Source organism: Vibrio xiamenensis (assembly GCF_900100015.1).
GTDB classification, from domain to species: Bacteria; Pseudomonadota; Gammaproteobacteria; order Enterobacterales; family Vibrionaceae; genus Vibrio; species Vibrio xiamenensis.
The window spans coordinates 1-85,300 of sequence record NZ_FNDD01000026.1 but is presented as its reverse complement, the minus strand read 5'-3'; the positions used below and the strand labels follow the sequence as shown (position 1 = coordinate 85,300).

Below are 85,300 nucleotides of genomic sequence, written 5' to 3'. Positions count from 1 at the left end.
GATTGTGAAGTCTTGGAATTAAATATTCAGCCAGATCACGTTCACTTGGTTGTGATAGTCCCACCGAAAGTATCGATATCGACTTTAATGGGGATATTGAAAGGGCGTTCAGCTATCCGATTGTTTAATAAATTCCCGCATATTAGAAAGAAATTATGGGGTAATCATTTTTGGGCGAGAGGGTACTTTGTTGACACAGTCGGTGTAAATGAAGAGATCATCAGGCGGTATGTCAGGCATCAAGACAAGAAAGATCAAGAATATGAGGCACAGTTAGAGTTGAAAATGAACTAACAGCGAAGGAATGCCCCCTTTTAGGGGGCTGTAAACCAAAGCCGCCTTCTAAGAAGGCGGATTTTTACTATCTATCAATTTGAATTGGAATTACTGCTTATCGGGCTTGGTTAAACGCTCTGGATTACGCAGCCAATATATTAAGGTAGCGCTACAGGCGAGAACAATTAAGGTTGCCGGTAATCCGCCAAGGTTAGACAACTGCTTAACCCCGTCGATGCCGACCGTGCTGACCATAATCCAGGCCACCAAACCAATTGTCGTACCCCACAAAATCTTAATAGGTAGCGAGGTGCCATCGTCAGATTCGGAATTGAAATCTTTAGTACACAAGTCGCCAATGGCATCGGTACTGGAGTCTGCCGCCGTAACATAGGAGATAAATGCCACCAACACTAGGAAGAATGACGTCACGCCGCCAAGTGGTAGATTGCCCATGATGTGATACAAAAGCTGTTCGATTCCGCCGCTGTTGAGTACTTCGTTTAACGCACCATCGGAGTGAATGTCCATGTAGATGGCAGTACCTGAGAACACCGCAACCCAGAACAAAATAAACAAGCTTGGGTAAATCACATTAATTTGAATGAATTCTTTGACGGTGTAACCGCGAGCAATTTTACCCAGGAACATGGCCGTGATTGGTGCCCATGCAAACCACACTGCCCAGTAGAACACGCTCCAGTATTGAGGCCATGGATCGTTGGCTGCTTGACCGGTAAACAGGCTTAAGCGGAAGAAATTCTCTAAGTACGCACCAAGACCTTCGACACCAATCGCCAGAATATAAATGGTCGGGCCGCAGACTAAAACGAACACGAACAGCGCAATCAACATCCAAAAGTTAATTTTTGATAATCGAGCGATGCCCTTGTTTAAGCCACTGGCCGCAGAGATGACAAAGGTCACGACAATCAAGGCGATGAAGATGCCCAAGGTCAACGCATTCTTTTCGATGTCGATAAACTGGCTGACACCACCCAGTAGTGTTAAAGCGCCAGTGCCAAGCGAGGATGCCATACCCACCACCAAAGAGTAGAGCGCCAGCGCATCAATGATGTCGGCGAGCTTACCATTTAGATAGCGGCCAAACAGTGGGCGCAGTGGGCTAGTGATGGAAAACGGCAGTTTGAGGTTATAAAACGCCAGCGCAAAAATCAGTGCAGGTACCGCATAGATAGCATACGGCGTTGGCCCCCAGTGCAGGAACATCGCGGAGAACGCGAACAAGATGGCATCGGCGCTACCAGGTTCAATCCCTAAGCTTTGCGGCGGGGTATGCAGATGGTAAATCGGCTCGGCAGTGGTCCAAAACAGCACGCCAACCGCCAGTGTGGTACACAGCACAATCATAAACCAGCGTGGTTTGGTGATACGTGGAGTACTGTTTTCACCGCCGATTTTGACATCACCAATTTTTGAAAAGTAAGTAAATGCAATCAGCACCAGCAGATAGAAACTGCCAAGGCTAAACAGCCATGAGAAGTGACTCAGCACAAAACTGTTGGCGGCGCTGGTGGCTTGGGTAAAGGCCTTTAAGTCCACAAGGCTGAGCACTAATGCGCCCAGCAAAATGAGAAAGGTCGGATAGAACACCAAAGGGCGTATCGATTTCAACATGAATTCGTCCTTGAAATGGGTTACATGAAATTGCGCTTGATGGTGCAGTTAAATGGCTTTTCAAACACGACTTCATTGTCGTGAAAAGCTTTCCATCGCGCGGTGATGTAGAAATGGTCGTGATCACAGTGCATCTGGTAACGACATTCAAGCCCTGTCCACCAACCATCGCGCCCCATATCCACTTTCAGTGCAATGTCGTTTTTGGCGCTGAGTGGATCATCAGGGTGAATGCTAAATTGTTGGTGAATGGTGAAGTCGATTTCACTTTGGCTGGAATTAAAAAATTGACGTCCAAAGTCTTCAAAGGTTTCCAAAGTGATGATGCCGGTTTTGTAATCACGGTGAGTGACGCGCTTGCTGTCTGCGGCGCGCAAAGTGCGGCCATCGAATGTCACTGGTTGTTCATATTCAGGTACCAGCGAAGACGGCGTCGGTGTCGAGTTTAACGGCAGAGAAAGTTGGCAGTTTTGCGGGTATAAAGTCAGCGTCGCATCGTCAGCCGATGGCCAGATAAGAGGCCAGTAAGCGGTTGAAATGGATACGCGCAGTTTGTGCCCTTTGGCCACGACGTAAGCCATGTGATTGATCTTCACTTCGACGTCGTAGCGTTTATTGGGTTCAAGCAATTCAGGAAATTCATGGCTGTTACGGTGTGACAAGTTCAAAATGCCATGACTGATTTTGGTGACCTGACCATCTGGGTGAACATCGCATATACGCACGGTGACGTTGGCTTGCGGCATATCACTTGAAAGCTGCAATTTGGCGACCATTTGCCCTGCAATCGCCAGTGGCTTATCAAGTTGTGGGGAGTCAAATACCACTGAGCCGGAATCGTCGATGCGCTGATCGGCGGGGTGTTCCATATCGAGGCGAATACCCGCGCACCAGCGTCCGCCATCAAGGCCGACACTTTGTGGTGAGCGAACACTGACGGAGTGTGAAACTTGAGGCGTCTGGGTTAAATTGCGCTCGCTAAAATGCCAAGTTTGGATTTGAGTATTGGGTGCTGGCCAATTTGGTTCGCTGACCCATTGTCCGCTGCGCGCCTCGTAGTCGACCGCAGGTTCCACGCCATCTTGCAAAAAGTAGTTGAGCATCGGTTCTTGATCGATACCGTTTTGCTCGTCTTTAAGCCAGCGATCCCACCAGCGAACTGACTCTTTGACGTAGTCCATTTTTGGATTCGGAAAGGCAATATTTGGGTACTTGTGCGCCCAAGGGCCAACCAAGCCTTTGCGTGGTACATTAAGGTTCTCGAGTAGGGTGAATACGGTGTTGCGATAGCCATCAGCCCAGCCGCCCATCGCATAAACCGGGATTTTGATATTGGAGTAGTCTTCGCACACTGAGCCGTGTTTCCAGTACTCGCTGCGTGTTTGCTGTGTTAACCACGGCTCGGCTAAAAATGGCATTTTTGCCAAACGATCAAGCCAAATTGATTGCCAATCGTCACCTAATAAACGTTTATCCGGCGCACGCCCTTGCGCGTAGGCCCAGAAAAATGCTGCCCAGTCCATGTTATCGTTGAGCAGGCAACCGCCAGTAAAATGGATGTCATCGCGATAACGGTCGTCGGTTGAGCATTGGGTGATGATCGCTTTGAGTTCCGGTGGATTCAGTGCGGCAACTTGCAGTGAATTAAAACCACCCCAAGAAATGCCTACCATGCCCAGTTTGCCACTGCACCAATCTTGCTGCGCTATCCAAGCTATCACATCACAAGCGTCTTGCAGTTCTTGGGCGGAATATTCATCGCTCATGAAACCTTCGGATTCGCCGCAGCCGCGCAGATCGACGCGAACGCATGCGTAGCCGTGGGCGGCGGTTTGCGGCATGGTGATTTCATCACGAATGATGGTGCCGTCGTTTTTTCGATAAGGCAAAAACTCCAAAATTGCCGGAACGGGCTGCTGATTTGCGTTGTCCGGCATCCAAGCGCGATAGGCAAGGCGAGTGCCGTCAGGAAGGGTGAGCCAATCGTGATGGATTTCTTTCACTGTGTGCATGTGTGCCTCAATCAAAATGAATCGAAAGTTCATGATAGAAGGCTGCGTTTGTGAGTAAATCGCTTTTTTGTTAAGGTATTCTGAACTAAAAGTTCATGATAGAGGCAAGGAATGCCGATTAATCACAAATATATTCCCAGTTTAAGTAGCTTGTTGACTTTTGAAACTGCAGCGCGATTGGGCAATTTAACCAAAGCGGCCAACGAGTTGTGTGTTACACCTACTGCAGCCAGTAAACAGATAAAAAACCTCGAAGCATTTCTTAACACTCAGCTTTTTATCAGGAGTAAGCAAGGCGTTAAATTGACGCCCAAAGGGGAAGAGTACCTTTCTGGAGTTGTCGGCGCGTTAGAAATTCTGGCCTCGTCTAGCGCTCAGTTAGATGATGATGCTGACGCGATTGCTCTGAATGTCGAGATCGGCAGTTGTTTCTCACACTTTTGGCTACTGCCGCGACTGGATGATTTTCGTAATACCCACCCAGATGTGCCTCTGAACTTTGTCATTAACAATGAACGTAATATTGGTGACAACAGCGATTACGACATTGCCTTTTTCTATTCTTCAATTGATTCAATCAATAAAAACAATCATTTATTGTTTGCTGAGCGAATCATCCTCGTGTGCAGCCCAGCATTTAAGGATAAATATCCGCAGTGTACGGACATCAATGCCTTGTGGCGATTGCCGATTTTGCAGCTTAAAGAGCCGTTAGCGTTTTGGGAAGGTTGGGAGACATGGGCAAAGTTATATGACGTGCCATTTCAAGAGCCGCAAAACGTCATTCAAGTGGAAGACCAAGTATCAGTGATTCAGGCGGCGTTAAATCATGCCGGGATCGCTCTGGCGTGGGATTGGCAAGTGAGAGATCTGCTTCAAAGCGGTCAACTTGTCGCCATCACAACCCCGGTCGATTTCGACAAAAATGCATTTTTCTTATCTCTTTCCGAGCAAAGTCGCCATCCTGCTGCGCGTCAATTTATTGACTGGGTGATAGGCTCTGAGCGTGTGCAAAACTAGGTCTACTAATGGTTATAAATTAACCGTGTGTTATGTGGCTTTGGCTGGAATGTGACTCGTAAATTCGACCTTAGTTGTAGGTTTGTCTCATAAACGATCATTGGCATTGTCTTATTTATGAGAATTTACCGACGGGTAGCCTAAACTTTTTGTTCAAGTTTTTCATCAACTTGGCTTTATTTTCCTCAAAAATAGCATGGATTAATTTCTATTCTCATTTATTTAGAGTTAGTATTCTATAAAATACTAATAAATTTATTCGTATAACTGACTAATAAATAAGCTTTTTTGGTGGTTTTTATACAGAATGACATAAAAACACCAGTGTCATTATATTGCCAATTTTACTTTGTCTTGACATACTACTTACCTCTTAGAGTGCACGTAGACTTTAGTATGGTATTTGCAATGCTGTGTTTTATGAAGTGAGATGCACATCAAATAATAATTAACTTTAAAGGTGCATTTGCACCAGAGATGTTTAACGGATTTTGCATGGACTTTTATGACGATTTAGAGCGCTTTAAGCTCAAAACTCAGCAACATGACATTGTTTTTAAGCAATTTAGCGCAAAAAGCGGCCGTGGTTCAAAGCGCACCAACCACCCTATTTATAAACAGTTGGCGACAAGTACTGCTCAAGGACCGAACGCAGCGCTTGCCACGGTGAACTTTGACGAACTTTCTACAGTTCCAAGAGCGCATGTCGGTATGCCAGAGTCAAAATTGACTTCTCACCACAATGTTGACGTTCGACCTTCGGTAGTCATTTTTGATTCCGTATCTAAAATGTCTGCCAAACGTTCGGCAGAGCGTTTGGCGCGCCAAGTGCACTCTGAATTTTCTGACAATAGCTTGCCATCTGAGCGAGTGATCGATTCTTCCACGACAGAGAAAGCCTTAACCGGAACTGTATAATGCCTTTAATTTCAGTCTATTCCCCGAAAGGCGGTGTCGGTAAAACGACGTTAACCGCTAACTTATGCTATTCCCTCGCGAGCATGGGCCTCAAAGCCATTGCCGTTGATTTTGATTCGCAAAATGCGCTGCGTTTGCATTTCGGTGTGCCATTATCTGATGATGCCGGCTTTGTTCCGCACGCCGCACAATCTGCGGTTTGGAGCGAATATGTGGTGTCGAATCGTGACAACGTATTTGTTTTGCCGCATGGCAAAGCGAGTAAAAAACAGTTCGCAGAATATGAGCAGCGTTTAGCGAGCGACGACCTTTTTGTCGCACGTGGTTTGCACAGTTTACTTAACCAGCCGGATCTTATTGTGATTGCGGATCTGCCGTCGAATCACAGCGCTGTACGCAACGCGTTATTGCCGCTGACTGATTTGCTGCTTATTCCGCTGTTAGCCGATACCGCCTCTTTGTCGTTATTGCCACAAGTGGAAGATTTGCTCGACAGTTTTCATGCCAGCAATCAAGACGCATCAGGTCATATCGTGCTCAATCAAGCCGATTATCGTCGTAAGATGAGTAAAGACGTCGAGTCGTTTTTACGTGAACGTTTCCCTGATGAGCTGTTGGGTATTGTTCATCGCGATGAGAGCGTGGCAGAAGCCAACGCCGAACAAAAGTCGATTTTTGACGTCAATTACGCGTCGATTGCGGCCTTTGATATCGAAGTGATCAGTAAGAAAGTCAGCGCCATGCTGGGTATTCAAATCGGTGACGGCAGCACCTACGCACATGCCGATTATCCGAATAACGCTTAACGTTTGCTGCGAATCTACCAATGAAAAATTTCTCCGTATATTTACTGGCCATTATTTTGGCTCCGGTTGCGTGGCTTATTGTCGCAACCCCGATGGACAGCAATAAACAATATGTGTTTGCGCTGCTCAGCCTCGCCATTTTGTTTGCGATGAATTTCAGTAAGCGTAAAGAGTTTTCGCTGGCGATGGTCATTTTTTCGATTCTGACATCGACACGTTACCTCTATTTTCGTGCAACTCATACGCTGCACTTTGACTCGCAAATAGAAGCGATTTTGGGCATTGGTCTGTTTATCGCTGAAGTGTATGCCTGGGTGATGTTGCTACTTGGATATCTGCAAACCACGTTTCCGCTTGAGCGCAAAATCGTGCCATTGCCAAAAGACACCTCTCTATGGCCAACCGTGGATGTTTACGTTCCAACTTATAACGAAGAGCTCGATGTAGTTCGTGACACTGTGCTTGCCGCGCAGTGTATGGAATACCCAAAAGACAAACTCAACATCTATTTGCTCGATGACGGTAAGCGTCGCGAGTTTGCGGTGTTTGCCGCTCAAGTTGGGGTTGGTTACATCACTCGTGATGACAACGCCCACGCCAAAGCCGGTAACCTGAACCACGCGCTTAAACTGACCAAAGGCGAACTGATCTGTATTTTTGACTGTGACCACGTCGCAACACGGATCTTTTTGCAATCAACGGTCGGTGCGTTTTTGCAAGATTCCAAATTGGCATTGATGCAAACGCCTCACCACTTTTATTCGCCAGACCCGTTTGAACGTAACCTATATGGTCAGCGTGATATTCCGAATGAAGGCGAGCTTTTCTATGGTCCGATCCAAAAAGGTAACGACATGTGGAACGCCACCTTCTTCTGCGGATCTTGCGCGGTGATTCGCCGTGAAGCGTTGGATGAAATTGGTGGTTTTGCGGTTGAAACCGTGACCGAAGATGCGCATACGGCGCTTAAAATGCAGCGATTAGGTTGGAACTCCGCTTATCTTCCAATTCGCTTGTCTGCGGGCCTAGCGACAGAGCGTTTGGCATTACACGTTATTCAGCGTAACCGCTGGGCGCGCGGCATGGTGCAAATTTTCCGCCGTGACAACCCGCTGCTTGGTCGTGGTCTGACATTACCACAGCGCTTATGTTATTTAAGTGCCATGTTGTACTTCATGTTCCCGCTGCCAAGAATTGCGTTTTTGATGGCACCGCTGGCGTACTTGCTGTTTAACCTCAACATTATTCACTCATCTGCCAGCCTTATCGTGGCTTACGCGTTGCCGCACTTTGTGATGGCGATGTTTGTTTCGTCACGCTTAAACGGCCGTTCACGTTATAGCTTTTGGGGCGACATCTATGACTTGTCGTTGGCGTTTCACTTAGTGTTGCCAACCATAGTGACGATGATTTTCCCAAAACGCGGCAAATTCAACGTAACCGATAAGGGCGCGCTGCTGGATAAAAGCTATTTTGACCGCAACATCGTCAAGCCACAGATGATTATGGCGGTGGTAATGATAGCCGCTGTAGGGTGGGGACTGTTTCGCATTTTTGGTCCTACTTCTTTGGTTTCCGATCCTATGGTCGTGGCGCTCAATGTGGCTTGGACGGTTTACGGTTTGTTTTTCCTTTGCGCGGCGATTGCGGTGGGACGTGAACGTAAACAGGTGCGTAAAACCATTCGTTTGGAAGTCAAAATTCCAGCTGTCATCCACTATGCCAGTGGTGTGCTATCGCGCACCCATACCATTGACCTGTCAATGGGTGGCGGGCAAATAGCGGTGCCGCTGCACCATAGAGACAATGACGTGGTTGAAGCGGTTGAGCTGCAATTGAATTCGGGAGCGATTGCGATTCCAGTCAAACAAATCAGCCTTGCTGATGGTCGCTGCCGCTTTATGTTTCAGGACATGTCGCTTTCTCATCGCCGCGAGTTGGTGCGTATTGTATTGGCGCGTGCCGATGCATGGGTTCGTGAACCACGGGCTCAAGACCGACCGCTTGGTTCCTTAGTCACCATCTTTACGTGTGTTCGTGATGTTGTTCGTCACGTGATTAAAGATCGTCGCCGTGCACGCAAAGCACAGGCAGCGGCGACCAATACCGAATTGGCTACTAAGGAAGCGGCATAAAAATGAAGAAATTATTTGCTTATGGTTTGGCGCTACTTCTAAGCGTATGTGGTTCTGTATATGCAGCAACTGCTGATGGTTTTAGCGTTAGTGGTCAAACTCACAACGAATTATCACTGGCGAAGATGGGCCTAAGTAATGGCATCGTCTTTCGCGGTGGTCAGCACGATGCAGGCATTGGTTTTGGTTTGCCAATAGACCAATTGGTAACCAAAGCGCAGCTATTGCTTGATATCCAATCTAGTTCTTCACTGATTGGCAGTAATATGTCGTTGCAACTGATGGTTAATGGTCAGGTGATTGGCAATATTCCGCTCAGTTCGGTGAGCCAAGAGAAGACCGCCTTTCAGCTTAATATTCCAGCTATGCTTGTGACCTCAAGTAACGTATTGAGTTTTAAACTTAACAGCCAAGAGAATGGCGAACTATGCTATCAAAATGGTCAACAAGTTCAGCAGATACATATATTGCCTAGCTCCAAAGTTAAGTTGCAACTTCAACAACTCGCGATCTCGGATGATTTGAGCTATTTTCCGAAACCATTTTGGGATGCTCAAGAGATGCTTGGCCGTTCGATCAATATGGTATTTTCCCGCCAAGTTACTGAACAAAACGTCAGTGCGGCTTCGATGTTGGCGTCATGGTTTGGTAGCCAAGCCAGCTACCGTGGAGTGACATTCCAAGCGTTTAAAGGCCGTTTACCTAACGGCAACGGTATCGTGTTTGGTCGCCCAGGTGAGCAAGTAGGCAAGTTAACACTGCCAAGTAGCGAGATGGCGAGCTTGAGTGTGGTGAGTAACCCGCTTAACCCAGCTTACAAACTGCTGTTGGTGGTAGGCCGTGATGATGATGCGATGCGCTCAGCCGTTTACCGTTTAACTCAAGGCGATTTTGCCGCGCAAACCGCCACCATTAAGGTTCAACATCAAGCGCTCCCAAAAAGTGTGCCTTATGACGCACCAAAATGGATTGCGACGGATGCGCCTGTCAAACTCAAAAACTTGATTCAGCCTGGCCAAGAGATGAAAGTCTCGGGTATTTGGCATGAACCGATCAACTTTGCGTTTCGCGCCGCGCCGGATCTGTTCTTGTGGGACGGCGACACCATTCCGCTCGATTTGGGCTACCGTTTTCCAACCGAAGATTGGATTGACGAAGATAATTCTGCGCTCAACGTGACGTTTAATCATCAATTCCTGGCCGATTTGTCCGTTAATCGCCGCGGCTTCTTGGAAGGGTTATGGCGCAAATTGGGCGGTGATTCACGCCAAGAGCACAGCGTGATTCCAATTCAACCTTACATGATTTACGGCGATAACCAGTTGTCACTGTATTTCAATGTCAAAGCCAATGCCGACGCTCCGTGTAGCACTCTGGTTCACAACAACATTAAGAGCCAGATTGATAGTAAGTCGACCATCGACTTAAGCCAGACTCAGCACTTCTCGCTGCTGCCAAATTTGTCGTTTTTCGTCGGTGCGTCTTTCCCATTCACCCGCTTGGCTGATTTCTCACAAACGGCGTTGTTGTTACCAAATAATCCAAGCAGTGCCGAGTTACAAACGTTACTAACTCTGGCCGGGCGCGCAGGTAATGCCACTGGCACCATGATCGCGGGGAATCGCGTATTTCTTGGTATGCCGACTAATTATCAGGCGCTGGAGAATGTGGATGTGTTAGCAGTGAGCGCTCTTAGCAATCAAACCACCAACCGTGCGCTACTGCGCGGCTCGCCGTTCAGTATTCAAGATAATACTCTGCACGTGCGTGGCATGGACAAGCTACAAACGGTGAAAAACTGGATCAAAGGCTACTGGCAACTGAATTCCGTTGAAGCGGACCGCTATTTTTCATCGAGCCAGACTTGGCGCGCGTTCGTCAGTTTTCAATCGCCTTGGAGCAGTAAACGCACTGTCGTGATGGTAACCGCGACCTCAGATGCGGAGCTTTTGAAGCTCGACAACGATTTGAAATCCAGTGAAATCAACGCGGGCATTCGCGGTGATGCTGCGGTAATCACCGACAGTAATGGCGTGAAAAGCTTTCAGGTTGCACCGCAGTTTCCAACCGGACAACTGCCTTGGTATCAAATGGCGATTTGGTATGCCAACCAGCATAGTGCGGTTTTCGCACTATTAACGACCTTAGTGTCATTGTTGATGGGATGGGCGGTTTACTACCGCTTGGTTAGTCGCTCTCGCAAGCGCTTAGAGCAATAAGTTGAGATGATTTAAGTCTATGAAAAACAATAAATTAAAGCTATTTTCAACCTTATGTTTGTTTGAAGCCTTGCAGTTTGGCTTTGTACCTTACGCAGGCGCAGAATCTAGCCAAGATCCGGCGCTGCAAACGCTACTCGAGCAAGCAGAATATTGGCACGAAAAGTCCAATGATCCGCTTGCTAACGAGTCGCTAAAAAAAGTGTTGATGGTGGATGCGAATAACCCCCAAGCGCTGTATTTAATGGCGTTGTGGGCGCAGCAACAAGGTGATGATAAAACCGCCGCGCAGTGGCAAGCGCGCTTACAAAAAGCGCACCCAAATGCGCCGCAATTGCAGCAACTCGCCAGCTCAAGTACCCTAAGTGCTTTGCCGCAAGAGGCCATTGAGCTGGCGCGTCAGCAGTCACAAGCTGGCGAAATCAAAGCGTCTATCGAAACCTGGAATTCAATTTTTCAGGGGCAAGAGCCACCGATTCCGTTGGTTCCCGAATATTACCTGACTATGTCGGGTGATAAGTCACTGTACCCGACTGCGGTTGAAAAATTAGCGCAGTTCGCGAAGCAGAATCCAAACAACAGCGCGATTGGCGTTGCGTATGGTCAAGTGCTGACGTATCGCGAAAACACTCGCCGTAAAGGGATTCAAATTCTTAAGTCCTATGCGTCCGTGAGCCCTAAAGCCGACCAATCTTTGCGCCAAGCACTGATTTGGCTTGAGCCAAACAGCGCTGATAAAGCGTTGTACGAAAATTGGGCCGATCGCCATCCGGGTGACAGTGAAGTGGTTTTGCACTACAAACGCACTGTGGGCGGTGGTATCACCCGCAGCGGTTATAACCAGCTTAATAGCGGCAATTTGAGCAAAGCCAAAAGTGAGTTCCAAACCGTATTAGCCCAGTCGCCAAACGATTCAGAAGCCTTGGCGGGCTTGGGTTACGTGGCATTACACCAAGGTGATTACACCACGGCGGCGAAGTATTTGAATCGCGCGGCTGATCAAGGTGGTTCACAAGCGAAGAAACGTCGCAATCAGGCAGATGAAGCAAAATTCTATGCTGAGCTTGAAACCGCGAAAAGCGCTTACAAGCAAGGCGATGTGAAACAGGCGTTGGCGCTCAGCGCGCCATTGGCTGAGCGCTCTGGTCAGGCTGGCGTTACCGCCAAACTGTTTCGTGCGGATGTGCTGAGACATAACGGAGATTACGTCCAAGCAGAAGATTTGCTGAAGCGCGTGATCAAACAAGTGCCAAATAGCCTTGAAGCGAAAGAAGCACTTTACTACGTCTATACCGAGCAGAATCAGAAAGATAACGCGGCAACACTGCTTGCGACCATGCCAAAAGATTTGCAGCGCAAGATTCAGTCGGCAGACCGTTACGGCAACATGCGTGATTTAGCGCAGCAAGCCATTGATGCGGGCAACATCGAAACCGCCATCGTGATTTTGGAAAACGGTTTGCAGCGTCTGCCTAACAATCCATGGTTGCGTTTGGAACTGGCGAAATTGCACCTTAAGCAGGGCGATGAGCAGGCCGCGAACGATGTACTCGCACCGCTTAACAGCGATGATGCTAGCGGTGAAGCTCTGTATGCGTTGGCGCTGTTTGCTGGTGAGCGAGAGCAATGGCGTGAGGTTAACAGCTTAATTGGCCGTATTCCTGTTGCTGAGCGCACGGATAAAATTGAAGAATTATATCAACAATCGCGCTTTTATTTGGCTCTGGAGCTGGCAAGTTCTTATCTGACTGGCGGCGATAAAGCTAAAGCGTTAGAAGTGCTTGAACGCATTAAACCGCAGGCGAGTGCGCATCCATTATGGGCAGGTAAATTGGCGCAGTTGTTGGTCAAATGCGGCGATACTAACGGCGCGGTGACACTGGTTAAGGCAAGCATCGCGCAAGGCATTCAAGGTAATGCTGGAGATTATGCCGACCAAGTGGCGGTGCTTTACAAAGCTGGGCTTCGTGATGACGCGGAAAGTTTACTTAACGATCCGCAACTTATTGCGGCTAGCACGCCGCTGCAGTTAGCACGAGCACGAAATGTGTATGTGATTAACGAAGCGGACAGTCTGCGTAACCAGGGTAATTATGCGCCGGCTTACGACTTACTCACTCATGCGCTGCAAATTGACCCGCAAAACACCGACTTGATGTTGGCGATGGGCCGTTTGTATCAATCAGGTAAGCTGAATGGCAAAGCGCAAGTCGTTTATGATTATCTGCTTGATAACCAAAAAGATACGCCGGAGCAAGACGCGTTAATCGGGGCCATCAATATTGCGTTGGCCGATGGCGAACCAGCCCGTGCCGCTGCGCTCGCGCAGCAGCTGAAAAATCAGCAATCGGCACCGCGTATGTTGCTGATGGCGAGAATTTATGAAGCGCAAGGCGAGCACGGCAAAGCCCTAGCGACCCTGCGTGAAGCGAGAGCCAAATTGCTTGGTCTTGAGCAAAACTATGCATCGACTTCACCAATGATTGGCGGCCTAGTGATTGCCGATAACCCATTTGAAAGTGGACGTTCGTCGGTTAGCGAGGCGCAAACTAGCTCAGTGTATGGCGTCACGATGCCGTGGCAAGTTCATGGCGATACAGTGACTCAGCGCCTTGACTTACCTGAGCCAAGCGAAGAGCAACAGACTTTGGCTGATGTGAATCGTTTGATGGTGCAAATCAATCAACAAACCTCGAGCTGGCTGCAAGGCGGGATAGAGATTCGTGGTCGTGATGGTGAAAGCGGCTTAAGTAAATTGACAGAAGCGCGAGCGCCGCTGCAGTGGTCGACCATCCCGTTTGGCGATTCGCGCTTTAAACTCAATATTGATGCGGTATCACTTGACGGTGGTACTTCTTCTGGCGATGCCAACCGCCGTTTCGGTACTGGCGCTTTAATTCAAGGTTCAGTGGCGGAGGCGGAAGGGTTGTCGACGTTGTCAGATGATGAATTACCGGATGTTGACTCACAAGGCGCTCAAAGCCAAAGTGGGGTTGAATTTGGTATGGCGTTGGAAGGCGATTACTACCAAGTCGATATGGGTACCACACCACTTGGGTTAGAACTCAGCACATTAATTGGTGGTGTGACATTTAAGTTGCCACTTGGTGACTATGCTCAGTTGTCGCTGTCGGGGGAACGCCGCGCAGTAAAAGACAGCGTGCTGTCTTATGTCGGTGCTTACGATACTTTCTCTGGTAAATATTGGGGACAAGTGACGCGTAACGGTGCTAATTTGCAGTTTAACTTCGATGACGGTGATGCGGGTTACTACGCTAATGCTGGTTTATGGCGCTATATTGGCCATAACGTTGCTGAAAATACCGGCGTTGATGTGGGTGCTGGTGTGTATTTGCGTCCATACCAACTTCGTGACCGTCAGCTACAAATTGGATTGAACCTTAATTACAAAGACTTCGAGCAAAACCTCGGTTATTACAGCTATGGGCACGGCGGCTATTTCAGTCCGCAAAACTACGTTAGCATGTCTTTCCCGGTTGATTATCAGCAGGAGTTCCACAAGCTGAGTTTAGAACTTGGCGGCTCACTGGGTTATCAATCCTATAGTCAAGATCAGGCGGCGTATTTCCCCAATGATGCCAGCTTGCAATCGACGCTGGAAAGCTACGTGACCTCGGGCTACGCAGAAGAAGCCTATTACAGCGGTGAAAGTGTCAGTGGCATTGGCTACAATTTTCACGCTGCTTTAGGTTATAAAATTCAGCAAGATATCTCTTTAGAAGCACGTGTTGGCTATGACACATTTGGTGATTATAATGAAGCATCAGCGCAGATAACGCTGCGCCACGCATTTAACGAATTCTAATCGCCACTTTGGTTACGTCATTTGAAGGTACGTAAGCAAAAGAAAGATGTGCAATAAAAAGGGTGGTCGTTTATGGCCATCCTTTTTCTACATAATGTGTGCGCTATTTAGATAATCACGAGTACCAGGACGGGACCAATGGATAATAACTGATGATGTTCAAGAGATTGACTCTGCTATTGACGATGTGTTGTTCACTATTTGCCCATTCTGGCTTCTGTGCCGAATTAGATTGGTCGACGTTTAAGCAGCGTTTTATGGCCAGTGACGGACGCATTATCGATACGGGTAACCATAACGTCAGTCACACCGAAGGTCAGGGCTTTTCCATGCTGTTTGCGGTCGCGGCTAAGGATAAAGCGTCGTTTGATCGAATATGGCAGTGGACCAATAAATACTTGCGCGATCGTCAAACCGGATTATTTTACTGGCGTTATAACCCAGTTGAAGCCAATCCAATTGCGGATAAAAACAATGCCTCCGATGGCGATGTGATGATCGCTTGGGCGCTGATGAAAGCTGCTGAGCTTTGGCAGGATAAGAGTTACCAAGCTGAGTCCGATAAGATTATTCACGCTCTACTTAAGTACACTGTGGTGAATTTCGCTGGGCATCAAATCATGCTACCGGGACGACTGGGTTTTCGTGACAGCCATGCGCTGACTCTCAATCCATCTTACTTTATCTTTCCGGCTTGGCGCGCGTTTGCTGAGCGAACTCATTTAGCTCAGGTTTGGCAGCTCATTGACGATGCCCAGACAATTATGGGGCAAATTACTTGGGGCAGAAGCGATGTGCCAACCGACTGGGTAACTTTGTTCTCATCTGGCAAAACGGCACCGGCAAATAAATGGCCCGCTCGCGTCAGTTACGATGCGATTCGAGTGCCTATGTATATCAAATGGGATCAGCCTAACAACCCGCTGTTAGCTCGTTGGCAAAACTGGTTTGAGCGTTACCCTCGCACACAAACACCGGCTTGGGAAAATGTGCTTGATGGCAGTGTTGCAAACTACCCAATGGGTGGTGGATTACTTGCGGTGCGTGATTTAACCATGGGGCAATTTGGTGCGTCATCAGGTAAAATTACGCCGCAAGATGACTACTATTCTGCCAGCTTAAAATTGTTAAGCGCATTGGCAGCGCAGCGCTTTTAGGCTAAACATCAACATCAATTTGTCCACGCACCTAACCGTTGTATTTATGTCACCACGGAGCTGGGCTTAGCAGGCTTCGACGCGGTCTTTGCCCAGTGCTTTGGCGAGATACAGTGCCTTGTCAGCACGCTCCATCACATCTTCAATTTTGCGATCAGAAAATTGCACGTCAGTAATGCCAATACTGGCGGTGCAGGGAATACGTTGTTGGTGATGCAAAATCACCGTATCGTGAATGCGTTTACGAATGCGCTCAATGGACGCAAGAGCAAAATCCGACGTCGCACCGATATAGACAATGCCAAGTTCTTCTCCGCCAAGCCTGCCGATAATGTCGTTTTTGCGCAGTGACGTTTTAATCACGTTTGCCACGCTACTCAGCACTAAGTCTCCTGCACTATGGCCGTATTGATCGTTGATCGCCTTAAAATCGTCAAGGTCTAACATGGCATAGGTCAGCGGTGTGTCTGGGTGACGCTGATAACGCTCAAGTTCCAAACGAAAACGGCGAATAAACTCACGGCGAGTCAGCACATTGGTGAGCGAATCATAGGTAGCAATATGTTCGAGTTTGCGTTCCAGCGCTTTGCGGTCAGAAATATCCCGCGACGATGCGTAAAAATAGGCGCCGGATTGACTGTTTATCCAACGCACATTGACTTCCACATCAAACACCGAACCGTTTTTACGTTTATGAAGTGTTTCAAAGGCTTGTGGCCTTTCTTGAAACGATTTCATAATCAGTGTGATCTCTTCGCGAGGGAGCTTAGCATCCCAATCTTTCACGTTCAGTTCTAACGCTTCTTCATGGCTATAGCCGAGCATATCGGCAAAAGATCGGCTGCACACCACCATGTTTCCTTCGCTATCGAGGATGTGAATACCGTCGGAGGCGAGATCCAAAAATAGGCGATTTTCTTTCAGTAGCTCTGCGGCTCGGTTGTTGATGCGTTTAAGCTCGCCAATGGTGCTACCTTGGCGGTCAAATAGAATGTTCAAATGATGATAGAAGGTTCGCCACAGCGCATAAATCAGCGTGATCAGGATTAACCCTATTAGTGAACTGATGATGGCACTGTTAGCAAAAGACTGCTGCTGCGCCTCCGAAAACGGCGCATTGAGACTGAGGATTAAATACACCGAAGCTTGGTTGGGAAAGGTGATTTTTGAGATAAATAGTTTATCGCTGATAACCGTTTGAGGTGAAGCGTTTAAGTGACTACTTTGTGATTTGATGTAATCTGCTGCTTGTTGCTCGAGAGATTGAATATTGTGCTCGGCGTCGTCACTGTTCTGGTAAATGATCTTGCCTTCATCATTGAGCAGCGCAATACGATATAGGGAATCCTGAGTTAGGTTATCGAGCAATGCATCGGCGGAAATGGTGATGGCTAACAAGCTCTCATTTTGGTTTTGGATAACGACCTGAGTCAGAACGTCGAATACGTAACTGCTTCCCTGAACCGGATGTAAATTCGCGAACCAGACATCGCCATGACCGGGTGTTTGAGGTTGGGCTAACGCGATGTTGGCGTTTGGGGTGACAGATAAAGGTGATCCGATAGTGATCGAGTTTTGGTCGACCGTCCACGTCTGCTGGTTAAGGCCGATTAAGCGCAGACGAACAAATTCTGGATTGCTTGCCAATATCGATTGGCCGATATTGGCAAACTGCTGCTGCCCAAGTGATTGCGGGGATTGTAACGTTTTTCTCACCGCCGTTGCGGTGTTCACGATGCGTTGAAAGTAGGCTTGCATGCGTTTTTCGATGTTGGCCGCTTTATGATGGGCAGAGTTAAGCGCCAGTTGGTCTGCCTGATGACGAAAAAGCCAGTAGTCAGTAAAGAGATTACTGGCGATAAACAGCAGCCCTAAGCCGATCAACCCAAACAGCGTAGGCAGGCGCTTTAAATCAGCAAAGTGCTTAGACATCGACGTTCACATTTTTGGCAGAAGTTGTTTCAAGTGTAGTTCGATTGACGATAAAGCCCAATCTTCCAACGCCAATGTCTGATAAGTGCAACGCGTTATGCTTTTAAAGCTAAAAGCTTTCAGTTAGTGCCTTTAAGTTAAAAACTTGAACTTAGCAGCCAATATTAGCTATTCAAGGTTTGCTCAAAAAACGCCATGGTGCGCTCCCATGCCAATTCGGCTTCTTTCGGTGCGTAACGAGCCGTCGAATCGTTGTGGAAACCGTGATTCACTTTGTCATAGACGTAAGCCGTGTATGGGACTTTATTGGTTTTCAAGGTTGTTTCGTAGTCAGGCCATGTGGCATTAACTCGAGTGTCGAGTTCGGCGAACTGAAGCAACAGCGGGCCTTTAACGTTATCGCGCAGCGACTCTGCTGCTGGAGTGCCATAAAAAGGAACGCCGGCATCGAGTTTGTCTGGAATGCGCGCCGCGAGCATGTTGACTACATAGCCGCCGAAGCAAAAGCCCACAGCGCCAAGTTTGCCATTACCGCTTGGATGCGCTTTTAAATATTCTGCTGCCGCAATGAAATCGGCCTCAATCTTGGCGCGGTCGAGGTCTTTTTGCATTGCTCGACCTTGATCATCATTACCTGGATAACCTCCAACCGGATAAAGCGCATCTGGTGCAAAAGCGATAAAGCCTTGTTTCGCAACCCGTCTAGCCACATCTTTAATATACGGATTGAGACCACGATTCTCATGGATCACTAGCACAACAGGGGCAGGGTGTTTGATGTTGGCTGGCATCACCAAATAGCCTTGCCCTTCACCGTGGCCTTGTGGGGACGCAAATTTTTGATAAGTCGCGACGATGTCCGGGTCGTTAAATGAGACTTGCTCTGCTTGCGCATAGTTAGGCAGTAATGCCGAAGAGATGGCGGTGACGCTAAATCCGAGTACCGCAAGCCCGGCTAAGCGGTTAAGAAATTCACGGCGGTCAATCAAGCCATGGGCATATTCGTCATACCAGTCAAACGCTTCTTGCGGGATGTCGATGTCGTTACTCAGTTGAAATTCAGGTTGACTCGGCTTGCTCTTTTGCATGTCACAACTCCTTGTGCTGGCAGTAAAGTGTAGTTTTAACGTGTTGATATAATTACCCTAGTTGATATTTTCTAAAACGCGATGGTTTGACATTTTTTGTTGCGTTTTTATTGGGCATGGAGTTCTCTAAAGGCTAGGTGGAATAAGGGCTGAACGCCATTTTTGCACTCATTTTGGGGTTGAAAAAACAATAAGTTTCAGCCGTTTTTTCCCACAAGGTAACAAACTGATTATTTATATGGTGAGGAAATGTCCAATAGCGAAAAGTTTTCACGCTAAATTGAAGGTTTTCTACTAATCTCCAACTTAAGTGTGACCGTTTAAGAATCACACGAGCATTCTGCGAGGAGTAAAGTAATGCAATTGAGTTTGAAGAGAAAAATGGTTTTCTCTGTGGTTATCGCGATTGCACTGACAGCGGCCATTTTGGTTGCTGCGGGGTATCAAGCGTTTAAGCAAGAGAGCTGGCTTGCTATTGAAAGCGAGAGTCGAAACACCTTAATGGCCCATGCCAAAGGCATTGGCGATTGGATGTACACCAAACAACAATCAATCAAAGGGTTAAAAGAAGAAGTCGAGAAAAATCCAGATTTAGACGTCGTTCCACATTTGCGTCAAACTTTTCAGTCCGGTTCGTTTGGACTGAGTTATTACGGTAATGAAAAAGGTGAGATGTTCCGTCAAGATCCTTCCCTAAACAAAGCTGGCTACGATCCAAGAGTGCGTGGTTGGTACAAACAAGCAAAAGCCGCTGGCGGTCCTATTACTACCGATCCTTACGTCAGTGTCACGATGCAAACTTTAGTGGTGACCTTGGCAGACCCTGTGTTTGTTAATGGCCAATTTACGGGTGTGGTTGCCTCAAACTTGGCGTTGGATAAACTGATTAAAGACGTTTTGGCGATTAAAGTACCGGGCAAAGGTTACGCCATACTCGTCAATCAAAAGGGCACCATCGTTGCCCACCCAAATAAAGAGCTTAATCTCAAAACCACCGAAGAGATGTCTGCGGATTTGACCATTGGTCGCTTGGCCAATGCTTCTAAAGACTTGATGCCACTTGAGCTTAAAATTGACGGTAAAAATAAAGTATTGATGGCACAAAGCATCGACAACACCGACTGGCTGTTGGTGATGGTGATGGACAAATCTGTACTAGAAGCTCCAATTAATAAACTGTTGGTGACTCAAAGTACGATTGGTTTGGTGATATTGGTCATTATGGCACTTTTGACGTCATGGTTTGTGGCTCGTCAGTTAAACGAACTCGGTCAAATCGCCAATGCACTGGCCGATATTGCTGAAGGTGATGGCGACTTAACGCGTCGCTTGCAGGTTAAGAGTCAAGATGAAGTCGGGCTATTGGCCGATAAGTTCAACAAGTTCGTTGACCGTTTGCACAATATGGTGAAAAACGTACACGAAGTGTCGTTGTCACTTAACGATCGTGCCAATAATGCTGCGAACGCTGCGACTCAGCGTAGTGATCGCATCAGTAAGCAGCAAGACGAGATCACTATGGTGGCAACCGCGGTAACCGAAATGGCCTCAGCGACTGCCGAGATTGCTGGCAATGCGGAAAATACCGCCAAAAATGCTAACCAATCAGTGGAGCTTGGCGCCCAAGGTTACAAGCAGATGCAGCAAAGCAAGCAGTCAATTGACCAGCTTGCTAAAGAGTTAAGCAATGCTGTTAGCATCATTGGGGAGCTTGAAGTGCACGCTAAGGACATCTCGACCATTCTATCGACGATTCGAGATATCGCAGAGCAAACCAACTTGCTAGCTCTTAACGCAGCGATTGAAGCGGCACGTGCTGGCGAGCAAGGTCGCGGTTTTGCTGTGGTAGCTGATGAAGTTCGCGTGTTGTCTCAGCGTACTCATGCTTCAACAGAAGAGATTCAAGCCAAGATCTCTGGTCTGCAGAAAGTCACCGGCACTGCGGTGGATGTAATGACGGAAAGTCATAAGCTGGTGGAAAACAGCGTCGAAGATGTCAATCAAACCGGTGACAGCTTGCATGAAATCAGCGAAGCGATTAAACAAATCAGCGATATGGCAACGCAAATTGCGTCGGCTGCTGAAGAGCAATCCTTGGTGACATCGGACATCAGTTCAAACAGTGAGTCGGTGCGTGAAGTGAGTGATCACTTAGCGAATGATGCTCAAGAGGCGGTAATTCAAGCTCAAGAGCTGCATCGCTTAGCCAATGAGCTTGGTCAAGAAATTTCCCGCTTTAAGCTTTAAGCTGCTTTACTAATAAAAATACCCACCAAATGGTGGGTATTTTTTTGTCGAACGCTTAGATTTCGTAACTAAAGTTCACCCAATAAGAGCGACCAATTACGTAATCCTCAGCGTAGTCGTCGGGGACGTAATCAAACAGGTTGCTGACTTTTAAACCAATACTGGCTTGTTGCTTTTGATAATCCAAGAAGCGGTATTGGGTATTGAAATCGACGGTGATGATGGGGGAAGTGGTTTCAAATTCCCATATATCATAAGTGCTGCCATCGATGTCGATATTGTCACCGGTATCCTCCAAGGTTTTGTAACCGCTTTGATACTTAACCAGTGTCGAGGTCAACAAACGTTTCTTAAACCAACTTGCTTGCCATGAAGCTTTAGCGACAAAGGGAGCGGCGTAGTTATCACGAACATCGTCTTTATACATATCGGATTTGGTTGTCACGCTACCTTGATAATAGACTTCTTCAGTCTCGTCATCGTCAGTACTCATATAGTTGGTGTGACCATGGGTATAAGTAGTTGACCATGTTGCATCTAACCCAAAGGCGTGGTTAGCGTATTGTCCGGTCCACTCAATAGAATAACCGAGATAGTCAGTGCCACCTCCATTTTCAAGTTGGTAGTAGTCGTTGTCGTCAGCGTCGGTCAGCTTATCACTCTTGGTAAACTGTTTATGGTTTTTGCGATACACAGTTTGCAAACGCACATTACCAGCAAGTGGCGTCGGGACCGTAATCGCCGCGGTGAGTTCGTCACTGTAGGGAGTATCCAGTTCACCCACTCGATATCCGTTTGCTGATGGTTGACTACTGCATGACTCCCAGTCGGAAATAGAGCCATCGGAGGTGTTGACATCGCGTTGGTAACATACCGATGCCGGCTGTTTTGAACGAAGCGCGTAGGAAAGCATATTATTCGCAAAGTAGCGATTTGCTCCCAAGGTCAGATAAGTTTCCGGTAGAAATTCCCAGCTGGTGGTAAAGCGCGGCGCAATATTATGATTATTTAGGAAATTATCGTACGAGTAATTAACCCCTGCACGTACCGAAACAGAGTCAAGAATATTCTGTTGATACTCTGTCCATAGCGCATGGCTATAGACACCGATATCAGCGTCGTAAGCGCTATAAATGTATTTACGTCGTGTAACACTGCCTGCGTTACATGAAGGGTCATCATCAGAACATTGCCAATCTACACCGGAGGCGCTTTTTGCTAAGGCGTAGTAGGTTGCATCTTCAGGCCGATGACTTTCTGCAAACGTATATTTGAACCGAGAACCGTAGGATAACGTACCCGAAAACACGGGGGTTAACGCATTAAAATCCCAAGAATAATCTTGCTGCTGTTGTTGTAAATCACCTGTACTGCCTTCTAGACAGTTGCTGGTTTTATTACACCAATCGACGGAACTTCCTCGCCAAGCAATATAGATATTGCTGTCAGCATCACGACTAGTATCGCTAGAATTATAGGATAGCTTAGAGTCCCAAGAAGTATTTCCAGTCCAACCCTTGGCGGAAAGGTAGCCTTGAAGACCCGTTGAATAGCCAACCTGATGATCGTTATAACGATCTGGTCGATCATATTCACTGGAGTAAGGGCTATACAGAATCTGCCCTTCTAAGGTTAAATCCGAACTGTACTCATAAACGCCTTTAAGCAGAAAATTCTCCGACTTATCACCGTTATCATGATCAACGTTGTTAAAGTAGTTTTCGTCTTGGTAAGAGACTGAAGACTCCGCTCGAGTATAAGCTGCAAGCACACTTAATTTATCGGTCAGTGGTAGGTCAAAAGCGACCGAGGTTTGCCATTTCGTAAAATCAGCTGGAGCGCCTAGTTCATCATCATCTTCCGATGTTCTGTCATGGAAACTGAGCATACTGTCATTCTGAAACCCGGCACTGAATTTAAAACCAAACTCTTTTTTCGGCTGGCGTATTTTGTAGTTGACCACGCCACCGAGAAAGTCGCCGTATTTGGCTGAGATATTGGAGTCAAATACTTCCACTTCGCCGATTAAAGAGGGATCAACGTATAAGGTTTGCGAAGTTTGAGTGGTGACTTCATACCAATTGAGAGTCACTGAGTCGCTACTATCTTTGATTTGGCTATTGGTGACGTTCAGCGCCGAGGTTGCACTTACGCCATCGACCATAACATTGTTGTCGTAGTAGTTTCCGCCGGAAATCGAGAAATCACGTGGGCGCAGCGACTGAATGTTCTCTTTGCTGCCAACACTTTTGGTGTTGTCGAGCTGCACACCCGGAACCGTTCCCAAAATTTCTGTGGTATCGATACCACCTGGCATCACGTTGTTGACCGATTGTTCACCGATCACGGTTGTCCCTGAATCGATAGGGTCGTAGCTAGAATAGACCGGCTCGGTGGTGTCATCTTGTTGGTTATCGCCGCTTTGTTCAACGATTTCAATACTTCCCAAATCTACTGGGTCGTCATCCGCAAGGGTATAAAAAGGCTGTAGCGCAGCAAACACTACGCAACTCACTGCTATTTTGTTCATTTTCACTTATCCGTATGAGTGAATGACTTGTTATTAATAAAGTTATTATTTTGATATCGCTCGGAGTTTAATGTAATCTTCGGGAACGTTTCAATAGGTAATCTAAATAAAAGTCATTATCAATTGCAATTTCATTTGCAATTTATGCAGTGAGACCGATTTCATCATGTTCAGATATTCATCCCATTGCCTACTAAAGTTAATCGTCACCGGTTGGTTAACGTTAGGGTTAGCAATGTCAGCATGGGCCGATATTTCTGCGGCTGACCTTCAACACACGCCGCAGTGGACAACGCAAGTTGACCATCAACAGTTGGCCAATGGTTTTCGTTACGTGGCGTATCAAAGTGATGATGCCAGTGAGCCGTTCAATCTTCGGCTTGTGGTTAATGTGGGGTCGGTAGACGATACAACGCCAGGTATTGCCCATATGGTCGAACACATGGTGTTTCGCACTAATCAGGCATATGGCAAGAGCTTACATGCTTACTTTGACGAACTGGGTTGGAAAACGGGCGTGCAAATTAATGCCATGACGCGCCAAACGGAAACCCAATTTATGGTGAGAACTCGCCCTCACGATGCTCTGAATATTGCACAGTCAGTGAAATTGCTCGCCGACATTGCTTTTCACGCTGAAATGAAAGCGCCAGATTGGCAAGTTGAGAAAAAGGTAATTCTTGAGGAGCTGCGTTTGGGGGATAGTGTCGCCAGTCGCATCAATGATGACAAAAAGCGCGTTACGCGGCATGATTCTCGTTATGCACTTTGGCCGACGATCGGCTATCAAAACACTATTGAAGCCACGACTTCAAAGCAAGTTAAAGATTTCTATCATCAATATTATCGCCCTGCGAACATGGTTTTAATCGCTTCGGGCCATTTTGAAAAGCGTGAATTTGAGCAAGCGATACAGGATTATTTTGCGCCTCAGCCTTGGCAAGCAGCGCCAAAGCGCGACTACTTAGAATTGCCACTCAAAGATCAACTTTATATTGGTAAAGTGCAAGACCCTCATGGCTCGACTTCTGCGGTGACCATGGGTTTTCGCAGCGCCATGTTGCCCAAAGGGCAGATGGAAGGGTTGTATCAGCGTTTGCAGAATTACTTCTTGCGTAAATTGATCAACAAGCAGGTTAGGGCGAGTTCGCCACTTTATGCGGACCAAGGTATCGACTACGTAAGCGCTGTTGTTAACGAGCCAACCAACCAGCGTTTGACCATCGCGTTGTCGGCGAAAACCAGTAATTATCAGCAAGGTCTTCAGGCCATAGTGACCGAAGTTGAACGCTTAAGGCAAAACGGGTTGGATCCTGATGCGTTTAATCAGTTAAAGAAACGAGCGCAGCAAGTACTTACTTCCAATCAATCATTAGTTGATAAAAGAAATTACGCTCAGTGGGAGGACAAAATTAACTCCGCACTGATGCAGGAGTCCGTCGTGGAAGATAATGAGCGTTATACTCAGCGTACCAGGCGTTGGCTAAACCAATTAACGCTTGAGGAGGTCAATGCTCGCTTGAGGGCGCTGCTTTCTTCCGAAGACCAATTTGTGTTTTACCAGCTTCCTGGCGGCGTTAAGCAAGCGCTACCGACCCAAACACAAGTACGCGATCTACAGCGCTCCGTCGCAAAGCAAACTTTGAATGCGTTGGTGCTTGGCGAGACAACTTCTACGTCACAGGCAAGCGACCAATCAACAACAGAGAATAACGGCAGCGTGCAGTCCTTGGTGCTACCGACTCTGACATTAGCCCCGCCGCGAGTCATCAGTAAGCGCCGTTATTTAGAGCCTAAAGTGAGCGAATGGAACTTGGCTAACGGTAATCGTTTGCTATGGCTTGACCGAAATACACCAGATGGGGAGCTGTATATCAAAGCGCTGTCTAACGCAGGCTATCTAAATGACCAATTTCCAGCGTGGTTAACCCAAACCGGTTTGCAGGTTTGGCAGCAGGCTGATTTGGATTTCGCGGCCAGCGATACTTGGCAGCAGTGGCAAAAGGCGCACGGTGTTAATTGGTCGTGGGCGCAAAAGGCCGACCAATTGGACGTGTCAGCGGCCGTCAAGCCAGAGCAATTGGACGCGCTATTTAAAAGCTTCTATGTGCGCCATCACAATTGGCACGTGAGCGCTGATGCTCTCGCCGAGATTAAACGCAGCTTAACTGAGCAAGCACAACACTTGGATTCGAAACACGCAGCATGGCAGACCGCCCGTGATAGTTTGTTTCAATCTGAGAGCAACCTCCAACCAACTCTTACTGAGATTGATGCGCTGTCAAATGATGACTTAAACCACATTATTCGCAAGCTTAGCGAGCAGCCCAGCACGGTATTTTTGGTGGGCAAATTGGATGAATCCTTGGTTCATCGCAGCGTGTTGCCATATCTAGCCAATCTTAGCGTAACGCAAACCTTAAACACGCATTTGGCGAGCATTGCACCGGGCCGCGCTAAGCAAAGTGTGGCTCGCTATGATGAGAATAAAGCCAGCGTTATCGTCAAATCGCAAACGCCAACTGAGTGGACGCCAGAGCGCAGCTTTTTGGTTTCAACCCTGACGCCAATCATGCAAAAGTATCTTAAAAACCGTCTGCGTCATCAGATGGGCGGCGTGTATCGAATCGGTTTTGAAATGACGCTGGATATCGATAATCAGTTACGATCTGAGCTGACTTTTAATAGCGCGCCAGACAATGTTAATACCCTGCTCGAAGCCGCATCTGAGGTGATGGCAGCCACGCAGCGCCAACTTAGCGATGAAAATTACCCTCGAATTCGCCGTGATGTGCATTTTGCTGAGCAGCTGCGCTTACAGGCGCCAACCACTTGGTTACGTCGTCTCGCGCTCAGTTATCAACGTTACGATTCCCCGCAATATTTGCGCTCAATGCTGAATTTGGAATTCGAAATGGATGCGCCTACGCTGCAATCCCTAGCGCAGGAAATCTTTCCCCAGCGAGATCAGGCTACGCTGATTTCGCTACCAAAATCCGCTTCTTCTACTGATAATTTGGAGATTCAGAATGTCCAATGATGTTTGGTCAATTACCACGGGTGTGCCTTTGCTGCTGTGCTCTGCGGTCGCGCTGGCGCTAATTATTGAAAGATACAGCTATGTGCTGCGCTGCAAAGGATTGGGCGCGCAAACGTATCATTCAATTATTACTGCTCTGACAGAGAAAAACACCGCCAAAGCTCTTGAAATCGCTACCAGCGCTCGCACTGGCTACCAAGCGGCTGTTCAGGTACTGGCTGTGCATCAAAAAAGCGATAAAACCTTGCGTGATGAAGCGGTGAAAATTGCGCTGCTTCGCCACGCCAATTTGCTCAAGCGTCGTCTGTCTGGGTTGACGACCATTGCAGCGCTGGCACCCATGCTTGGGTTGCTCGGAACCATTATCGGTTTGATGCGATCGTTTCATGATATTGGTTTAAATAGTGGCCCTGTAGAGCCTGCGATCATCGCGGATGGTTTGTGGCAAGCGCTCTCAACCACAGCTGCGGGTATGGTCATTGCCGTGTCATGCGTTTTGTTTCACGCTTTGATTCAGTCGCGGATTCGTCGCCATTTGGCGCAAGCGACCGATTTACTGAATCATCTGTCACATACGCTGCACGCCGATACCGTGAAAGTATCGGAGCCACAGCCATGATTGAATTAGATGAACAAACCCAACCGGATGCCTTTCAAGACGCCATGACGCCGATGATCGACGTTATTTTTGTGTTGATCGCGTTTATGATGCTGATGATTAATATTCCGCGTCTTACCATGGAAGTGCAATTGCCCAAAACCTCCACTACGCAGGTCAGCAGCCAAGTTAAAAAGCAAGTGGTGACATTGGCGCTTAAGCCTGATGACGAGCAGTGGTACCTAGATAAACAGAGTTATTCTTCTAAACCTGCGTTTGTTGCTGCACTCACAGCGCTCAAGCAGCAGTATGGTGAAGAGATGTCGGTGGTGATTCATAGCGACCAATCGGTACCAATGCAGCGAGCCGTCGAGTTATTTTCGATTCTGCAAGGGCTGAATCTTAACGTCACTCATTTAGCTCTGAGCCAAGGTGAGTCGTGATGGAAACCCACTCGCGTTTTTATCGCGCGACGTTTTTTTCTGTCGCGATCCACGCAGCGTTATTCGCGGGTTGGCAGTATTGGCCGTCTGAGAAAGTGGTGGTCGCACGCCAAGTGGACAGCATGCAAATCAGCCTTGGGCTACAAGCGGCGCTTGCCGGCGCTGCCGTTTCAAAGCCGCAAGCGGCCAGTGTGGCAATGAAAGCTCAGCCGCAGCAGCCTAAGCCTCAACCGAATGAGCCTGACATTGAGACTCAGGCTGAAACCGATTCGAAGCCGCAATCCGACCCTATTCCAGAACTTGTGCTGCCTAGCAAGCAAGCAACGCCTAAAAGTACGCCTCAGCCTTCTGATGTAAAAGCCGAACCTAAGCCTACCAAGCCGGTTAAGCCGAAGCAGACGGCAAAAAAACATCAACCCCTTGATATTGTTAAGCCAACAAAATCGCCTAATAAACCGCTAAAAACCGAACCAAAACCTCAACCAACGCCAGACAGTGCGGCGCATGTTGCGACGGCGAGTTCAAGCGGTCAACAAGGTCAGCAAGGAGCGCATGTTTCTGAGCAAAAAATTGCCAGCAGTGGTCAAAGTCATCAAGAGGGAGGCAGTGCAGAGCAGCAGTTTGACCTGTTGATTCGTGAGCATCTGCTATCGAAAAAGCGTACCCCGAAAGTGCTGCGCGCTCAGCGTTTGCGTGGTGACGTGACGGTGGAATTTGTGCTAAGCCGCGATGGTAAGGTATTGAAACATAAGTTGAGTGAACCTTCTCGGGTGAGGGAATTTGACCGTGCGGCGATCAAATTGGTTAAGCAAGCAGAGCCTTATCCAACTGCACCTGATAATTTAAATTGGCAGCAAAGAGTCTATTCAATTGTTATTCGTTATGAAATTAAATAGATTAATGCACTGAGAATATAAATATAAATTCATATGATCTTAGGTGAGTATTAAATAGCATTCGGTCACTGTTAAAATTGTGCCGTGTGGCATACCTATTGAGAGTTTAGACGATATTTCTATCAACATAATTAAATGGTATGAAATACCGACTGTGTACGTTCAAAAAACAATCAAAAATAAAAACAAAAATTCATAATATATATTGAAAATATATTTAATATTTCTAATAAATATTCGCCTCGTGTATTTACATGATGATTTTTCATGTTAGTAGTCATAAGTTTGGCGCCAAAAGTTTTGCTGTCACTTTGGTGTTAATTTAAGTGAAGTCGATAAGACGTTTTGTCTAGACTCGAAACTCCAGCTCGACTAGACTAAATGTCCAAAATTTGACTGTTACTTATAAAATTATAACAATTTATACACAATTTAATTAGAGGCCCTTATGCACTTCTCATTAAAAAACTTGTCTATTCGCACGCAAGTATTAGTACCAGTGCTATTTACGGCGCTGGCATTATTAATATCTTTATGGATTACTAAAAATAATTTAGAAGACGAACAGCAACGTATGGCGGAAAACACCAGCGAACTTGTCTTCTATAAAGATACCATTGCAACTGTGGTTAGTACGGTTTATCCGTTACGTATTAGCGCAGTTTATGCCATATATGATGCAAAACGTCGTGATGGTTTCGCTAACGAATTAAATACTGGTATGGGCGAAATTAAAAAAGAATTGACCATACTTTCTTCCAAAGGTTTGTTTGTTGATGAGATCAAATCCGTTAACGATACCATCAGTAAATACATTAACTATTCCCATTCTGCGATTGGCTTTTTCAGCCGCGCCGACAAAGGCTTAGTGCGTCCAGATGAGCGCAACCAGTTTATCACTGGCTATCGCACTGCAGGGAATGAAATGGTCGCTGCAATCAATGCCTTATCACAAACCGTCAACCAAAACGCCGACGCTGCGATGGCCGCGAGCCGAGCGCAAAGTGCGCGTGTAACCATGATTGCTAGCGTCTGCGTTCTGTTGGTGCTGGTGGTCTCTTTGATTGTCGCTTGGTTCCTTTCTGGTTTGATCGTTCAGCCAATCAAAAAATTGCAGCAAGTGATGAAAGAAATCGCCCGCGGCGATCTCTCTGTACGTGCTAAAGTGGAAGGCAAGAGCGAAGTCGCGCTGCTTAGTCATGACGTCAATACCACAGTTGAACAGCTTCACACTACGGTTGAGGCGCTAACACGTATCAGTGAAGATGTCGCGTCTGCGGCAACGGAACTGGCGGCAGTGATGATGCAATCTGAGCAAAATGCTCAGCAAGAACGCGCTGAAATCGAACAAGTGGCATCGGCGGTCAATGAACTGGCCAGCACGGCCCACAACGTAAGTGATAACGCCTCGATTGCCGATTCAACCGCACGCGAAGCTGACCAATTGGCCCAATCTGGTTTGTCGATTTTCAGTGAAAGTCATAAAGCCAGCGAGCAAGTTAATAAAGCGCTTAACGATGCAGCGCAAGTGGTTATGAAGCTTAAGACTCAATCAGAACAGATCAACGATGTGGTTGAAGTTATTCGCGGCGTTTCCGAGCAAACCAACTTGCTGGCGCTGAATGCTGCCATTGAAGCTGCTCGTGCGGGTGAATCTGGTCGCGGCTTTGCCGTGGTTGCTGATGAAGTACGTATGCTGGCGGCTCGAACTCAGGATTCAACGGTAGAAATTCAAACCATTATTGAAGAGCTACAACATCAATCAGGTTTAGCGAATGAAAGCATGCAGCAAAGCCTTGATATGTTAGCGAAGAATAACGAACTGACTCAGCAAGCTAATGATGCGCTGCACGGGATTACCGAATCGGTTATGAGCATCAATGATGCCAACGCTCAAGTCGCGACCGCGGCAGAAGAGCAATCTCAAGTGACTCACGACATTAACCGTAACGTGGTCAATATGTCTGAGCTAGTAAGCCAAAATGTGGCGGGCATCAGCCAGAGCGCCGCATCCAGCGCCGAGTTATCGAAATTGGCAGAGCAGCAGAAAGCGCAATTATCATTCTTTACGCTGTAAGCCATGGTTAAGCGTTAAGCGAATAAACAGCCCACTGAAAAGTGGGCTTTTTTATCTCAAATTAACTTTGCTTGAATGAGAGCGGCGAGCGCGGCTATGGTCGAATTGGTCATGGCGAATAAAGTGGTCGATTTGTTCGGCGATGTCGCTGCGATACAACATGCTAGTATGCGTATTCGGAGTTTCAATATGATCTGTCATGCCGTCAATACAGGTCTCTTTGACGGCGACGGTACCATCTGACATCAAACCACCGCCAAGTAGCAAAGGGCGAAAGCCAAATGGCAGTGTGCCAGCGATGCTGCCGAGTTTTTGTGGGTAATGCCACTCGTCATGATGATGATTCAAACCATATAAGGTCGCGTTACCAAGAATTGCGCCAAGGCCAAGCTTTTGAAGCTGTACCGCAATCGATGCGCCTTTTAGCGGCGAACCGACCGCCACGACATGGGAAATTAACTGCAAAGAAGGTTGACGAGCTTTGAGATAGTGTTTGATCATTAAGCCGCCTAAACTATGACCGACCAAAACATTGGTTTGCTGTGGGTCTAGGGCATTATCGATGGTCTGAAACACGCGCTCATCTTCAATCGCAACGGTATTGTAGCTGACCACTTGAGTCGAATAGCCGAGTTTACGCAGTTTCTGACTTAGGGGTTTCATGACCACGCCATGCATATACAAACCATGCAATATGATGATATTCATCGAGTGTTTCCCTGAAAAAGCCGAGCCATTAATATAACCAAATTCGTGTGTGGCGAAAACCAGCCTCGGCGAAAATTGCTGTTTTCCTACGCTTACCGATTGCTATGGTTGCTGCTTTGCTGCTTTGCTGCTTTGCTGCTGACTGGGCATAGCATTGCGATTTGGCTTCGGTCTATTTCGCGCTCGATGCTTGATCCACTAAATACAGAATCGATTGATAACTGATACCGCTATGGTGTGACAAGCCGATTTCACAGCTGCGGCTATTGCTAAAGCCTCGTTTACAGTGTTTGGGAATCTGTGCTTTGAGCGGCGCAAGCGCCGCGGCGTTAAGTTCAGGCGTAAACAGCCCTTTATCACCGGCCCAGCCACAGCAATCGATATGTTCAGCGACAATCACTTCACTGGCGCAGCGTTTGGCTGTGTCGAGCATTCGCTGCTCAAGGCCCATACGCTTGGCACTGCAGGTAATGTGCAACATGACGGTTTCTTGCACTGGCGTAATATTTAAATGCTCAATAAGGTGGCGTTCAACAAACTCGCTAGGTTCAAAGATGGTCATTGGCTTGGTGAAGTGCTGCATGCTCTGCTTAACGCATGGGCTGGTATCCATCAGCACTGGATATTCGCCTTGGCGACTGGCTTGCCACAGCGCTTGTTCTAGCTGCTCGGCTTTTTGGCGCGCGAGATCCGCAAAGCCCTTGCTGGCATACGGCAAGCCGCAACATAACTCGTTGAGCGATTTCGCCGTGATAATGTCATAACCGGCCTTGGTGAGTAGAGATGTGGTCACTTCGGTGAGTGAGCGCTTATCGATATCGGTGCGGGAGCTGCCCATAGTGCGACTGATGCACGAGGGCAAATACACCACCTTACGGTGATTAGACGTCGCCGGGGATTCTTGAAACTGTGCGAGGTGATGGCGGTTACGGTTGGGTAATTCGCTGAGCCAAATCGGGGTTTGATTGGCGGTTTTGGCGCGCAGTTTGAGGCTTAACTTACTCAGGCGCTGATGAGGTAGCCACTGGCCAAGCTGATATTGTGCCGCAAGGCCCACTTTGAGCCATCGTGTGGCGCTGGAGAAATGGTTAGCGCTCCAGTGAGCAATACCAGCGCCTTTTGCATTGCGTGCTCGTAATTGTTTGATTAGCTCGCCAGTGTTAATCCCCACGGGGCAACGCTCGGCGCACAAACCGGTCGCCGCGCAGGTATCAATGCCTTGATATTGAAATAGCTCCGTTAAGCCATGGGCGCTTTGGTTGGCGCTGCGGCGACGGGCGAGTTCACGATAGAGAATAATGCGTTGGCGCGGCGACAGCGACAAGGTTCGAGAAGGGCAAACCGATTCACAAAAACCGCACTCGATGCAGGGGTCGACCAGTGAGTTTGTCGCAGGCATGGGTTTTAAGTGTTCAAGATGGGCGTTAGGGTTGGCGTTAATGATAACTCCAGGATTAAGGAGTGAATGCGGGTCAAACAGCGCTTTGATTTTCTGCATCAGTTCAAGGCCTTGCTTGCCCCATTCCAGCTCGATAAATGGCGCCATATTACGCCCGGTGCCATGCTCTGCTTTAAGCGAACCTTGGTATTTCACCGCGACCAGTTCGCTGACGTCTTGCATAAACGCGCCGTAGCGGGAAATTTCTTCCTGAGTTTCAAAACTTTGAGTAAAGACAAAATGTAAGTTGCCATCCAGCGCGTGACCAAAAATGATCGCTTCTTGATAGCGGTACTTATCAAATAACGCTTGCAGGTCGCGAATTCCGCCAGCCAGTTTGGCGACCGGAAACGCCACATCTTCGATGATAACTGTAGTGCCAAGGCTTCGCACTGCGCCAACGGCTGGAAACAGACCTTTGCGTATTTGCCATAAAGCCGAGACGGTCGCGGAATCGCAGGTAAAAGCGACTTCCTCAATGCGTTCAAACGCCGCGATGGCCGCCATGATGGTTTGGCATTGAGCGTCGAGCTGCTCGGCGCTGTCTGCATGAGATTCCACCAATAGCGCGCAGGCATTGAGGTCGAGATTAGCGATAAAATCCGCCATGCCAGGTTTACCGGCAATCGAGCGTAGTGAGCGGCCATCCATTAGCTCCACGGCGGCAACCGGCGTTTTAGCCATTGCACTGACCGCTTGGCTAGCGGTGTCGATATCGGCAAATACCAGTAGCGCTGAGGCTTTAAATGGCTGCTCTTTGACGGTGCGATAGGTGATTTCGGCGATAAAGCCGAGTGTGCCTTCCGAACCAATCATCAGATGCTCAATCACATCAATCGGTGATTGATAGTCCACCAGTGCATTAAGGGCGTAGCCGGTGGTGTTTTTGAGCCGATATTTGTGATAAATGCGTTTGCACAGCGCCGCATCACTTTGGGTGTGTTCGCACAGCGCTTCAATACCCGCGATGAATTCGCTGTGCTGGTGTTTGAAATTATGAATGCTTTCATCATCGCCGGTATCGAGCATCGTGCCATCACTGAACACTATCTTCATACTATCGACGGTGCGATAAGAGTTTTGCGCCGTGCCACAACACATGCCACTGGCGTTATTGGAGGCGATACCACCGATTTTACAGCTGTTGATAGACGCAGGGTCTGGGCCAATTTTACGTTGATAGGGCAACAAGTAACGGTTTGCGTCGGCGCCAATCACACCCGGTTGAAGGCGAATTTTTTCACCATTTTGCAAAACCTTGTGTCCGCGCCAGTCATCTGTGAGGGTGATGAGCACTGAGTCCGACAGTGCCTGCCCAGACAAACTGGTGCCTGCGGCGCGAAACGTAACCGGCAAGCGCAGTTCGGTGCAGGTCTTAAGCGTGAAAATGACTTCTTGGATACTTTTTAGTCGCAGCACCAATTTCGGCACCAAGCGATAGAAACTGGCATCACTGCCATACGCTAAACATAGGTCGGGTTGGTCAATGATACGCTTGGCATCGATACGATGTTCCAGTTTTTGTTTGAGTAAATGGTACTTGTTAACTGGTGTTAAGGGCATGGGTTGCTCCCGATCAGGCAGTGATATTTCGGCGACTATCTAGTTGGTTTGACAAGTATTAGTGATAGCACAGCCGTAGCGGCTGTGATGTGAGCCACGCAATAGCTTGGCACAATGGTTAGCGATAATCGTTGGCGAATATTCTGACGATGAGGGGCTCTAAGGCATAACAAATTGGTGGCATAAATCGATATGCCGCAGAGGATTAAGTTGCAAGATGCTTTATCTATGTGGCTGATTGTACGGTAAATGTTAAAGTTTTTTGACGTATTCCAAACGCTTGGCGTCAATGCTAGTGTGAGGTCTTTACTTGCATTGAAATGGACGCAAAATGACTTTTCGACACTCTGTTGTGGCACTGGCTTTAAGCGCGGCGAGCATCGCTGCTCCAAGTTACGCCAAGGAAGCGGTGGATCTTCTGATTAACGACGCCACAATTCTCACCATGAACGCCGATAAATCGGTGTATCAACATGGTAGCTTGGCAATCAAAGGCAACAAAATCGTCGCGGTGGGTGACCGCTCTCTCGCCGAGCGTTATCAAGCGGCTCAGTCGCTGGATGTTGACGGCGATATCGTAATGCCAGGGCTGATTAATACCCACACTCACGTGTCTATGACGGTATTTCGCTCTCTCGCCGATGACGTACCCGATCGTTTACACCGCTATATTTTCCCGCTTGAGGCCAAATTAGTGTCACGGGATATGGTGCGTATCGGCGCCAACTTAGGCAATGTCGAAATGGTTAAAGGTGGAGTCACGACTTACGCCGATATGTATTACTTCGAAGATGAAGTCGCCAAAACCGTCGACAAAATCGGCATGCGCGCGGTGCTAGGTGAAAGTGTGATTCAATTTCCGGTTGCAGATGCCAAGAACGCCGATGAGGGTATCGCCTACGCGGAAAAATTCATTCAGCAATACCGCCATCATCCGCGTATTACTCCGGCGTTTGCGCCGCACGCCCCGTACACCAACACCACTGAAACGTTGCAGAAAGTCGCTAAATTGTCGGAGCAATATAATGTGCCGGTGCTAACGCATTTGGCGGAGTCGCATCGTGAGCAAGAGAAAATCGCTGAGCGCAGCGGCGGTAAAAGCCCAGTCCAATATATGCATGACATTGGCGCTTTGAATAAGCATTTGGTGGGCGCACACATGATTTTGGTGGATGACAAAGACATTGAATTGGTCAAACAAAGTGACATGGGCGTTGCCCATAACATGAGCGCGAACATCAAATCAGCCAAAGGTGTATCGCCAGCGCTGAAAATGTATGACCAAGGCGTGCGAATTGGTTTAGGCACTGATGGGCCGATGTCTGGCAACGGATTAAGTATCATTGATGAGTTTAATCAAGTCGCCAAAGTGCACAAACTGGTTAACCATGACCGCGCGGCGATGCCGCCAGTGAAAGTGATCGACATGGCGACCATGGGCGCGGCAAGAGCACTGCATATGGAAGATAAGATTGGCTCGCTGGAAGTGGGCAAGCTTGCGGATGTCATTGTGATTGATACCAAAGCGCCAAATATGGTGCCGATGTACAACCCATATTCAGCGCTGGTGTATTCTGCCAACGCTGGCAATGTTCGCCACACGATTGTTGATGGCAAAATATTGATGCAAGACCGTCAAATGCTGACCGTTGATGAAGATGCCATTCGGGATGAAGCGATTCAGTTTACCGATGTGGTGCGTAAGACGGTTATCGACAGCGGCGAGGAAGTATTGTAACGCTGAGTCCAAACCTAAAGTTGAACGCTTTGATCATCAAGACAAAAAACGCGGGCCTCGAGCTCGCGTTTTTTGTTAGTGGTAAAACCAGCAGAATGCGGAATTGGAATGAGGTCGGCTTTTTAGGCCCGTCAACATTGCCACGCAGGTGTGCCGTCTTAGAATCAAGCACTTATATTATCAATCCTCTTGCTAGTTAAGTTTGTGTTCTACGCTTTGATGGTGAGCACACGGTTATTCTAAGAGGGTGAGTCTGAGTTGTTTGTAGTAAGGCGCACGCAAAGTGGGTCAATACCAAGTCCAGTTAGGGCGGGAGATCGATGTGTTGAATAAAAAGGCCGCGTTAACGCGCACTTCACTGTTGTTGCTACTAGTCAGTGGCTCTGTATCCGCTTACCCGTTAAATGTGCTTCTTTATCATCATGTTGCCGATGACACCCCGTTTACCACCTCAACCAAAGTCGCCGATTTTCTCGCTCAGTTAGATGACTTTAAAGCCAAAGGTTATCAGATCGTCGATTTAGAACAGGCGGTTACGCAAATCAAAAATGGTCAATTGCTGAAACAAAAAAGCTTGGCGTTAACTTTTGATGATGCTTTTGCCTCAGTGTGCAATACGGCTTACCCGGAACTAAAAAAACGCAAACTGCCATTTACGGTATTTGTGGTGACTAAACCTATCGACCACCACTACCCGGATTACTGCAGTTGGGCGCAGCTCAAAGAGATGTCAGCCAATGGCGTGACGATTGCGAACCACAGCGTTGATCACGCCCATTTGGTGAAAAATGCCTTTAGCGATGACGACTGGCTTGAAGCCACCAAACAAAATATCACCGCAGCGGGCTTGCGCATCAGCGAGCAAATCGGCAAAACATCGACGCTGTTCGCTTACCCATACGGCGAGTATAACAATGACCTTAAAGCTTGGATGAAACAGCAAGGCTACATTGCGTTCGGTCAGCAGTCGGGTTCTATCGATGTGGTCTCCGATTGGCAAGCATTACCGCGCTTTAATGCGGCGGGGAACTATGCCACACCAAAAGCGCTGCGTCACAAAATCAGTGCTCAGCCACTGCCACTGGATTACGCTCAGTTGCCAAGTCCGCAAACGCTCAATCCACAGCCGGAGCTTAAAGTGACAGTGATGCCCTCAAAGTATGTTTACTATCCTCATCTGCAATGCTATCTCGATGGGCAATCACTGAAAGTGGACTGGGAGAACAAAACCACTTTTGTGACTCAGCCTGATGCGCCGATGAGCGCGGGTCGTCATCGCCTCAACTGCACCGCGCCGCATCGCAACGGGTGGCCGTATTACTGGCTGTCGCAGCAGTGGGTGGTGGCGAAAGACCGAACCAAGCTGCCATCAAGCGAGCCGAAGCAAGAATCCGAGCAGCCACAGTCACAGCCACAAGAGCAAAGTAAAATCGCATCGATTGATTGAAGCGCTGTTTCGCGCCGATTTGATGCGTTTTGAATATGACAGCGTTGGCGGAGTTTGTTAAGGTCATCAATCAAATAACAAAAATCAAACGATGACAGCGCATTGAATGCGCGATTTTGCCGAGCAAGAGGATGGTATGAAGAGAATAGGGATATTAGGTGTGGGTGAGCTCAGCGAGAAAATCGTCGCGGGTATTTTCAAACACAACCATTTGGCGCGGGTGTATTTATCGCCACGCAATTTTGACCGCGCCCAACGCTTAGCCAGTGAATTCCCATGTGAAATCATGCCCGATAACCAGGCGGTGGTGGACAAATCCGAAATCGTGATTATTGGTGTGCGCCCTGAATCGCTTGATGAGCTAAGCCGCGAAGTCACTTTTAGCTCGGAGCAACTGGTGGTATCGCTGGTGGCGGGCTATTCGCTGTCAGATACTCAGCAGCTGTTTGGCCATCAAAACTGTGTACGCGCCATGCTGAATTACGCGGCGGAAGTGAATAGTAGCACTGTGATTATGGCGCCGAAAAATGCCGATGCTGAAGCGCTATTTGCGCCGCTTGGTGATTTGGTGGCGCTGAATACTGAGGCGGAATACCAAGTGGCAACGGTGAGTATGTGTATGAACGGCTGGTATTACTTTCTGGCCAGCCAAATGCAGTCTTGGCTAGAAAAACAAGGGCTAGAGAGCCATGACGCGCGAGCATTGGTGCTGGGCAATTTACGCGATTGCGCCGCCTATGCCGGGGAACATCCTGACTGGAGCCTGGAAGACTTAGGTAAATCCATTTCAACGCCGGGCACCTTTACCGAGCAAGGTCGCCACTTTTTGCAAAATGCGGGCGCATTTGAGGCGTGGCAGAACGCCAGCGATGACGTGTTGAATCAGTTACGCAAAAAGCGTTAGTCATCAAAGCAATCTCCAATCATTCTTCCACATAAAAAGGCGAGCTTAATCGCTCGCCTTTATCGTTTAAGGTCTTAGTATGAATTCGTAATGGGTAGGACGAGTTTCGTGCTCTACAATTTTTTTCGCGTTCTACAACAGATTATTCGGAAAATCTTTTGGTAGTTCACTGGCTGGGCAGTTGATAACGTCTTCGTTATTTTCACCGCAATCACGTACAAAGGTGATAGTGGCAAATTCGTCGATCACTTCGGTTGGGTAAACCGGGCCTGCTTCACGATACGCTTCCATTTGCGGAATATGATCGTTTTGGAAACAGATGGTTTTTTCTGGATTATTGATGATCCAACGAGGGAAGAAAATCGTGCCGTGGAACACTTTGTCTGCCAAGTTAATGATCAGGCTCACATCGGTACCGGTTGGTTCGGTCCAAGAGATTTTGTACACCTCGTCAGCGACGCGCACCAGATAGATCTCTTGATGTTTTACCCAACGATTACCCACGATGCCGCTGTGAATACGGTAGTCCATGGTGTGATCGTTTTTGACATACACTTCGTAATTCCAACCGTTGTCGTAGGTATAAACCAGATGTTTACCAACGATGCCGCTTAAATCTTGTTTATCAAACATAATCAACTCCTTAGAAAAATTTAACAGCCATTTATTTGGCCGATGAAGTTACTATACCCTTATTATTTTTATGTAAAAGTCGCCATTTTTGATGTTAAATATAAAATTATTTGATGTTTATGAGGGTGTTATGTTTCATTCCACGTTAGAGCAGTGGCAGTTGCTGCGCAGTGTGGTGGAAGAGGGCAGCATTGCGAAAGCCGGAGACAAATTGTTTCGCAGCCAACCTTCCATCAGTTATCAACTGAATCAACTTCAGCAGCGCCTTGGCATTGAACTGCTCGAACTACAAGGGCGAAAACTCATCTTAACCAAAGAAGGGCGCGCGCTGCTTGAGCAAGCCAGTTTGCTGCTTGATGGCTGGCAGGATTTAGAGCTTAAAGCGCAGTCGATTCAACAAGGTGAACGTGCGGTGATCAATCTGGTGGTCGACAGTTTGTATCCTAAAGCTTGGCTATTTGCCGCGCTCAAGCAATTCAATCAACAATATCCTAATACTCATATTCACCTTAAAGAGACGGTGCGCGACGAAGGGCGGATTATGCTCGATCAGGCGAATGATGATGTGTATGTGATAAGCCTTGATCATAACGCTAAGGTTGAAAAAGCGCGTCTAACCGATGTGCAATTTATGCTGGTGGCGCATCGCAATCACGACATATTTCGCTCGGCAGAGCATCTACGCGCCTCGCAACTGAAACGCTTTCCGATGATTCAAGTGGTGGATCGTCACCATCAGCAAGCGGCCCATTCGCCAACCAAATATCAAGAGTCGTGGTTTTTTACCTCGTTGCCGTCGGCAATTGATGCCATCGTCAACAATCTTGGCTGTGGTTGGTTACCAGAAAGCGAAATTCAAACCCATCTCGCCAGTGGCGAGCTTCAACCGATTTCCAGTCAGGCGAGTATGAGCCGCGTGACCTCACTGTATTTGGTGAAAAATGACCAAGTTCGCTACGACGCCTGTGTTCAGGCATTGGCGGATGCGCTGCAAAATAACAAAGCGCGGGATTAAAACCTATGGTTATTTTGTTAGGGTAATAAAAGATGAAGCACGGAGAGCACATATGCGTCAAAGCATCAAACATGATGTCAAAGCGAAACCTGATTGGAGCCGATGCTTAACCGCTGCCATGTTGGCGGCCATTATGCTGCTTGGCGGATGCAGTAAAACCGATTGGCGCACCGCAAGTCGAGAACCGGCAGGTATTGCGCCAGATCCAGCCGTCAACCAGCAAGCGGTGATCGAATTTTACGCCGCGGATGCGTTTGGTTGGCGAGGCTGGTTTGCGGTGCATTCTTGGTTGGCGGTCAAAGCCAACAATGCCAGTGAATATACCGTGTATGAGGTGGTGGGATGGCGAGTGGGTCGCGGTCAACCGGCGCTTTCTCACTACACGACAGCAACCCCGGATCGTTACTGGTACGGTGCTAAACCAGAAAAAATTCTTTCGCTTCAGGGGCCGCAAGCTGCAAAGTTGATTCCTAAGATTGAAGCGGCTATTGCGCGTTACCCTTGGGCTAATCAATACACGCTTTTCCCCGGGCCAAATAGCAATACCTTTCCGGCGTGGGTGGGGTTACAAGTCCCTGAGCTTGGCCTAAATATGCCGTTTCGCGCTATCGGCAGTGGTTATGCGGATTAACCTTTAGCTTACGCGGGATTAAAACAGGCGAGCATTGCTCGCCTTTGGGCATCGTGGCTATTCGCCGTTTGCTGTTAATCTTCCAGCAACACGGTGGTGTTGGTATTGAGATCTTCTTCGTTAACCTCCGGCCAACCATCGCGCCAATGCACTTGTAAAATACGTAATTTTTGGATGCCGTCATCGGCGGTTTCGTAGGCATGGAACACCATATAATCTTTGTGACCAAAGGTGTAAACCGCGTTATGACCCAGCGCCGCCCAGTCATCATTTCCGCCAAGTACCAGTGAGCCACCCCCTTCCAACATCGATACGCCATCTTTATCGTAATACGGACCTTGAATATTGTGGCTACGGCCAACCATGATTTTGTAGGTGCTATCTACGCCTTGGCAGCAGAAATCAAACGATGCAAAAAGATAGTAATACGGACCTTTTTTGAAGATAAACGCCGCTTCGATCGGATTGTAGGTGACGCCCGGGCGCGTGGCCAAGTCATACCACTCTTGAGGCTCGGCCACGCTGGTAAGATTGGGGTTGAGTCGCACCAGTTTCAAACCGCCCCAAAACGAGCCAAATGCCATCCACGGCGTGCCATCTTCATCGCGAGTCACCGCAGGGTCGATGGCATTCCAGTTATCTTGGTCTGGGTCAGATTGGATCACAATGCCTTGGTCGACCCATTGGTAGTTGCGGGCTTTAGGGTTGAGGGTGGCATTGGTTGCAACGCCGATCCCAGAGGTATTTTGGCCAAACGCCGACACCGAATAGTAGAGGTAGTATTTACCGTTCTGTTTGACGATGTCGGGCGCCCATAAATTACCATCAAAATCGGGTGCTACGTCAGTTGCCCAGTCCGGTTCGGTGGCAAAGACCCGATCGGAATAGCGCCAATGCACCATGTCCGGCGAGGAATAAACGGTGATGCCCGGGCCTGTGCTGAACACGTAGTAGGTGCCGTGGTCGCGCGCCATGGTGGGGTCGTGCACTTCCAATTGATCTGCCTGTGCGAGCGATAAACTTGCTAGACCGAGTAGTAATGACGTTGCGAGGGAAATTCTGCGTTTCATTGTTAGCCTTTTTCTAAGTAATCAGTGTATTAACTGATACGGAGACGTTCCATATCTGCGTGTTGGGGGCACGGCTAGACTATAGAAAAATGCGCATAACTAAGATGCGAGCTTGGACAATGAAATAGGGCTATCTGGTGATGGGAATATCAGTATCTCGTTTGGGGGAATTGCGCTTATTTTGCATGACTTAGTGAGATATTAAGCAGCAGGCGGGCGTGTACCCCACCTGCAAATGAGTTCGCATGTCTGTCAATTTACGGCAGTTGTATTGACGCTCAATCAGACACTAACTCGGTAGTGTGAGTATTGAGGTCACTCTCATTGACAACCGGCCAACCGTCTTGCCAAGTTATAGGCAGAATGCGCAGGCGCTGAGTGCCGTTGGTGGCCATTTCATAAGCGTGCAATACGATATAATCTTGGTTATCAAAGGTATAGACCGAGTTGTGACCAACGCCTGCCCAGTCTTTATTGCCAGTCAACACTGGGGTACCGCCGCCTTCAAGCATGGATTTGCCGTTTTTGTCAAGATATGGGCCATCGACATACTTACTGCGCCCAACCACGGTTTTGTAGGTGCTTTTCACGCCGCGACAGCAAAAATCAAACGAGGCAAACAGGTAGTAATAACCGTCTTTATAAAAGATAAATGGCGCTTCGATCGGGTTATATTCCACGCCAGGACGGGTAGCCAAGTCATACCAAGTTTGCGGTTGTGCCAACTCAGTCAGATTGGCATTGAGCTTAACTAATTTTAGTCCGCCCCAAAACGAGCCAAAACTCATCCACGGCGTGCCATCTTGATCGTGAATCACGGCTGGATCAATCGCGTTCCAGTTATCGCGAAATGGCACCGATTGCAACACGATACCCTGATCGACCCATTGGTAATCTGCAGATTGCGGGTCGAGGGTTTTGTTGACTGTTACGCCAATTGCTGAGGTGTTTTGGCCAAAGGCTGACACCGAATAATAGAGATAAAACTTGCCGTCGTGCTGGATGATGTCCGGCGCCCACAGGTGGCCATTAAAATCCGGAGCAACTTTGCGCGCCCAGCTTGGTTGGCTTTTAAACACTCTTCCACTTTGGCGCCAATGTACTTTGTCGGTTGAAGTATAGATGGTGACGCCAGGTCCGGTGCTAAACAGGTAGTAAACACCGTTTTCTTGTACCATGACCGGGTCATGAGCTTGAACTTGGGTAGCATTCACCATCGGCAGGACAGCAAAGTAACACGCCAATGTGGCCAGCACTTTTATTATTATGTTCATGAAAATCCTTTTATTTCTCGAAATTGGCCGAGCAATTGTATGAGCTTAAATGCATTTTGACTGCGATCGCTGCCCGTTAATTCCGTTAGGGCGGCGTGACAAATCACACTTTAATGCAAGCGTAGTGAACTACACTTGAGTCACGACCACCCATCAGCAAGAACCTTGAATACCGGCGTGGTCGTTAAGGCGAGTTTATGAAATATTGTTTAGCAGCCATGAGCGCTGCGATACTTTACAGCGTGAGTATGACCAGTGTTGCCGCATCCAATTCGATGACGTCAGAAAGTACTATGATGAATGACAATGCCAAATCGGCGCAGCAGCAAGGGATGAGTAAGATGGGCGAGGCGAAGAGCCAAACCAATAGCATGCACAATCAAATGACAATGACACAAGCACAGCGCCAAGATTACCAACAAAAGCTTAAGTCGTGTCAGCGCGATGGCCGCAGCGCCAAAGAGTGTGAAGCTAAATTGCACAAGCAAATGCAAAATAGTAAAGAGATGCAAAAACCTAAATCGAAAAAGTATAACTAGCAAGACGGATGTAGAAGCAAGTATCGATTGGCTAAATACGATGAATAAAAAAGCGAACCGTATGGTTCGCTTTTTGTATGGAGCTGCGGGCCTATTAGCGAATGGTAATTTATTTAGCCAAGTGTTGCCTCTATCGCTGTAGTCACCACTTCTGGTGCTAAGTGGTCGCTGGCCCAATACCATGGTTGACGCTGGCTATGTGTTATTCCACATCTACATCGACGATTGAGTTATCCGTGGTACTCAATGCGCCGGGCGTTGTCTCAGCGACCACTATCTCTTGAGAGACGCTGAACGAAATCGGTGTTGTATCTGAGATATCTGATGAGTTCGAGATGTAGACTTTATATGTCCCCGGTTCAATGATCCATTCATCGCCGTTGGGGTCAAAGCTTGCGAGTTCAAATGATGAGATATCAAAGGTCAACGTTTCTGATCCCCCCGGATTTAGCTCAGATGTTTTGGCAAATGCTTTTAATTCGATGGTTGGCTTCTTAAGTTTAACTTCTGGCGCGGTGACATAAACTTGTGCCACTTCTTTGCCTGAAATACCACCGGTATTGGTCACGGTTGCAGATAATGTCAGTTGTCCTGAATAGCCATCACTTAAGGTGTTATTACTTATTGACGCTTTATCAATAGTAAAGGTGGTGTATGAGAGGCCATATCCAAACGGGTAAGCCACGTCGACATCTTTGGAGGTGTAGTAACGATAGCCAACATAGATGCCTTCGTTGTAATAAATCTTGTCTACATCACCATCGCCATCCTCATCAACACCAGGAAAGGAGTCTGCGTTTGGAACATCAGTATAATTTGCAGGGTAAGTTTGCGCTAATTTACCACTAGGGTTGACATCACCGGAGAGAAGGTCTGCCACTTCATAGCCCATCTCTTGACCACCCATATAAGCGATGAGAATACCATCGACGAGATCACTCCATTGTGATGTATCGATAACGCCGTTGTTATTCACTACCACCACCACTTTCTTGCTTTGTTCGTGAAATGCGCTAGAAACTTGAGTTATCATCTCTAATTCATCTGCAGAAAGGTAGTAGTCACCTTCGGTCTCTGTTCTATCTGCGCCTTCCCCTGCCTGACGACTAATGGCTATCACTGCAACGTCATTAGACTCAGCAGATTCCGTTAATAATGTTTCAAGATCACTATTGTCGGTAACCGAGGCTTCATCAATTTCGTAATAGGCCAACGGACCCCAGCTATCATAGTGGGCAATTTTGTTCGCATCAAAATAGGTTTGATACCAAGACATTAAATCTTCATTAACGGTAAATCGTTCGGAAAGACCTGTCGCAATATCGATTGTATATTTGGCCAAAACATTTCCACTGCCTAAGCCTCCTTTGTATGTCGCATATTGAGCGACACCAAACATGGCGACGGTTTGGCTGTCGCCGTCTATGGGTAATGCGCTATCGTTTTTTACCAGCACCATACCTTCAGTGCCCGCACGTCGAGCGACGTCTATGCTAGTTTCAGAATCTGGCACGCCACTGTAATCATAATTGCTGTAAGAAGGCGTTTTTTGCGCTTGTGTCAAAATCCTAACCACGTTTTGGTCGATAATACTCTCGTCCAGATCTCCACTTTCAACGGACGCCTGCAAGTCTTCTTTAATCGCATCACCACCGGCCATGACGAGATCGTTACCTGCCTTCATGAGTTTTGCTGGCGAATCTGTGTCATTGGCAACATCATCTGCTCCCCAATCCGTCATGGCAAATCCCTTAAATCCCCATTCATTGCGTAATATATCCGTCATAGCGTCTTTGCGATGACCAACATATGAACCATTAACTTTGTTATAGCTAGACATAATCGACCAAGGTTCCGATTCGTCTATCGCGATTCTGAAGCCTTTCAGATATATTTCGCGTAATGATCGTGGTGTGGCGACAACATCGACATATAATCGGTTACTTTCAGATTCATTACCAAAAAAATGCTTTAACGTTGCTCCAACTCCCTGAGATTGAACTCCGTTAACGATGGCTGCCGCCATTTTTCCTGAAACGATAGGATCCTCTGAAAAATACTCGAAGTTTCTTCCTGCAAGCGGATTTCTTTGAATATTCATTCCTGGAGTTAGTAAAAAGTCAGTGCCAAGTTCTTTTGCTTCAGCACCTAATTTTTGTGCAAGCTCTTCAACCAGTTCGGTATTCCAAGTCGATGCTAACAATGACCCAATAGGAAATGCTGTTGCATATGAATCAGACAGGTCTTCGTCAACAAGATAAGGCGCAGATTTTACGCCAGCTGGTCCGTCCGATAGCTTTACTGCAGGCAAATCCAAATCATCATTGATGACCCCATTAATAGTACCTACCGCTCCCCATGCGGTATTCTTTAAGTTGATAGGGTCGGCATCTGAGCCAATGTCTGATCCGGATACAACATCTATTTTTTCAGTGAGTGTCATGTTTGATAAATAACCTTCAGCAATATTTTGATAATAATCATCACCTGTTAGTGTGGTTCTATCGTCGTCTGAATCATTACATCCTATTATAATTGTGATAAACGAAATGATAATTAATATGTTGTATTTTCTATGCGTAAAGTTGTGCTTCGTATTCATTATAACTCCTTGTAAATGTTTATAATTTAATTGTTGTGAGTTACTTTCTTCTATGATTAATATAAAATGCATAAAGTTTTAAATTTAAGAAATTAAATAATCATTCATTGGGGGTGTATGAATACAATACTATTTATCGAGTTTTTAACCTTATCATCTAATTGCATGTTTTTACCTTTTAATCACAGCTTATATATTATTTGAATAAGTTCACAATATTGAATTGCTTACCATTGTCTATGTTGGTCATCAATGATACGGTTAAGTTTTCTAATGAAGAAAATCACTGATATGATTTATGTTCCATATTTCTTGTGTAATCAAATCATCGATAAATCAATAGGCAATGGTTTTTCTTACCAAGATGTCATTGAGGTTCTTTCTTTTAAAAATAATTCAATTTATAAGAGAAGTAATAAAGTTCCAATATTAGAATATTACAACTTAATACATAGGGCTGAAAAGTTAGGATTTAATATATTAAAAGTATACAATAAAAAAGAAGATATTTTGTTTAATTACTCGCGCGTATATCCACAATTCGGCATTGTATGTTTAAACAGTAAAAATTTATTATCTGCAATATATTCTTATCTATTAATAAGCGGAGGTGAAGAGTATAATAGTTCTAAAGTTATTCAGGTCAGTCATGATGTAATAAAAATAAAATTTAATCCACCATGTGACAAGTTGAAAAATAGTATTTATTTACCATTAGGAAACATGATTGTGCTAATGGGGCTAGCAAAGTATTATTTATATAAATTTAATGATTATAAAATATCTATGGATTTTATATCTGGAAGTCAACCAACTTTTGAAAGTGAAATAATTAAAGATTTGGAATGCAATGTTAATCTTAATAGATTGAATAATTCAATGTTAATAAAAACGTCACATTTAAAAACTAAATTTGATAACTATAATGAGTCACTATCTTATATCAAAGATATGGGTAAATTTAAGTCGTTTCTATTTAAAGATGATAATGTTTATGAAAATATAGAATTAATTAATGAAATATCAACGATCATAAGTGGGTTTTATAGTCATTCCACTGATGGAAAATGCTCAATTGAATACGTATCATCAAAACTAAATATACCAATTTGGACACTGCAAAGACGATTATCAAAAGTAGATAAAACATATAGTGAAATATTAAATAAAGTACTAATTGACTTAGCCACAGATTATTTGAAGGATCAGGTTTATTCGATAGGATCTATATCTGAAATGTTGGGGTTTTCATCACAAGCCTCTTTTACGCGATTTTTTAAATCGTCAATGAGGATGACACCATTATCTTATCGACATGAGTTTAATCATGCCATTTTCATGAATGTTGATAATGTTTAATTTTATATGAAATTAAGTTTAACTACCATTTTATATATGATTGTTGGGGTTTCTACATCCATTATACCTACTGTATTGTTAACTTATGGAATAAGTCAATTCAATATTATTCGTATTGTCGGTCAAGAATCGGCAACTTGGTGGTTTTCTTTATCTCTAGGCGTGGTCAATTTAAGCTTGATATTTTTAAATCCACTTGGTGGATATTTTTTTGATAAGTTAAATTCTGGATTACTTAGCAGACGCATATGGATTACATTAGGAAGCATTTTCGGTTTTATATCCATGATTGCTTTTTCATATTCATATAATATTCCTATATTAATTGTATTTTGGGTATTAACTAGCTTTTCATATGGATTGGTTTCATTGCTATATTTTTCAATAATACCTGAGTTATATGATTTTGAAGACTATGGGAAGGTGTCTGGATTAATGGGAAGCTTAATCCCTCTTACCATTATGTTACTTAGTGTAATTATTTTTGGTGGGTTTTCTGACCTGTCAGTAAAATATAAAATAATATTGACGGCCTGTATTCAATTGATATTTAACTTAGCGATAGTTTGGTTTGTTGATTTTTCTAAGAAAAATAATAGTCCAGTTAAAATTATATCGATTAATAAGAATAATAAAGATACAACCGCCCCAAAAATTGAGTCGTATAATAATTTTATATGGACTTTGCTTAGTCGGTTATCTATTCATATAGTAAGCTCAGGGCTGAGCATGATGACCTTATTCTACATAGCCAGATTTCATCTTTCTTCAGAGGATGTTTTTAAATTACAATCTATCACTTCATTGGGTATTGTTTTTATGATTGTATCTGGAATAGTCTCTGGTTATGTCTCGGATAGAAAGAGAATCAAAAAGCCATTTATTATTTTTTCCGCGATTAGTCTATCTGTCTGTATGTGTCTTTACTCTATTTCATACTCTATCGTATATATAGTGGTTATATCATATTTTTATCAATTGGTTTGGGGGGTTTTTAATTCTGTAGATCAAGCTTTAGTCAACCAAGTGCTACCTTCCAAAGAACACTGTGCTAAAGATCTTGCCATAATGAATACAACTAATAATATAGCAAAAGCTTTGGTTAGTTTTGCCACTCCAACGATTATATATTTTGGTCGTATATGGATGAGAGATGATGGATATACGCTGTTCTTTTTAACCATGGCAGCTTTTTCTATTCTGTCTGCAATCTTTGTAAGCAAGGTGAATGAAGATTCATACCCTGGGTAAAAGTTTACGCTTCATCATATCATTTTTACCGTGATCGAAACTGCCTCCGTTGTAGTGTAAAACCAGAATTTAAGTTGACCGATAATATTTTTGAAGAGGTCAACACGTAGTGGATTATTTATTTTTGGTAATTAATTATGCTCTGTATTATCTGGCTTATTATTGCTAATAACTGAAAAATCCAGAAGTTACTCGCATCTTATATATTTCTACTGCTATAACACGAATCGTTATAGGTGTTGTTAGTTTTCTATTTTTGATAAGTGAGTAAATATGGAAGTAAACTGCTTATTTTTCTAGCTGGAACTGTAAATAGCACAAGTCTTTGCACCGAAATAAAGGCAAGTGTTCTACGGAGAAAAACGCAGAGCAATAGGTGAAATACTGAGGAAACTATGTGAATGGAAAAATGTGAACATGCTTGAAGCGGAATGTTGCGCGGATCATATCCACATTCTTTTAGAAATACCACCGGCTATTATGCCGGTGGATATTTTTTTACTTTATCCCAATTTTAAATACTCGGACACATGAGTTATTTATCCTCATAGCTGTCGATACTTGGGCAAGAGCAGATAAGGTTGCGGTCGCCGTAGACGTTATCAACGCGGTTAACCGTTGGCCAGTATTTCCAGCGCTTAGTCGCGCTTGATGGGAAACAGCCAAGCTCGCGTGAGTATGGGCGGCTCCAATCATCGCTGGCAAGATCCACTTGAGTGTGCGGTGCATTGACCAGTGGGTTGTTATCCAATGGCCACACGCCATCTTTGACTTGATCCATTTCTTGGCGAATGGCGATCATCGCATCGCAGAAGCGGTCAAGCTCTTGCAGATCTTCCGACTCAGTCGGTTCTACCATCAAAGTACCCGCTACCGGGAACGACATGGTTGGTGCGTGGAAACCGTAATCCATCAAACGCTTAGCGATATCTTCTTCGCTGATGCCTGTCGCTTCTTTGAGTGGACGGATGTCGATAATACATTCGTGTGCTACGCGGCCATTGTTGCCACGATAAAGTACAGGGAAGTGGGGACGAAGACGCTCCATCACATAGTTGGCGTTCAAAATCGCCACTTTGGTTGCGTCAGTTAAACCTGGCGCGCCCATCATTGCAATATATGCCCAAGAGATTGGCAAAATTGACGCACTGCCAAGATCGGCGGCAGAAACCGCAAAGTCGCTGCCTTGAACGCCGTTTTCAATGTGGCCTGGTAAGAAAGGAGCAAGGTGCGATTTAACACCGATTGGTCCCATACCTGGGCCGCCGCCGCCATGTGGAATACAGAAGGTTTTGTGCAGATTAAGGTGCGAGACATCTGAACCGATAAAGCCAGGCGAGGTTAGGCCAACTTGCGCGTTCATGTTGGCGCCGTCAAGATAAACTTGGCCGCCTGCCGCGTGCACCATTTCGCACACTTCTTTCACTTGCTGCTCGTAAACGCCGTGCGTTGATGGGTAAGTGATCATGATGCTAGACAGATTGTCGCGATGCTTGTCAATCTTGTCCGCCAAATCGCCTAAATCGATATTACCGTTGTCATCACATTTCACCACCACCACTTTCATTGACACCATAGAGGCGGTGGCTGGGTTAGTACCGTGCGCCGAGCTTGGAATCAAGCAGACGTTGCGGTGGCCTTCACCACGGCTTTCATGATAGCGCTGAATCGCGATAAGACCGGCGTATTCGCCCGATGCGCCAGAATTTGGCTGCAGTGAAAACTCATCGTAACCGGTGATTTCACACAGTTTCTGTTTAAGATCAATCGCCAGCGCCGCATAGCCTGCCGCTTGTTCGCTTGGCGCAAATGGGTGAATCGCGCCAAATTCCGGCCAAGTGATTGGAATCATCTCTGCTGCCGCATTGAGTTTCATGGTGCAGCTGCCAAGTGGAATCATGCCGTGAGTTAGAGAGAAGTCTTTGTTCTCAAGCTGTTTCAAGTAGCGCATCATCTGAGTTTCACTATGGTGAGTGTTAAATACCGGGTGAGTCAGATAGTCGCTGGTGCGGCGGCATGCTTCTGGAATCGCGGCAAATTCATTACCCGCAATTTCGTTTGACAGCGTCGAGATTTCTTGGTCAACGCCAAACACTTCAAACAGCGCAGCGATATCGGCTTGAGTGGTGGTTTCATCCAAGCTGATGCCAAGCTGATTTGGCAATTTACGCAAGTTAAGATCCGCTTGCTGAGCTTGGTTGTACAGCGTTTCTGTTTGCGCACCAGTGTTAATAGTGATGGTGTCAAAGAAGCTGTTATTGGCCAGTTCAAAGCCAGATTTGGTTAGGCCAGCAGCTAGGATTGCTGTCATATGGTGAGTGCGACGAGCGATGGTACGCAGGCCTTTCGCGCCATGATAAACCGCGTAGAACGATGCCATGTTGGCCAGCAGCGCTTGCGCGGTACAGATATTCGATGTCGCTTTTTCGCGGCGAATGTGTTGCTCACGAGTTTGCATCGCCATGCGCAGTGCTTGGTTGCCGTTGGCATCGATAGACACACCGATTACGCGACCAGGCATGGTGCGCTTATGTTTATCGCGCGTTGCCATAAATGCCGCATGCGGACCGCCGTAACCCATTGGTACGCCAAAGCGTTGTGCGCTACCAATCACGACATCCGCGCCCATTTCACCCGCCGGTTTCAACAGGGTTGAAGCCAGTAAGTCTGATGCCACGGCAACAAGTGTTTTGTTGGCTTGCGCGTTAGCAATGATGTCGGTTAAGTCACGCACTTCGCCTGAGGTGGTTGGGTATTGCAATAATGCGCCGAACACGTCCATGTCGGTGAGGGTATCAATGGCACCAATCACGACCTCAAAGCCAATAAATTTGGCGCGAGTTTTGATGACTTCGATGGTTTGCGGATGAACATCGTCTGCAACAAAGAAGGTGTTGCTTTTGCTCTTACCGGCGCGTTTACATAGCGTCATGGCTTCTGCCGCCGCCGTTGCTTCATCAAGCAGCGAGGCGTTGGCGATGTCCATGCCAGTTAAATCCATGACCATCTGTTGAAAATTCAGTAGCGCTTCTAAGCGGCCTTGAGAAATTTCTGGCTGATAGGGTGTATACGCGGTGTACCAACCTGGGTTTTCCAGTACATTGCGAAGAATCACGTTTGGCGTAAAGGTGTTGTAATAGCCCTGACCAATAAAGGTACGCTTGACTTGGTTCTGGTTAGCAAAGTGTTTCATTGCCGCCAGCATGTCGGCTTCGCTTTTCGCCGGCGCAAGCGTCATTGGCGCTTCAAGACGAATTTGGGCGGGAACGGTTTGATCAATCAATGCATCAAGGCTTGGCGCGTTAACCGTCGCCAGCATTTTTTGTTGATCGGCTGAATTTGGTCCGTTGTGACGGCCGACAAATTCGTTTTGGGTGCTTAGGCTTTGAAGTAATTCTGTCATGATTTCCTTTACCTTCTCAGGCGATACCGCACTAATCAGGGTATTGCTTTCCTTTACATCGTTGTCAGTAAAGACTGACCAAGAAAAAAGCTGCCCCATCATCGGGCAGCTTTATATTCAATGACTTATTCGTCTTCGATTGAAGCGCTGTACTCGTCAGCGTCTTTCAGATCGTCAAGTTCAGCTGGGTCGGCCAACTTAACTTTTACGATCCAACCGCCTTCATACGGTTCTTCATTAATCAGTTCTGGGCTATCTTCGAGCTCTTCGTTGATTTCGATGATTTGGCCAGTCACAGGCGCGTAAATATCAGAAGCAGCTTTAACCGACTCTACCAGAGAGAAGTTTTCGCCTGCTTCGATTTCTGCATCGACTTCGGGTAAATCGACAAATACCACGTCACCTAGCATCTCTTGCGCATGCTCAGAAATACCGATAGTTGCAGTGCCGTCGCCGTTGTCACGAACCCACTCGTGGCTATCGGTAAATTTCAGTGTCTTGTCCATTTCTAAATCTCCAAAAATACTTAAGTATGAAAATGTTATTGGTAAAGCGGAAAGCGATGGCAAAGCGTTTGCACTTGTTTACGAACCTGTTGTTCGATCTCTGCATTGCCTTGCGGATGGGTGATCAACCCATCCAATACATCACCGATCCAATGACCGATAAGTTTAAATTCTTCAACGCCAAAGCCGCGTGTGGTTCCGGCTGGGGTGCCCAAGCGAATCCCAGATGTAATCATAGGTTTTTCTGAATCAAATGGAATGCCATTTTTGTTGCAGGTGATCCCTGCGCGCTCAAGGGCTTGTTCTACTTGGTTTCCTTTCAGCCCTTTAGGGCGCATATCAACCAGCATCAAATGAGTGTCGGTGCCGCCAGTTACAATATCGCAGCCGCGAGTTTGTAACACTTCGGCCAGCACTTTGGCGTTGTTAATCACGTTATCGATATAACGTTTAAATTCGGGGCCCAGCGCTTCACCAAACGCCACCGCTTTAGCGGCGATGACGTGCATTAACGGCCCGCCTTGTAAACCCGGGAAAACGGCAGAATTGATTTTTTTCGCGATCGCCTCATCATTGGTGAGGATCATCCCGCCGCGAGGGCCGCGCAGGGTTTTGTGCGTGGTGGTGGTGACCACATCGGCGTGTGGTAGTGGGCTTGGGTGAGCGCCAGTTGCCACAAGGCCTGCAATATGCGCCATATCGACCATTAGTAGCGCGCCGACTTCATCCGCGATTTGGCGAAATTTGCCGAAATCGATTTGTCTTGGAATCGCCGAGCCGCCTGCAATGATCATTTTCGGCTGATGCTTAATTGCGAGTTCGCGCACCGCGTCGTAATCAAGTTCGAGGGTTTGCTGGTTAACGCCGTATTGAACGGCATTGAACCATTTGCCAGATAGAGCAGGGCGCGCGCCATGAGTTAAGTGGCCGCCAGCATCGAGCGACATGCCCAAAATGGTGTCGCCGGGCTCTAGTAACGCCAATTTCACCGCGCCGTTGGCTTGAGCACCTGAGTGCGGTTGAACGTTTGCGTAGCCGCAACTAAAAAGAGTTTTAGCGCGCTCGATAGCAATACTCTCAATGGTATCAACGTGCTCACAACCGCCGTAATAGCGACGTGCAGGATAGCCTTCAGCGTATTTATTGGTTAGGCAGGTGCCTTGGGCTTGCATGACCGCTTTTGAAACAATGTTTTCTGAAGCGATCAATTCGATTTGATCGTTTTGACGACTGAGTTCCGCTTGGATTCCCGCAAATACCGCATCATCTGTCGCGGCGAGCTGAGTAGAAAAGAAATGTTCGAGGCTGTAATTTGAATAAGACTGACTCATGTAAAACCTTCCATTCCATAGTGGGTTAGTTAGTCTGCTTAAAGACGCTCTATTTCAGTCGCTTGGAGTACTTTGGTCGCGGCTAAGCCGTGTGTATTTTGCGGCGGCGCGTTCCATTTCCCAACCTAACAAGCTGGTAACATAGCCGTTGTCCTAACAACAATCAACCAAAAATTTCCTATAGGAAACATAGTTTCTGTTTTTGTTAGCGAGAGCACGGTATATTTATTCAGCTTGGCTATCTTCATTAAGTCGCATGATGCACAATGGCTAATCTAGGAGCCGTTCCTACAGGAAGTTTAATCATAAAGAGGGGATTATGTCCCAAGACATCCACGATGAATACCCGTCCCTAACGCTCGAAAAAGAGTCTCTTGAGCAGGCTATCGAACCGTTGAAATTGGGTGAACGAATTAAAGAGATTCGCAGCCGCTTAGGGCTGACATTAGAAGAGGCCAGTCAACGTACTGGGCTTGCGCGCTCGACGCTGAGCAAAATTGAAAACGAGCAGATCTCACCGACGTTCCAAGCGATGCAAAAACTCGCACATGGTTTGCAGATTGATATGCCTCAACTCTTTGAACCACCAAGAAAAAAAGTCGCTACTGGGCGTCGCGATTTAACCCGTAATCAGCAAGGGAAACCGCACCCGACTCAAACCTATGAACACGAGCTTTTGGCGACGCAATTATCGAATAAAAAGATGATGCCGTTTAAGAGCCGCATTCGTGCACGAGCGTTTGAAGAATACAGTGATTGGGTTCGCCATGACGGTGAGGAATTTCTGCTGATTTTATCTGGCCAAGTGATGTTCTATTCTGAGTTTTACGAGCCGGTGAAAATGGATGCCGGTGACAGCGTCTATTACGACGCCAATATGGGCCATATGTTGGTGTCTGTGAGCGAAGAGGATGCGCAAATTCTATGGGTGACGGCGAAATAATCGCCACTTGGTTAAGTTTCCTATAGTGAAAGCAAACGGTTGCTTTGGCGTAAACGTGGTCAAATTAGCGCTATTTCGAGACTAAGATCTTCGAAATAGCGCTTTTTATTTGCCCATAAACCGGTTGTTAACTTGTTAAACTTCACGTTTTGCATGCTTCTGAGCTTGTTAAAGCATCAAAAGCGCGGCATGCTGTTTATTATAGGAAACACGAATTGCATTAAGCAAACCGTCAACCCAAGAGCCAACTCAAGCCTCAGGTTACGTTTATGGAGAACAACATGACTCAAGAACTATTAAAGACCCCGTTACACGCTGTGCACTTAGACGCTGGTGCGAAAATGGTACCGTTTGCAGGCTACGATATGCCGGTTCAGTATCCGCTCGGCGTCAAGAAAGAGCACCTTCACACCCGTGATAACGCCGGTTTGTTCGATGTGTCTCATATGGGCCAGTTACGCCTGCACGGCGCTGGCGCAGCGCAGTTTTTAGAGTCATTAGTACCGGTCGATATTATCGATCTGCCTGCAGGGAAACAGCGCTATGCGTTTTTCACTAACCCTCAAGGCGGTATCATGGATGATCTGATGGTTGCTAATTTAGGCTCGCATCTATTTGTGGTGGTTAATGCGGCGTGTAAACAACAAGACATCGCTCATCTGCAAGCCCATTTGCCAGAAGGTGTTGAATTGGAAGTGATCAGCGATCGCGCATTGCTGGCTCTGCAAGGCCCGAAAGCGGCGCAAGTGCTGGCACGCTTTGCGCCACAAGTTTCCGATATGTTGTTTATGGATGTGCGTGAGCTTGAAATTGCTGGCTTGCAATGCATTGTCAGTCGCAGCGGTTACACCGGCGAAGACGGTTATGAAATTTCTGTTGCTGAGCAAGATGCGGCGGCGCTGGCTAAGTTGCTAACGGGTGAGCAGGAAGTTGAGTGGATTGGTCTTGGCGCACGTGATTCACTGCGTTTAGAGTGTGGTTTATGCTTGTATGGTCATGACTTAGACACAACCACGACGCCAGTGGAAGCAAGTCTACTGTGGGCGATTCAAAAAGTTCGCCGTCAAGGCGGTGAGCGTGAAGGTGGTTTTCCAGGCGCCGATGTGATCCTTAAGCAAATTGAAACCAAAGATGTGGCGCGTAAACGTGTTGGCTTAGTTGGCCAAACCAAAGCGCCTGTGCGTGAAGGTACTGAACTGTTTGACGGCGAAGGTAAAAAAATTGGCGTGGTGACCAGTGGCACTGCAGGGCCAAATGCAGGTAAACCCGTTTCGATGGCGTATGTACAAAGTGATTTTAGCGCCCTTGATACTGAAGTGTTTGCGGAAGTACGCGGAAAAATGCTGGCGATGACCGTGGCTAAAATGCCCTTTGTTCCTCAGCGCTATTATCGCGGCGTGTAAGCCAAAAATGTCAATTTAGAAAATGTGACCTTATTGCTAACATTACGTAAATTTAAGTAAAGCTCCTATATAGGGAGCTTTTTTGTGTGTGGTGATAGTTATAATGAGCCGATAATTTTTTAGTTGGTGTTTGCAATGAAACGAACTACTTTGCTGGCATTTACGCTACTTTCTGCGACGTCATGTTTTGCTGCATCTGATATTTCTACATATATCGTTAATGGTGAAGATGTCGATGTTGCAGACTATCCATCCACCGTAGCGTTTTTTTTGGATACGATTGAATACGATGGTTACTATTATACGGGTAGCTTCTGTGGTGGTACTTACCTTGATTCAACCCATGTGTTAACTGCAGCCCACTGTTTTTATGATGACGAAGAAGCTCGCTTGTTTACTGTGGCTGTCCCATATTTACAGAATGAGTCTGACTACCCATATGATGTACAACGCATTCGAATCAGTGAAATTTACTATCCTGACGACTATGCAAGTGATGCAAGTCAACTCTATCCAAATGATATTGCAATTGTCACGCTTGAAGAGGCGATGAGTAGCGGCTCAGCGATCACTCGAGCAGATAGTGAGGACTATCGTTCAACGGAAGAGTCATTCTTAGCGGTTGGGCATGGTAATACAGCTACGGGTGTTGACAATGCAGACTCTTTACAGGCAGCGTCTTTAACTTATGTCGCTAATGCTACGTGTCAGAAAGCATTCTCGGATGGAGAGGCACTAACGAGTAAGCAAATCTGTTTTACAGGCGACTACAGCGAAGCAAGTGGCTTAAAAAACGCGGTGTGCAATGGTGATTCTGGTGGACCTGTCTATTGGCAAAATACTGATACAGACACTTTGACCCAAGTTGGAGTTACCAGCTTTGGTCCTTCGATCTGTGGTAACGCATCATCGACAGTGACGTCAGTTTTTACTGAGTTAACCGATTACGCTGATTGGATTGATGAAGTATTAGATGGTCAAATCGAACCGACATTAACGTCGACAGAAGATGAGCGTGAGTCTTACTTCAGTGAATCGAGTGTGGCAGGCAGCGGTAGCGACTCGTCCACAGATGAATCCACAATTGCTAGCCTTTCCTCTAGCGGCGGCAGCTTTGGCAGTTTATGGCTACTGATCTTAATGCCACTTGCGATGCTGAGAAGGCGTCAACGCTAGAGCTCCGATGTTTGGCTTTTACAGCGCATCATTTAAACGGGTGACCTACACTTTGGTGAGGTTACCCGTTTTGTTTTAGAGGGCATTATGAGGCGTTATGGTCTGTTAGCCGCCAGTTGCTTATACTCATTCTCAAGTTTTAGCGTTGAGATTCAGCCTTTTATTGTAAACGGCTCCGACGCCAGTATTGCTAACTACCCATCATTCGCAAGTTTATTCTATCGTACCGATTCTGTGTATAGCCCCAATAGTTTTTGCGGTGCGACCATTATTAACGCGAACTATGTACTTACCGCGGCGCACTGCGTTTATGAAGATCAAAACACCATGCTCTATACCGTGATTGCGCCGCAGCTTGAGGATGAGAGCGACTTCTTAACCAGTGAGCAAGTTAGGGCGCAGGCGTTTTATTATCGAAGCGACTATATCGATACCGAAGCTGCGCTGTGGCCTAATGACATTGCGATCATCAAAACTGCCAGTGCGATGAACGTTGATGATTATTCAAGCTTTATCAATACCACTTACAACAATACTTATCCCTCATACGGCAGCTTTATTGCGGTCGGGCATGGTTATATCGCAGGTAACCAACAAGGTGGAACCCAGTTGCTTGAGACCACGCTTAATCTAGTCAGTTATGCCAATTGCCAAGCCTACTTTGGTGATGCAATCAGCCGCTCGCAATTGTGTTTCTCAGGCGAGGTAACCGATGGATATCAAAATGCGACCTGCAGCGGCGATTCTGGCGGACCGGTGTATTGGTTTGACGGTGCAAATTACCATCAAATAGGGCTAACGAGTTTTGGCACTTCTGTATGTGGTAAGGAAGATGCAACCGTAACGTCGGTATTCACTGAACTCTACGATTATCAAGGCTGGATCAGCCGCGTGATTAATGGTCAAGTTGAGCCCAAATATTACGTCGCGACCCAAGATGGTCAACGCGTATTGATTCAAAACGGTGCAACGACTCAATCAGAAGTAACGAGTAAATCTTCTGGTGGTGGAGTCTTAGATTGGAAGCAGATCACACTATTTGTTTGCATTTTAATACTTCGCAGCGGTGCTTGGGGTCGTGACTTGCTGCTTCAATTGTCTTTGTTGTCACGAAATTTGCGCCGAAAAGTACCAATATGCCCAAATCTCAAAGATAAGATATATTTAATAAATGATTGATTGTAAAGTTTAATTAAGGCAATGAAGTCGTTTAGTGCGGTTACGACTGTGTTGACTAATTATGCCTAAACGATAGTTTTAACTTTACACATCGAAGTCGAGCTGGAGAGGTTCAAAATGACAACTAACACGACTCATCAATTAACCTTGTTATCAGATGTCAGCATGCAGTCGAAACTATTCAAGGATTCGTTAGAAAAAGGTATTCAGTTAGATGTAAACATCGTGTCAGTGTCTGAGTTGGCTCAAGAAAACGCTTCTCAGCCGGATCTGGGTGACTTTGTACTGATTGATTACCATTATCTGGATGATGAAAAGTTCGAAATGTACAACCAAGCTAAGTCGTCGCTAAGTAATAACATTCGTGAGATCGTGATCAACTGTCCTAAAGACGTTGCATCATCACATTTGTTTAAATGGCGCAATTTAGTGGGTGTTTTCTATGTTGACGATGACTTGTCACTCCTTTTGAAAGGAATGCAGAAGATCATGCAAGACGAAATGTGGTTATCGCGCAAGGTTGCTCAGGATTACATCGAGCATTTCCGTTGTGCAAATACGGTGACCACATCTCAAGTTTATGCGAATTTAACTAAGCGTGAAAAAGAGATTATTCGCTTGCTAGGTCATGGGGCGTCGAACTTACAAATTGCTGATGAGCTGTTTGTAAGCGAGAATACAGTAAAAACGCATTTACATAATATCTTTAAGAAAATAAATGCGAAAAACCGCTTACAAGCACTGCTTTGGGCGAACAATAACATTGCATTAGAAGAACGAGTTTGATGTAAATGAGAAAAAGGGAGCTTCGGCTCCCTTTTCATTTTTAACGGCACGTCATTTTTAGCACCACTTCATTTTTAGCCCAATGTGATTTTGCGCATCATGGCCATTACCGTCACATTTGTGTGCTCGTTTCTGAAATGGTTAGGGCCCGTCGATACGGGACCCAAGAGGCTTAGAAACGTTGACGTTAGTCGTAGATGGTTGGAATCGGTTGGCGCTTATGCTGCGTCGCTTTGTAGATGCTGATGAGTTTATCGGCGACGTAGTCAGCAACCGGTTTCCCCTCTAGGAAGTCATCTATCTGATCATAAGTTAGGCTTAGTGCCTCTTCATCCGCTTTCTGTGGCGAGAGCTCTTCTAAATCGGCGGTTGGTGTTTTGGTTACAAGCAGCTCAGGCGCGCCTAAGGTGGCTGCGACTTCGCGCACTTGGCGTTTACTCAAGCCAAACAACGGGGCAAGGTCACAGGCGCCGTCACCGTATTTAGTGTAAAAGCCAGTGATGTTTTCTGCCGAATGGTCAGTCCCTAGCACCAATCCTCCGGTGTAACCCGCAATCTCATATTGAGCCACCATGCGCGCACGTGCTTTGACGTTACCTTTTACGAAGTCGACTTTAGACTCATCTTGTGGCAAAAGGCCTGTATCGGCCAGTGCGTCATGAGTAGAAGCATGGATGCCGTCGACGCCTGCTTTGACATTCACTGCGACAGAATGGCTTGGCTGAATGAATTGCAGCGCGATTTGCGCTTCCTCTTCATCTTTTTGTTCGCCGTAAGGCAAACGTACCGCGATAAATTGATAACTTTTTTCAGATGCGGTTTCGTTGAGTTGCTCAACGGCTAACTGAGCGAGACGTCCACAGGTGGTCGAGTCGATACCGCCACTAATGCCCAATACCAGTGTTTTACAACCGGATTCTAACAATTTGCGTTTAATAAAATCGACGCGGCGGGTAATTTCAAAATGTGGATCAATTGACGGCAATACGCGCATCTCATCTCGGATTAACTGTTCCATTAGTATCTTTCCTGCAGCAGTGTTATTCATGGGTCTATTAGTAGTATCATACCGGAATAAGAGAATTAGAAAACTGAGAACACTGTTTTCAACGATAAAAGGTACCCTGATGCTCAAAATTGCGGTTTTTGGTAGTGCGTTTAATCCGCCTAGCCTAGGACACAAAAGCGTCATCGAATCGCTCAGTCACTTTGATAAAGTGCTCCTCGTTCCGAGTATCTCTCATGCTTGGGGTAAAGAGATGCTCGATTACAATAAACGTTGCCAATTACTTGATGCCTTTATTTCGGACTTGGATCTGCATAACATCGAAAGAAGTAATGTTGAAACCGAATTGCACGTGCCAGGTGAGAGCGTGACGACCTATTCAGTTTTGGAACGCATACGACAAATTTGGCCAAAATCTGACATAACATTTGTCATCGGACCAGATAATTTGCTCAAATTTCATAAATTCGCTAAATGTAATGAGATATTAAGTCGCTATTATGTGATGGCGTGTCCAGAAAAGGTGCCGGTCAGAAGTACCGAAATTCGCAATCGTATCGAAACGGGAGCGAGTGTTGATGACCTAACCACACCCAGTGTCGCCGCATTGCTCAGACAAACGGATTGGTATCACTAATAAGTAAGGTGTAAAGGAAATGAAAAGGTATTGTGTCGTCGGTTTTTGCCTTTTTAGCATTCAAGCGTTTGCTTGTGAACTTTATCAACCTGAAAAAACTGACGTAGCGCCTGGGCAAGCTGATTCAGTCTTGTTTCATTCCACACAAGGCCTGTGCTTTTCTCTCGTCGATGGGCTTGATTACAATCCAAATAAACAGAAAGAGCTCAATGGCTTATTAGAAGATGGCGACGCAAAAAGCTCTGATGGTTATTGGTCCGATTGGATTTTAAATAGCGAGAGCAATCCCGTTTTGACCCAGACGTTAGCCTCCAGTTATTTTGGTATTGGAGTTTGGACGCCGTCTGATCTAGAAAGTAACTTCGCTTTTGACCATGCCGAAGATTGGATTCGTAACCATGGGCTGCAGTTTAGTTTAGGGTTTGGAGACAAAAAGCCTGGCGAGCCGCGCATGCGCATCGATTATCGTTGGCACGAAATCTACGATGGCGATGTGATGATGCAGATCGAATTGCCGTTTTAGTCCTTTGAGGCGGGATAACCATTTTGGCTAGTAATGAAGTCATTCTCAGTAAAGAAAAGCACTCAATTCGTTGTTATTTTTCCTTCATCCGCATACAATGCCCGTCTTGCAAAGTTTGAAGCATCCGTATTTGCCCATCAACTTTGACAACGAATTACTGCTTACGAGCACAAATACACTGAACATGTGTTGCTTGGTGTGCAACACCACTGTAAAGGACAAAACATGCCTATTATTACTCTTCCTGACGGCAGTCAGCGTCAATTTGACAACCCAGTTTCTACTCTTGAAGTCGCACAATCTATCGGTCCTGGCCTTGCTAAAGCAACCATCGCTGGCCGCGTTGACGGTAATCGCGTCGATGCTTGCGATCTGATCGAAAACGATGCGAGCCTTGAAATCATCACCACCAAAGATGAAGTGGATGGTTTGGAAATTGTTCGTCACTCATGTGCTCACCTTTTAGGTCACGCGCTAAAACAGTTGTACCCAGATGCGAAAATGGCCATCGGTCCGACGATTGATAACGGTTTTTACTACGACATCGATCTTGAGCACTCGTTAGCTCAAGAAGATCTTGAAAAAATCGAAAAGCGCATGAAAGAGCTGGCGAAAACCAAATATCAGGTTGTTAAAAAGAAAGTCAGCTGGCAGGAAGCTCGCGATACCTTTGAATCGCGTGGTGAACCTTACAAAGTCGAAATTCTGGATGAAAACGTCGCGCGTGATGATCGCCCAGGTTTGTATCATCACGAAGAATACATCGACATGTGTCGTGGTCCTCATGTTCCAAATATGGGCTTTTGTCAACACTTTACGTTGTTAAACGTTGCAGGTGCATACTGGCGCGGTAACAGCGACAACAAAATGCTGCAACGTATCTACGGTACCGCTTTCCACGATAAAAAAGCCCTTAAAGCGCATCTGACTCGTTTAGAAGAAGCGGCGAAGCGCGACCACCGTAAGATTGGTAAGCAACTTGACCTATTCCACATGCAGCAAGAAGCGCCGGGTATGGTGTTCTGGCACCATAATGGTTGGTCAGTTTTCCGCGATCTTGAAGTGTTCATTCGTCATAAGTTGACCGAGTACGGTTACCAAGAAGTGAAAGGTCCACTAATGATGGACCGCGTATTGTGGGAACGTTCTGGTCACTGGGACAAATACGCTGATGCGATGTTTACCACGTCGTCAGAAAACCGCGAATACGCCATTAAGCCGATGAACTGTCCAGGCCACGTACAGATCTTTAACCAAGGTCTGAAATCGTATCGTGATTTACCACTGCGCATGGCGGAGTTCGGTTCATGTCATCGTAACGAGCCATCTGGCGCACTTCACGGCATCATGCGTGTGCGTGGCTTTACTCAAGATGACGCACATATTTTCTGTACTGAAAGTCAGATTCAACAAGAAGTCACTAACTGTATTAAGATGGTTTACGATACTTACCAAACCTTTGGTTTTGATAATATCGTGGTGAAACTATCCACTCGCCCTGAGCAACGTGTAGGTAGTGACGAGATTTGGGACCAGTCTGAAGAAGCGCTAAAACTGTCTTTGGAGTCGATGGATATTCCTTACGAGATCCAAGAAGGCGAAGGTGCATTCTATGGCCCGAAAATCGAGTTTACTCTGTATGATTGCCTTGACCGTGCTTGGCAGTGCGGTACTGTACAACTTGACTTCAACTTGCCGGGCCGTTTAGGGGCGACTTACGTTGGTGAAAACAATGAACGTCTTGTCCCAGTAATGATTCACCGTGCAATTTTAGGCTCATTAGAGCGTTTCATCGGTATTTTGATCGAAGAATACGCAGGATTTTTCCCAACTTGGTTGTCACCAGAGCAAGTTGTGGTATCAAATATTACAGACAAACAGTCTGATTATGCTCAGGAAGTTGCTCAAAAACTGCAAAAATGTGGAATTAGAGCAAAAGCGGACTTGAGAAATGAAAAGATTGGCTTTAAAATCCGCGAACATACTTTAAAGCGCGTACCGTACATGCTGGTTTGTGGTGACCAAGAGATGGAAGCCGGTGAAATTGCAGTTCGTACACGCAAAGGTAAGGATCTCGGTAAATTTAAGGTGGATGCGTTTGTTTCTTACATCCAAGAAGAGATTTCGAGCCGTAAGCTCAATCTGGAGGAATAAGCTATTAAAGGTGGAAGACGTGGCCAACAACCGGCCAAACAAAACCCACACCGTCTGAACGGTGAAATTCGTGGCGTTCGTGAAGTTCGTTTAACTGGCGCTGATGGTGAATCAGTTGGTGTCGTATCAATTCAAGAAGCTGTGGCAGCTGCTGAAGAAGCAGGCATGGATCTTGTTGAGATCAGCCCAAATGCTGAGCCACCTGTATGCCGAGTGATGGACTACGGTAAATTCCTCTTTGAGAAGAGCAAGGCTGCTAAAGAGCAGAAGAAGAAGCAAAAACAGATCCAGATTAAGGAAGTTAAATTCCGTCCTGGGACTGATATAGGTGACTATCAGGTAAAACTACGCAACCTGACTGGTTTCCTAGAAGAAGGCAACAAAGTGAAAGTTACTATTCGCTTCCGTGGCCGAGAAATGGCTCACCAAGAGATCGGTGTTGACGTTCTAAACCGTTTGAAAGAGGACACAGATGAAATCGCTGTGGTTGAATCTTTCCCTAAACGGATTGAAGGTCGCCAAATGATCATGGTGCTTGCCCCTAAGAAGAAGTAATTAACGGCTTACAAGTATTAAAGCTCAGCCGTGTTAAGCGACTGGGCTTTATTCGCCCTAATTACGTTGTTATTAAACTACTACAATGCGGAGTTCTTCATCATGCCTAAGATGAAAACCAACAGAGGTGCTGCTAAGCGTTTCAAGAAAACTGCTGGCGGTATTAAATACAAGCACGCTACTAAACGTCACATTCTGACTAAGCGTACTACTAAGAACAAGCGTCAACTACGTCCTAACTCAATCCTTCCAAAATGTGAAGTGGCTGCAGTTATCCGTATGTTGCCATACGCTTAATTCTTTTTAGTTTATTTATCGTTTAGTTTAGGAGAGACATAATGCCTCGCGTAAAACGTGGTGTACAGGCTCGTGCACGTCATAAGAAAGTTCTAAAACAAGCTAAAGGTTACTACGGAGCACGTTCACGTGTTTACCGCGTAGCTTTCCAAGCAGTCACTAAAGCTGGTCAATACGCTTACCGTGACCGTCGCGCTAAGAAACGTCAATTCCGTCAACTATGGATTGCACGTATCAACGCGGCTTCTCGTCAAAATGGTCTATCTTACAGCCGTTTCATCAACGGTCTTAAGAAAGCATCAATCGAGATCGACCGTAAGATCCTTGCGGACATCGCGGTATTCGACAAAGCTGCTTTTGCAGTGCTTGTTGAAAAAGCAAAAGCTGCTCTTTAATTTAGTAGCTTAGGTTTAAGAAAAGGAGAGCATTTGCTCTCCTTTTTTGTGCCTATAAGTTGGAGAGTGGGCTAAGCACGCCGCTCGCACTGCGATCAATAACGTGGGTGTAAATCTGTGTGGTTCGAACATCAGAGTGACCCAGTTGCTCCTGAACGGTTCTGATATCTGCGCCTGACTCAAGCAGATGCGTTGCGAATGAGTGACGTAGAGTATGGCAGGTTACATTTTTATCAATCTTGGCTTCAAGTGCCGAATGCTTTACTGCTCTCTGCAGTGCAACTTCATTTATGTGATGGCGCCGTTTGAGGCCCGATTGAGGATCGATACTGAGCTTGTTCGATGGAAACAAATAGTGCCAATTAAAGTCCATTTCGCATCCAGGATATTTGCGATTTAACGATTCTCGTATCCACACGCCGGCATAGCCTGGAGTATGAATATCTTTCTCGTAATACCGCTTGGCAAGTGCTTGTTGCTCTTTGATGAGTTGATGGGTCTCTTTTGCAAGAGTGACAATTCTATTCTTGCCTCCTTTACCTTGCCAAATACGAACGGCGCCAAAATCAAAATCGATATCTTGGATCCTCAAACGAACGCATTCCATCAGTCGTAATCCTGAGCCGTAAAGCAACATAATGTGGAGTTTATATCTCGGGTCGATATGTTGAATGAATCGTCTCATTTCGTCTTTAGTCAACACCACAGGAAGCTTTTGCGCTAGGGTAGAGCGCTGAAAGCGTAATTCGTCTCCGAGTGGTTGCTTAAAGAAATCACGATAGAGAAATTGCAGTGCATTTAGCGCCAATGCCTGGGTTTTGGCGGCAACCTTTTGCTTAACGGCGAGGTGAGTTAAAAACAACTCTACTTCTTTGTCTGAGAGTTTTGACGGATGCTGCATATTGTGAAATACGATATAGCGTTTGATCCAATCCAAGTAGGCTTTGATCGTTTTCTGTGAGTAGTAGCGACTTTGCATATACTCATTAAGTGCCAAAATAAACTGAGATTTCAATCCGGTATGCCTGTACATGTATCCATGTGAGTATCTTAAGGCTTTAGTCTAGAACTAGTTGACATAGTGCAACCTAATTGCGAACTCGATACGCTATTTTCATACTATTTATTCTAAATTTTCAGAAAGTTGTGTGAGCATTCAATCGGTAAGTAACGGAAAAATGTGACATAGTTTGAGTCAGAAAATGCTACAAATAGATGTATAGATAGCGTTAGCACTACAAGGAAAGTTTCGTGGATTGGAAACACATAAAATTTATATCAGCTATTGTCGGTATTGTCCTAATCGCTGCACTTGCCTTTGTTCTAGGGGTTAGTTTTGGGGTTACTTACGATAAAGGCACCCTAACTGAAATTGTTATACCTGCTCTAAGTGCTTTGGGAGGTTGGGTTGCTGGTCTAGGTGCACTTGGTGCAGTTTTTACTTCTCTGTGGCTTGCAGAGCAACAAAGGAAAAACAGTGGAGAGAAATTGAAGTGTGTATTTGACGTATTCGTAATTCAGGGGGAGCTTGATGATGCATTAGGTGTTGTAGTGACGAGCACTGGTAATAAACCAAGCAATATAAATTCGATAACAATACACTCTTCTGATTCAACTGTTGCAATGTCAATTCAACAGTTTGAGCCATCAAGTGCAGTTTTACCTACTTATTTACCTTACGGACAACAAGCATCATACCTTTTGTCATCTGACTTTAAACAACATATCAATAGTTATGTTGATAAGCATTGCTCCGGTTCATATCACAATCTGTTTTTATCAGTCAACACAACTACTAATTCCTTCAAGGTCAAATTTGGTAAAACTGTGCTAGAGCACTTGAAGTAGTGCTAACAAACAATTTAAGAGTGATTCCTAACGCTTGGGACTTTTGGTTCTAATTTGAGTACAGTGTTTACGGTGGTTTGGTTGAGTTTCGTGGTAGCGTTAGTCACACCTTAATTGGGCGTTATGCGTCACAGGGAAATTCATGTCAAAAGTAATATTGAAAGGTTTTATTTTAGTTCCTGAGTCGGAGCTTGAATTAGTAAAAAATGAGTTGGTAAATCATAAACGACTTACTCTCGAAGAGCCGGGTTGTATCATATTTAACGTTATCCAAAATTCGGAAAATCCTCTTCGTTTCGACGTTTATGAAGAATTCAAAGATAAAGTGGCTTTTGAACGACATCAGAAAAGAGTCAAAGCATCTCATTGGGGTAAAGTGACCGTAAACGTTGAACGTCACTATGAGATTTTGGAGTAAACGCATAACAAACTGTTCAAGCAGATTCGGCATGCGTGGCATTTTTGGTTTGCAGTGATTTTTGTGTTTATGGAGTAGTGCAGAAGCTTTTGTATTGCATGCCTCACTACTTAACAGGGCGTTAGGTATTTATAAATAATGAATTATGCAGATACAGAAATAATCAAGATATTTAAAGAACAAGATGGCATGTGGACCCTTGTGGAGTTGGAAAATGAACAGTCTTATCGAGTTCTAAATATTGCGTGGGGATATGATATGGGAGATAAGTGGGCTCATATTACGACAAATATTAGTCCTAGTGAGGATGGCGTGGATGTGGACTTCTTTTATACTTCCGAAATTAAGCTTCTGCGCGATGAAAAAACTAACAAAGTACTGTTTAAGGCAGAGTAGTTTTAAAAAATTGTGCTTTACGTCAAAACACCTAACAAACTGTTCAAGCAGATTCGGCACGCGTGGCATTTTTGGTTTGCAGTAAGTTTTGTGTTTACGGAGTAGTGCTGAAGCATTTGTATCGCGTGCCTCACTACTTAACAGGGCGTTATGTGTATTCCGATATAAAAGAGTTAGTCATGAAAGATTTGTCTATGGCTGTGGTCGTTAAGCGCGATAAGGTTCTTATCCAGCAGCGATATCGTCGAAATAAAGGTATGGTATTTGAATTCCCTGGAGGTTCAGTAGATCACGGTGAATCCGGTGAAGAAGCTGCTATTCGAGAATTATGGGAAGAGACTGGTTTAAGTAATTTGAAATTGTTAGGAAGTCATCAGTTTCAAAATGAGTTTGGCGGTGATATTCATTATGTTGTTCTGGCCGCACTTGATGACAGTATCCCTAAAATAACCGATGAAAATAGGCAGCAAACATTTTACTGGTTTAAACCAAACGAAATTCCGTTGGTAGATTTTTATAGAGCGGACGTAGAGTTTATCGGAAAATATTTAGCAAAATACACATAACAAACTGTTCAAGCAGATTCGGCATGCGTGGCATTTTTGGTTTGCAGTGATTTTAGTGTTTACGGAGTAGTGCAGCAGCTTTTGTATTACATGCCTCACTACTTAACAGGGCGTTAAATTCAAAGGAATATTCGATGTTGGCAAATATGTTTGCACATTATTTAGAAATGGCATGGAAGCAGGAATCTCAGAAAGCAAATTTTTCTGAGATTAAGCAGTTTCGAGCTTTAATGGATAGTTTTGCCTCTCTAAACAGCACTTTTAGACTTGAAGAGTTTCATGGAATGAAGCATCAAGTAGTTTTTAATGGACAAGGCAGTTGGGGAAGGAACACCGCTCGCTGTGAAATTTCAGATTTATTGATCGTGTCGTATAAGAAAACTCCATCATTTGAAGCAAGGGTTACTTTACTTCAGGCTAAAAGGTCTCTAGAAAAACACGACCTATGTAGCAGTTGGACAAGTGGTTCTTGTTCTACAAGCTTTAAGGCTAATCTTGAACAATGGGACTTGTTAGCAAGGAGACCAAATGTTTTACCTTACCCACCTTTTGACTGTCATCCTGAAATATTAAGTGGAGCTGAATTGCCATCGATTGGTTCTATTGGAGTCTTTCACAAGATAAAGGGAAAAGAGTATAACTTTTTCTATATGTCCGCAGATTGTGCTTCACCGCTTAGTAACCCTACAACTAAGTATGCGAAGTTGAAGGTTCATAAATTGAAACCTGCACGAATGATAAACGGGTATAAAGAGTGTACGTTTGCATGTTGTATTAATACGTTTGGTGAAGCACTTTATAACTTAGAAATAGGGACTCCTGTACACGATGAGAAAGGATTGAGTAAACAATCCGAAAGGTATCGTAATAACTTACGAGGGTGGCTGAAGATGGTACTTATGAGTCATATAGAGATGACCTCTCCAGATAGTTCTTTAGCTCGGGAGTTTGAAGAACTTTTGGACACTGACTTTGAAGGTGAGTTTATGCATCAGCCGCCAAACCTTATTCTGATAAATTGTGATAATTGAATTTAACAATCTGTTTAAGAGTGATTCGCAACGCGTGGCATTTTTGCTATGCGTTGCGTTTAGTGTTTAAGGTGGTATGCGGGAGCTTCGGTATTGCGTTGCTCACACCTTAACAGTGGAATGATGTAAAGTTTTCCTATAAACCACAATGAACATTAATAAACTTAAAGATTATTATAATCAGTATCTTATATAATTTTGGTTTCTTCTGGGTTGTTCATCTAAGTCTCTCTTGGTACGATGATTCTGCTACATATTTGCTACACGTCAGGATGTGTTATGGCTATCAAGCAGAAGATCACCAATACCTCTATCAAGTCTCTCACCGTCGAGCAAGGACGTTTAAATGATACCGAAATCAGCGGCTTTCACGCTCGAATTTCTCCCAAAGGTTCTATCAAGTATTACCTCTATTATCGACTCAACGGAAAGCAGCGAAATTACCTGATTGGTTCGGCTGATTCACTGACGCCAGCCCAAGCACGTGATTTAGCAAAAGAGAAATCTGGATTAGTGGCAAGTGGGGTTGATGTTCAGGAATCTCGCCACGAAGCGAAACGGCTTGAAATGCGCAAGAGCCTAACGCTTGGCAAGTATTTGGAAGAGCACTATAAAGACTATTTGATTGCGATGAATCCCAAAAGGGCAAAGCAGTCTTATCAATGTGTAGCTAATAACTTTAAGCATCTTATCAACAAGCCATTAGATGAGATCAGTGCTTGGGATCTTCAGCAGTGGGTCACAGAGCGTCGAAAGGCTGGAAAGGCTCCTGCCACAATTACCTACGCTTTTAACCGGCTTAAAGCGGCGTTTAACCGCGCCGTTGAGTGGGAGTTTATCGATTCCCACAACCTCAACAACGTCAAACTTATCAAAGAAGATAACACTCGCATTCGCTACTTATCTCAAGAGGAAGAGCAAGCCTTATTGAGCGCAGTAAAAGAGCGCGATAGCCGCTTACGTGATGCTAAGCGATCGGCAGTCCACAATAAGGCGGAACTAGGACAATTTATCGATTACTTTGAGCCTTTAATTATTATGGCAATGCACACGGGTATGCGAAAAGGGGAGCTGTTAACGTTACGTTGGGAGCACATTTCTATGGTTAATCGTTACCTCACGATCCGCTCGGAAAATGCCAAATCCAAGAAAAAACGGACAATACCGCTTAATGACACTGTATATAGCATGTTGGAAGATTGGCGAGGTCAGAATCCAGAAGCAGTGTTTGTGTTTGAGCACCTTGGGAAACCTGTCGAGTTTTTTCAGCATCCTTGGCAAACGGTGTTGAAGGAAGCGGGCCTTTATGATTTCAGGTTTCATGACTTGCGGCATCATTTTGCAAGCAAATTAGTGATGGCAGGAGTGGATTTAAACATTGTTCGTGAATTGCTTGGGCACGCTGATTTAAAAATGACACTACGCTACGCGCATTTAGCCCCCGAGCATACAGCAGAAGCCGTTAGATTAATCGGTTAGTGGCATCTAAGACGTGTGCTTTTATGTCGTTAACGCCATACTAGCAATTCACTTTATAGGAGCAGTTTTTATCTGCGCTTTTACGGTATGTTGAGCAGCTCCAAAACTTACCGTACTTACCATTTCTCATTTTCATTTCATTCCCACATTTGCATATAGGACGTTCGTCGCCGCAACTTGTATCGATGCAGACTTGAAAGCCTTCTTTAATATCGCGGCTCATTGGGCTGCCACATTTAGTGCAGGGGGTCTCTTTGTGCTTACAGCGTGGATACAGTGAACATGATAAAAATTTCCCGTACTGCCCAACCTTTGGTCTCAAGATGCCGGTTCCGCAACTGTGACAGGTTATCTTTTCTGCCTCTAATTGGATTAGTGATACATCAAATTCCTCAGTCTCTATAGGATACTTCTTCTTCAATAGTTCAGTGACAAACTCACTGGCATCCATCATGTCAGCTAAAAGGTAAGCTTTGTGCTTAGCGCGTGTCAGTGCGACATAAAACAATCTTCGTTCCTCTGCATGAGTGAATTTATCACCTTGAGGAAGAAGAGCATCAACGAGTGGCGGGGTTTGTTTCTCTGATGGGAAACCATGCTTGCCAGTTGTTAGCCCTAAAACAACAACGTACTCCGCTTCTTTACCTTTTGAAGCATGAAAGGATTGATTCTCTATCTCTAGTGTCGGATATCGGTGTTTTAACGTTCTAAGTTGATGAATATCTGGAAGCTGATACCAATATCGCGCGAGCAAGTACACTTTATTTTTGCTCGGTTGTTTTGAGGTTATAACTTGGTTTGCTATGGAGGTGAGAGCTTTGTCTAAAGCAGACATTCCCTCTTCATCACTACTTTGGCGAATAACGCTTACGGCAGGTTTATCGACTTGGACAAGTGATTTAATGTCTTTTTTTAATTGGACAGGGTTCTGAGTAACGAATTGAGTCGCGACTTCACCAATGGAATTATTGAATCGAAACGTCATATCAAGCGTGGTTTCAGACGTGGGACCAAAGTAATTGGAAAACTCGGTGGTAAGTCGTACATCTGCACCACTGAACCGATATATGGCTTGCCAATCATCGCCCACACAAAATAGCGAACATCCAGGTGTACTATCGCGCAACGCTTTGACTAGTCTTGCTCTTGGCTCTGAAATGTCTTGGAATTCATCCACCAATAGGTATTTCCAAGGTGAACTGAATCTGCCGGTTTGTACGTAATCTAGTGCTTTTCCTATCATGTCATTGAAGTCAATAACTTGATGATCATGTAAGTATCTTTGATAGCTATGATAGAGCGGCATCAAAAGCTCTAGAGCCTTTTCGGTTTGCTTTGGGTCAAGCGATTCATTGATGATCCGTTCTACGCCGCTATCGTCTAGACAGGCGGCTTTGTACATATCGACCAATGCCGTGAGCAATCGAGCGAGTTCAGTCACTTGTCCCATCTTCTCTAAGTTGCTGAGTAAGACATCATCAGGAATAGGGTTAACGTCAACGTTACGGGACAATAGCTCTTGCTCTAATGCATTTAACAGCCTGCCCTTTTTGTGCTGGTGGTAAAACACTTCCACATACCCAGTTTCATATTTCTTGTGGGTTTCACGTTTCCAAGCAATGCTTTGGTGGTAACGTTCTTGATTAACATAGGGGGCAGTATTTCCGTTTTCATCGGTTCCGTAATATTCGATATAGATATCGTAATCAGGAAGGTAAAAGTCGGGTTCGTATTGACGATACTCTTCTGTTGCGACATCAATTCGATACTTGGCCTCATATTGATAGTTAATCCCCTTTCTAAATAGCCAGTTAGCTATGACCATTTCACCAAAACTTTTGACTTGTTCTCCTCTCATGGAGCGAATGTCATTGTCATTGAGATATTTGAGGTAGGCACCTTGAGAGCTAAAATCCCAAGGACTTTTGTCAACGTAATAATAAGAGCTGAAATATTCGAGTAGAGCCTTGCGATAATCACTGTCTCGCATGAGTGTCTCTATTTGATCATTCATCCATTCTGCTTTGGCTTTAGGGCTGTCTTCTAGCTTGGATAGACTCGGTTTTTTTCCTTCCACATCAGAGATGATTTTTATACCAAGGCTGTGAAACGTACTGGCTTTTACGTCATCTAGTCCGAGTTTTTCTTTGATGCGTTCGTCCATTTCTAATGCGGCAATTCGACCATAGGCAAGCATGAGTATCTCGCTTGGTTTAGCTTGCTCACTTTTCACTAAATAGCCTGTTTTACCGACCATAACGCTGGTTTTTCCGGTTCCAGCGCCAGCAAGGAGAAGGTTGTTATCATTGTCGGTCACACAAGCAATTCGCTGCTTTTGGGTCAGTGGGTTCGACTCCACCGAATCAAAAAAATCTTGATAGTGTGTAAGTTGCTTTTGTAGATAACGCTGCCGTATTTTATCGATATCGGAAGACGTCCAATTATGTATGTTGCTGAGTTTATTCGCTGTTTCTTTTGCTTGTTCTGATAGACCTTCAACTTTATCCCAGCCTTTCCAGCGTTGAATTTCTTCGTTAACGAATGCCCTAATACTGTTTACTGTGGAATCTCTAATAAATGTGGCAGTGCATTGATAATAAGCGTCACTGAGGAAACTTTGCAGACGCTCTGCGTTTTTATTTCCCCAAAACGTAATAAAATGCTTGGCGTACTTAAAGGGAAGTAAATATCCAAGCATACGATAGCGATATGGTTTCCCTTCAGCGGTAAAACTTAAATTTCCACCGTCTAGGGCAAGCGTAAACATAGGTGGTGAATCCAACTGTTCCCAAAAAAACTGATTTTCTGTTTCATCTTGAAGCACTCTAATCCCATCATTATCCACTTGAACTAGGAGATCCTTCTTGAAGAAGCGAGCCAAAGGGTTTGATGTGAGTGTCCAAAAAGTCATTGTATGCTGCCAGTTATAATTTGATATGCCTCGAAAAGTTCAAGTAGTGTAACGCATTAGATATACATAAGCAGTTGAGCTAGGTTGGGTTTCTACGATCCAATGAAACGCAAGAGTGTAAATAAACTCGGCGGTTTTAGTTTTGTTAGAAGATTGGTATTTGAATGCCTAATCTCCTGTAAGTATTCAGTTAGCTATGATGCGGTAGTTTGTTCACATTGTTCATGTCCATGGTTGTTTATACAGTAGTTTTGATGATTTAATACGGCGTCTAAGACAGTCATTACTCAAAGGGAGAGAGTTATGAACCCGCTTAAGCGCCGTTTCCTGCATTTGTCAGAGCTAACCGATAAGACCTATCTCACGCAAGGGGATGTATTTGACGCCGTTAATAACCACTTAATGGCGTTATGTGCAGTAACCCAAGGTCAGAATTTCGGAGGTTATATTTCCCGCAGTGAGCGAGTCGTCGTCTCCATTTTCGATTATGGCGGCGTTGTTCGCTTGTCGATGCCGATGTCCAAACGCTTTACTCTCTCACTGGAAACGCAGACCTGCGAAGATGTATTGATTCTAGAGCCTGACCGTGTGTACCGTTGGCGTTCGGTTAACCAAGCGTTTCATGGTGTTCAGGAAGCGAGTTTTTCCTATAAAAACGCCAGTTTTAAACAACCCACAGGACCTTTTCTTGCTAGTACTGAAATCAGTACTGACTTAACCGTAAACAGTGTACTTGGTAAGTACGCTGGAATGCTCTCCCGACTTATTCCCAATGAAAAAACTGAACAAATCGCCAATCAATACCCTGATACGGGTGGTCAGCGACTGAAAATCAAACCTCTTTCGGTTAAACCGGAGCAACTGCGCATTGATATCGACGATTTAATAGGTGTGTTTGGCGCTGAAAGCATTAAGGTGTCCGGTTACGGTTCGGTTATCGAAAGCACTTCGAGTACTACGTCAACGGTTAACCCAACGGTAGGTTCAACGGTTAAAAGTACTGAGTCAATGCACTTAAGTTCGGTTAACGCCCCATTAGATTCGGTTAGTCAACGCACTGATGTTCGGTTAGGTTCGGTTACCCAACCGTTACTCACACACCCCATTGCATTAATCGCGTATCGTATCCTTCAACGTAACGCTCAAACCAGAGCCGATAAGGTTTGGGCAATGCTTCGGCAAGACGTTAATCAACACGATTTTAACCGACACTATGACGTTGATTTAGTGGTTGAGAGTATTACGCAAGACAGTGTCACTTGGTTTGGGCGAGGCGATAGTGAAAACACCATGTCTTACGATTCATTTCGTAAAAACGTATTGGTGGATGTCCGTCGATTAGTCAAAGCAGAGCAAGCCGAAAAACTAACGTCGTCGTGAATGTCGTTACTGGCGTCATATGACGTTGTGACCGGTTAAGTTGAAGTCTCAATGAACAACAGGAGACATCAACATGACAACAAGCACCGTTGTGAAACGCGCATTTACCGAGCAAGAGACCGCTGCTTACATTGGAATGAGCCGCTCTTTCTTACGCCAATCACGAATGGAAGGGCAACGTAAAAACCGCACCATGGCACCGCCTTTCATTAAGATTGGCCGCGCTGTCCGTTACCTCAAAGAAGATCTTGACCAATGGTTAGAAAGTCATACTAAACGTGACCACCTCTCACAAAAGGAGGGCACCTATGTTTAATGACGACAACGAGCCCGCCTTTCCGCATGTAAAGTACAAAGAATCAGGGCAACGCATTGTGCTCAATACCGCTGACAATCTTAAGGCGCTACTTGATAGCGCCGGATACGAAGCCAAGCACAATCGGATGACTTTAGAGCCCGATATTTTCAAAGACAACCAATTAGCGGGGGCGCAGGAAGAAGTGCGCAGTGAGTTGATTTCTCTCGCTTCGATTTATTCCATGCCTCGAAGTGCCATTGATGACCACTTTGGCGCGTTAGCTTTAAAGAATCGGTATCACCCAATAGCAGATTGGCTACATGGAACGTGGGACGGTGTAGCAAGGGTTAACGCCGCCTTAAGCTGTCTGAAAGCCAAGCATCCTGAGCTTTCTAATGCGGTGTTGCTACACTGGTTAGTCGGCTGTGTAGCATGTCTGTTTGTTGGTAACTTCAAATCCAAATTGGTGCCCGTACTGCAAGGGGAGCAGTCATTTAAGAAAACAGCGTTTGTAGAGCGCATTGCTAACGTGATGCCTAATGCGTTTCTGGAAGGGGCAGAGCTTAACCCTGACAACAAAGACAGCGTGTTATCGGTGATTCGTTCTTGGATTGTCGAACTTGGCGAGTTAGAGCGCTCGACCAAAAACTGCCAAGGGGCACTGAAAGCGTTTGTCACGCGCTCGAAAGATACGGTAAGGCCACCTTATGCACGTACTGACATCAAGAAAGAGCGTCAAACCAATCTGATTGCGACGGTCAACGGCACGGACTTCTTAAAAGACGAGACAGGGAACACTCGTTACGCGGTGATTGAATTGGTCGATGAAACGGATATGGAGACGTTGAATCACATTCTTGGATGGGAATATCAGCCAACAGGGGAGTTAACCCTCAAAGAGCCTGAGAAACTGCGTCAGTTCTGGTTAGAGGTGAAACACCAGTTTATGGTCAAACATCATCCTTGGATGTTACCTGCCGCGTTACAAGCGCAAGTCTCACAGGAATCCGCTAAGTATGTAGACAAAGGGAACTGGTACAACTTATTGAATGACCACTTAGCTGACTGTCACGGCAAAGCAAAAGAGTGGCTTTCTACTAAACAAGTGTGTGAGCTGTTACGAATCGATGCTTCAAAGGGCAGTGTGCTTGGCAAAGCACTGAATCAGCTCCATAAAGAAGGACGAATTAAGAAGAAACTGAAAAACGGCTACAACCAATACTTGTTCCCAACGGTTACTCCCCACATTCCATTTCAGTAAGTTGCCAAATTAACCCCACCTCCCCCACTTGCCTCACTGATTAAGTGGGGGAGGTGGGGCAAGTGGGGTAAGTTTTGAGACTTAGAGTTTGATAAATCACCGTATTCCAGTCGTTAACAAAAAGAATTGAGGCGTAAGTCGAAGCTATCGCAAATTTAATATGTTTCAATATGCATATCGAATGGGCGGGCGAAATCATGGCAAAAAAGAATGATGGGATTATTTGGCATCTTATGGATGCGCCGTGGTGGCTCAGTCTCATTGTCGCTGCCATTGTCTATATTAGTTTGAGTGTTGTGCTGCCTGCCTTAGCCAAGGGTACAGGGAATTTGGTTTTTGATGCCATAGCGCCAAACCTAAGCCTAATCGCTCCTTATCTCACTTTTCTCTTCTTAGTTCCAACTCCTATCGCGTTTATTAAGCAATTCAAAAGACGGCGCCAGTTTTCTTCGACAACATCCGAAATAGCCCATCGAGGCACAACAGAGCCATTAAAAAGCCTGACATGGTTAGAGTTTGAAAGCTATATCGGAGAATTCTTTAAGCAGCAAGGCTATGAAGTTAAACAAGCGTTCTCTCAAAAGCCTGACGGTGGCGTTGATATATGGATGAGAAAAGATGGGGAACTGACACTAGTACAATGCACGCATTGGAAGACTCGCAAAGTGGGCATTCCGATATTGCGAGAGATGTATGCCGTAATGATAGAACACAGTGCCAGCAAGATGATCGTGGTAACGTCAGGTGACTTTACCTCTGAAGCGGTGAAATACGCCTTGGATAAAAAGCTATGGCTGATAAATGGTGGCGATCTCGTCAATATGATTGAACTTGCACAACATTGCCGAACTGAGGCGAAAACGAAAGCTGAGTTACCTGCTGAGCCTGAACTTATCTGTCCAAGCTGCCATTCAACACTGGTAAAGCGCACCGCGAAAAGAGGGGACAACAAAGGTCGGGCGTTTTATGGGTGCTCTGCCTATCCAAGATGCCGTTATACAAAAAACATCGGTGTAATGTGATGAATGGGAATGCATTAACTAGAAAGGAATTGCCCCTTTCTGTTTAGTTAGAGTTATCAGTAGTAACTACTCAGGCAGTTACTATTAATAGAAATCAACCTGTATGTTTGTATGCGAAGAAGTAGAATAGAACATGTATATGTTAAGAAAGCTTAGGAATGTAATTAGTCAGTTCTTCTCCCCAAAAAAAGCACCTGACATTAAATCCGATATAGCGCTAACTACTAAGTTAGATGACACTCATATTAGTCATACTTCCCCGAACTGTATGCTAGCGCTAAATTTTCTTGGTAAGGACTTCCTTGATGTTTACGAAAAAGAGCACAACATAATTCTTTCGCACAAAACCTTTGGGGATGGTCCTGTACTAGATGTGCGTGAGGCTGGGAATGCGGTTTATCTTGATGTTGATATAAATGGCGAGATACTAACCTTTAAGTCTTCGTCTTTGTCCTATAAATTCTTTAATGGGGCTTTCGTAACTCATACAGTTGCTGATAAATATAATAGCTACAAAACATTCACCGAGAAAAAGCGACGAATCAAGGAAGAATATCGTCAGGCATTCCAGCGTGAAGCTGAACCTGATGAATTCCATGCCAGTTCTGTACTGTCCGAAGGTAATCGCTGGAAGAAGTATGGCAATGATACTTCACATGCATACTCTCAAACGAAGGGTGGAGGTAAAGGCTTGCATCATTAGCAAGTAATTTAGCCCAGCTTCGGGCTAACATGGCTAACTCATTGCTGTCCAGAACTTTCACAGATGGCACTTCGTAACTCAGAAGTGCCCCTTTCCAATTTAGATCAAAGGCTCCGTCCACTCTCTATTCACGTTGATTTGTCTTACTTAAAGTTATCTGAAGGAATAACTCTGGCATGTTGTGCCTCAAGTTGAGGGAGTCCATATCATTTGGTTGGCTCCTTGAGGTAGTAACTACCCTAGAAAGAAACTATAATGCCGACAATAAGTTAAAAATGAGATTCTTGTAAATGGCACATATTAAGCGTCTAACTATCAAAGGATTTAAATCCATATATGATCAGGATATTGATTTAGGTAGATTGAATGTCTTTATCGGTACAAATGGTGCTGGTAAGAGCAACTTACTAGAATCTATTGCAATGCTTTCCGCTTCAGTCGAAGGGGGAATTGATTATGAAAGGCTATCAAGGCGTGGGGCTCGCCTATCTTCTCCCAAGATATTTCGGACGTCATTGCGTAATAAAGACCGAAGAAATACGTTTTCTATTGAAGCAGAAACTGAGTCACTGTGTTATAAAATGAGCGTTAATGCAGTAGATGGCTTTTCGTATAATGCTGAATCCCTTAAAAAAAATGGAAAATCAGTTTGTGGTCGTTCGAATAATGGAGCGACGATTTTAGGAAGCCAAATAAAAAACAAGCTAGATAGAGAGAAAAGCATTATTCCTTTATATCGTTCGTTTGAAAGCGATATTGATGATCTAAGTGTTTTGGAGCAGTTTGCGATATTCGCTCCTTCAACACCTATTTTGAGAGGTGTTGCAACAGATAACAGCAATAAGTCCCCTTTAGGGCTTTATGGTGGACGTCTCGCAGAGTCATTAAATGAAATAATGGCCGATATATCAAAAAGGAAAGAACTTCAACGATTCTTTAAGTTACTCGACTGGTTTAAGGAAGTTGGTACTTCATCGCAGCCAAATAGTGATCTTATGTCTGAACATATGACAATTGGACGGCGAGTTGTTAGTTATAAAGATAAGTTTATGAAAACTAACTTTAACGACCTATATGCTTATGACGTTAGTGAAGGTGCACTATTTATTCTGTTTGTTTTAGCTCTTCTGGCACATAAAGACTCACCTGATTTTTTTGCGCTAGATAATATTGACAGTGCTCTGAATCCAGGTTTGGTGAAAAACCTTATGGGTCATATAGCGGAATATATTCAGGGTGATAGTTCTAAACAAGTCATGCTTACAACTCACAACCCAACGACATTAGATGCTGTTGATCTATTTAATCCAGACCATCGATTATTCGTAGTAAGTAGAGGTGAGGATGGTCAGACTGTTATCGATAGAATGTCGCCCCCGGAAGGAATGACGAAAGAAGATTGGGAGAAACAGTATTTTGGGTTGAAGCTTTCTGAAATTTGGTTGTCGGGAGCATTTGGTGGATTAAATACAGGTATTTAAAATGAAGAAACTCAAATACTTGTTAGTATGTGAAGGTCCCACCGATGTTGCTTTTTTAAAAAGGTTATCTAGTAAGTTGGGTAAAGACTTGGGGGCTGAAGTTACAATTCAAGAGTTGTCACCACAAAGAGATGCGACCACTGGAGAATGGCCAGCTCATGGATGGAATGCAGTAAGGACTTGGTGTAAATCTTGGAGAGTAAAATCAGATGACGATTTTGCCAGTATAGCTCCTCATTTCGTAGAGTTAGCCAAACGTAGAACTTGGAAAGCACTGGTTAAAACTAGTGCCGATGGTTTGATTATTCAGATGGATACTGATATCGCAGAACATATCACTGATTTAGACGAACGCTTCCCCAATACCGCATTAGGTAGAAGAGAGTTTTGCGAAAAAGCCCTTTTTAATTGGATTAACGAATCTGAAACTTCAGAGGAAAAGCCTGTTTTCTTGCTACCTAGTTATGCAATGGAAACATGGTTATTAGCGCTGTATGACCCATCTGAAAATGTGTTTTCTGATTTAGGAACAGGATTCAATTATGAAGAGATTGTCAACTTGGAAGATAGGTTGATTTCACTAGGCTTTTCTTCTAAGAAGAAAAAAGGTGTGGACAGGTTAGCCAAAAAAGATAGTCAATATTTGAACTATGCGGATCGAGTTTATAATAATTTTCAAACTGTTAAGTCCCGTTGCTCAGAAGCTGAAAAGTTTGAATGTTTTCTAATCGAAAGCATAAGAAACCAATGATTTAACTGGAATCCTAAATAGCATTTAAAGTTTCAAGATACTTCTTCTAATCTGGTACGGACAATATCGGGTTCTGTCTCTAAACCGTTTCTGTCCATCTTCGAGTCAGCTTGATCATTCGTGCCTGCATCGTTATGCAAATCTGCGGGGGAGAGGTAACTCAGAATTGGAAAAGCTGAGTTATCCACTGCTCATTAAGTAAATACAAAAAGATCATGTAGCCCGCTTAAGTAGATTCGAACTCTCGAGTGCTAGATACTAAGTCTAAAATATTTAAAATCAACCATTTAAGAATTAAATCACTTTAAAGTTTGTACTTCATTGTTCCCTGATAAGTAACATTCCGAGCTCATCACTTTTGAACGTCTGCTATAACTTTCTCGTACTCAACAGGAATAAACTTACAATTTGAAAGTGTAATCATAACCTTGTTAACGATGGTACACTTCAGATCTCCATCTCTACCTTTTTTGCAGTATGCATTTAGTTCTGGATATTTTTCTTTAATTTTCCGCTCAAGAGCGTGACCATTCATTCTTAGGTAATCCCTATCTGTATATAGTTTTAAACCTGATGTATAGGCTAGAACTGCATCTTTATTACTATCTCTTCCGAGCACCTTAAATATCAATCTATCTATACTAACTTGTAAAAGCTGGTCATTTTCAATAAATTCATGCCAGTTGACTTCAGAGCCACATATATCAGACATAGTATGATTTTTATCCACATGAAGGAGTAAGTTTATACAGACAGGATCTAACGTTATATTTTCAATAGAGTAAGCATAATCTTCAGCTAATATAGAGATACCTTTTTTAGGCCTGTTCTTTAGATCCCAATCAATAATACCTCTAACGGTTTTACTGTCGTTATTAAGAAGTGCCTCTACTTGACCTAATACCTGCACACAGTTGCCAATTCCATTAATTGATTCTGTAAACTCACTGAGCAGGTTCTCATCAGTAACTTGGAGAATTTGCTTCGCCTTATCCATTAGTTGCTGACTTGGCATTTTTGGACCTGAACTAACAAAGCTCAATGATACTTTAGGGTCGATTAACCTTGAGGAGTTCATTAATCTATAGTAGATACTTTGATATACATCTGCATCATACTGACTCTCAACGAAAACTTGACGTCTATTATCTGGACTAATTGATATTTGTGTTACACCATCTAAAAGCTCAGCGATCCCTTCATCTTTTTCAATAAGTTTAAGATTATTATTTTCAACTAGAAATACGCTATCTTTTGGTGATAAAGCTACAGTAGTTGGTGAATGCGTACTAATAATAACTATAGAACCAAAGCTTTTGCTAAAGGACTCTAGTGCTTTATACATTTTCACAACCATCTTGGGGTGCAGAAAAGCATCTGGCTCATCGATAAGCAAAACCTTAGGTGCCTTTGTAAATTCCACCTCGTAGTACTGAGTATTAAACAAAGTTAGCGCTAACCATAGCAGTGTTTTTTCACCTGATGAAAGCTGCTGAACTGATAGAACAGAGTCTTTTCCGTCTTCTGTATTAATCAAACTAGCTTGAAAAGAGTAGCTTTTTGAATCTTCGTCAGGGACATTGAACTTAAATTTACCATCAAAAGTTTCGTCAAGTATTTTATTTATTACAATCCATGGTTTGTCTCCAAACTTATCTACAAACTCAACATCCGAAAAGAACTTAACATCTTCATTTTCAACTGTATTCAGCCACTTATTATACTTATTTAGGTGCTGCCTCTGGATATACTGATTAAAGATAGTCGATATATTCTGAACCCCAAGGATATTGTTAGAAGGCTCTTCATAATTTAGTATTATATCGTCATGACTAAGCTCTGAGGCAGGCTTGTCCATTTTCTTTGATATTGCTGAACAAAGGTTGTAAAGCTGCTCATAATTTAAAGTATTACTTTCATTTCTTCGGTCATGTGCTTGAGATTTACTTCTATCAAAAGGAAGATCGAAGTCATGCTTAACACTATTATAAAAGCTCAAAGCAGCTGTAAGTCGTTGTTGACTATTTGAATGGTTATAAACATTCCCAAGGTTTGGATTAAGAGCTGATTGTTTTATATACGAAATGCTAGCCTTATCTAAGGGTGACCCGTTAATGGATATTTGAGTAGATCCATTACTAACACTTTCAATAAATCTGGTTTTTCCTGAGCCGTTTCTTCCTGTTAAAACCATAACTATCGTATCCAAGCTGCTCACGGGCTTCTCAAGCAAAAATCCGTTCAAGTCTTTTGTTCCTGTGAGTTGAACATCTAATCCAAGTTCCATTGTCGATACCCTAATCTAGCCAATAACACGGTTTAATAAACACTACCTACATTGCCATTATATGCATATGTTAATCTTTGACTAAAGTAAATGTGATAGGTGTACCCGTTAGGTATACCTATATGACTATACCCAAACTACTTTCAGACCATATCCGGAAGGGGTAAGTTCGTATTCGGGGTGCACCATACGGATAGCACGTTAGAATCAAACGAGCACATTTCGGACTAGCAACTTGTTTTGGGAAGTCGGCAAATCAGGGAATGATCCAGACACTGCATTCTTGCGATGAATTCTGTATAAAACAAATATACCCGTGGAGAGTACCGATGACAGGAATTGTCCATTTTCTTGCATTTCATGCACTGCGATCAGCGGTGCCTTATTACGTTTGGGATACTAAAACTTATCGATAGGGCAGAAAACAGCCCGTCATCTTAAATTGGAAATGTCCAAAAGAGTGCCTGAGAGCAGAAAAGCGATGTTTATAGTTCTTGGGCAATTGTAAAGCTACATATTTGCTATATATGCTTTGTTTTATGTATAAATTTTCTATTTAACTTATTGATTTTAATTGATATGTTATAATTTTTGTCACGCCTTAACAGGGCGTTATGTGCTTGGAGGAAAAATGGAATATTTTCAGTACTATGGAATCGACTGGGTTGCAATGGTACTTACGTTTCTTGCAATTTGGCAAATTGGAAATAAGAACAAAATCGGGTTCATTTTAATGATGTGCGGTAACACTAGTTGGGTAGTAGTTGGTTATCTTACTGGCAGTGTGGCAATGATAATTGCAAATATCATCTTTTTTTCAATGAACCTTAGAGCAATCATCAAATGGTCGACGCCAGAGAAAGAGCCTAAAGTTAGTGTTGCTGAGCAGTCATCTACAAGCTAGAAGTTTGCACATAACAAACTGTTCAAGAGGGATTCGCAACGCGTGGCATTTTCACTATGCGTTGGTTTTAGTGTTTAAGGTGGCTTGCGGCGGCTTCTATATTGCGTTGCTCACCCCTTAACAGGGCGTTATACAAAATGGAGAAATCAGACCATGGAAAAGGTTGATTGGCATAAAAATGATATTGATGACGGTACAGTCATTACAGATAGTTACAAGACAACTCAAAACGTTCGCCGCTATTTTAAATCCAAATTTGGTGAGCAATTTAAATTCGACCGAGATTTCATGCAATGGATGAAAAGTTCGGTGGGTTTAACAATGGGTGACGCTTCCCAAGAGTGGATTAGGCGTCAAGATTCAAAGTAAGTCGCGCGAAATTTTGTATAACAAACTGTTCAAGCAGATTCGGCACGCGTGGCAGTTTTGGTTTGCAGTGGTTTTTGTGTTTACGGAGTAGTGCAGAAACATTTGTATTGCATGCCTCACTACTTAACAGGGCGTTATGTTTCACTTTGATTTAGAAGAAATAAAAGGTTTCTTGGCGCTTATTTCTTTGGTCTCTTTGGCCATTCGTTCGAGTTGCCTCAGCAATTCAATATTGTCTGCCCAAGTTCATGAATCCCTCAAACATAATCACGCTTCAAAGTTCGTGAGTTGCTTCAATCTGAAATCGCGTCTGTGTGTTGAAAATTGGGCTGGCTTAAAGTCTCTTCGGTTATGTTTCCCAATTAGCAAATCTGCAGCGGGGCTTTCGGCAATTCGGGTTTTGTCTTTCGCTGTTTTGACAGGGATGCAATCGCTCGCTAAAAGCTATCAAAGTTGCCTCAATCAAATTTCTGGGAATTACGCGATTTGTATTTATCGCTTTTGTCGGTTAATTCCACAACATCGTGTGATGCAAGTTAAACAATTTCTTATTCAATTCAGTTCTTTGCCATGTGAGCGAATTAGTTGTGGTAAAACATAACAAAGTGTTTAAGAGGGATTCGTCAACGCGTGGCACTTTCACTTCAAATCGGTTTATGTGATTAAGGCGGTCATATCCGCTTTGGCGGCAGCGTTGTCTCACCCCTTAACACGGCGTTATGCGACAAGGCAAAATTTTTAGGTTTCTCTAAATTTAATCTCTTTGGCCATTCGCTTTGTGGTTTCGGCAAATCAGTATTTTCGGCTCAAATTCTTGAATCACTCCAACTGTAAAACATGCCAAAGTTCGTCAAGTTGCCTCATTAAAAAT

66 protein-coding genes and 1 pseudogene are annotated in these 85,300 nt (G+C 45.2%); 49 read left to right on the top strand and 18 right to left on the bottom strand.

Features of this window, described 5'->3' with window-relative positions:
• Positions 1 to 294, top strand: a 294-nt coding sequence (tnpA, locus tag BLS03_RS18435; protein WP_143015625.1) for an IS200/IS605 family transposase, incomplete at its 5' end; no start/stop codon positions are given.
• A 90-nt stretch (positions 295 to 384) separates the two neighbouring features.
• Here the strand turns inward: tnpA and BLS03_RS18430 are convergent.
• Positions 385 to 1,914, bottom strand: coding sequence for a BCCT family transporter (locus BLS03_RS18430; protein WP_093277508.1), 1,530 nt, complete (start codon positions 1,912 to 1,914; stop codon positions 385 to 387).
• A gap of 20 nt (positions 1,915 to 1,934) precedes the next feature.
• Complete coding sequence (locus BLS03_RS18425; RefSeq protein WP_093277506.1) at positions 1,935 to 3,926, bottom strand: CocE/NonD family hydrolase; 1,992 nt, start codon at positions 3,924 to 3,926, stop codon at positions 1,935 to 1,937.
• Positions 3,927 to 4,037: 111 nt separating this feature from the next.
• Between BLS03_RS18425 and BLS03_RS18420 the strand changes: the two genes are divergently transcribed.
• The 7 genes from BLS03_RS18420 to BLS03_RS18390 all read left to right on the top strand — a co-directional run bounded on the left by BLS03_RS18420 (position 4,038) and on the right by BLS03_RS18390 (position 16,007).
• On the top strand, positions 4,038 to 4,946 hold the full coding sequence (locus tag BLS03_RS18420; protein WP_093277504.1) for a LysR substrate-binding domain-containing protein: 909 nt from the start codon (positions 4,038 to 4,040) through the stop codon (positions 4,944 to 4,946).
• A 495-nt stretch (positions 4,947 to 5,441) separates the two neighbouring features.
• Positions 5,442 to 5,864 (top strand): hypothetical protein, encoded by a 423-nt coding sequence (locus BLS03_RS18415; RefSeq protein WP_093277501.1) that lies wholly within the window; start codon positions 5,442 to 5,444, stop codon positions 5,862 to 5,864.
• Positions 5,864 to 6,670, top strand: coding sequence for a cellulose biosynthesis protein BcsQ (gene bcsQ, locus BLS03_RS18410; RefSeq protein WP_093277452.1), 807 nt, complete (start codon positions 5,864 to 5,866; stop codon positions 6,668 to 6,670). The genes BLS03_RS18415 and bcsQ overlap by 1 nt, the downstream gene beginning before the upstream one ends.
• A 20-nt stretch (positions 6,671 to 6,690) precedes the next feature.
• Positions 6,691 to 8,805: a UDP-forming cellulose synthase catalytic subunit gene (gene bcsA / locus BLS03_RS18405; RefSeq protein ID WP_093277389.1), complete on the top strand. Its 2,115-nt coding sequence runs from the start codon at positions 6,691 to 6,693 to the stop codon at positions 8,803 to 8,805.
• 2 nt (positions 8,806 to 8,807) lie between these two features.
• Positions 8,808 to 11,024, top strand: coding sequence for a cellulose biosynthesis cyclic di-GMP-binding regulatory protein BcsB (bcsB, locus tag BLS03_RS18400; RefSeq protein WP_093277385.1), 2,217 nt, complete (start codon positions 8,808 to 8,810; stop codon positions 11,022 to 11,024).
• A 19-nt stretch (positions 11,025 to 11,043) separates the two neighbouring features.
• Positions 11,044 to 14,850 carry a cellulose synthase subunit BcsC-related outer membrane protein gene (locus BLS03_RS18395; RefSeq protein ID WP_093277382.1) on the top strand — a complete coding sequence of 1,269 codons (3,807 nt, stop codon included), beginning with the start codon at positions 11,044 to 11,046 and terminating at the stop codon, positions 14,848 to 14,850.
• 152 nt (positions 14,851 to 15,002) lie between these two features.
• On the top strand, positions 15,003 to 16,007 hold the full coding sequence (locus tag BLS03_RS18390; RefSeq protein WP_218122020.1) for a family 8 glycosyl hydrolase: 1,005 nt from the start codon (positions 15,003 to 15,005) through the stop codon (positions 16,005 to 16,007).
• Positions 16,008 to 16,073: 66 nt separating this feature from the next.
• On the opposite strand, the gene BLS03_RS18385 is transcribed toward BLS03_RS18390, so the two are convergent.
• Together BLS03_RS18385 and BLS03_RS18380 are read right to left on the bottom strand one after the other, a co-directional pair.
• Entirely contained in the window at positions 16,074 to 17,939 is a 1,866-nt protein-coding gene (locus BLS03_RS18385) for a sensor domain-containing diguanylate cyclase (RefSeq protein WP_093277379.1), read from the bottom strand.
• Positions 17,940 to 18,103: 164 nt separating this feature from the next.
• The gene (locus BLS03_RS18380; protein ID WP_093277376.1) at positions 18,104 to 19,027 is read right to left on the bottom strand and encodes a dienelactone hydrolase family protein; all 924 of its coding nucleotides are present in this window, start codon (positions 19,025 to 19,027) and stop codon (positions 18,104 to 18,106) included.
• A 357-nt stretch (positions 19,028 to 19,384) separates the two neighbouring features.
• Between BLS03_RS18380 and BLS03_RS18375 the strand changes: the two genes are divergently transcribed.
• Positions 19,385 to 21,274, top strand: a complete 1,890-nt coding sequence (locus tag BLS03_RS18375) for a methyl-accepting chemotaxis protein (protein ID WP_093277373.1) — start codon at positions 19,385 to 19,387, stop codon at positions 21,272 to 21,274.
• A 55-nt stretch (positions 21,275 to 21,329) separates the two neighbouring features.
• On the opposite strand, the gene BLS03_RS18370 is transcribed toward BLS03_RS18375, so the two are convergent.
• On the bottom strand, positions 21,330 to 23,804 hold the full coding sequence (locus BLS03_RS18370; protein ID WP_093277368.1) for a TonB-dependent receptor plug domain-containing protein: 2,475 nt from the start codon (positions 23,802 to 23,804) through the stop codon (positions 21,330 to 21,332).
• Between the two features lie 235 nt (positions 23,805 to 24,039).
• Between BLS03_RS18370 and BLS03_RS18365 the strand changes: the two genes are divergently transcribed.
• The 5 genes from BLS03_RS18365 to BLS03_RS18345 all read left to right on the top strand — a co-directional run bounded on the left by BLS03_RS18365 (position 24,040) and on the right by BLS03_RS18345 (position 30,858).
• The gene (locus BLS03_RS18365) at positions 24,040 to 26,844 is read left to right on the top strand and encodes a M16 family metallopeptidase (RefSeq protein WP_176765635.1); all 2,805 of its coding nucleotides are present in this window, start codon (positions 24,040 to 24,042) and stop codon (positions 26,842 to 26,844) included.
• Positions 26,834 to 27,463, top strand: a complete 630-nt coding sequence (locus BLS03_RS18360; RefSeq protein ID WP_093277362.1) for a MotA/TolQ/ExbB proton channel family protein — start codon at positions 26,834 to 26,836, stop codon at positions 27,461 to 27,463. The genes BLS03_RS18365 and BLS03_RS18360 overlap by 11 nt, the downstream gene beginning before the upstream one ends.
• Positions 27,460 to 27,885 (top strand): ExbD/TolR family protein, encoded by a 426-nt coding sequence (locus BLS03_RS18355; protein WP_176765634.1) that lies wholly within the window; start codon positions 27,460 to 27,462, stop codon positions 27,883 to 27,885. The genes BLS03_RS18360 and BLS03_RS18355 overlap by 4 nt, the downstream gene beginning before the upstream one ends.
• Complete coding sequence (locus BLS03_RS18350; protein WP_093277355.1) at positions 27,885 to 28,781, top strand: TonB family protein; 897 nt, start codon at positions 27,885 to 27,887, stop codon at positions 28,779 to 28,781. The genes BLS03_RS18355 and BLS03_RS18350 overlap by 1 nt, the downstream gene beginning before the upstream one ends.
• Before the next feature lie 448 nt (positions 28,782 to 29,229).
• Positions 29,230 to 30,858: a methyl-accepting chemotaxis protein gene (locus BLS03_RS18345; protein ID WP_093277351.1), complete on the top strand. Its 1,629-nt coding sequence runs from the start codon at positions 29,230 to 29,232 to the stop codon at positions 30,856 to 30,858.
• A 51-nt stretch (positions 30,859 to 30,909) separates the two neighbouring features.
• Here the strand turns inward: BLS03_RS18345 and BLS03_RS18340 are convergent, their stop codons facing one another.
• Together BLS03_RS18340 and BLS03_RS18335 are read right to left on the bottom strand one after the other, a co-directional pair.
• Complete coding sequence (locus BLS03_RS18340) at positions 30,910 to 31,566, bottom strand: esterase/lipase family protein (protein WP_093277347.1); 657 nt, start codon at positions 31,564 to 31,566, stop codon at positions 30,910 to 30,912.
• Between the two features lie 172 nt (positions 31,567 to 31,738).
• Positions 31,739 to 34,567 (bottom strand): FAD-binding and (Fe-S)-binding domain-containing protein, encoded by a 2,829-nt coding sequence (locus BLS03_RS18335; protein WP_093277344.1) that lies wholly within the window; start codon positions 34,565 to 34,567, stop codon positions 31,739 to 31,741.
• 331 nt (positions 34,568 to 34,898) lie between these two features.
• On the opposite strand from BLS03_RS18335, the gene BLS03_RS18330 reads away from it, so the two are divergent.
• The 3 genes from BLS03_RS18330 to BLS03_RS18320 all read left to right on the top strand — a co-directional run bounded on the left by BLS03_RS18330 (position 34,899) and on the right by BLS03_RS18320 (position 38,656).
• The gene (locus tag BLS03_RS18330; protein ID WP_093277339.1) at positions 34,899 to 36,305 is read left to right on the top strand and encodes an amidohydrolase; all 1,407 of its coding nucleotides are present in this window, start codon (positions 34,899 to 34,901) and stop codon (positions 36,303 to 36,305) included.
• A 322-nt stretch (positions 36,306 to 36,627) separates the two neighbouring features.
• Positions 36,628 to 37,752, top strand: coding sequence for a polysaccharide deacetylase family protein (locus BLS03_RS18325; RefSeq protein ID WP_176765633.1), 1,125 nt, complete (start codon positions 36,628 to 36,630; stop codon positions 37,750 to 37,752).
• A gap of 136 nt (positions 37,753 to 37,888) precedes the next feature.
• Entirely contained in the window at positions 37,889 to 38,656 is a 768-nt protein-coding gene (locus tag BLS03_RS18320) for an NAD(P)-binding domain-containing protein (protein ID WP_176765632.1), read from the top strand.
• A gap of 132 nt (positions 38,657 to 38,788) precedes the next feature.
• On the opposite strand, the gene BLS03_RS18315 is transcribed toward BLS03_RS18320, so the two are convergent.
• Positions 38,789 to 39,289: a phenolic acid decarboxylase gene (locus BLS03_RS18315; protein WP_176765631.1), complete on the bottom strand. Its 501-nt coding sequence runs from the start codon at positions 39,287 to 39,289 to the stop codon at positions 38,789 to 38,791.
• Positions 39,290 to 39,419: 130 nt separating this feature from the next.
• Here BLS03_RS18315 and BLS03_RS18310 point away from each other — a divergent pair, with 130 nt between their 5' ends.
• Positions 39,420 to 40,304 (top strand): LysR family transcriptional regulator, encoded by an 885-nt coding sequence (locus BLS03_RS18310; RefSeq protein WP_093277329.1) that lies wholly within the window; start codon positions 39,420 to 39,422, stop codon positions 40,302 to 40,304.
• Positions 40,305 to 40,422: 118 nt separating this feature from the next.
• Complete coding sequence (locus tag BLS03_RS18305; RefSeq protein ID WP_176765636.1) at positions 40,423 to 40,935, top strand: DUF3750 domain-containing protein; 513 nt, start codon at positions 40,423 to 40,425, stop codon at positions 40,933 to 40,935.
• A gap of 74 nt (positions 40,936 to 41,009) precedes the next feature.
• Here the strand turns inward: BLS03_RS18305 and BLS03_RS18300 are convergent, their stop codons facing one another.
• Together BLS03_RS18300 and BLS03_RS18295 are read right to left on the bottom strand one after the other, a co-directional pair.
• On the bottom strand, positions 41,010 to 42,005 hold the full coding sequence (locus tag BLS03_RS18300; protein ID WP_093277321.1) for an arabinan endo-1,5-alpha-L-arabinosidase: 996 nt from the start codon (positions 42,003 to 42,005) through the stop codon (positions 41,010 to 41,012).
• Positions 42,006 to 42,283: 278 nt separating this feature from the next.
• Entirely contained in the window at positions 42,284 to 43,279 is a 996-nt protein-coding gene (locus BLS03_RS18295) for an arabinan endo-1,5-alpha-L-arabinosidase (RefSeq protein WP_093277318.1), read from the bottom strand.
• 197 nt (positions 43,280 to 43,476) lie between these two features.
• Between BLS03_RS18295 and BLS03_RS18290 the strand changes: the two genes are divergently transcribed.
• Complete coding sequence (locus tag BLS03_RS18290; RefSeq protein WP_093277316.1) at positions 43,477 to 43,818, top strand: hypothetical protein; 342 nt, start codon at positions 43,477 to 43,479, stop codon at positions 43,816 to 43,818.
• A 202-nt stretch (positions 43,819 to 44,020) separates the two neighbouring features.
• On the opposite strand, the gene BLS03_RS18285 is transcribed toward BLS03_RS18290, so the two are convergent.
• Complete coding sequence (locus BLS03_RS18285; RefSeq protein ID WP_093277314.1) at positions 44,021 to 46,420, bottom strand: glycoside hydrolase family 3 N-terminal domain-containing protein; 2,400 nt, start codon at positions 46,418 to 46,420, stop codon at positions 44,021 to 44,023.
• A gap of 273 nt (positions 46,421 to 46,693) precedes the next feature.
• On the opposite strand from BLS03_RS18285, the gene BLS03_RS18280 reads away from it, so the two are divergent.
• The 3 genes and pseudogenes from BLS03_RS18280 to BLS03_RS18270 form a co-directional block, all read left to right on the top strand.
• Positions 46,694 to 47,779 (top strand): helix-turn-helix domain-containing protein, encoded by a 1,086-nt coding sequence (locus tag BLS03_RS18280; RefSeq protein ID WP_176765630.1) that lies wholly within the window; start codon positions 46,694 to 46,696, stop codon positions 47,777 to 47,779.
• 6 nt (positions 47,780 to 47,785) lie between these two features.
• Positions 47,786 to 49,030 carry an MFS transporter gene (locus BLS03_RS18275; protein WP_093277308.1) on the top strand — a complete coding sequence of 415 codons (1,245 nt, stop codon included), beginning with the start codon at positions 47,786 to 47,788 and terminating at the stop codon, positions 49,028 to 49,030.
• A 339-nt stretch (positions 49,031 to 49,369) separates the two neighbouring features.
• Positions 49,370 to 49,555, top strand: a pseudogene (locus BLS03_RS18270) (transposase); the annotation flags it as partial.
• A 10-nt stretch (positions 49,556 to 49,565) separates the two neighbouring features.
• Here BLS03_RS18270 and gcvP read toward each other — a convergent pair.
• From gcvP to BLS03_RS18255, 3 genes are all read right to left on the bottom strand, one after another.
• Positions 49,566 to 52,433: an aminomethyl-transferring glycine dehydrogenase gene (gcvP, locus tag BLS03_RS18265; protein ID WP_093277305.1), complete on the bottom strand. Its 2,868-nt coding sequence runs from the start codon at positions 52,431 to 52,433 to the stop codon at positions 49,566 to 49,568.
• A gap of 125 nt (positions 52,434 to 52,558) precedes the next feature.
• Complete coding sequence (gcvH, locus tag BLS03_RS18260) at positions 52,559 to 52,939, bottom strand: glycine cleavage system protein GcvH (protein WP_093277303.1); 381 nt, start codon at positions 52,937 to 52,939, stop codon at positions 52,559 to 52,561.
• A 35-nt stretch (positions 52,940 to 52,974) separates the two neighbouring features.
• Positions 52,975 to 54,270: a serine hydroxymethyltransferase gene (locus BLS03_RS18255; protein ID WP_093277300.1), complete on the bottom strand. Its 1,296-nt coding sequence runs from the start codon at positions 54,268 to 54,270 to the stop codon at positions 52,975 to 52,977.
• A 319-nt stretch (positions 54,271 to 54,589) separates the two neighbouring features.
• On the opposite strand from BLS03_RS18255, the gene BLS03_RS18250 reads away from it, so the two are divergent.
• From BLS03_RS18250 to BLS03_RS18230, 5 genes are all read left to right on the top strand, one after another.
• Positions 54,590 to 55,213 (top strand): helix-turn-helix domain-containing protein, encoded by a 624-nt coding sequence (locus BLS03_RS18250; RefSeq protein ID WP_093277298.1) that lies wholly within the window; start codon positions 54,590 to 54,592, stop codon positions 55,211 to 55,213.
• 281 nt (positions 55,214 to 55,494) lie between these two features.
• Positions 55,495 to 56,616, top strand: coding sequence for a glycine cleavage system aminomethyltransferase GcvT (gcvT, locus tag BLS03_RS18245; protein ID WP_093277295.1), 1,122 nt, complete (start codon positions 55,495 to 55,497; stop codon positions 56,614 to 56,616).
• A gap of 135 nt (positions 56,617 to 56,751) precedes the next feature.
• Positions 56,752 to 57,792, top strand: a complete 1,041-nt coding sequence (locus tag BLS03_RS18240) for a S1 family peptidase (protein ID WP_093277292.1) — start codon at positions 56,752 to 56,754, stop codon at positions 57,790 to 57,792.
• Positions 57,793 to 57,879: 87 nt separating this feature from the next.
• On the top strand, positions 57,880 to 58,971 hold the full coding sequence (locus tag BLS03_RS18235) for a S1 family peptidase (RefSeq protein WP_093277290.1): 1,092 nt from the start codon (positions 57,880 to 57,882) through the stop codon (positions 58,969 to 58,971).
• A 117-nt stretch (positions 58,972 to 59,088) separates the two neighbouring features.
• Complete coding sequence (locus BLS03_RS18230; RefSeq protein WP_093277287.1) at positions 59,089 to 59,757, top strand: LuxR C-terminal-related transcriptional regulator; 669 nt, start codon at positions 59,089 to 59,091, stop codon at positions 59,755 to 59,757.
• Between the two features lie 187 nt (positions 59,758 to 59,944).
• Here BLS03_RS18230 and nadE read toward each other — a convergent pair whose 3' ends face one another.
• Entirely contained in the window at positions 59,945 to 60,775 is an 831-nt protein-coding gene (nadE, locus tag BLS03_RS18225; RefSeq protein ID WP_093277286.1) for an ammonia-dependent NAD(+) synthetase, read from the bottom strand.
• 109 nt (positions 60,776 to 60,884) lie between these two features.
• On the opposite strand from nadE, the gene BLS03_RS18220 reads away from it, so the two are divergent.
• From BLS03_RS18220 to rplT, 6 genes are all read left to right on the top strand, one after another.
• Positions 60,885 to 61,400: a nicotinate-nicotinamide nucleotide adenylyltransferase gene (locus BLS03_RS18220; protein WP_093277283.1), complete on the top strand. Its 516-nt coding sequence runs from the start codon at positions 60,885 to 60,887 to the stop codon at positions 61,398 to 61,400.
• 19 nt (positions 61,401 to 61,419) lie between these two features.
• A complete protein-coding gene (locus tag BLS03_RS18215) occupies positions 61,420 to 61,923 on the top strand; it encodes a hypothetical protein (RefSeq protein ID WP_093277280.1) in 504 nt (167 codons plus the stop codon).
• Positions 61,924 to 62,148: 225 nt separating this feature from the next.
• The gene (gene thrS, locus BLS03_RS18210; protein ID WP_093277279.1) at positions 62,149 to 64,077 is read left to right on the top strand and encodes a threonine--tRNA ligase; all 1,929 of its coding nucleotides are present in this window, start codon (positions 62,149 to 62,151) and stop codon (positions 64,075 to 64,077) included.
• Positions 64,078 to 64,080: 3 nt separating this feature from the next.
• Entirely contained in the window at positions 64,081 to 64,632 is a 552-nt protein-coding gene (gene infC, locus BLS03_RS18205) for a translation initiation factor IF-3 (protein WP_093277276.1), read from the top strand.
• A gap of 102 nt (positions 64,633 to 64,734) precedes the next feature.
• The gene (gene rpmI / locus BLS03_RS18200; RefSeq protein WP_093277519.1) at positions 64,735 to 64,929 is read left to right on the top strand and encodes a 50S ribosomal protein L35; all 195 of its coding nucleotides are present in this window, start codon (positions 64,735 to 64,737) and stop codon (positions 64,927 to 64,929) included.
• A gap of 41 nt (positions 64,930 to 64,970) precedes the next feature.
• Entirely contained in the window at positions 64,971 to 65,324 is a 354-nt protein-coding gene (rplT, locus tag BLS03_RS18195; protein WP_004727974.1) for a 50S ribosomal protein L20, read from the top strand.
• 52 nt (positions 65,325 to 65,376) lie between these two features.
• Here the strand turns inward: rplT and BLS03_RS18190 are convergent, their stop codons facing one another.
• Entirely contained in the window at positions 65,377 to 66,339 is a 963-nt protein-coding gene (locus tag BLS03_RS18190; protein WP_093277515.1) for an integron integrase, read from the bottom strand.
• A 236-nt stretch (positions 66,340 to 66,575) separates the two neighbouring features.
• On the opposite strand from BLS03_RS18190, the gene BLS03_RS18185 reads away from it, so the two are divergent.
• The 6 genes from BLS03_RS18185 to BLS03_RS18155 all read left to right on the top strand — a co-directional run bounded on the left by BLS03_RS18185 (position 66,576) and on the right by BLS03_RS18155 (position 71,062).
• Positions 66,576 to 67,172: a hypothetical protein gene (locus BLS03_RS18185; protein ID WP_093277272.1), complete on the top strand. Its 597-nt coding sequence runs from the start codon at positions 66,576 to 66,578 to the stop codon at positions 67,170 to 67,172.
• 142 nt (positions 67,173 to 67,314) lie between these two features.
• The gene (locus BLS03_RS18180; protein ID WP_093277269.1) at positions 67,315 to 67,590 is read left to right on the top strand and encodes a putative quinol monooxygenase; all 276 of its coding nucleotides are present in this window, start codon (positions 67,315 to 67,317) and stop codon (positions 67,588 to 67,590) included.
• 138 nt (positions 67,591 to 67,728) lie between these two features.
• The gene (locus BLS03_RS25450) at positions 67,729 to 67,986 is read left to right on the top strand and encodes a hypothetical protein (protein WP_143015652.1); all 258 of its coding nucleotides are present in this window, start codon (positions 67,729 to 67,731) and stop codon (positions 67,984 to 67,986) included.
• 179 nt (positions 67,987 to 68,165) lie between these two features.
• A complete protein-coding gene (locus tag BLS03_RS18170; protein WP_093277265.1) occupies positions 68,166 to 68,552 on the top strand; it encodes an NUDIX hydrolase in 387 nt (128 codons plus the stop codon).
• A gap of 134 nt (positions 68,553 to 68,686) precedes the next feature.
• Positions 68,687 to 69,583 carry a hypothetical protein gene (locus tag BLS03_RS18165; RefSeq protein WP_039625422.1) on the top strand — a complete coding sequence of 299 codons (897 nt, stop codon included), beginning with the start codon at positions 68,687 to 68,689 and terminating at the stop codon, positions 69,581 to 69,583.
• 279 nt (positions 69,584 to 69,862) lie between these two features.
• Positions 69,863 to 71,062 (top strand): site-specific integrase, encoded by a 1,200-nt coding sequence (locus BLS03_RS18155; protein WP_093277260.1) that lies wholly within the window; start codon positions 69,863 to 69,865, stop codon positions 71,060 to 71,062.
• A gap of 40 nt (positions 71,063 to 71,102) precedes the next feature.
• Here the strand turns inward: BLS03_RS18155 and BLS03_RS18150 are convergent, their stop codons facing one another.
• Positions 71,103 to 73,973 carry a UvrD-helicase domain-containing protein gene (locus tag BLS03_RS18150; protein WP_093277258.1) on the bottom strand — a complete coding sequence of 957 codons (2,871 nt, stop codon included), beginning with the start codon at positions 73,971 to 73,973 and terminating at the stop codon, positions 71,103 to 71,105.
• A gap of 303 nt (positions 73,974 to 74,276) precedes the next feature.
• On the opposite strand from BLS03_RS18150, the gene BLS03_RS18145 reads away from it, so the two are divergent.
• From BLS03_RS18145 to BLS03_RS18115, 7 genes are all read left to right on the top strand, one after another.
• Complete coding sequence (locus BLS03_RS18145; RefSeq protein WP_093277255.1) at positions 74,277 to 75,353, top strand: hypothetical protein; 1,077 nt, start codon at positions 74,277 to 74,279, stop codon at positions 75,351 to 75,353.
• 73 nt (positions 75,354 to 75,426) lie between these two features.
• Positions 75,427 to 75,669 carry a helix-turn-helix transcriptional regulator gene (locus tag BLS03_RS18140; RefSeq protein WP_093277252.1) on the top strand — a complete coding sequence of 81 codons (243 nt, stop codon included), beginning with the start codon at positions 75,427 to 75,429 and terminating at the stop codon, positions 75,667 to 75,669.
• Complete coding sequence (locus BLS03_RS18135) at positions 75,662 to 76,912, top strand: VapE domain-containing protein (protein ID WP_093277249.1); 1,251 nt, start codon at positions 75,662 to 75,664, stop codon at positions 76,910 to 76,912. Before BLS03_RS18140 ends, BLS03_RS18135 begins: the two co-directional genes overlap by 8 nt.
• 197 nt (positions 76,913 to 77,109) lie before the next feature.
• The gene (locus BLS03_RS18130; RefSeq protein ID WP_093277511.1) at positions 77,110 to 77,934 is read left to right on the top strand and encodes a restriction endonuclease; all 825 of its coding nucleotides are present in this window, start codon (positions 77,110 to 77,112) and stop codon (positions 77,932 to 77,934) included.
• A 139-nt stretch (positions 77,935 to 78,073) separates the two neighbouring features.
• Positions 78,074 to 78,637, top strand: a complete 564-nt coding sequence (locus tag BLS03_RS18125; RefSeq protein ID WP_093277246.1) for a hypothetical protein — start codon at positions 78,074 to 78,076, stop codon at positions 78,635 to 78,637.
• Between the two features lie 290 nt (positions 78,638 to 78,927).
• On the top strand, positions 78,928 to 80,118 hold the full coding sequence (locus BLS03_RS18120; RefSeq protein ID WP_093277241.1) for an AAA family ATPase: 1,191 nt from the start codon (positions 78,928 to 78,930) through the stop codon (positions 80,116 to 80,118).
• A gap of 1 nt (position 80,119) precedes the next feature.
• The gene (locus BLS03_RS18115; RefSeq protein ID WP_093277238.1) at positions 80,120 to 80,869 is read left to right on the top strand and encodes a hypothetical protein; all 750 of its coding nucleotides are present in this window, start codon (positions 80,120 to 80,122) and stop codon (positions 80,867 to 80,869) included.
• A gap of 352 nt (positions 80,870 to 81,221) precedes the next feature.
• Here the strand turns inward: BLS03_RS18115 and BLS03_RS18110 are convergent, their stop codons facing one another.
• On the bottom strand, positions 81,222 to 83,156 hold the full coding sequence (locus BLS03_RS18110; protein WP_093277236.1) for an ATP-binding protein: 1,935 nt from the start codon (positions 83,154 to 83,156) through the stop codon (positions 81,222 to 81,224).
• A 631-nt stretch (positions 83,157 to 83,787) separates the two neighbouring features.
• Between BLS03_RS18110 and BLS03_RS18105 the strand changes: the two genes are divergently transcribed.
• On the top strand, positions 83,788 to 84,060 hold the full coding sequence (locus BLS03_RS18105; RefSeq protein ID WP_029837077.1) for a nicotinamide mononucleotide transporter: 273 nt from the start codon (positions 83,788 to 83,790) through the stop codon (positions 84,058 to 84,060).
• 153 nt (positions 84,061 to 84,213) lie between these two features.
• Complete coding sequence (locus tag BLS03_RS18095) at positions 84,214 to 84,429, top strand: DUF6434 domain-containing protein (protein WP_077283254.1); 216 nt, start codon at positions 84,214 to 84,216, stop codon at positions 84,427 to 84,429.
• Positions 84,430 to 85,300 lie beyond the last annotated feature (871 nt).

Bases quoted from the DNA above. Each gene is read 5' to 3' on its own strand.
- BLS03_RS18425 (WP_093277506.1), bottom strand. From the start codon at position 3,926: ATGCACACAGTGAAAGAAATCCATCACGATTGGCTCACCCTTCCTGAC.
- gcvP (WP_093277305.1), bottom strand. From the start codon at position 52,433: ATGACAGAATTACTTCAAAGCCTAAGCACCCAAAACGAATTTGTCGGC.
- BLS03_RS18305 (WP_176765636.1), top strand. From the start codon at position 40,423: ATGTTGGCGGCCATTATGCTGCTTGGCGGATGCAGTAAAACCGATTGG.
- BLS03_RS18135 (WP_093277249.1), top strand. From the start codon at position 75,662: ATGTTTAATGACGACAACGAGCCCGCCTTTCCGCATGTAAAGTACAAA.
- BLS03_RS18385 (WP_093277379.1), bottom strand. From the start codon at position 17,939: ATGTCTAAGCACTTTGCTGATTTAAAGCGCCTGCCTACGCTGTTTGGG.
- rplT (WP_004727974.1), top strand. From the start codon at position 64,971: ATGCCTCGCGTAAAACGTGGTGTACAGGCTCGTGCACGTCATAAGAAA.
- BLS03_RS18420 (WP_093277504.1), top strand. From the start codon at position 4,038: ATGCCGATTAATCACAAATATATTCCCAGTTTAAGTAGCTTGTTGACT.
- BLS03_RS18390 (WP_218122020.1), top strand. From the start codon at position 15,003: ATGATGTTCAAGAGATTGACTCTGCTATTGACGATGTGTTGTTCACTA.
- gcvH (WP_093277303.1), bottom strand. From the start codon at position 52,939: ATGGACAAGACACTGAAATTTACCGATAGCCACGAGTGGGTTCGTGAC.
- bcsA (WP_093277389.1), top strand. From the start codon at position 6,691: ATGAAAAATTTCTCCGTATATTTACTGGCCATTATTTTGGCTCCGGTT.
- BLS03_RS18360 (WP_093277362.1), top strand. From the start codon at position 26,834: ATGTCCAATGATGTTTGGTCAATTACCACGGGTGTGCCTTTGCTGCTG.
- BLS03_RS18315 (WP_176765631.1), bottom strand. From the start codon at position 39,289: ATGTTTGATAAACAAGATTTAAGCGGCATCGTTGGTAAACATCTGGTT.
- BLS03_RS18415 (WP_093277501.1), top strand. From the start codon at position 5,442: ATGGACTTTTATGACGATTTAGAGCGCTTTAAGCTCAAAACTCAGCAA.
- BLS03_RS18380 (WP_093277376.1), bottom strand. From the start codon at position 19,027: ATGCAAAAGAGCAAGCCGAGTCAACCTGAATTTCAACTGAGTAACGAC.
- BLS03_RS18300 (WP_093277321.1), bottom strand. From the start codon at position 42,005: ATGAAACGCAGAATTTCCCTCGCAACGTCATTACTACTCGGTCTAGCA.
- BLS03_RS18345 (WP_093277351.1), top strand. From the start codon at position 29,230: ATGCACTTCTCATTAAAAAACTTGTCTATTCGCACGCAAGTATTAGTA.
- BLS03_RS18215 (WP_093277280.1), top strand. From the start codon at position 61,420: ATGAAAAGGTATTGTGTCGTCGGTTTTTGCCTTTTTAGCATTCAAGCG.
- thrS (WP_093277279.1), top strand. From the start codon at position 62,149: ATGCCTATTATTACTCTTCCTGACGGCAGTCAGCGTCAATTTGACAAC.
- nadE (WP_093277286.1), bottom strand. From the start codon at position 60,775: ATGGAACAGTTAATCCGAGATGAGATGCGCGTATTGCCGTCAATTGAT.
- BLS03_RS18340 (WP_093277347.1), bottom strand. From the start codon at position 31,566: ATGAATATCATCATATTGCATGGTTTGTATATGCATGGCGTGGTCATG.
- BLS03_RS18335 (WP_093277344.1), bottom strand. From the start codon at position 34,567: ATGCCCTTAACACCAGTTAACAAGTACCATTTACTCAAACAAAAACTG.
- BLS03_RS18250 (WP_093277298.1), top strand. From the start codon at position 54,590: ATGTCCCAAGACATCCACGATGAATACCCGTCCCTAACGCTCGAAAAA.
- BLS03_RS18095 (WP_077283254.1), top strand. From the start codon at position 84,214: ATGGAAAAGGTTGATTGGCATAAAAATGATATTGATGACGGTACAGTC.
- gcvT (WP_093277295.1), top strand. From the start codon at position 55,495: ATGACTCAAGAACTATTAAAGACCCCGTTACACGCTGTGCACTTAGAC.
- bcsB (WP_093277385.1), top strand. From the start codon at position 8,808: ATGAAGAAATTATTTGCTTATGGTTTGGCGCTACTTCTAAGCGTATGT.
- BLS03_RS18395 (WP_093277382.1), top strand. From the start codon at position 11,044: ATGAAAAACAATAAATTAAAGCTATTTTCAACCTTATGTTTGTTTGAA.
- bcsQ (WP_093277452.1), top strand. From the start codon at position 5,864: ATGCCTTTAATTTCAGTCTATTCCCCGAAAGGCGGTGTCGGTAAAACG.
- BLS03_RS18275 (WP_093277308.1), top strand. From the start codon at position 47,786: ATGAAATTAAGTTTAACTACCATTTTATATATGATTGTTGGGGTTTCT.
- BLS03_RS18355 (WP_176765634.1), top strand. From the start codon at position 27,460: ATGATTGAATTAGATGAACAAACCCAACCGGATGCCTTTCAAGACGCC.
- BLS03_RS18165 (WP_039625422.1), top strand. From the start codon at position 68,687: ATGTTGGCAAATATGTTTGCACATTATTTAGAAATGGCATGGAAGCAG.
- BLS03_RS18295 (WP_093277318.1), bottom strand. From the start codon at position 43,279: ATGAACATAATAATAAAAGTGCTGGCCACATTGGCGTGTTACTTTGCT.
- rpmI (WP_093277519.1), top strand. From the start codon at position 64,735: ATGCCTAAGATGAAAACCAACAGAGGTGCTGCTAAGCGTTTCAAGAAA.
- BLS03_RS18235 (WP_093277290.1), top strand. From the start codon at position 57,880: ATGAGGCGTTATGGTCTGTTAGCCGCCAGTTGCTTATACTCATTCTCA.
- BLS03_RS18430 (WP_093277508.1), bottom strand. From the start codon at position 1,914: ATGTTGAAATCGATACGCCCTTTGGTGTTCTATCCGACCTTTCTCATT.
- BLS03_RS18105 (WP_029837077.1), top strand. From the start codon at position 83,788: ATGGAATATTTTCAGTACTATGGAATCGACTGGGTTGCAATGGTACTT.
- BLS03_RS18115 (WP_093277238.1), top strand. From the start codon at position 80,120: ATGAAGAAACTCAAATACTTGTTAGTATGTGAAGGTCCCACCGATGTT.
- BLS03_RS18290 (WP_093277316.1), top strand. From the start codon at position 43,477: ATGAAATATTGTTTAGCAGCCATGAGCGCTGCGATACTTTACAGCGTG.
- BLS03_RS18365 (WP_176765635.1), top strand. From the start codon at position 24,040: ATGTCAGCATGGGCCGATATTTCTGCGGCTGACCTTCAACACACGCCG.
- BLS03_RS18155 (WP_093277260.1), top strand. From the start codon at position 69,863: ATGGCTATCAAGCAGAAGATCACCAATACCTCTATCAAGTCTCTCACC.
- BLS03_RS18170 (WP_093277265.1), top strand. From the start codon at position 68,166: ATGAAAGATTTGTCTATGGCTGTGGTCGTTAAGCGCGATAAGGTTCTT.
- BLS03_RS18320 (WP_176765632.1), top strand. From the start codon at position 37,889: ATGAAGAGAATAGGGATATTAGGTGTGGGTGAGCTCAGCGAGAAAATC.
- BLS03_RS18120 (WP_093277241.1), top strand. From the start codon at position 78,928: ATGGCACATATTAAGCGTCTAACTATCAAAGGATTTAAATCCATATAT.
- BLS03_RS18240 (WP_093277292.1), top strand. From the start codon at position 56,752: ATGAAACGAACTACTTTGCTGGCATTTACGCTACTTTCTGCGACGTCA.
- BLS03_RS18130 (WP_093277511.1), top strand. From the start codon at position 77,110: ATGGCAAAAAAGAATGATGGGATTATTTGGCATCTTATGGATGCGCCG.
- BLS03_RS18150 (WP_093277258.1), bottom strand. From the start codon at position 73,973: ATGACTTTTTGGACACTCACATCAAACCCTTTGGCTCGCTTCTTCAAG.
- BLS03_RS18370 (WP_093277368.1), bottom strand. From the start codon at position 23,804: ATGAACAAAATAGCAGTGAGTTGCGTAGTGTTTGCTGCGCTACAGCCT.
- BLS03_RS18125 (WP_093277246.1), top strand. From the start codon at position 78,074: ATGTTAAGAAAGCTTAGGAATGTAATTAGTCAGTTCTTCTCCCCAAAA.
- BLS03_RS18255 (WP_093277300.1), bottom strand. From the start codon at position 54,270: ATGAGTCAGTCTTATTCAAATTACAGCCTCGAACATTTCTTTTCTACT.
- BLS03_RS18310 (WP_093277329.1), top strand. From the start codon at position 39,420: ATGTTTCATTCCACGTTAGAGCAGTGGCAGTTGCTGCGCAGTGTGGTG.
- BLS03_RS25450 (WP_143015652.1), top strand. From the start codon at position 67,729: ATGAATTATGCAGATACAGAAATAATCAAGATATTTAAAGAACAAGAT.
- BLS03_RS18220 (WP_093277283.1), top strand. From the start codon at position 60,885: ATGCTCAAAATTGCGGTTTTTGGTAGTGCGTTTAATCCGCCTAGCCTA.
- BLS03_RS18280 (WP_176765630.1), top strand. From the start codon at position 46,694: ATGAAGAAAATCACTGATATGATTTATGTTCCATATTTCTTGTGTAAT.
- BLS03_RS18110 (WP_093277236.1), bottom strand. From the start codon at position 83,156: ATGGAACTTGGATTAGATGTTCAACTCACAGGAACAAAAGACTTGAAC.
- BLS03_RS18375 (WP_093277373.1), top strand. From the start codon at position 19,385: ATGCAATTGAGTTTGAAGAGAAAAATGGTTTTCTCTGTGGTTATCGCG.
- BLS03_RS18140 (WP_093277252.1), top strand. From the start codon at position 75,427: ATGACAACAAGCACCGTTGTGAAACGCGCATTTACCGAGCAAGAGACC.
- BLS03_RS18180 (WP_093277269.1), top strand. From the start codon at position 67,315: ATGTCAAAAGTAATATTGAAAGGTTTTATTTTAGTTCCTGAGTCGGAG.
- BLS03_RS18230 (WP_093277287.1), top strand. From the start codon at position 59,089: ATGACAACTAACACGACTCATCAATTAACCTTGTTATCAGATGTCAGC.
- BLS03_RS18350 (WP_093277355.1), top strand. From the start codon at position 27,885: ATGGAAACCCACTCGCGTTTTTATCGCGCGACGTTTTTTTCTGTCGCG.
- BLS03_RS18145 (WP_093277255.1), top strand. From the start codon at position 74,277: ATGAACCCGCTTAAGCGCCGTTTCCTGCATTTGTCAGAGCTAACCGAT.
- BLS03_RS18285 (WP_093277314.1), bottom strand. From the start codon at position 46,420: ATGAATACGAAGCACAACTTTACGCATAGAAAATACAACATATTAATT.
- BLS03_RS18330 (WP_093277339.1), top strand. From the start codon at position 34,899: ATGACTTTTCGACACTCTGTTGTGGCACTGGCTTTAAGCGCGGCGAGC.